The following is a 112365-nucleotide window of genomic DNA, read 5'->3' on the forward strand; positions in this document are numbered from 1 at the left end:
CATGAGAGACCTTCGTGTGATCGAACAGGAACCTAGACAGCTCCCACTCGACACCGAAGGTCTCTCCTACGTCAACAACGATCCGGGTCAGTACATCTAGCGCGAGGCTGCTGGCTCGACCTGCATCCCCATGACGGTGCGCACGATCCACGGATGCGCATGATCATCGTCGATATGCCTCATGCCGAGTGCTTCGGCGACGCGGCGTGACGCGGTGTTGTCGGGGTGGATGATCGCGGTGAGGAGCGTCGGGGCGAACTCGCGTCGCACCAGCTCGACGCAGGCGCGGGCCGCTTCGGTCGCGTAGCCGCGGCGCTGCATCGCACGGCGCACGTGATAGCCGACTTCGAGCACCGCGACCTCGTTCACCGACTGCCACGTGATTCCGCATTCCCCGACGAAATCGCCGTCGTGCGTCTCGATGATCCACAGTCCGTGTCCGTGCTCGCGGTATCGCCGCTGCATCCCCTCGATCCAGCCGGCGCTCTCGTCTCGCGTCTCCGGAGCCGGGTAGAACGTCATGACCTCGGGATCCCCGAGCATGTCCGCCATCGCGTCGAGATCTGAGGGGGCCATCTCGCGGAAGCGCAGTCGCTCGGTCGCATCCGGAAGCACCCGACGGACGTGAGCCGTCACAGGTCGATGGACTCTCCGGGCTCGAGAATGGAGAATTCCCCGCCGCCCTGTTCGGTGGCCCACTGCAGGCGCTGGCGGTGCATGCCCTTACCGATCACCGAAAGCGTCATGTCGTGCGTGCCGAAGGCGCGGCGCGGCATCACAGCCAGCACGTAGTCCATCGCCTCGCCCACTTTCAGCCACGGGGCGCCCAGAGGAGCGGCGAGGGTGTCGACCGACACGCCCTCCGGCACGGCGTAGGAGTCGCCGGGGTAGTACAGCTGATCGTTGACGAGCACGCCGACGTTCTCGACCACGGGGAGCGACGAGTGGATGACCTCGTGCGTGCCGCCGAAGAAGCGCAGGGTGAACTCGCCGATCGTGCGGGTGTCGCCGGGCGCGACGACGGTGACTTCGTATCCTTCGGCCGCTCGCGCGACGCCCGCGGGGGCGAAGATCGGGGTGCCGGGGGCTGCCCGGAGGATGCGATCGAGGTGCTCCGGCGTCCAGTGATCAGGATGCTCGTGGGTGATCACCACACCGACGAGCGAGCCCAGATCATGCAGGGGAGCGGTGAACGAGCCCGGATCGATGAGCAGTGTCTCACCGTTCTGGTCGATCCGGAGGCTGGCATGTTCGAACTTTGTCACGCGCATGGGTCGAGTCAACTCCCTCCGAGTTCCCTCCGCAAACCGTGTTCGCGAGCGCGCCACGCCCGGGCGCGCGAACAGGCTCACCTCGATTTGGCGCAGTGAGAATCGTCATGGCATACTTGAACGGTTGTCGCGGGACGGAAACGTTCCACATACGGCCCCATCGTATAGCGGCCTAGTACGCTGCCCTCTCACGGCGGTAACGCGGGTTCGAATCCCGCTGGGGTCACACAATGTGAAAGCCCCCGGATCCTGGAAACAGGACCGGGGGCTTTCGTCATTCTCCCGCCCCGGTTACGCGCTACGACGGGAGCCTGTGAGCCAGAGCGCGACTCCGGTGCATACCAGAGCGGCCGCGGCGAGAGGGAAGTCGAGCCCGTACATCGTGATCGCGATCACCGGTGCGACGAAGATCAGCACCGCGAGCACGGTCGCCGTGGTCGACGGGAACCGGGGCACTCCCGCACGGGGTGCCTTTTCGAAGCGCACGAGCCAGAGCGACAGCAGCCACACGGCGCCGAGCACGAAGACGAAGAAGATCGGGCGCGTCCACCACCAGAGCGGGCTTCCGGGCGCGGGCATCGGAATGGGGAGGAGCAGTTCGATGCCGATGAGGATCATGATCACCGGAAGATGCCAGAGGTACACGGTCATCAGCCGCGATCCGAGCACGAACACGACTCCCTGGGCCGGCCGCGTGCGCATCAGAGCGGTCAACGGACGATGGAGCATCGTCAACGCGGCGGCCTGGGCCACGGCCAGGATAGCGAGGGGAACGGTCGGTGGCCACTGATTCGTGAGCATGCTCGTCGAGTACCCGCCGAGCGAGACCAGCCCCCACAGGGCCGCGTAACCGCCGACGAACAGCAGACCGAGTTGCCACCAGGATCGACGGGAGAACCAACCGTCGAAGAAGAAGAAACCGATCTGCTGCGCGAACAGCCAGATGAAGGCGATGTTGGGGATGCCGAACAGCTCCTGTCCGAATCCGTATCCGGTGGGCGCCACGAGGTCGATGCCGAGAACGCCGCCGACGAAAAGGAATCGGAACGCGTCGACCGCGAGCCCCGCAGCAAGCAGCCCGACCAGCACCCATCCGCCGAAGCGGTCGTGCAGGCGCATCATCAGGGGCGCGGCGGCCTGCACGATCATGTATGCGGCCAGGAACCAGAGGGGCGAGCCCACGCCGATCGCGATCGTGTCGACGAGCGTCGGATCGATGTCGAGGGCGCGGGTGGCGCCGAGGGCGATGGCGAAGAACACGAACACGGGCAACGCGGGCTGTGCGAGGCGGGCCAGACGCACCCGCACGAAGGTGTCTGCGGAGTCGCCTCGGGCGACGGCCGAGCGCCAGCCCGCGCGAGCCGCGTACCCGCCGACCACGAAGAACAGCGGCATGATGTTGGCGAACCACGTCGCCAGCACGAACCAGGGCTGCTCCTCGACCGTCTTCTCGATGAGCAGCGAACCGTCTTCGCCACGGCCGACGCCGGTGAACAGGATGTGCACGATCACGACGAAGACCACGCAGGTCACGCGCGTCAGATCGAGGGTGAGGTCGCGCCCGGCGGGGACGGTGCGGGGCGTCGAATCAGTAGCGGCGCTGGTCATGCCGAAGACTCTATCCGTGGAGGTATGCGCATTCCGACATGCGACGAAGGGCCGCCGAGGTGTGTCTCGAGGCGGCCCTTCGTCGGTGGAAGAATCAGTCGGCGTCAGCCACGGCCGCCGCCTCCCGCGCGCTGCGGTTCGCGCGCCGGGCGCGGCGGATCAGCCAGATCACGAGGAGCGCCGCAGCCGTGATGGCGGCCCAGGGGAGGAGGAAGCCGACGGCGATCACGAGCGCGTTCAGCGACACGATCAGGCCGTTCCACCCGGCGAGCAGTCCGTCGGCGAAACCGGCGGGATCGGCCGTGGTCGGAGCCGAGGTGCGCGTCAACTGCACCTGGAGCGACGACATGGCGACCTGATCCTCGATCGACGCGAGCTGCTGCTCGTAGGACTCGAGCTGGGCCTGACGATCGGTGAGGGCGACCTCGGCTTCGATCAGTTCCGACACCGAACCGGACTGCGCCATCAGCTCCGTCAGCCGCTGGACCGACGCGCGGGTGGCATCCACACGGGCACGCAGGTCGACGGCGACAGAGGTGACGTCCTGACGGGAGATCGACGACGAGAGCACTTCGCCGGAGTCCTCCAGCGCGGCGATCACCGCGGGAAGGTCCGCGGACGGCACGCGGATGCTCACCCAGCCGTACCCCGAATCGGCCGGCGCGGGCTCGGAGGTGCCATCGACCGAGACGGCCTTCCCGATCTCGGTGCTCTCGACGTACCCGCCATGCTCTGCGGCGAGAGCGGCGACGGCATCGGCCGCATCGGCGATGTCCTTCACCTGCAGGGTGGCATTCGCCGTGGCGATGATCTCACGACCATTGTCGACGGCATCCGCACTCATCGCGGTTCCGGATTCGGCGGACATGTCGGCGTCACCGCTCCGCGAGGACTCGACGCTCTGGTCCGGCATGGCGACCCCCGACACCGGTGCGGCGCCGCCGTCGGAGCTCGTGCCGTCGGCCGTGCTCATGACCGAGCCCGATCCGACCACTCCGAGGATCGGGGGAGTGACGAGCACGCCGGCGGCGAATGCCGCGGCGACCCCCACTCCGGTCAACCAGCGGTGGCGTCGCACTCCCGACCGGGAATGTGCACGCGCCGGGGCAGCATGCAGGGGAGCGGGCTCCGTCCGGATCTCGGCGAACACCCGCGATTCGATCCGCGCGATCGCTTCGTCGGACAGCTCGGGAAGCTCGTCGGGTGTGTGCTGGTCGTTCATGCGTCTCTCACTTCCTTGACAGCGCCCCGCAACTGGGTGCGCACTCGCGAGAGACGATTGCGAACGACGGCGTGACTGACGCCCAGCTCTTCGGCGGCGGTCTGGTAGGCATAGCCCTCCGTCGCGCAGAGCCGGAAGACCTCGCGGTCGAGCTCGCTCAGCGTGCCGACCTCATCGGCGATCCGGGCGGCCAGGTCAGCGGTGATCACCTGCTCCTCGACGCTGACCGTGTCGGGAATGGTCTCGTCGAGCGTGTCGACGGTGTTCGCCCGATCCCGTCGACGCTGCCGCAGACGGTTCGCCGCCTGGAAGCGGCAGATCGTCGCGAGCCACGGGAGGATCGACTCTCCCTGCAGCTCCAGCCGAGGAAGCTTGCGCCAGGCGACGACGAAGGTCTCCTGGGTGACATCCTCGGCGTCCGCGGGGGACGCGAGGATGCCCTGGGCGATCCAGTACACGGGGCGCACATGGGCCCGGTACAGCTCGCGGAAGGCGTTCTCATCGCCGGCCGCGGCCTGCGCCGCCCATCTCTGATCACTCGTCTGCGTAGGCATCCTGATTCCGTTCGGTGTCTCTCACCCGGAAAGTGTCGAGGGATGCCTCATCGTCTCAGAATCAGTGCGCGGCGGCGTCGTGAGCGGCTTTGGCGGTGCTCTGCGACATCTTGTCGATCCATGCCAGGGCAAGAGCGGAGAAGATGAAGACGCAGTGGATGACGACCTGCCACAGCACGCCGGTGGGTGTGTACTTCTCGCCGTCTTCGTTGATCCCCGACTCACTCATGCCGCCGACTTCGATGAATGTCTTGAGCAGGTGGATCGACGAGATGCCGATGATCGCCATCGCGAGCTTCACCTTCAGCACGTTCGCGTTGACGTGTGACAGCCACTCGGGCTGGTCGGGGTGGCCCTCGGTGTTGATGCGCGAGACGAAGGTCTCGTATCCGCCGATGATCACCATGATCAGCAGGTTCGCGATCATCACCACGTCGATCAGACCGAGCACGGTGAGCATGATCGTGGCTTCTTCGATATGCGTGATGTCACCGAACACGTCTTCGGCGATCAGGTGCCACAGTTCCACCATGAACACGACGACGTAGACCAGCTGCGCGACGATCAGTCCGAGGTAGAGCGGCGCCTGCAACCACCGGCTGACGAAGATGAGGGAACCGATCGAACGGGCCCAGGAATTGCGAGGCGGCGCAACGAGGGGAGCGATGCCGTGCTCGGGGTTGTCAGGGTGCGAAGTCGTGGTCACGCGGACTATTTCACCATGCTCCCCAGCGCTCCGCTAACATTGCGTCTGCGAGAGGGAGTATCCCGGACCCGCGCGTAACGTCATCACGAGCATCAGCGCCGCTGCTCCGGGCGCGCGACGCACCCTGTGTGCGGGGGAGAGACTTTCGGTTCTTTCCCAACCCCTTCGAAAGGTGCCGTGCGCCCTTGGAAATCCCTCTGTGGTTCGAGATCACCTCCATGGTGGTCCTCACCATCATCCTCATCGGCGACCTGCTGCTCATCCGGCTCCGCCCGCACATCCCGTCGACCAAGGAGTCCACCCTCTGGGTCGTCTTCTACGTGGGACTGGCTCTGCTGTTCGCGGTGCTGCTCGGCAACGTCGGCGGATGGCGCAATGCCGGCGACTTCATCACCGGGTGGGCGCTCGAGTACAGCCTGTCGATCGACAACCTCTTCGTCTTCGTGCTGATCATGGCCCAGTTCGCGGTGCCGCGTCGCCTGCAGCAGCAGGTGCTGATGGTCGGAATCATCATCGCGCTGGTCTTGCGAGGAGCGTTCATCCTCGTCGGCGTCACGATCGTCGAGCACTTCTCTCCGATCTTCTACATCTTCGGCGCGTTCCTGATCTGGACGGCGATCCGGCAGGCGATGCCCGAGGGTGATCACGAGGGCGAGATGCAGCGCGAGAACTTCATCGTGCGTCTGCTGCGTCGCCGGATCGACATCAGCGAGGGCTACGACGGCTCGAAGCTGCGCACGACCGTCGACGGCAAGCGGATGTGGACGCCGATGATCATCGTCTTCATCACCATCGGCGTGACCGACCTCATCTTCGCGATCGACTCGATCCCCGCGATCTTCGAGATCACGACGAACGGCTTCCTCGTCTTCTCGGCCAACATCTTCGCTCTGATGGGCCTGCGCCAGCTGTACTTCCTGCTGGGAGACCTGCTCGATCGCCTGCGGTACCTGCACTACGGCATCGCCGTGATCCTCGGATTCATCGGCATCAAGCTGATCCTGCACGCGCTGCACGAGAACGAGCTGCCGTTCATCAACGGCGGACAGCACGTCGAATGGGTTCCCGACATCGACAACATGGTCTCGCTCGGAGTCATCGTGGTGTCGATGACCGTCGCGACGATCGCGAGCCTCATCGCCGCCTCCCGCGAGAAGCGCGCCGAGAAGCGAGCAGCCGTCACCGAGTGATGCGGGGCGACCTGCGCGCGGTCAGAACGCGCCCAGGTTCGCCTGCAGGCCCCCGTCGACGTACTCGCGTCGCAGGATTCCCCGGCGACGCAGGATCGGCACGAGTTCATCGAGCGTGCGGTGCAGCGATACGGGGTGGAAGTCGCCCCAGAGCAGCACGCCGTCGTTGCCCCACTCGCCGAGTTCTTCGATCAGATCGGCGAACTCCTCGGCCGTGCCGACGAATCCGCTGCGGTCCTTGATGCGCCCCGCGCGCACGAGCGCGGTGAGATGTGCTCGCAGAGGAGCGTCTTCGCCGTGGTCGCCGACGAGGCGTTGGATGCTTCCGCGCGAGACGTGGGCCCCGAAGATCGAGAGATCGAGGGGGCGATCCAGGTCGAGCGCCGTCAGGTCGGTCTCGAGGTCGCTCGACTGCTTGCGGGCGATCTGCAGGAGCGCGTCCTCGTCGGGATGCGCGGAGGCGGCGACGATCCGGTCGGCCTCCTCCGGTGACGAGACGATCACCGGCTGGATCGCGAACAGGATCTTGATGTCGTCGGGCCGTCGGCCCCGAGAGATCGCGGCGTCATGGATCTTCGTACGGTAGGCGCGGACGGATGCCTCGTGCAGGGGCGCGAGTGCCAGCTGCACGTCGGAGTTCGCACCCGCGAATCCGAGCCCGCGTCCCGAGCCGCCGGGGGAGACGATCGTGGGTTCGCCCTCGGTGAAGGGGAGGGCGTTGAGCGGCCCGTCGAATGCGTAGTACTCGCCCCGATGACGTACCGGGCGCAACTTGGATCCGTCGGCATACACGTCGGTGTCGCGGTCGAGCACGAGGGCACCGTCGTCCCAGCTGCGCCAGAGCTCGCGGATGCCGCTGAGCCACTCTTCGGCGCGGTCGTACGCCTCGTCGTGTCCGAGTTGGGCGGCATCGGAGAAGTGCCGGGCGCTGCCGGTGTCGGTGACGACGTTGAGGCCGAGGCGGTGTCCGCTCAGATGCTGCAGCGTCGAGAACTGCCGGGCGGAGGTGAACGGCAGAGAGGCTGCGGGGTTCACGGTGGGCACGACGCCCAGATGACGCGTCGCCTGGAACAGGTACGGAGCGAGCAGCAGCGGGTCGTGCTTGGGTCCGCCGAACGCGTGCCGAACGCGGATGTCGATGGTCGAGGGAGAGCCCAACGACGGGCCGTCCTCGATGATGACGAGATCGAATCCTGCCTGCTCGAGGGTGCGCGCGGCCTCCTGGTAGATCTCCGGTCGGGTCCAGTCGTAGTCCCAGTCGAGAGCGGGATAGCCCCAGCCCTGCGGGCCGAAGCCGCGTGCGAGGAACCAGCCGAAGTGCTGTGGACGTGTCATGCGACGACCTCCCTGGTGGACTGCAGCACGCGGGAGAGGTCGCCGATCAGATCATCGATGTCTTCGATGCCGATGGACAGCCGGAGTGTTCCGGGATCAATGCCGAGAGCCGACCGCTCCTCGTCGGTGCGCTGCGCGTGGCTGGTCGTCGCCGGGTGCAGTACGAGAGAGCGCACGTCGCCGATGTGCGTCATATGGATGAACACGCCCACGTTCTCGACGAACGCGCGCGCGGCAGGCAGCCCGCCGCGAAGTGTGAACGTGAAGATCGAGCCGAATCCTCCCTCGAGGTATCTCGAGGCGGTCGCGTGGTCGGGGTGCGAGGGCAGGCCGGCGTAGTCGACGCTCTCGACATCGGGATGCGCTGCGAGCCATTCCGCCACCGCCTGGGCGTTGCGGGACTGGCGTTCGACGCGGAGTCCGAGCGTCTCGACGCCCTGTCCGATCAGGAACGCATTGAGTGGAGAAGGGGAAGCTCCGAACCGGGGAGCCACCGACTCGCGGGCATAGGCGATACGGGCCTTCCCACCGTGGCGGGCGGCGACGCTGGGCGTTCCGCCGCGACCGGGCAGCACGAGGTGGGGCGCGTTGTGTCCGGCGGCCTCCGCATCGAATCGGCCGCTGTCGACGATCACGCCCCCGAGGACGGAGCCGTGCCCGGCGAGGAACTTCGACGCCGAGTGCACGACGATCGCCGCGCCGTGCTCGAGCGGACGCAGAAGATACGGCGTCGCGAGGGTGTTGTCGACGATGAGCGGAATCGCCGATTCGTCGGCGACCGCGCTCACAGTGGCGATGTCGAGGATGTCGTTGCGGGCGTTCGCGATCGATTCGGCGAACAGCGCCCGGGTGTTCGGACGGATCGCGCAGCGCCAGGCATCCGGATCCGCGATGTCGTCGACGAACGTGGTCTCGATGCCCAGCCGGGCGAGGTTGTCGAGGAACAGGCCACGGCTGCCCTCATAGATGTGGGTCGACGACACGATGTGGTCACCGGCGCCCGCCACGGTGAGGAGAGCGGTGACGACCGCCGCCTGGCCGCTGGCGACGAGCACCGCGTCCGCACCCGATTCGAGCGCCGCGAGCTGGCGCTCGACCGCGTGCACGGTGGGATTTCCCGTCCGGGTGTAGCCGAATCCCGCTCCCGTGCCGAAATGGTCGGCCGCGTGATCGAAGTCGTCGAACTCGAACCCGGCGGTGAGGTAGATCGGTGTGGCGCGTGCGGCCGCGGTGTCGCGCGTCCTCGCCGCATGCACGGCGCGAGTGGCGAAGCGGGCGTTGTCGACGGTCATGCGATGCCTCTCGATGATTCGGGTGATCAGTAGAGTGTCACGGCGCGTCATCGCATGCCGAAGCGGTGGTAATCTGACGTCATGCGGACCGTGCTCCTTCTTAGCGGCCGCGACGAGACCTCGTTCTGAGCCCCTCCTCGTCGCGGAGTCCAACGTGGGCCGACCCGCCAGCTTCAGGAGAAGAGCCATGAACACCCCCGCAGTCGACGTCGATTCCTCACGCCCGAGAACCCTGGCCGAGAAGGTCTGGGATGACCACCTGGTCGTGAAGGGTGAGAACGGGGAACCGGACCTCATCTACATCGATCTCCACCTGGTGCACGAGGTGACGAGTCCACAGGCCTTCGACGGGCTGCGGTCCGAGGGACGTCCGTTGCGTCGCCTCGATCTGACGATCGCCACCGAAGACCACAACACGCCCACGTGGGACATCGACAAGCCCATCGCCGACCTCACCAGTCGCACGCAGATCGAGACGCTGCGTCGCAACGCCGCCGAGTTCGGCGTCCGCCTGCACTCGCTGGGCGACGCCGAGCAGGGCATCGTGCATGTGGTCGGGCCGCAGCTCGGACTCACGATGCCGGGCATCACCGTCGTGTGCGGAGACTCGCACACGTCGACGCACGGCGCGTTCGGCGCGATGGCGTTCGGTATCGGCACCAGCGAGGTCGAGCACGTCATGGCGACCCAGACGTTGCCGCTGAAGCCTTTCAAGACGATGGCCATCAACGTCGACGGCACGCTGCGTCCCGGTGTCACGGCGAAGGACATCATCCTTGCGGTCATCGCGAAGATCGGAACCGGCGGAGGACAGGGCTACGTGCTCGAGTTCCGCGGCAGTGCGATCCGCGCGCTCTCGATGGAGGGCCGGATGACGATCTGCAACATGTCGATCGAGGCCGGCGCTCGGGCGGGCATGGTCGCCCCGGACGAGACCACCTTCGCCTATCTCGACGGACGCGCCCACGCCCCCAAGGGGCAGGACTGGGATGACGCCGTCGCCTACTGGCGCACGCTGCCGACCGATGACGGTGCGGTCTTCGACGCCGAGGTCTTCATCGACGCCGACGATCTCGAGCCGTTCGTCACCTGGGGAACGAACCCCGGACAGGGCAGCTCGTTGTCGGCCTCGGTGCCGGATCCCGCCGGCATCGCCGACGCGAACGAGCGTGCGGCTGCCGAGCGTGCACTCGAGTACATGGACCTGACCCCGGGCACCCCGCTCAAAGAGGTGCCGGTCGATGCCGTCTTCATGGGGTCGTGCACGAACAGCCGCATCGAGGATCTCCGGGCATTCGCGTCGATCATCCAGGGCAAGCAGAAGGCCGATGGCGTGCGCGTCATGGTCGTTCCCGGCTCCGCCCGCGTGCGGCTCGAAGCGGAAGCAGAGGGCCTCGATCAGATCATCAAGGACTTCGGAGCCGAGTGGCGATTCGCCGGTTGCTCGATGTGCTTGGGGATGAACCCCGACCAGCTCGCCCCCGGCGAGCGGTGCGCGTCGACATCGAACCGCAACTTCGAGGGACGCCAGGGCAAGGGCGGGCGCACGCACCTCGTGTCGCCGCTCGTCGCCGCTGCCACCGCCATTCGCGGAACCCTGTCCAGCCCGAGTGATCTGGAGGCCTGATCATGGAGAAGTTCATCACCCACACCGGCATCGCGGCACCGTTGAAGCGCTCGAACGTCGACACCGATCAGATCATCCCCGCGGTGTTCCTCAAGCGCGTGACGAAGACCGGCTTCGAAGACGCGCTGTTCCACGGCTGGCGTCAGGATCCCGAGTTCGTTCTGAACCAGCCCGCATTCCAGGGCGCATCCGTGCTGGTCGCCGGGCCCGACTTCGGGACCGGATCGAGTCGTGAGCACGCGGTCTGGGCGCTGCGGGACTTCGGTTTCTCCGTCGTCCTGAGCCCGCGCTTCGCCGACATCTTCCGAGGCAACTCGGGCAAGCAGGGACTGCTCGCGGCAACCATTTCCGAAGAAGATCTGGAGCGGATCTGGGCCGAGATCGACCGGAATCCCGGCGCTCGGATGACCGTCGACCTCGAGGCGCGGACCGCGTCGATCGGCGACATCCAGGCCGACATCGGGATCGACGATTACACTAGATGGCGGCTCCTCGAAGGGCTCGATGACATCGGGCTCACACTGCGCAACGAAGACAAGATCGCGCAGTTCGAGGCCCGTCGCGAGTCGTGGCGGCCCCGGACCCTTCCCGTTCTGTAACGGGGGAGGCGCGGGTGGACCAAGGGGCATCCGCCCCCGACTTTTCGTAAATGAAGTGAGGCTCCGAATGACGACACCCGTGCGCGACGCTCTTCCGGACGGAGTCCCCGCACTCACCGGAGACGTCCTCGCGATTCGAGGCGGACGGCCGCTGCGCGGCCGCGTCGACGTCAAGGGCGCGAAGAACCTCGCGACCAAGGCGATGGTCGCCTCGCTCCTGGGTGAGACGGTCAGCACCCTGCGCGACGTGCCGGCGATCAGCGATGTCGCCGTCGTGCGCTCGCTCCTCGAGGTCCACGGCGTGCGGGTGAGCGAGGGCGACGAGCCCGGCTCCCTCGTCTTCGACCCGAGTGACGTCGAGTCGGCGCACTTCGAGGAGATCGACGCTCACGCCGGTGCCTCGCGTATTCCGATCCTCTTCTGCGGACCGCTGCTGCACCGTCTGGGCCAGGCATTCATCCCGGACCTCGGCGGCTGCCGTATCGGCGACCGCCCGATCGACTTCCACCTGGACGCCCTGCGCAAGTTCGGCGCCGTCGTCGAGAAACTGCCCAGCGGCATCCGCCTCTCGCGTCCGAACGGACGTCTGCACGGCGCGAACATCCACCTGCCCTACCCGAGCGTGGGGGCCACCGAGCAGGTGCTCCTCACCGCGGTGCGCGCCGAGGGCGTCACCGAGCTTCGCAACGCCGCCATCGAGCCCGAGATCATGGATCTCATCGCGGTGCTGCAGAAGATGGGCGCCATCATCTCTTACGAGCCCAACCGGGTCATCGTCATCGAGGGAGTCGAGACCCTTCGCGGGTACGACCACCGCTCGATCTTCGACCGCAACGAGGCCGCTTCCTGGGCTTCGGCGGCGCTCGCGACCGACGGCGAGATCTTCGTCGGCGGCGCCAAGCAGCAGGAGATGCTCACCTTCCTCAACGTCTTCCGCAAGGCGGGCGGATGGTTCGACATCCAGGAAGACGGCATCCTGTTCCGTCGCGAAGGCGAGCTGCGCCCGGTCGTCGTCGAGACCGACGTGCACCCCGGCTTCATGACCGACTGGCAGCAGCCTCTCGTCGTCGCGCTGACCCAGGCGAACGGACGCTCCGTCGTGCACGAGACCGTGTACGAGAACCGGATGGGCTTCACCGACGCGCTCGTCAAGATGGGTGCCGACATCGTCGTGCATCCGCAGGGCCTGCAGGCAGGACCCCGCCGCGTTCCCCGTCGCGACCTCGAGCAGGCCGCTGTGATCACGGGACCCACGCCGCTGCACGGCGCCGACATCGTCGTCCCCGACCTTCGAGGTGGCTACAGCCATGTCATCGCCGCGCTGACCGCGTCGGGCGAGTCGAAGGTCTCCGGCGTCGACATCCTCAGCCGCGGATACGAGAAGTTCCTCGCCAAGCTCGACGCGGTGGGCGCCGACTTCGACGTTCTGCGGTGACCCCGATGCCCCAGAGGTCGCTCGAGAAGTCGCGACCGAGCATCTTCTGGCCCCTGGCGGGGCTGGTCGTGCCGCTCGTCTCGTTGATCGCGAAGATCCGTATCACGGGAGCCGACAAGCTCCCACGCGAAGGATCGTACGTTCTTGCACCGAACCACTACTCGGAGTTCGATCCGCTCATCGTCGCCGTCGCCGTGTGGCGAGCCGGCCGTGCACCGCGCTTCATGGCCAAGGAGAGTCTCTTCAAGGTCCCCGTGCTGGGATGGTTCCTGCACCGTACGGGCATGATCCCCGTCGCGCGCACCTCCTCGGCGGCCTCGGCCAAGCAGACGATGAAGCAGTCGGCGGATCTGGTCGAGCACGGGCGCGGCGTCATCGTCTACCCCGAAGGCACGCTGACGCGAGACCCCGATCTCTGGCCGATGAGGGGAAAGTCCGGTGCCGTGCGACTGGCGTTGGCCGACGGCATCCCGCTGATCCCGATGGCCCAGTGGGGCACGCAGGAGATCATGGGTCGCTACCAGAAGGGTCTGAGCCTCTGGCCGCTGCGCAAGCCGGTTCGCGTGCTCATCGGCGATCCGATCGACGTCTCCGACCTGCGCGCACGCGCGACGGAACCCGCGGCCCTCAACGAGGCGACATCGCGTCTGATGCAGGGCATCACCGCGCTCCTCGAACAGCTTCGCGACGAGAAGGCGCCGGCCGAACGCTGGAATCCCTCGTCGCACGGTCAGAAGGAGACAGGACGCCTTGACTCCTAAGAGAACAGCGCCCACTGGTCCGCGTGTCGCCGTCATCGGCGCCGGCAGCTGGGGAACCACCTTCGGCAAGATCCTCGCCGACGGCGGGGCGCAGGTGACGATGTGGGCGCGCCGCGCAGAGCTCGCGCACGAGATCGACGAGGCCAAGCGCAACTCGCGTTACCTTCCCGGCATCAATCTGCCGCGGACGATGGCCGCCACGCACGAGCTCGCGACGGCGCTGGACGGCGTCGATCAGGTATACCTCTCGGTGCCCAGCCAGTCGCTGCGCGAGAATCTCAAGGCGCTGCGACCCCTGATCGCCGATTCCGACGCCAAGATCGTCAGCCTCATGAAGGGCGTCGAGCGCGGCACCGGGCTGCGCATGAGCCAGGTGATCCAGCAGGAGATGCGGTGCGATCCCGATCGCATCGCGGTGGCCTCGGGGCCCAACCTCGCACTCGAGATAGCGCGCGAGCAGCCGACCGCCGCCGTGATCTCCTCGCGCAGCCAGGAGACGGCCGAGGTGGTCGCTCGCGCGGCACGCAACAGCTACTTCCGCACGTTCGTGAACACCGACGTGATCGGAACCGAGTTCGGCGGGGTGCTCAAGAACCTGATCGCCGTCGCGATCGGCATCGTCGACGGCGTCGGATACGGCGAGAACACCAAGGCGTCGATCATCACGCGCGGTCTCGTCGAGATGACGGACTTCGCGGTGGCGCATGGCGCCCATCCGGAGACGCTCCAGGGACTGGCGGGTCTCGGCGATCTGATCGCCACCTGCCAGTCGCCGCTGAGCCGCAACAACACAGCCGGTCGGCTTCTCGGCCAGGGGTACAGCTTCCAGGACGTCGTGAAGCAGATGCAGCAGACGGCCGAAGGACTCGCGTCCGTGGCTCCGGTACTGCAGCTCGCGCGGGAGTCCGAGGTCGACATGCCCATTGTCGAACAGGTGAAGATGGTGCTCGACGGGAAGATGAACCCGCGCGACATCGCACCCCACCTGACGACAGACGATGACACCCCGCAGGGGGAGAGGACCAACCATGGACAAGCAGACGGTGGTGGTGCTGTTCGGAGGGCGCTCCAGCGAGCATTCGATCAGTTCCGCAACGGCGGGCGGAGTGCTGGGCGCGATTGATCGCGACCGCTACGCGGTGATCCCGGTCGGGATCACGCGCGAGGGGGCGTTCGTGCTCGAAGAGGACGATCCGGCGAAGTTCCCGTTGGATGCGGCGCACCTGCCCGAGGTCGTCGACAACGGCACGCGGGTGCTGTGGCCCGAGCCCGGCGGAGATCGCACGCTTCGTGTCGTCCAAAGCGACGGTACGGTCACCGGCCTCGGTGAGATCGACATCGTCCTGCCCATCCTCCACGGCCCGCATGGCGAAGACGGAACGATTCAGGGCTACTTCGACACGCTCGAGGTGCCGTACGCCGGTGGTGGGGTGCTCGACTCCGCTCTGTGCATGGACAAGCACTTCATGAAGATCGCGCTGCAGGCGGCGGGTATCGCCGTGGCGCCGTCGGTGACGGTACGCCGCCGGGACTGGGACAGCGGGTCGGAGCACGTGCGTGCGCGGGCTTCCGAGCTCGGTCTGCCGTTGTTCGTCAAGCCGGCCCGTGCCGGCTCGAGCGTGGGCGTGTCCAAGGTCGAGTCGCTGTCGGAACTGGATGCGGCCCTGGCGATCGCTTTCGCCGAAGACGACAAGGTGCTCATCGAGACGGGCGTGAGTGGTCGCGAGATCGAGGTCGCGGTGCTCGAGAGCGCCGACGGCGTGCGCGCCTCCCTCCCGGGCGAGATCGTCCTGACGTCACGCGGGTTCTACGACTTCGAGGGCAAGTACCTGGGCGGTGACGGTGTCGATGTCGTGTGCCCTGCCGAACTCACCGAGGCGGAGATCGCGTCGATCCAGGATGCCGCCATCCGGTCTTTCGAGGCGGTGGAAGGCCGGGGGCTCGCGCGCGTCGACATGTTCTTGACGGCCGACGGCGGGCTCATCGTCAACGAGCTCAACACCATGCCGGGGTTCACCCCGATCTCGATGTTCCCGAAGTGCTGGGTCGCCTCGGGCCTGAGCTACGGCGACCTGATCTCCGAACTCATCGAAGCAGGTCTTCGCCGCTGATCGCCCTCACCCCGCGTGCGGCGGCTGCGGCGGATACGACGGCGGCGCCTGCGGGCCGGGAGCCGGCGGGTAGGGCGCGACCGGCGGAGCCGGGTGACCATACCCGGCGACCGGGTATGCGTTCTGCGGTGCGGCGCCCGGCTGTGCAGGAGAGACGGTGCCGGATGATGCGCGGTGGATCAGGGCAGCGACGAGGGCGGTCACCCATCCCCAGAAGAGCGCCCAGGTGACACCGGTCGTGCTCATGCTGAAGAACTGCGACTGATACATCTCGACCTGCTCGGTGGGAATGCGCAGTGCGGACAGCGCCAGCGGAGTCCGTGCCACACCGGCTGCCCACCCCGCGACGACGATGGCGCCCCAGGTACCGAAGAATACCGCCGCCCCGCGACCGGGCGCCGCGCCTCGAGCGACCATGCGGACGAAGAGCCAGGTCAGTCCGGTCAGCAGGACGACGGCCACGAGCATCCCCACCGTCCCCAGGGGGGAGCCGGGGCGACCGACCCACCACCCGATCGGGTCGGGGAGCAGCCAGACCCGAGGGATTGCGGGCACCCCACCGACGACGAAGAGGTATCCGACGAATCCGCTGAGCAGAGCGCCGACGCCGACCATGAGGGCCGCGACGAGCGCGACACGGTTCGCTGGATTCCGGTTCATGCCGCGAGTCTAGACGCGGCCCGTCAGTCGGCGGGGGGTTCGACGCGGTCGGTGCACTGCGCCGTCGCGGGCGAGAGGCCCGGCTGGATGCTTGCGGACAGCTTCTCGATGACCGTGCGGAAGTCGATCTGGGCCTCGCGGCGGATGATGACCTCGACGGCGGGATCACGGCCGTAGGTGACGAGGCGCTGGCGCTCCTCCTCCTGCTCGAGCACGAGCCAGTCGACGCTCCCCACGGTGGTGCAGACGAGGTCGGAGGGGGCCGGCGGGGCGACGCCGCAGCGGAGCACGATCGTCGGATCTCCCCAGGCGCCCGTGGCCTGCGCGTCGGTCCAGACGCGGTCGAACCCGGAGACGTTGGCGGGAAGCAGCACCGACACGTCGGCGCAGGCAGGATTGTTCGCGTCGTCGGCGGGGTCGAGATGGATCGTCGTGGAGCAACCGACGAGGGCGAACGCCAGAGTCCCCGCAACCGCGACGGCAGCGACGAGGCGACGGGGAAGAGGCATGCTTCCAGGCTACCTTTGTGAGCATGCCCTCCCGACCCGAAGCCGACGATCCTCTGCTCGGAGACCTGTCCGAAGGGCAGATTCTGCGAGCGATCCTCTCCCGCACGGCACCGGCCACTCACACCATCCTCGGTCCGGGCGATGACGCCGCCGTGATCGCGGCACCGTCGGGATCCGTGGTCGCCACCACCGACACCCTCGTGCACGGACCCGACTTCCGGTTGGCGTGGACCTCGGGATACGACCTCGGGTGGAAGGCGGCTGCGGTCAATCTCGCGGACATCGCCGCGATGGGCGCTCGTCCCACGGCGCTGCTCGTCGCACTCGCGATCCCTCGAGACCTTCGTCTGTCGTTCGTGGAGCGCCTCGCAGACGGCTTCCGCGAAGCCTGCGCCGCGCTCGCTCCCGGATGCTCCGTGGTCGGCGGGGACCTCACTGTGTCCGATGTCCTCACGGTTGCCGTCACCGCGCTCGGAGATCTGGAAGATCGTCGGGCGGTCACGCGATCGGGTGCGCGTCCGGGGGACTCGATCGCGGTCGCGGGCGAGATGGGTCTCGCCGCCCACGGACTCGCCGTGCTGTTCGGCCGGTTCCGAGAAGACGATCGCCCTGTGCCCGTCGACGTGTCGAAGCTCGCCGCAGGGGAGTCGGCGGCCGTCGCCGCCCAACTGCGGCCTTCTCCTCCGATCGGTCTGGGCCCGATGGCCGCGGTGGCGGGAGCCACGGCCATGATGGACATCTCCGATGGGCTCGCCCTCGACGCAGGGCGGATGGCGGATGCCTCCGACGTCACGTTCGCCCTGGATGGCTCAGCGCTGGGGAACAACCCCGAGCGCGCGCTGGCGGGCGGGGAGGATCATGCCCTGCTCGCGACGTTCCCCGACGGTGTTCTCGCACCGGGCTTCCGCATCATCGGTCGGGTGCAGGAACGCGGCGAGGCGGGTGTGCTCCGCGACGGTCGGGTCGTCGACGTGGCCGGATGGGACCCTTACCGCGACTGGGACTCGGCAGTGGGCTGATCGGCGCCGGTCGGCTGCAGGCGCGGTTGCGCCCACCAGATCGTGGTGTCCCCGTAGGTCTTCTCGCGGACGAGCTCGAGTCCGGCGGCTTCGAGGTCCGGCGGCGTCGACCGGCGTGCGCGCTCGATGACGACGAGCGCGTCAGACGACAGCGAGGGGGCGAGGGCGACGAGGTCCGCGGTCATCGCGTCGTCATCGAGATCGTACGGGGGATCGGTGAAGACGAGATCGAAGGGGCCCTGCGTGCGCACCAGGAACGGATGCACCGCACTCTCGTGCACGCGAGCGGTGGGGAGGTTCCCCGCGCGAGCGACGGCGGTCGCATTCCGGCGGACGACCGCGGCGGCGGCCCGCCCGCGTTCCACCAGCTCCGCGCTCTGGGCGCCCCTGCTGAGAGATTCCAGCCCGAGCGCACCGGAACCGGCGTAGAGGTCGAGTACGCGAGCGTCATCGATCGCTCCGGCCGACTCGAGTGACCCGAAGAGCGATTCGCGCACGCGATCGCTCGTCGGTCTGGTCCCGGCATCCGGCACTTCCAGGCGGGTGCCTCCGGCTGTCCCGGCGATGATCCTCGTCACCCACTCACGATACGACAGCGCGCGTGCTCCGAGTGTCGGACGGGTTCCCTAGACTCGATCCATGCCGCTCACCCTGGACTCGTCGCTCGACGACGCCCTGGGCGCGGCGACCGCGAAGACGCTGGGCCGCGCGTTCTCCATGCGCACGGTCGGCGATCTGCTCTCGCACTACCCACGCCGCTACGCGGATCCCGGTGAGCTCACGCCGATCCGCGAGCTCCCGATCGGAGAGACGGTCACGATCGTCGCCGAGGTGCTGTCGTCGAGCTTCCGACGCATGCGCAACCGGCAGGGTGCCATGGTCGACGTGGTCATCGGCGATGGTGTCGGTCGCATGTCGCTGATGTTCTTCGCCAAGAACATCGGTCAGGCGGAGTGGCGCTCCAACGATCTCGCGGTCGGGCGACGCGGAGTGTTCTCCGGCAAGGTCGGAGAGTTCAACGGCGTCACGCAGTTCGCACATCCCGAATACGAGCTCTTCGACGACGAGGACTCGGCGCGTCGCAGTGCGGATGCGCGAGCTGCCGTGCCGATTCCGATCTACCCCGCGACGTCGACCATTCAGACCTGGCAGATCGCCCGGTTCATCGGACGGGTGCTGGACGACCTCGTCGATGCTCCTGACCCGCTTCCGGAATCCGTTCGCGTGCGTGAAGAGCTGCTCACAGCGCGCGATGCACTCGAGAAGATCCATCGGCCGGCCACGCGCAACGACATCGATCCCGCCGTACGCACCCTGCGCATGCACGAGGCGCTCACTCTGCAGACGGCACTCCTGCAGCAGCGTGACGCGGTGCGGTCACTCTCCGCCACGCCTCGCCCCTCCCAGCCCGGCGGGCTGCTCGAACGCTTCGACGCGGGGTTGCCCTATACGCTCACGCCCGACCAGCAGTCGGTGGGGGTGCAGGTCGCCGCCGACCTCGTCGGGGCGTGGCCGATGAACAGGCTCGTGCAGGGCGAGGTGGGTTCGGGCAAGACGCTCGTCGCCCTGCGTGCGATGCTGCAGGTCGCCGAGAGCGGTGGACAGGCAGCATTGATCGCTCCGACCGAGGTCCTGGCAGGGCAGCATCTGCGATCGATCACCAAGATGCTGGGTCGCGACCTGGCGCCCCTGGTGATGCCGACGCTGCTCACCGGCCAGATGCCCGCCGCCGAGCGACGCAAGGCGGCGTTGCGGGTTGCATCCGGCCAGGCGCTCATCGTCGTGGGGACGCACGCTCTGCTCGGGGAGAAGACCACGTTCGCCGATCTGGGGCTCGTCGTCGTCGATGAGCAGCATCGTTTCGGGGTCGAGCAGCGCGAGGCTCTCCGAGCCAAGGGATCGAGTCCGCACGCGCTGGTGCTCACCGCCACTCCGATCCCGCGCACGGTGGCAATGACCGTCTTCGGCGATCTCGACACGTCTGTGATCCGCACGATGCCGGCGGGGCGCGCGGGTATCGAGACGTTCGTCGCTCCTCTGGCCGAGCACCCCGGTTGGTTCAACCGGGTGTGGGAACGCGCCGCCGAAGAGATCGCACGGGGGCGCCAGGTCTTCGCGGTGTGCGCCGCGATCGATACGACCAAGAAGACGGGCGAGGCGGGCGAGCAATCCCTGCTCGCCCCGGAGGGCGCCGCCGGTCCGCGCTGGGGCGTCGTGCAGCTCGACGAGGCGCTGTCGACGCACCCGACGCTCGGTGGCCTGCGCAGGGCCGTCCTGCATGGACGCATGCGGTCCGATGAGAAAGACGCCGTGATGCAGGCGTTCGCGCGTGGCGAGATCGATCTGCTGATCGCGACGACGGTCATCGAGGTCGGCGTCGACGTGCCGAATGCGTCGACCATGATCGTTCTCGATGCCGATCGGTTCGGTGTCTCCCAACTCCATCAGTTGCGCGGACGCGTCGGACGAGGGGGAGTCCCGGGACTCTGCCTGCTGGTGACCGAGGCCGAGTCGGATTCGGTCGCGCGAGAGCGCGTCGATGCTGTGGCCGCGACCCTCGACGGATTCGCTCTGGCCGAGGTCGACCTCGAGCTGCGCGGGGAAGGAGACGTCCTGGGCGCCGCGCAAGCCGGCGTCAGGTCGTCTCTCAAGCTGTTGCGCGTGGTCAAGGATGCCGGCCTGATCGTGCGTGCGCGTGAGCTGGGGGAGGAGATCCTCCTCGACGATCCCGACCTCGCGCGTCATGAAGGCCTGCGAGAGGCGATCACTCGCCGGGTCAGCGACGAAGACCGGGCGGCGCTCGTGAAGAACTGACAGTCGGCGATCACGCGATCGGGAGAGCCGCCGAGGGTGTGCCCTAGGCTGGGTCGTATGAGCAGCAGGATCGCCGTCGTCCCGGGTTCGTTCGATCCGCCCACGCTGGGCCATCTCGATGTGATTCGCCGTGCGGCGATCCTCTTCGACGAGCTGCACGTGCTCGTCGTGCACAACCCCGGCAAAGAGGCGATGCTTCCCATCGCTCAGCGGCTCTCTCTGCTCGAGCGGTCTATCGCCGACGACGGGATGCCGGGAAACATCGTCATCGGCTCCTGGAGCATGGGTCTGCTCGTCGACTATGCGCGCGACGTCAACGCCGGCGTGCTGGTCAAGGGCATCCGTTCGCAGATCGATGTCGCGTACGAGGCTCCGATGGCGATCGTCAACCGGCACCTGGCCGACATCGAGACGGTGTTCCTGCTTCCTGATCCGTCGCACGCGATGGTGTCGAGCTCGCTCGTCCGTCAGGTCGCGTCGCTGGGCGGCGATGTCACGCCCTACGTGCCCGCGGCTGTGGCCGCTTTCCTCGACACGGGTTCCCGAGGCCTCTAGCGTCGAGCGTCGCCGTCGAGCCTCTTCCGAGGCGGGGCCGGTAGCATGGGACGCGTGAGATCCCGATTGAACGGCCCTTTCATCCTGCCTGCCCGCGACATCGTCCGACGGCCGGGCGAGATGCGCGAACACGCCTTCTCCGTCGCCCTCAAAGAGCAATGGGGCGAAGGCATCGTGTCCTTCGAAGCCGGATCCGAGATCGACCTCGACGTGCGTCTCGAGTCGGTCCATGAGGGCATTCTCGTGACCGGCACCGTTGACGCCACGTACTCCGGCGTCTGCGGAAGATGCCTGATCGACATCCGTCAGCCTGTCGAAGTCGAGTTCCAGGAGCTTTTCGCGTATCCTGGTGAGGAAGAAACTGACTTCGAGGTTCAAGACGACCACGTGGATCTTGAAACTCTTGTCAGGGATGCGACCGTACTGGCGCTTCCATTTCAGCCGGTGTGTCAGCCGGATTGCCCGGGTCTCGACCCGGAAACGGGCGAAAGACTGACCACGAACACTGGCACGGAGCAGGCCGCTCCCATCGATCCTCGGTGGAGTGCGCTCCAGCAAATCACAGACCAAGACGGAACGGCACAGAGCCGGACCGCCGAGAAAGAAGAGAGCTAGTCATGGCTGGTAACCCCCCGAAGCGCAAGGTTTCCCGTTCGAACACCCGCTCGCGCCGCGCGCAGTGGAAGGCGGCGCCCATCGCGCTCGTCAAGACGATCGAGAATGGCAAGACGGTCTACAGCCGCCCGCACCAGGCGAAGGTCGTCACCGACTCGCAGGGCACCGAGCTCTTCCTTGAGTACAAGGGCCGCAAGGTCGCTGACGTCTGAGTCGCGAGTCATCGTGACGGAGGTCCCTGAGGGGAAGCGACCTCTCCCAGCCAAGCTCCGCGTCGATATCGACGCGGAGCTTCTGGAGTTGGCCCTCACCCACCGCTCCTACGCGTACGAGCACGGCGGTATCCCGCACAACGAGCGTCTCGAGTTCCTCGGCGATTCCGTGCTGGGTCAGGCCGTCACGGTGATGCTGTTCACGACGCATCCCGACCTCGACGAAGGGCAGCTGGCGAAGCGGCGCGCGAGCGTCGTCTCGACGGTGGCGCTGGCCGAGGTGGCTCGTGGCATCGATCTCGGTAGCCATCTGCTGCTGGGACGTGGTGAAGAGCAGACCGGTGGTCGCGATAAGGACTCGATTCTCGCCGACACGATGGAGGCCGTCATCGGCGCCACCTACCTGTCTGCAGGGCCGGATGCTGCGACCGAACTGGTGCTCCGACTGACGAGGCCGCTGCTCGCCGACCCCGAGCGGTACGGCGCTGCGATGGACCCCAAGACGAGCCTGCAGGAGTTGGCGGCGCGCATCGGCGCGACCCCGCCGCAGTATGCGGTCGTGGCGAGCGGGCCCGATCACGATCGTCGGTTCACCGCCACGGTCGTCGTCGGCGATGTGAGCATGAACGGCATCGGCAGCAGCAAGAAGACCGCCGAGATGGCGGCCGCACTCAGCGCGTGGCGCATGCTCGACGCGCGTGCCTGAGCTGCCCGAAGTCGAGGTAGTCCGCGCCGGGCTCGCCCCGGCGGTCACCGGTTCGACGATCACGGGCGTCAGCGTCTTCGATGAGCGCGCGCTGACACGGCACGGGGCGGGCGCTGCGGACTTCGTCGCTCGACTCGAAGGCCGCACGATCGCATCGGCGTCGCGACGGGGAAAGTTCCTCTGGTTGCCGCTCGCCACCGATGACTCGGCGCTGATCGCACACCTCGGTATGAGTGGACAGCTGCTGCTGCGCGCGCCGGACGCGGTCTCGGAGCGACACGAGCGCATCCGCATCCATGTCGATCATCCCGTGCACGGTGAACTCGCCGTCGTGTTCGCCGATCAGCGCACCTTCGGTTCGCTGGCGGTGGATCGGCTCGTTCGCGATGGCGCGACGATCGTCCCCACGCAGGTGCTGCATATCGCGCGCGATCCGATCGATCCGTTCTTCGACGACTTGGTCTTCCGTGCAGCAGTGGGCAAGAAGAAGAGCGCGATCAAGCGCGTGCTCCTCGATCAGACGGTCGTGAGCGGCATCGGCAACATCTACGCCGACGAAGCGCTCTGGGCAGCGCGCATCCACCCGGAGACTCCTGCCGACGGTCTGTCGACCCAAGCCGTGCGGCGGATACTGGCCGAAGTCCGCTCCGTGCTCGCGAAAGCGCTGGCCGAAGGCGGTACGAGCTTCGATGCGCAGTACGTGAACGTGAACGGCCAGGCGGGTTACTTCGCGCACTCTCTCAATGCCTACGGTCAGCAGGGCAAGCCCTGCCCGCGTTGCGGCACGCCCATCGTGCGCGAGAGCTTCATGAACCGCGGCTCCCACTTCTGCCCGAAGTGTCAGCGCCGGCGGTGACGATCACGAGGTGCCGTCGCGGCATCTAGGCTGGCGTCGTGAGCGATGACATCCCTGTTTCCGCAGTGAGCGACGATTCCTTCCCGATGCATGTGTTCCATGCGCTGGGCGTCGATCCGATCGTCTACGAGGAGCGCATCGGCGGTGCGGTGATGGTCGTGGAGAAGCGACCGGCAGACGGTCCGATCACGGTCATGACGTCGGGTGCCTCGCGGCTCGTCACCGATTCCGGTGAGCGCGTCGAACTCGCGGTCGAAGTGGTCGACGGCCAGCAGGGTGCCGCGCTCGTCGCTCTGCGAATCGTCTGCGACGACATCGCCACCCACAGGCGCGTGCCCCCGATGCTGGCTCCATGGCGCAACGATGCCCCGTTCCTGACCGGCACCGCGATCTCGGCGATCATGGCGACGCCGTCGCGGTGGGGAGACGCTTTCGATGAGGTGCGCAACGACGACGGTCACGTCGTCGGCCATGTCCGCACTCTGCGCCTCCTCACCGATCGCGAAGCCGCGGCGGCGACCGCCGAGGGGTGGGATACGCTCCGGGATGCGCTCGGTCTGGATGCGCTGCTCGACGTGGAGCGCCCGGATCCCGCGACGAGCTGAGCGGGCATCCTCCATCTCAGAACGCCGGTTGTTCCGCGGTTCGCCGATCTTCACGCTGCCGCGAAGGATCGAGCGAGCAGGGGCTGCGTTGCACGGGTGCTGATCCACACGACGCCGATGCCGACCATGACGACGCCGGCGATGGTGACGAGGGACAGCGGAGCCGTGATCAGCGCGAGGCCCATCAGCGGGAAGACCAGCACGCCGGCGCAGAGCGCGGAGCCGATGGCCGTGATGAGCAGCGGAGACATGACGGCGCGTCTGCGCGCACGATCGACCGTGTCGAGCGGAACGCCGAGGTGGTGCAGGCTCCGGTGGAGCGGGCGTTGATCGAGTACCTCGGACGCCTGATTGATGCTCACGGATACGGCGACCATGAGGAACGACGCAACGAGGGTGATGATCAGGCCGGTGCGCATGTCGGTGACGAGTGCGAGGTCTTCGGGTGCCGCACCGGCGTCGCTCATGGTGGACATGACGGAGACACCCGTGCCGGCGAAGACGGCCATGAAGCTCGACATCGCGACGCCGCCGACCTGTCGCCAGGCGGACTTCGGAGAATCCAGCACCAGTCGTGCCGCGAGGAGTCGTTCGGGCTTCTCGGCTCGGCGAAGCTGGTTCGTGGCGGTGACCTTGAGCACCCACGGGCCGACGAGGTTCAATACGGCCAAGACCCCGGCGAACATGCCGGCGATGACGACGACGGTCGCGACGTATCCACCGGCACCGGGGAACACCGAGATGACGGCGAACGCGGTCGCGAGAACGCTCGCGGCGATGACGGCACGGATCCAGTGCACCTTCGTCGCCGTCGTGCGCATCCTCACGCCGAGCGGCGAGATCGACACTCGGCGCAGGCCGATCGCGGCGCTCACGGCTGCGAGGACGAGGACGGATACCACGACGATGAGGATGTTCAGGGGCGACAGAACCACCGCGGACTGGCCGAGCGGTCCTCCCCGGAAGGGGATGAGGCCGATCAACGGGCTGAGCACGAGATGGCCGACGCCGCCGAGGAGTGCACCAGTGCCCGCGAGCAGCACGGACTCGATCACGGTGAGGGTCGCGACCCCGGATGGCGTCACGCCGAGCAGGCGGAGTGTCGAGAGTCGTTCATCTCGTCGACGGGCCGACAGGCGCGCGGCTGCGCCTCCGAGAGATGTCAACGGCACGACGAGGAGCACCAGGGCGATGGTGGCGAGTATCTGGTAGATCGGAGCTTCCGGATCTGTCCACCCCCAGAAGGACTGGGCCCCTCCGATCACGGTCATCACCAGTGTCGTGACCATGGCGAACGCGACGATCGGCAGAACCAGGATGCCGGTCTGATCCTTCGACGGACGCAGGAGGAAGATCATCGTCGAGGCGTTCACGAGGGCACCGCCGCCGAGACGATGCGTCCATCGCGGACGGCGATCGTGCGCGAGCACCGCGCGGCGACGTCGGCGTCGTGAGTGACGACGACGAGTGTGCGTCCCTGTCCCGTCGTCGACCACAGCAGGGCATCCATCACCTCGGTCGACGTGCCGGAATCCAGCGCTCCCGTGGGCTCATCCGCGAACACCAGCTCGGCACCCGTCGCCTGAGCGCGAGCGATCGCCACGCGCTGCGCCTGCCCTCCGGAGAGTTCGCCGATGCGGCGGTCCTCCATGCCGGCGAGGCCGAGGGCCGCGAGCCAGGAAGCGGCGTGCGCGACGGCATCCTTGCGCGCGATGCCGTTGATCATCGATGCCAGTGCCACGTTCTCGACGGCGGTGAGCTCCGGGATCAGGAGTCCCTGCTGGAAGACGAATCCGAAGCGCTCGCGTCGAAGACGGGACCGGGCTGATTCCCCCAGCCCCGTGACGTCGATCGCGTGTTCGCCTGCGGGATGGAACGACACGGCGCCGCTGCTCGGCGACACGATCCCGGCGAGAACGTGGAGCAGGGTCGTCTTGCCGGAACCGGACGCACCCATGATGGCGACGGACTCTCCGCGCATGATCGTCAGGTCGATCCCGGCGAGAGCGCGGGTCGTGCCGAAATCCTTGGTGAGAGCGTGAGCTTCGATGACGGGAGCATTCATGCTTCCAGCCTCGCCTCGGCCGTCGTCGGCGTCATCGCCCGCGCGGATGACTCCGGGTGGGGGAGATCATCCGATCGAATGATCTCCCCGCCCGGTCAGATCTTCTTCTGCCAGGCCCCCGCGTAGGACACCGGGACGAACCCGACGGCCTCGTTGATGTCGAGCATCGGTCTGTTCTCTTCGGCGTTGAACGTCGACACTCGCGGAGAGAGCGGAGCCTGCTCGCGCCAGCGCAGAAGATTCGCGCACTTCACGATCATGCCCAGACGATGTCCGCGGTGCTCACGGGTCACCAGCGTGCCGAACTGGTGAGTCACCCCGGTGCGATCCTCGCCGATGAGGAGTTCGTTGTACGCCACGATCGTGGCGGACGGAACATGTTCGACGGCCGCCACCGAGAGCAACTGCCCCGCGCTCGTGAGCCGCCCATCGCGTCGCACGACGCGCGCGGCATCCCACTCCTCGGCGTCGAACTCCATGTCGCCGCTCGGAGCATCTGTCACCAGACGCGCGAGCACCCCCGCGTAGCCGTCACGCAATGCGGGCGGTGTCGGCAGGTTCCACTCGACGAGACGGTAGTCGTCGCCTGCGAAGGCGCGGGCCTCTTCGAGCGTTCGTCGCAGCGGCTCCACGTCGCCACGCAGGTCGAGCTCGCTGTTGCGTTCGACCTGCTCGAGGCGGAATCCGCGCTGTTCCAGGAGGTCGGTCAGCGCAATCGCCGTCACACGGCCCCACCCGGTCTTCGGCGTCAGCATCCGCTCCGTCTCGGTCGCCCGGTGCAGGCTCCACAACTGCAGGATGCTTCGTCCGCGGCGACGCGCTTCGTCTTCGGCGCGCTCGAGCAGAGCGTCTTCGACGCCCTGCCCCCAGGAGGCTTCGGGAACGAGCAGATCGATCTCTGCGGTGCGGGCGCCTTCTTCCTGCACGTAGTCGATCGTCACCATCCCGACGATGTCATCGCCTCGTCGGGCGACGAAACCGGTGTGCACGGTGTCTTCGGTGTCGTTCCACGGCACGAGCATCTGCGCCGCTGTCTCGGCGAGATCGGGGAGCCCGACCAGTTCGTCGCAGATCTGGCGGCCGAGGTCCCCGAGAGCGACGAAGTCCGCAGCATCGGGCGCATCGAGCGACAGGGGCACGGTGATGGGACTGATCGTCAGTTCGACGGTCATGTCAGTTCCTTCTTCCAGGCGCCTTCGTAGGCGCGTGCGGTGAAGCCCATGGCTTCGTTGATCGACAGCATCGGACGGTTCTCTTCGGCGTTGTACGTGATCACGCGCCGTGAGTCCGGAGCGATCGTGGACCAGGCGTCCAGTGCCGCGGTCTTGACCAGGAGACCGAGGCGGTGACCGCGATGCTCGCGCAGCACGAGCGTGTCGTCCTGGTGGGTGGTCGCGGTGTGGTCGAGGCCGATGCTCAGTTCGGTGAATGCGGCGAGCTCCCCGGTGTCGACGTGCTCGGCGGCGGTGACGAGCAGCGTGTGCCCCATCTCGGCCAGACGGCTCTCCATCGCCCGGATGCGCGCGTCGTCCCAGTGCTCCTCGTCGGCTTCGAGTCCGGCCGAGGGGGCGTCGGTCGACATCCGTGACTTCAGCCATGCGTACCCGGCGACATGCTCGCCGGGCGTCGGGAGGGTCCACTGCACGAGCCGATATCCCGTGGCCGCGGAGTGCGCCTCCGCAGACAGCGACGCGATGCGCGCGGAGGTGGTCGCATCGAGGTCCAGCACGCTAACGCGATAGACCTGTTCGAGGGTGAAGCCATTGCGTGCGAGGAACCGTGCGACATGGTCGTCTGGAACGCTGCCGAATCCCGTCGGGGAGTCGAGCCGCGGCCCGTCCTGCGCCGGCTGCTCCGTCCAGTTCTGGATCACGGTGCGGTCGTGCCGACGGGCGATCGCCTCGAGGTGCGGTAGGACCGCTCGGCCGATGCCCTGCCCCCACACGCGGGGCTGCAGTTCGATCGTCGCGATCACCACTCGCGATCCTTCTTCGTGGGGGACGTCGACGACGGCGCGCCCCACGACCTCGTCGGCCTGACGGATCGTCCACACGTACGTCGTGCGTTCGGTGCGGGATCGGAGGATCGGGATCAGCTCGGCGGGCGAGAGGTCCTGCTCGTCCCGGCCGGTGAGTTCGCGGTAGATCGTGTTGCGGACGCGGGCGAGCTCGCGGAACTCGCCCGCGTCCGCTGCATCCGCTCGGGCCGGGACCACGAGCGGATGCAGGGTTGCGCCTGCAGGGAGGGGGATGGTCATCTCTGTCTCCTTCTCAATGCATCTGACGCTGGAGGTGGTACGCGAGGATCGTGCTGGTCTCGCGTGCACTGAGGTGCTGGGCGTCGAGGAACAGCGTCCGTGCCGGAGCAGTGTTCCGGCTGCGGCGACGAACGGGGCGCTGAGCCCGTTCGAGCAACCAGAGCCCGATCCGGAACGACAGCCGGTCTGCGAACGCGAGTGCGCGCAGCTCCTCGGGTGCGGGGATGCGAAGGATCTGTTGGTCCTCGGTATCCGGTGGGTGGGTGGTGGTGTGGGACAACGTGGTGTTCACGGTGGTTTCCTTCGAAGGAGGAGATGCGGAGGAAGTGCGCTGTCGCAGGCCGAGACGCGGCGAAGAAGAGCCGGCGTGGTTCGGGTGGAGGGAGCGCGGATGCCGGAGACCGGCGAGAGACCCCGTGGAGTCGAGAGACCCGGGGTGGGCGCGGAGGGGCGACGAGGTGACCGACCCGAAGGTCAGGCAGCCTGGAACGACGCGGGTCTACGCCAGAGTGAGGTCGCGGACGCCGAGGTCGGTTACCGAATGCGCGGGGCGCAGCGCGGAAAATGCGCGCGCGACAAGGCCAGTGGCCTGTGCGGTGTGTGTGAAGAACATCATCGGTAACCTCCTTTCGAGAAGACGTCGGTGGCCCACGGTAGCGAAGGAGGCCCGGTGGCGTCAAGCATCCTGGTGTTCCCGCGGCGTGTCGCCCGTGATCCGTGTCGCGGATTCTCCGCGCGGGCGCGGGGTGCAGCGATGGAACTCCGGTATCGTGTGGGCGTGAATCTCCCCGAACGATCGGTGCCCCGATGCATCTGAAGAGCCTGACCCTCAAAGGCTTCAAATCGTTCGCGCAGCCGACGAGTTTCGTCTTCGAACCCGGCGTCACGTGCATCGTCGGCCCGAACGGTTCCGGCAAGTCCAACGTGGTCGACGGCCTCGCCTGGGTCATGGGCGAACAGGGTGCCAAGACGCTGCGTGGCGGAAAGATGGAAGACGTCATCTTCGCCGGCACGTCGACGCGCGGGCCGCTCGGCCGCGCCGAAGTGCAGCTCACCATCGACAACAGCGACGGCGCACTGCCCATCGACTACGCCGAGGTCACGATCAGTCGCACCCTGTTCCGCAGTGGCGCCAGCGAGTACGCGATCAACGGGGACAGCTGTCGTCTGCTCGATGTGCAGGAACTGCTGAGCGATTCCGGCCTCGGTCGGGAGATGCACGTGATCGTCGGCCAGGGCCGACTCGACACGGTCCTGCAAGCCTCTCCGGAAGACCGTCGCGGGTTCATCGAGGAAGCCGCCGGCATCCTCAAGCACCGTCGTCGCAAAGAGAAGACGGTGCGCAAGCTCGATGCGATGGAGACCAACCTCACGCGCCTGAGCGATCTGGCGGGAGAGATCCGCCGACAGCTCAAGCCGCTCGGTCGTCAGGCCGAGATCGCCCGGGAAGCACAGACGATCGCGGCCGTGGTCCGTGACGCCAAAGCGCGGATCTTCGCGGACGACGTCGTCGCATTGCGCACGGCCCTGGCCGATCACACGCGCACCGAGCACGAGCGGCACACGGAGCGCCTCGTGCTCTCCGACCAGGCGGAGACCGTCCGCGCGAGCATCGCTCGGCTCGAGCAGCACCAGAATTCGATCGCGGTTGACGAGGCGCGCAGCGTCGCGTTCGGACTCGAGCAGGTGCAGGAGCGCATGCGCGGTCTCTACACGCTCGCGAACCAGCGACTTGCGCTCCTCGGCTCGGACGACGACGATGCCGCCGTGACGGCTGTGACCGTGACCCAATCCACGATCGACGAGGCGAAGGACGAGATCACCGAGATCTCCGCAGGCCTCGGCGATGCCCAGGACGCAGCTGTGGCGGCGAGCCGCGAGGTGGTCCTCGCCCGGGCCGAACTCGACACCCTCGATGTCGACATCGCCGAGCAGAGCGCATTGGTCTCGCAGTACGACATGCGGCTGAGCACGCTGCGCGGCAATGCGGATTCGGCAGCATCGACGCTGGCAGCGGTGCGGGGAGCCGTCCTCCGTCAGGAGAACGCTCTCGACGCGGCGAACGACCGTCGGCGCGAGGCGGCGGAGGCGCTGGAGTCCATCGAGGACGCGGAGGCACCCGATGGATCTGCGGCGGAGTGCTCGGCGGCCTACGAGAGCGCTCAGCGCCAGGCGACGGCCGCGGAAGCCGAACGGGAGACCCTGCGTGAGCGGCTTCATGCCGCGGAGCGCGAAGTCGACGCGCTGACGGCGAAGGCTGCCGCGCTCGGCAGCGCTCTGGCTCTGTCGGGAGGATCGGCCGAGTTCGTGAAGGCCGGAGGCCCGGGAATCCGCGGCCTCGTCGGTGATGCGGTGCAGGTGAAGGCGGGATTCGAAGCGGCGGTGGCCGCTGTCCTCGGCCCGTTGGCAGAGGGCGTGCTCGTGGACACGCACGCCGATGCTTTCGCCCTGGCCTCCGAAGCCGCCGAGCGACGGCGGGGCGTCGTGGATTTCGTCGCCGCAGAGTCTCTGCGGGCGGCCGTGGTGCTTCCCGAGCTCGCGGGAGTGACGCCTGCGGTCGACGCCGTCGAGGCACCCGCCGGCGTGCTCGGGATACTGGCGCACGTGCTGATCGCCGAAGACCTCGATGCGGCCCGACGCGCTCGCACGGAGCTCGATCTCATCGAGGACACCTCGACGACGATCGTGACGGTCGGCGGTGAGGTGATCACGGCACAGACGCTGCGTACCGGCTCCGGGGGCGAACGCTCCCGCCTGGAGCTCGCGGCGGAACGCGATGCCGCGCAGGAACGCCTCGTCGAGGTGCAGGTCATCGTGGACTCGCTTCGCGAGGCACGCGAAGACGCCAACGAGGCCGTCGAGAAGACGCGGCGCGAATCCAAGGAGGCGCTGCGCGCACTTCGTGAGTTGGATGCTGCGCTCGCGAGCCATGCTGAACAGGTGAATCGCATCACGGTCCAGCACGAGGCATCCGTCGCCGAGTGCGAGCGTCTGGAGACCGGGCTTGCTCAGGCCCAGGCCGCGGTCGCCGACGCGGAAGCGCGAGCCGAGGCGACCAAGCGGGAACTGGACGATGCCGTCTCCGCGCCCCGCCCCGTACTCGATGCCTCGGCGCGCGACAGCCTGCTCGAGGCTCTCGAAGCGGCTCGTGAAGGAGAGGTTCGCGCACGTCTCGAGATCGAGACACTGCGAGAGCGTGTCCGTGCGGCCCAGTCCCGCGTGACCGGCCTGGAACGCCAGCGCGAGCAGGAGCGCGATGCCGCCGCCGAAGCAGCGCGGCGTGCCGTCATCCGTCGTGCGCAGCGCGAGGCGGCCGCAGCCGTCGCCTCGGAGCTCCCACGCGTGCTCGACTCGCTCGACAGATCCGTCGTCGAGGCGCGCGTCGCCCTCACCGAGGCGGAGTCGGCTCGGTCGGCGCAGAACGAAGAGCTGACCGCGCTTCGCCTGCAGGAGTCATCGCTTCGCGAGCGCCTGGCAGGCCTGACGGAGAGCGTGCACGGGCTCGAACTGCAGATTCACGAGAAGAAGTTGCATCTGACAAGTCTTCTGGAGCGGGTCGCCTCGGAGCTGGCGCTCGACGAAGATATTCTCGTCGCGGAATACGGGCCGGATCAGCCCGTGCCGAGAGATGTCGGCGAGGTCGCTTCCGACCATGAAATCGACGTCGACCTGACCATCCCCTTCGACCGTCGGATCCAGCAACGCAGGCTCGCCGAGGCCGAACGCAAGCTCGCTCAGCTCGGCCGGGTCAATCCGTTGGCTCTGGAGGAGTTCGGCGCTCTCGAGCATAGGCACGCCTTCCTCACCGAGCAGTTGGCCGATCTTACGCAGACCCGTCAGGATCTGATGACGATCATCGCCGATCTCGACGAGCGGATGCAGACGATCTTCGCCAGCGCGTTCGAAGACACCAAGCAGGCGTTCGGCGAAGTCTTCCCACTGCTCTTCCCGGGTGGATCGGGCAGCATCTCGTTGACGGATCCCGACAACATGCTGACGACCGGTATCGAGGTGTCGGTGCGTCCGGTCGGCAAGAAGATCGAGCGCCTCTCGCTGCTGTCGGGTGGAGAGCGTTCGCTCGCCGCCGTCGCGCTTCTCGTCGCGATCTTCAAAGCACGCCCCAGCCCGTTCTACATCCTCGACGAGGTCGAAGCGGCGCTCGACGATGCGAACCTCGGTCGACTGCTGACGGTTTTCGAGCAGCTGCGAGAGAGCTCCCAGCTTCTGGTGATCACCCACCAGAAGCGGACGATGGAGATTGCCGACGCCCTCTACGGTGTATCCATGCGCCAGGACGGCGTCTCCGCCGTCGTGGGTCAGCGCGTCGGCGATCGCGCTTCCGCCGTCAGCTGAACCCCGCAGGGAGCGGCGCGCGGTCGGGATGCTGCCGTGCACGTAGGCTGGAGACATGGCGGATAAGTCCTGGTCTCTCGGTCGCGCGCTGCGCGGCATGTTCGTCAAGCCCACGATCGATGAGTCCACGTGGGACGACCTCGAGACGGCTCTGATCACCGCTGATTTCGGTCCCGACATCAGCGAGCGGATCGTCGACGAGTTGCGCGTGAAGGTCGAGCGATTCCGCACGACGGATCCGCAGGACCTTCAGCGGATGCTGCGCGAGACGCTCGAGGAGCATTTCGCGAAGTTCGACACCACGCTCAAACTGACCGAGCGTCCGGCCGTCGTCCTCGTCGTGGGCGTGAACGGCGTCGGGAAGACGACGACCATCGGCAAGTTCACGAAGTTCCTGCGTGGTTTCCAGCGCAGCGTGGTCGTGGGCGCCGCAGATACCTTCCGTGCCGCAGCCGTCGACCAGCTGGCGACCTGGGCGCAGCGCGGGGGAGCGGCCATCGTCCGCCCGCAGCAGGAGGGTCAGGACCCCGCCTCGGTCGCATTCCAGACGGTGGAGTACGCAGTGCGCGAGGGCATCGAGATCGCGATCATCGACACCGCAGGGCGCCTCCACACCAAGGGCGGCCTGATGGACGAACTGTCGAAGATCCGTCGAGTCATCGAGAAGCAGGCGCCGATCAGCGAGGTGCTGCTCGTGCTCGACGCGACCACCGGGCAGAACGGCGTGATGCAGGCCGAGTCCTTCCTCGAGCATGCCGGGGTCACCGGGCTCGTGCTGACCAAGCTCGACGGCTCCGCGAAGGGCGGTTTCGTCCTCGCCGTGCAGGAGCGCACGGGCATCCCCGTCAAGCTTCTCGGCCAAGGTGAGGGCATCGATGACCTCACAGGTTTCACCCCGCACGTCTTCGTGCAGGGGCTTGTCGGTTGAGGACGGGACTACCGTCGTGAGCATGAGGCTGGTTTCATAGCGGTATGGCGATCGAACACGACTACTTCGGGCTCCTCTCCTCCGGCCCAGACGGCTCGATCTTCTGGTCGGAGACCGTCGAACTCGGTGATCAGAGTGTCACCGTCGATCTCACCGCTCCCGACCAGGACGATGTGTCCCAAGAGGCACTCGACATCGCCGCGTCGCTCATCGCCGGCCTGGAGTCCGTCGACGACACGTCGCGCAGAGGCATGCTCGCCGAAGTCGACGATCGCACCAGTGAGGTGACGGAGTACATCCTGCAACAGCAGGAGGCATACGGCGACGAGCTCGTCGAGGTCTTGGTCGATGTCTCCGGCGATCCGGCGGTCGACATCATCCGGTCGCTCCGGCTGATGAGCATGACGATCCTGGCCGACGAGCACGGTGGATCCGAACCGTTCGCGGTGCTCGAGTACGCGCTCGACGCGGACTCGACCGATGACGTGCTCCTGGTGAACCTCGGATCCGATGGCACCGTTCAGTCGGTGATGAGCGCCGACTGACGCGGTCTCAGACCGCTTGGGCGAACCCTAGGTCGGCGCTCTCGGCGATGTGTGCGAGGTGCGGCGGGATCTCCCGTCCCTTCGAGACCATCGACTGCGCCCACAGCCGTCCGGCTCGATAGGACGAGCGCACGAGAGGACCGGCGAGGACGCCGAGGAAGCCGATGCGCTCCGCCTCTTCCTTGAACTCGACGAACTCGGCGGGCTTCACCCACCGAGCCACGGGAAGATGCCGCGGCGACGGTCGCAGGTACTGGGTGATGGTGATGATGTCGCAGCCCGCCTCGTGGAGGTCGTGAAGGGCCTGGACCACCTCTTCCGGCTCCTCGCCCATGCCGAGGATGAGGTTGGACTTCGTGATGAGCCCGGCGCTGCGACCCTGGGTGATCACGTCGAGCGAGCGCTCGTAACGGAACGCGGGCCGGATCCGCTTGAAGATGCGCGGAACGGTTTCGACGTTGTGCGCGAACACCTCGGGGCGGGCATCGAAGATCTGACCGAGGAACGCGGGATCGGCGTTGTGCTCGTTGGCGAGCAGCTCGACACCGGTGTTCGGATTGAGTTCGTGGATCTTTCGGACGGTCTCGGCGTTGAGCCATGCACCCGTGTCGGGAAGGTCGTCGCGCGCGACGCTCGTCACAGTGGCGTATCGCAGGTTCATCCGGGCGACGCTCTCGGCGACTCGACGCGGTTCATCGGTGTCGTAGTCATCCGGCTTGCCGGTGTCGATCTGGCAGAAGTCGCAGCGGCGGGTGCACTGAGAACCGCCGATGAGGAAGGTCGCCTCACGGTCCTCCCAGCACTCGAAGATGTTGGGGCATCCCGCTTCCTGGCAGACGGTGTGCAGGTCTTCGCTCTTCACCAGCGATTGGAGCGCGGTGTACTCGGGGCCCATCTTGGCCTTCGTACGAATCCACTCCGGCTTGCGCTCGATCGGGGTCTCCGCGTTGCGGACCTCGAGGCGAAGCAGCTTGCGTCCTTCGGGAACGGCGGTCATGCGGAAACTCCTGCGTACTCGTGGGTGAACAGATCGATGACCGAGTCGATGACGTCTGCGGGGGCGACGTCGCGCCCCACGATCTCGCTCACCGTGGTCACTCCGGCGTCGGTGATGCCGCACGGGATGATCCCGCGGAAGCCGGAGAGCGTGTTGTCGCAGTTGATCGCGAAGCCGTGCATGGTCACTCCCTGCTGCACGCGCACGCCGATCGCGGCGACCTTGTCCTCGGAAAGGGGGCGCCGCACCCACACGCCGCTGCGGCCCTCGACCTGGTACCCGTTCACGCCGAGGGGGCGCAGCACCTCGATGAGCAACCGCTCCAGTCGACGCACATGGGCAACCACGTCGATCGGCTCCGGGAGCCGCACGATCGGGTATCCCACGAGTTGACCGGGACCATGCCAGGTGATCTTGCCTCCGCGATCGACGTCGATCACCGGTGTGCCGTCGGTGGGACGCTCGTGCGGCTCGGTGCGTTTGCCAGCCGTGTAGACGGCTTCATGCTCCAGGAGCACGAGGGTGTCGGGCCGGGTGCCGTCGACGACACCGGAGTGGATGTCGCGCTGCAGCTGCCACCCGGCCGGGTACGGAACGAAGTCCGGCGCGAGGCCGGCGGTGACGATTTCGAGCATCCTGTCTCCCTTGCAACGAGATTGTTGGAGTGCGTCCAACAATACCCGTGGTCGCGACGATCGTTCGCATCGCCGCCGCGCGGTAGCGTGAAGCCATGAACACGACCGGTCGCGCAGGGCGCCCCAAGGCGTCATCCCGCGAGACGCTGGCTGAGGCCGCGTGCGAACTCTTCCTCGAGCAGGGCTACGACGCGACGTCCGTCGCCGACATCACGCAGCGTGCCGGAGTGAGTCGGTCGAGCTTCTTCAACTACTTCTCCTCCAAGGGCGACGTCCTGTGGTCGGGAGTCGATGCCCGCATCGCGCGTGCGGTCGATGCGCTGGACGCCCTCGGGCCCCGCGCCGATGGCGCCTCCGTCCGCGCCATCCTGGCCGGAATCGTGCACGACTTCGAGCCCGACCCGCTCGCGCTGGCACTCCGCAATTCTGCGGCGATGGGTCTGCAGGACGAACTGGAGCGCGACACGGGCGTTCGACACGCTCGTCTGTCGGCGGCGGTGGCGCGTGCCGCGCGCGGCGCGGAGATCGACGTCGTGCGAGCGGACATCCTGGGAGCGGCGCACGCCACCGCCGTGCTGTCGTCACTGCGGGTGTGGGCCGAGGAGGGTGCGGGGCAGGGATCGCCGGATGCCGTTCTCCGCGAGGCGCTGGGACTCGTGTACGACCTCCCCTGGTCGATCTGAGGCGGTTCCGCCTCCGATACGGGGGAGTGCGGGCGACTCGCGTAGAATCGTACGCACCATGGCTACGTTTGGCACGCTCTCCGATCGGCTCACTGAGACCTTCCGCAATCTGCGCACGAAGGGAAAGCTCACAGCAAGCGACGTCGACGGCACGGTACGGGAGATCCGGCGTGCCCTGCTCGACGCCGACGTCGCGCTGGTCGTTGTCAAGGACTTCACGGCGAAGGTGCGCGAACGCGCGCTCGGCGACGAGGTCAACAAGGCGTTGAACCCCGCGCAGCAGGTCGTGCAGATCGTCAACGAAGAGCTCGTGCAGATCCTCGGCGGCGAGCAGCGCCGACTGCAGTTCGCCAAGACCGCGCCGACGGTGATCATGCTCGCGGGCCTGCAGGGCTCCGGAAAGACGACGTTCGCAGGAAAGCTCGCCAAGCAGCTCGAAGGCGAAGGCCACACGCCGCTTCTGGTCGCCGCCGACCTGCAGCGCCCGAATGCCGTGAACCAGCTGCAGGTCGTCGCCGAGCAGGCGGGTGCAGCCGTCTACGCACCCCAGCCCGGCAACGGCGTCGGCGACCCGGTCAAGGTCTCGCGTGAGGGTGTCGACTACGCACGACGTCAGCAGCACGACGTGGTCATCATCGACACGGCCGGACGCCTCGGTGTCGATGCCGAACTCATGAAGCAGGCCGCCGACATCCGCAAGGCCGTCGACCCGGACGAGGTCTTGTTCGTCATCGACGCGATGATCGGTCAGGACGCCGTCAACACGGCCAAGGCCTTCCAGGAAGGCGTCGACTTCACCGGTGTCGTGCTGTCGAAGCTCGACGGCGACGCGCGCGGTGGCGCCGCGCTCTCCGTGGCATCGATCACCGGTCGCCCGATCATCTTCGCATCGACGGGCGAGCGGCTCGAAGACCTCGAGGCCTTCCACCCCGACCGTATGGCGAGCCGCATCCTCGACCTCGGAGACATCCTCACCCTCATCGAGCAGGCCCAGCAGGCCTTCGATGAGGAAGAGGCCGTCAAGATGGCGGAGAAGCTCGCGACAGAGCAGTTCACGCTCGAAGATTTCCTCGACCAGCTTCAGCAGATGAAGAAGATGGGCTCGATGAAGAAGATGCTGGGGATGCTCCCCGGTATGGGCCAGATGAAGCAGCAGCTGGAAGACTTCGACGAGAAGGAGATCGACCGCACCGAGGCGATCATCCGCTCGATGACCCCGGGGGAGCGCCGCAACCCGAAGGTCCTCAACGGCTCGCGTCGCCTGCGCATCGCTCGTGGTTCCGGAATGACGGTGACCGACGTCAACCAGCTGGTCGCCCGCTTCGAGCAGGCAGCGAAAATGATGAAGACCGTGGCTCGCGGTGGCACTCCGAACATTCCGGGAATGGGTGCGGTACCGGGCATGGGACGCCCGGGCGCATCGTCCAAGCGCGGCAAGAAGGCCAAGTCGTCGGGCGGATCCCGCTCCGGCAACCCGGCGAAGCGCGCGGCCGAGAACGCCGGCGTCGCCACGGCATCGCAGCCGACGGGTTCGGGCTTCGGCCTGGGCGGCGGGGCGAAGGCACCGACCGAGGCCGACCTCGCCGAGATTCAGAAGCTCTTCGGCAAGAGCTGAGTCGCGCGGTCATGGCTGCGGGGCGTCGATGCGACGCCGGCAGCACTCGCTGAGTCCGTCGACGTCGTCGATCGAGGGCGCGAGACGAGCTGTCCGCCGACGAGCGCCCCGAGCACCGCGACGATTCCGAGCGTTTGAACGAGCGTGAACGACTCTCCCGTCACGATTCCCAGGACGGCCGCCACGACCGGCGAGAGCAGCGCGAGGAGCCCGGGGGCGACCACCGGAAGCTGCTGAATGCCGTGGAACCACAGGGTGTAGGCGATGAGGCCGCCGACCGTCGCGAGCCACAGGTATCCGAGCATCGCCGGGGCGTCGATCACGGGAGGCGCGCCTTCGAGGAGAACAGTCACCGGGAGTAGCAGGAGTCCGCCTGCGGTGAGCTGCCAGCCCGCGTAGGCGACGGGGCCGACGCCCGGTGGGCGCCCCCATTTCTTCGTGAGGATCATCCCGAACCCCGTTGCCGTCACGCCGCCCACGGCCGCAGCGATCCCCAGCGCATCGAGTCGCGCAGCAGGGCCGAGCGCCACCAGGGCGACTCCTCCGGCACCGGTCACGGCAGCGATGGCCGCAGCCGGGCGGATCCGATCGTGCAGCATGAGTGAGCCCAGCACCAGCACGATGAGAGGCTGCGCTCCGGCCACCGCGGCTGCGGCGCCGCCGGGGAGTCGTTCGGCAGCCAGGAACAGCAGCGGGAAGAATGCGCCGATGTTCAGCCCGCCGAGCACGAGAGACTTCCCCCACCACGCCCCGCGGGGGAGACGGCGCGCGAGGACGAGCGCCAGGAGCCCTGCGGGCAGCGACCGGAGAAGGGCTGCGAAGAGCGGATGCCCCGGCGGAAGCAGCTCCGTCGTCACGAAGTACGTCGTCCCCCATGAGATGGGCGCCAATGCGGTGAGAAGCAGGAGTCGAACACGTTTCATGCCTCCAGCGTGCTCCGCGCACGAACATGAGTCCAACGCATTCTTGTCACCACGAGCATGAACGGTCATCATGAATGTATGGACTTGCAGCAACTCCGGTACGTCGTCGAAGTCGCCGCGAACGCGAGCTTCACCCGCGCCGCGGAGAAGTGCTTCGTCACCCAGTCGGCCCTGAGTCACCAGATCGCGGCGCTGGAGCGTGAGCTGGGCGAGCGTCTCTTCGTGCGTTCGAGCCGCAGCGTGCGCCTCACAGAGGCCGGCGAAGCCTTCCTGGGGCCCGCGAGGAGCGCTCTCGCCGCCGCGGAGCGAGCGAAGGAGGCGGTGGCCACCACGGCAGCGGCTGTGGTCGGCCCGCTCCGCCTCGGTGTGATCCCGACGGTCACCGCCGTGCGCGTTCCGCGCGTGCTGTCCGCCTTCCGCGACGCGTACCCCGCCGTGCGCGTCGAGATGGAGATGGGTAACAGCGACACCCTCATGCGGGCGATATCCGAGGATCGAATCGATGTCGCGATCCTGGGGCTGCGCGACGGCGTCGTGCCCGCAGGAGTCGCCTACCGTCGTCTCTCTTCGGAGCGTCTGGTGGCGGTACTCCACCGGGACCACCCGCTCGCAGGCCGGAGGCGACTGAGCCTGGAAGACCTCGAAGGCGCCGTGTTCGCAGACTTCCCTCGGGGGACGTCGGGGCGTGCGCAAAGCGATGTCGCCTTCGCCGCCGTGGGGGTGTCGCGCGATGTCGCCTTCGAGGTGGACTCCGCGAGCCTGATGCTCGACCTGGTCACGGAGGGACTCGCCTCAGCGCTGCTGGCGCCCGGAGTCGTCGATCCGGCCCGCGACGGCATCTCGACCGTCGCCGTCGTCGACGGGCCCCGACGGATCGAGTATGTCGCGTGGGAGGCGGAATCGCCCCGTCGCGTGGCTACTGCTTTCCTCGACGTGCTCGAGGCGACGGCATCCGCGGAATGAAAAGGGGCGGATCCGGAGGTTCCTCCGGATCCGCCCCCACTCAATGGTGAACGACTACTTCACGTCCTCGTCGACCCAGTCCATCGACTTGGTGACGGCCTTGCGCCACAGACGCAGTTGGCGGTCGCGCTCTCCGTCTTCCATCGAGGGCTCCCAGCGACGGTCTTCCTGCCAGTTGGCAGACAGGTCGTCGAGACCGTCCCAGAAACCGACGGCGAGGCCGGCGGCGTATGCGGCGCCCAGGGCTGTCGTCTCCGCGACGACGGGACGCACGACCGGAACACCGAGCACATCGGCCTGGAACTGCATGAGAGCGTCGTTGGCGACCATGCCGCCATCGACCTTGAGCTCGGTCAGATCCACACCGGCGTCCGCGTTCACGGCATCCAGCACGTCGCGGGTCTGGAAGGCCACGGCCTCGAGAGCGGCGCGAGCGATGTGGTTCTTGTTCGCGTAGCGGGTGAGACCCACGATCGCGCCGCGAGCGTCGGAGCGCCAGTACGGCGCGAACAGACCCGAGAACGCCGGAACGATGTACACGCCACCGTTGTCCTCGACCTTGTCGGCGAGTTCTTCGACCTCGGGAGCCGAGGAGATGATGCCGAGCTGGTCGCGCAGCCACTGGATCAGCGAGCCCGTGACGGCGATCGAACCCTCGAGCGCGTAGTGCGTCGGCCCGTCACCGAGCTTGTACCCGACGGTGGTGAGCAGCCCGTTCTTCGAGTGGACGATCTCTTCGCCCGTGTTGAAGATGAGGAAGCAACCCGTTCCGTAGGTGTTCTTGCTCTCGCCCTTCTGGAAGGCCGCCTGGCCGAAGGTCGCGGCCTGCTGGTCGCCCAGGATGCCGGCGATCGGCGTCTCGCGCAGCAGCGAGGAGTCCTCCGCTGCCCCGTAGACCTCGGACGAGGAGCGGATCTCCGGCATCATCGAGCGCGGCACACCGAACGCCTCGAGGATGTCGTCGCGCCACTCGAGCGTCTCGAGATCCATGAACATCGTGCGCGACGCGTTGGTGACGTCGGTCACGTGCACGCCGCCGTCAGCGCCGCCGGTCAGGTTCCAGAGAACCCAGCTGTCGGTGGTGCCGAAGATCAGGTCACCGGCCTCCGCCTTCTCGCGCGCACCCTCGACATTCTCGAGGATCCAGGCGATCTTGGTGCCCGAGAAGTAGGTCGCGAGCGGAAGACCGACGACCGGCTTGAACCGCTCGACGCCACCGTCTGCGGCCAGACGATCCACGATGTCCTGCGTGCGCGTGTCCTGCCAGACGATGGCGTTGTAGGCCGGCTTGCCGGTCGTCTTGTCCCAGACGACTGCGGTCTCGCGCTGGTTGGTGATGCCCACAGCGGCGATGTCGTGGCGGGTCAGATCGGCGCGGCTCAATGCCAGACCGATGACCTCCTGCACATTGCGCCAGATCTCGGAGGCATCGTGCTCGACCCAGCCGGCTTTCGGCAGAATCTGCTCGTGCTCCTTCTGGCCCGTCGCGATGATGCTCCCCTTCTTGTCGAAGATGATCGCGCGGCTGGATGTGGTTCCCTGGTCGATGGCGAGGATGTAGTCAGCCATTGTGTTTTCTCCTTTGAAGTGGGATTCGGACGGTCAGCGTCAGGCGGCGAGGCCGAGGAGTGCCGGAGCGGCGAGAGCCGCGATCGCACCACCGATGAGCGGGCCGACGACGGGGACCCAGGAGTAGCTCCAGTCGCTCGAGCCCTTGCCCTTGATCGGAAGGATCGCGTGGGCGATGCGGGGGCCGAGGTCACGGGCCGGGTTGATCGCGTAACCGGTCGGTCCACCGAGGGAGGCGCCGATCGCGACGACGAGCAGAGCGACCGGGAGGGCCGTGAGCGGTCCGAGGCCTCCGGGCGTTCCGACCTCGATGTCGCCGTAGTCGGCGAAGCCGAAGATGACGAACACGAGCACGAACGTGCCGATGATCTCCGTGACGAGGTTCCAGCCGTAGGAGCGGATGGCGGGGCCGGTCGAGAAGACGCCGAGCTTGTTGGCTGCGTCCGGCTCCTCGTCGAAGTGCTGCTTGTACGCGAGCCAGACGACGATCGCACCGAGGATCGCACCGAGAAGCTCAGCGGCCGTGGCGACGAGGAACATCGTGAAGGTGATCTTGCCGGCGATCGCGAGGCCGATACCCACAGCGGGGTTCAGGATCGCGCCCGAGTAGGCCGAGACGATGACACCCGCGAACACCGCGAGGCCCCATCCCCAGTTGACCATCAGGAATCCGCCGCCGAACCCCTTGTTCTTGGCGAGGGCCACGTTGGCGACGACACCGCATCCGAGAAGGACGAGCATCGCGGTACCGACCAGTTCCGACAGGAAATAGAGACCGAGATTGACATCAGGCATGTCTTCATTGACCTTTCTTGCGGGTCATGGCCCCTCTGCCATGACTCCTTCTTGGGTGTACGTCGCGAGGAGGGCGACGGTCAGTTCTCGTCAGCCGCGGGTGCGGGAAGAGATGTCGAGGCCATGCCGCTCGTTGAGCAGCTGGCGGGTCTGGTCGAGTTCGGCGTCGTGGCGAGCACGGTCCCAGTCGAGCAGCGGTGCGAGTGCGTCTGCGATCTCGTCGAGCACCTGGGCGTCGGCGTTGCCGGTGAAGGCGATGCTCGTGCGTCGCAGCACGACATCCTGCAGACGAGCGACGAGCTCGTTCTGCACCATCCACTCGAGTTCGCGGGTGGAGAGGTCTCCTCCGGCGAGCGGAGCATCCGTGCCCTGCTCGACGTATTCCCACACCTGCGCGGCTCGCGTGCCGTAGCGCGTGAGCAGCTTCTGCGCGCGGTCGCCGGCTCCGGGAAGGTTCTCCTGGATCCAGGCGCGCTTCGCCTTCTCGGTGCGGGGGAAGTCACGCCCGCCTCCGATGGCACGTCCTGCCGTCGAGACCGTCCTCGTGCGGTTCAGCAGCCCGAGCACGACGTCCGAGAGCGATTCGCCGAGTGCACGGAACGTCGTCCACTTGCCGCCGACGAGGCTCACCAGGGGAACGGCACCGTCTTTGTCGACCTCGATGCGGTAGTCGCGGGAGACGAACCCGGGAGCGGTGTCCTCGTGACGGGGGAGCGGACGGATGCCCGAGAACCGGTACACGATCTGCTTCCGGTCGACATCGATCTGCGGGAAGACGTGGTGGATGAGTTCGAAGAAGTAGTCCACCTCTTCCTCGGTGCACACGGCCACTTCGCTCGGGTCGGCGTCGATGTCGGTGGTGCCGACGAGGACGCGCCCCTTGAGCGGGTAGATCAGCACGATGCGACCGTCGGAGTGCTCGAAGAAGATCTCGCGGCCGCGCGTCGCATCGAGCAGCTCCGGGTGATCGAGCACGATGTGGGAACCCTTGGTACCGCCCATGAAACGCGTGTCCGCGCCGAGCGCGTCATTGGTGAGGTCGGTCCAGGGGCCGGAGGAGTTCACGACGACATCGGCCTGCACGGTGAACTCCGTGCCGCTCTCGCGATCGCGGAGCACGACCTTCTCGCCGTCGCGGGCGATCGCTTCGACGTAGTTGAGCGCGTGCGCGCCCGGGTGGGCACTGCGGCCGTCCTGCAGCACGTCGAGTGCGAGCCGCTCGGGGTCGTGCATCGAGGCGTCGTAATAGGTGGCCGTGTACTTGATGTTCGGATCGAGGGCGGGAAGCTCGGCGAGCGAGCGCTTGCGGCCGAGGAACCGGTGGCGGGGCACGCTTCCGCCGTCGCGCGAGAACGTGTCGTAGATCGTCAGGCCGACCTTGATCAGGAAGGCACCGCGCTCCTGCGGCTTGCCGCTCTTGTGCGTGAGGAAGCGGAGGGGCGCGGAGAGGATTCCCGAGAACGTCGAGTAGATCGGGATCGTCGTCTGCAGGGGCTTGACGTAGTGCGGAGCGATGCGAAGGAGTCCGTTGCGCTCTTCGACCGATTCGCGGACCAGTCGGAACTCGCCGTTCTCGAGGTAGCGGATGCCGCCGTGGATCATGTGGCTCGATGCGGAGGACGCGCCCGAGGCGAAGTCTCCGCGTTCGACCAGGACGACATCGACGCCCTGGAGGGCGAGATCGCGGAATGTCGATATTCCGTTGATGCCGCCGCCGATGACGAGCACCGTCGTCCGTCCGGATTCACGGAGCGCACGTACGTCGTCGCGCTCGGGTGATGAGTGTGTCGATTCGATCATGCTCGAACTCTCTTCCTTGCTTGCCCCCAGCATCGACCCCCACGACCGCTGCGCGCAAGCCCAGTGCACATATGTGCAAGGATCGAGAACAAGGAGGCGGTTTTGGCAGACCACGGCGCGCATTCTCGTGATGCGAAACTGATCGCTGCGCTCACGGCAGCACAGCTGTACTACATGCAGGACAAGACCATGGAGGTGATCGCGAGAGAGCTGGGCACATCGCGGTCCTCCGTGTCGCGGCTTCTGAGCTACGCGCGCGAAAGCGGTCTCGTCGACATCCGCATCAACTCACCCCTGGAACGCCTGGGGATGCTGGAGCAGCGGATCCGCGATCGTCACCGCATCGCGGCGCACGTCGTTCCGATGCCCGAGATCGTCAGCGAGGTCGAGCGCCTCGAGAGGGTGGCCCTCACGGCGGGAAGACTGCTCTCGCAGTTCGTGGACTCGAACATGATCATCGGCGTGGCCTGGGGATCGACGATCAGCGCCGTGAGCCGCGGCCTGACGCAGAAAGAGACGCACAACACGACATTCGTGCAGCTCAACGGCGCGGGCAACACCCAGACCAGTGGGGTCGAGTACTCGAGCGACATCCTTCAGCGGTTCGGCAGCGCCTTCGGTGCGCAGGTGCAGCAGTTCCCCGTTCCCGCGTTCTTCGACGATCCGGCCACGCGCGAGGCGATGTGGCGCGAACGCAGCACGCGGCGAGTCCTCGATCTGCAGTCGAAGATGGACATCGCGGTGTTCAGTCTGGGCTCGCCCGCCGCAGAGGTGCCGAGCCGTGTCTACGTCGGCGGATACCTCGGACGCGAGGACTACCGCAGCCTTCGCGAGGACCACGCCATCGGCGATGTCGCAACGGTGTTCTTCCGGGCGGACGGTTCCTGGCGCGACATCCGCTTGAACGCTCGTGCGACCGGCCCCGGACTGGACCGGCTCCGCCGCGTGCCGCGTCGCGTCTGCGTCGTGTCGGGCATCCCGAAGCTGGCGAGCGTGCGGGCCGCGATCGCATCCGATCTGATCACCGATGTGGTTCTCGACGAAGGGCTCGCGAGGCAGCTCGCGGACGGCTGACGCTCACGACTCGTCGGTCGACGCCTCGGGACCGGAACGGAACTCCCGGATCAGGTGGTGGACGACGGCCCTGAGATCGCCGCCGGATGCCTCCGCGACAGCGACCTGACGTGCATAGCTCGCCCCGTCGCTCAGAATCGTGTCGATGCTCCGGAACTCGCGGGCGCACTCGAGGTCGACGGCGATCGGGGTCAGCTCGTCGAGGATCTGAGCGAGATGTTCGCGCACGGGGCGCTGATCGCCCGCCGCATCGACGATCACCCGAGCCTCCAGTCCGTACCGAGCCGCCCGCCACTTGTTCTCCCGATGGAACCAGGCGGGAAGCACCGGGAGCGCCCGGCCTTCGTCGAGCATCCGGGAGAAGTGCTCGACCAGCACCTGCACGAGAGAGGCGACGGCGGCGAGTTCGGGCAGCGTCGACATCCCGTCGCACGCCCGCACCTCGATCGTTCCCCACCGCGGCGCGGGTCGGATGTCCCAGCGCACCTCCGACGGATCCTTCATCACACCGGTCCGGACCATGTCCTCCATGTAGGCCTCGAACTGCGCCCAATCCTGCAGAGCCCAGGGGAGCCCTGCGGTCGGGAGCTGTTGGAACACGAGCGCTCGGTTGGAGGCGTATCCCGTGCTCTCGCCGGCCCAGAACGGGCTGGAGGCCGCGAGGGCCTGCAGATGAGGCAGATAGGCGGTGAGGGCGTTGATGATCGGGAAGACCTTGCGATGATCCTCGACGCCCACGTGCACATGGATGCCCCAGATCATCATGTTGCGTCCCCACCATTGGGTGCGCTCGATCAGGGAGTGATACCGCGTCTTGTCGGTGACTCGCTGGTCGTACCACTGCGCGAAAGGATGGCTGCCCGCGGAGAGGAGTTCGATTCCGATCGGATCCGTCGCCGACCTCACCGCTGAGATCGCGCGGGCGATGTCATCGACCGCGTGCGCGACGGACGCGCCCACTCCGCTTGTCACCTCGATCGTGTTCGTCAGCAGCTCGCCGGTGACGGTGTGACGTTCATCGGCGCTCTGCTCCTCCAACTCGGCGAGGAGCTCGGGAGCACGGCCGGTGAGATCGCCGCTCTCCGGATCGGCGAGCATGATCTCCCATTCCAGGCCGACGGTGGACCGGGCGGACGGGGCGAAATCGAGCTTCACGAGCACAGTCTGGCACGGTGACGGAGCGACACGACAACGCGCGGGTCCTCACGTTTCGCGACTCGGGCGCGCATCTGGCAGAATAGAAGGTCGGACGACCTGCTCGACCCTCTATCCAGCATTCGTCCTCCCTTTTGAGCTTCCGCCGGGTGTGCACCCCACGCTCCAGGCGATCAGTTCCTTCCTTCCACACAATTCAGGAGAATCGTGGCTGTTAAGATTCGTCTCAAGCGCCTGGGCAAGATCCGCGCGCCGTACTACCGCATCGTCGTCGCCGACTCGAAGACCAAGCGCGATGGTCGCGTGATCGAGGAGATCGGCAAGTACCACCCCACTGAGGAGCCCTCGTTCATCGAGGTCAACTCCGAGCGTGCGCAGTACTGGCTCTCCGTCGGCGCTCAGCCGACCGAGCAGGTCGCCGCCATCCTGAAGATCACGGGTGACTGGGGCAAGTTCAAGGGCGACAAGGACGCGAAGTCCACTCTCAAGGTCAAGGAGCCCAAGGTTCCCTTCGAGATCGACGCATCCAAGAAGTCCGTCGTCAAGCCCAAGGCTGAGAAGAAGGTGGAGACTCCCGCTGAGGAGGCTCCCGCCGTCAAGGCCGACGCGGAGGCCGCTGAGGCTCCCGCCGCCGACGCAGAGTAATTCGTCGTGCTCGCCGCCGCGCTCGAACACATCGTCAAGGGGATCGTCGATCACCCGGAAGATGTCCGTATCACTGCTTCCACGTCGCCGCGAGGCGACCTGCTCGAGGTGCGTGTGCACCCCGACGATCGTGGACGCGTGATCGGGCGCGGCGGCCGCACGGCCAAGGCACTGCGCACTCTCGTCGCCGCTCTGGCCGACGGGCGTCGCGTGCGCGTCGATGTCGCGGACGACTGACGTGGTGCCGAAAGAAGAAGCACAACAGGGCAAGAACCAGCTGCGCGTCGGTCGCCTCGTCAAGGCCCATGGCCTCAAGGGCGCGCTCAAGTTGGAGCTCTACACCGACAACCCCGAGCGCCGTTTCACTCAGGGAGCCGAGTTCACGTTGCAGGTGCCCGAGGCATCTCCGTGGCACGGCAAGAACGTCGTCGTTCGCGAATACCGCGTGATGAACGGCAATCCGGTCGTCTTCTTCGACGATGTCGATGACCGCGAAGCGGCCGAGACCCTCGTGCGGGCGATCCTCTGGATCGATCAGGACAACGACGAGGTCGAGGACAACGCCTGGTTCGACCATCAGCTGGTCGGACTCGACGTCGTGCGCGACGATGTCGTCGTCGGCCGGGTCATGCGGGTCGAGCACTTCCCGGCGCAGGATCTCCTCATCATCAAGACCGGGGAGCAGGAGATCATGGTGCCGTTCGTCGAGGCGATCGTCCCCACGGTCGATGTCGCTGCGGGTCGCGTGATCGTCACACCGCCCGCCGGACTGTTCGAGGAGCTTCCCGACGCGGCTCGCGCCGACTCCGACGACGATGCATCCGACGAGTCCGCCGCCGACGCCCCGTCCGACTAGTCGCTGATTCGGGTCATCGTGCGCATCGACGTCCTTTCCATCTTCCCGTCGTACTTCGATGGACTCACGCTCTCCTTGCTCGGCAAGGCCCGTGACGCCGGCATCCTCGACGTGAATGTCCATGACCTCCGGGACTGGACGTCCGACCGGCACCGCACGGTGGATGACACGCCGTACGGAGGCGGCGCGGGAATGGTGATGAAGCCCGAGCCCTGGGGTCTCGCGCTCGACGAGATCACAGCTCAGTCCGATCGGCCGACGATCATCTTCCCATCGCCCGCCGGCGAGGTGTTCACGCAGGCGACGGCGCGGGACCTCGCGTCCCGCGAGCACATCGTCTTCGGGTGCGGCCGCTACGAAGGCATCGACGAGCGTGTCTTCGAGTACGCCGGATTCTTGGGGGAGGTACGTCTGATCAGCCTCGGCGACTACGTCCTCAACGGGGGAGAGGTCGCGACGATGGCGATGATCGAGGCGATCGGCCGCCTGATCCCCGGCGTCGTGGGCAACCCCGAAAGCCTGGTCGAAGAGTCGCACGAAGACGGGCTGCTCGAGTATCCGTCGTACACGAAGCCTGCGGTGTGGCGCGACCGTTCCGTGCCGGACATCCTCCTCAGCGGCAACCACGGGCGTATCGCGGAGTGGCGTCACGACCAGCAGATCGAGCGCACGCGTGCTCGTCGTCCTGACCTTCTGCCGGGCGACGAAACCCGCGACTAGCTCTCCCCAGGGCTCCCCAAGGGGAGAAGGCCCGCGTCGAGAGTCAGTCGACGCCGAGGAACGAGCGATCGGTCAGAACGAACGGTCCGTCAGCGGTGATCGCGACGGTGTGCTCGGCGTGCGCGCCTCGCGAACCGTCGGCACTGCGTAGCGTCCAACCGTCGGGATCGGTGATCAACTCGTCCGTCGTCGCGAGGAACCAGGGCTCGAGCGCGAGGACGAGGCCATCGCGAAGCGGGAAGCCGCGCCCGGGTCGACCGTCATTGGGCACGTGCGGATCACCGTGCATCGTGCGCCCGACTCCGTGTCCACCGAAGTCCGTGTTGATGGAGTACCCCTCGCCGTGGGCAACGTCGGCGACGGAGGCGGAGATGTCGCCGATCCGATTCCCCACGACGGCGGCGGCGATCGCCGCATCGAGAGCCCGTTCCGCCGTCGAGATGAGGCGGAGGTCTTCTTCGCGCGCGGCGCCGACCACGAACGAGACCGCCGAGTCGGCCACCCAGCCGTCGACCGAGACAGCGAAGTCCAAGGAGACGAGGTCGCCGTCGCGGAGCACGTAGTCGTGCGGCAAGCCGTGCAGCACGGCGTCGTTCACCGACGTGCAGATGACCTTGCCGAAGGGGCTGGCCCCGAACGACGGGTGATAGTCGATGTAGCAGGACTCCGCGCCGGCCGCGCGGATCAGTTCGTGCGCTCGACGATCGATGGCGAGCAGATTCGTGCCGACCTTCGTGTCGTCGCGCAGCGTCGCCAGTGTCTCGGCGACGAACCGGCCGGCGGCACGCATTTCGTCGATCTCGGCGGGGGTGCGCAGTTCGATCATCGGAGATCCTCTCGTCTCACCCCATTCTCCCTGATGGCGCGGGCTCCGGCGTTCGGGTGCTGAGAGCGAACATCGGTGCGGAGCCGGATCGGTCGGCATACGATTTGAGCATGTGGTTGCGACAGGCCTTCTTCCGCTGGCTTCTCCCGGCAGCTTTCCTGCTGCCGCTGTGGCTCCTGATCGGGTGGGGCGTCTTCCGGGGCGGGTGGGCGATCCTCTGGGTTCTGTTCATCGCCGTGCCCTCGGTCTTCGTCGGCCAGCTCCTCCTGACCCTGCTGACGCGTTCACGTCCGTCGGTTCGCGCCGAGAGAGCGGTCTCCTGGTGGGACGTCGCCGGCTTCACGGTGTGGCACGGCCTCACGATCGCTGTCGGATGCTTCATCGATGGCGCGTTCCCGTGGCTCCTGACCGGAGCGATCATCGCCGGGGTCGCCCTGATCTGGCTGCAGCTCTGGCAGCTGTGGAGCGAAGCCAAGGGGAGTGGCGCACGTATCCGGGAGACGATCACCTGGTCGTCGATCCCCACCGCCGATGAGCGTTCGCCGGAACCGCGCCCGCACGAGGTCATCGTCGTTCGTGAGACCGACTCGCGCGACTGACGTCCCGCGCCCTGCCCTGTTTTGGAGAGAGCGGGCATCCGTGGCAGAATGATTGTTTGTGCCGCACCCGGTTCTGCCACAGGGGAGCCCGCGGATGCTCTGCATCCGTCAGCACATACCCATTCTTGTTCCTTCCATCATGCATCCGACCTGTGGCGAGTGCAGAGAGAGATGATCATGCAGATCCTCGACGCCGTAGACGCGGCTTCCCTCCGTTCGGACATTCCGGACTTCTTCCCCGGCGACACCGTCAAGGTGCACGTCAACATCACCGAGGGCAGCCGCTCCCGTATCCAGGTCTTCCAGGGTGTCGTCATCGGCCGTTCGGGCGATGGCGTTCGCGAGACCTTCACGGTCCGCAAGATCAGCTTCCAGGTGGGCGTCGAGCGCACCTTCCCGGTGCACTCCCCGACGATCGATCACATCGAGGTCGTCACCCGCGGTGACGTGCGTCGCGCGAAGCTCTACTACCTGCGCCAGCTGCGTGGCAAGAAGGCGAAGATCAAGGAGAAGCGCGACCGCTGAGTCGCAGCATCTCCACAGCACCCCAGGACACGATGTCCTGGGGTGCTGTGTTTTCTCCCCGGTGTGCGACCCTTGTTACTGCCGCTCGACGGCCAGCATGACTGCGAAGGAAAACGATGACTTCTGAACCCTCTGCCGCGACCGGCTCCAAGCGCCGCCGCGGGATTCTGGTCTTCCTGAGGGATGTGCTGGTGATCGTCCTGATCGCCGCGGTCGTCTCGTTCGTGGTCAAGACGTTCATCGTGCGCTCGTTCTACATCCCGTCTGCGTCGATGGAGCGAACTCTTCTGATCGATGACCGAATCCTCGTGGACGAACTCACACCGCGGTGGACCGGGTACGAGCGCGGCGATGTCGTCGTGTTCCAGGATCCGGGCGGCTGGCTCGACCCGCAGCCGCAGACGCCGGCTCAGCCCCCACTCGTGCAGGCCGTCGACTGGGTGCTGACGTTCATCGGAGTCTCCGCTTCCGATTCGCAGGATCACCTCGTCAAGCGAGTCATCGGGCTGCCCGGAGACCACGTCGTCTGCTGCAACGCGTTGGGACAGATCACGATCAACGGTGCCCCCATCGACGAACTCAGCTACTTGAACCTGCCCGACGGCGACACTGCGGCGTCGAACGAGCCGTTCGACGTCGTCGTGCCCGACGAGTCCCTCTGGTTGCTCGGTGACAACCGCGACCGTTCGCGCGACGCCCGCGCACATCAGGATCTGCCCGGCGGCGGATTCGTTCCTGTCTCCAACGTCGTGGGCAAGGCCTTTCTGACCACGTGGCCGTTCAGCAGGATCGGCGCCATCGAGGGACACCACGAGATCTTCAACGGCGTGCCGGACTCCGAATGAGCGTCGTCGCACCCACGCTGACGCTGGAGCGCAGGCTTCTCGGGGATTGCGATCTCATCATCTCGCTCGATGAGGTGGGGCGCGGCGCTCTTGCGGGCCCGGTCGCGGTCGGCGCCGCGGTGATGGATGCCGCGGGCGCGCGGCGCCGAGTTCCCGAGGGGCTGCGGGACTCCAAGCTGGTGACCGAACGTCGTCGTCCCGACGTGGCCGCTCGCGCGGCGGCGTGGGTGCAGGCTTCCGCTGTCGGCTGGGCGAGTGCCGCCGAGGTCGACGAGGTGGGAATCATGCGAGCGCTCGGGCTGGCGGCTTCGCGAGCTGTCGAGGGTGTCGCCGCTCTCGGGGCCGGGATCGACGGTGCGCTCGTACTCCTCGACGGGAATCATGACTATCTGTCGGCCGTGCATCCCTCGCCGCTGCGCGTGCGCCCTGTGATCAAGGCCGATCGGGACTGCGCATCGGTCTCCGCCGCATCCGTGATCGCGAAGGTGGCACGCGACACCTACATGTCGGAACTGCACGGCACGTACCCGCAGTATCAGTGGGATCGCAACAAGGGCTACGCGAGTCAGGAGCACCGAGACGCGATACGCACCGTCGGCCTCTCGCCGTTCCACCGGGCGTCCTGGGCCATCACCGATGCGCCGACTCTCTTCTGAGAACCCCCGGGGTGCGGCATCCGGGCTGTCCCGACTCTAAGATGGAACCACCATGGATGAGGAAGCCTTCGACGACTACGACCGCGAGCTGGAACTGGCACTGTTCCGCGAATACCGCGATGTCGTCTCCCAGTTCCAGTACGTCGTCGAGACGGAACGGCGTTTCTACCTGGCGAATGACGTCAACGTCGTGCGGCGCGACACCGAGCACGACTTCTACTTCGAGATCTCCATGAGTGACGTATGGGTCTGGGACATCTATCGCGCGGACCGCTTCGTGAAGGCGGTGCGGGTGCTGACGTTCAAGGACGTGAACGTCGAAGAGCTCCAGCGTCGCGAGTTCGAGATCCCGCAGGAACTCTCGCTCGATGGTGAGTAGCCGCCCGTTCTGACCCCTCCTGCACGATTCGTCTCCGACACGCGTTCTCCGGAGTCCGCGGCTCGATCGTGAACGGCTCGTCCTCGGGCCATCGCAGGGTCGGCATGCTGTCGTCATGGCAGCGAAAGATGATCTGGGTAAGGCCGGCGAAGAACGTGCGGCTCGGCATCTGATCGAATCCGGGTACACCGTTATCGATCGGAACTGGCGATGCAATCAGGGCGAGATCGACATCGTCGCGGTGCGCCGCGACCATCTCGCGTTCGTCGAGGTCAAGACTCGGCGGACCGCACGTTTCGGGCATCCGTTCGAAGCGATCGATGACCGCAAGAAGCGACGGATGTGGGGTCTCGCTCACGCCTGGACGGTGGCTCATCCGGAGGGCGCCAGAGGGCGGCGCGTACGCCTCGAAGCAATAGGCATCATCGGTCAGGATCCTGCGACCGGCTCCCTGGAACACCTGGTGGACCTCGTATGAGCACCACGCGGACCTGGGCCGTAGCGATCACCGGAGTCGACGGCCATCTGGTCGAAGTAGAGGCCGACCTGTCGAATCAGACACCGGACTTCAAGATCATCGGACTGCCGGACAAGTCACTGGGGGAGGCTGTGCAGCGTGTTCACAACGCCTGCAAGAACGCCGGCCTCGATCTCCCTCGACGACGGCTGACAGTCAACCTCTCGCCGGCGAGCCTGCCGAAGCACGGCTCGAGCTTCGACGTGGCGATCGCCGTCGCGGCGCTGGCCGCAGGCGATGCCGTCTCTCGACGGTCCATTCGCGATACCGTCCACATCGGAGAGCTCGGGCTCGATGGGCGCCTCCGGCCGGTGCCCGGAGTTCTGCCCGCCGTCTTCGCCGCGGCCCGCGCGGGGTTCGAGCGCGTGATCGTTCCGCGTGCGAACGAAACGGAGGCGCGTCTGGTCCCCGGGATCGAGGTGCGTGCGGCGGGCTCCCTCGCCGAGGTGGCGGTGTGGCACGGGGCGGAGATCGAGATCCCCGACTTCACGCCGGTCGAGAACCCGCCTGCGAACGAGGATGCCGCAGAGCCGCTCGATCTCTCGGATGTCGTCGGCCAGGAGTCGGCCGTCGAAGCGCTGGTCGTCGCTGCGGCAGGTGGTCACCATCTTCTCCTGAGCGGACCACCGGGAGCGGGGAAGACAATGCTTGCTCGGCGCCTCCCCGGGATTCTCCCCGCGCTCACCGAGGAGGAGGCGCTCGAGGTGGCATCGATCAGATCGCTGACGGGCGAACCGGTCAGCGCACTCGATGCGACACCGCCGATTGAAACGCCGCACCACAGCGCATCGGTGGCAGCTCTCGTGGGCGGCGGGTCCAAGGTCGCTCGTCCTGGTGCCATCGTGCGGGCGCATCGTGGAATCCTCTTCCTCGACGAAGCCGCCGAATTCTCCCGGATCGCGTTGGACGCGTTGCGCCAGCCGCTGGAGTCCGGACAGATCGAGGTCAGCCGCGCAGGGTTCACCGCGCGCTATCCGGCACGATTCCAACTCGTGCTGGCCATGAACCCGTGTCCGTGCGGCAACTACGGCGTTCGCGGCGCCGAATGCATGTGCCCGCCCGCGTCTATACGTCGGTATGCGACCCGACTCTCGGGGCCCTTGCGCGATCGGGTGGACATCGAGTTGCAGGTCGCCCGGGTCGCCGCCTCGCGGGCGACGTCCGGCACTCGCTCCGAACCGGACACGGCGACAGGCCGGAAGATGGTGGCGGTCGCTCGTGGTCGTGCGGCAGAACGATGGTCCCGAACTCCCTGGAGCCGCAATGCGGATGTCCCCGGAACATGGTTGCGCCAAGGCGAGTTCCGGCTCGACGGCGCCGTGCGGGCTCCGCTGGATCGTGCCCTCGAGCGCGGCGTCTTGACCCTGCGAGGCTACGACCGTGTGCTGCGCATCGCGTGGACGATGGCGGACCTCGCAGGTCGTGACCGACCGGTGGCCGATGACATCGGGCGCGCTCTCCACCTCAAGCGCGGAATGGCACTGTGAAAGACGCGCTGCTCACCGACGACGCGGTCCGCGCCGCGGCGCACGCGCTTCGTGGACAGCGTGGGGACGAGGTCGACGAAGCGATCGCGCGTGCGACGTGGTCGGTCCTCACGGAGCCCGGCGATGGCGTCGCTGGTGCGCTGATCCGCGAGCTCGGCGCTGTCGAAGCACTCCGCTTCGCGATGGACGGCGGCGCGGAGGCGGGCATGGCGGTGTCAGGGACTGTGCGCGCCCGGAACGCCCTGGCCGAGGGCAGGAAGCGATGGATGCCGCGAGCTGACCCTCGCGCTGTGACCGAGGCTCTGCGGGGAGCGAGTCAGGTGGGCGCTCGGCTGCTGGTGCCCGGCGACGCGGATTGGCCCGCAGGCGTCGACGACCTCGGTGAGCACGCGCCGCACGCCCTGTGGGTGCGAGGCGCCACGCCGTTGCTCACGGCAGATCCTCGCGTATCGATCGTGGGAGCGCGGGCATCGACGGGATACGGAGATCATGTCGCCGCCGAGATCGCCGGCGACCTCGCGGCCGGTGGCGCGGTCATCGTCTCGGGCGGGGCGTACGGCATCGACGGTGCGGCTCATCGCGCGGCTCTCGGGGTGGATGGGCGAACGCTGGCGCTGCTCGCCGGCGGCGTCGATCGCGCGTATCCGACCGGCCATCATCAACTCCTCGCGCGCATCGCGACGCAGGGAGCGGTCGTCAGCGAGTTGCCGTGCGGGGCCGCGCCGACGAAGTGGCGCTTCTTGGCGCGCAACAGATTGATAGCTGCTCTCGGGCAGGCGACGGTCGTGATCGAGGCCGGTTGGCGCAGCGGCTCGCTCAACACGGCCGGCCACGCGGCGGCACTCGGCAGACCGCTCGGAGCGGTGCCGGGACCGGTGACCTCGGCAGCCTCTGCAGGATGTCATCGCCTGCTGCGCGAGTACGACGCGCGCTGCGTGACATCCGCCGCAGAGGTCCGAGAGATGTGGATGCCCGGCGCGGGGAGCACGAGCTCCCCTCCCGCGACCGACCCTGATCTGATACGACTCCTCGATGCGCTGAGTTCGCGAGTGGGGAACGAGGTCTCCGAACTCGCGCGGAGGTCCGGCCTGGCTCCCCAGAGGATTCAAGCCCTTCTCGGGCTGCTGGAACTCGAGGGGGCAGTGACGCATGCGGTCAACGGCTGGAGAAGAACGGTCTCGCCATGAGGCGATCAGATCCGGCACCGGATTCGGCGGGGGAGCGCCCGTGCGAAGGTGCGGCCGTCGGGAGTGCCGCTTCGACGGCGAGGTGAGCAGCCCGGCGCCCGCTCGGCAGGCATGCTGAAGTCATGGAACTCGCGGCTGCTGCGGAGGCATTCGTCGATCACCTCGCCCACGTGCGCAGGTTGTCGGCGGCAACAGTGCGCGCCTATCGAACCGATCTCCGGGATCTCGCGAAATCGGCCGGCGCCGTCGAGCTCGAATCGGTCGACCTCGAAACCCTGCGGGATTGGCTTTGGCAGGCGACGCAGCGCGGCGACGCGCGCGCCACGCTCGCTCGACGCGCCGCCGCAGCTCGTTCCTTCTTCAGCTGGGCGAAGGAGCAGGAGTTGCTCGACCATGATCCGAGCCTGCGCCTCATCGCTCCGAAACGCGGTCGGTCGCTGCCGACCGTCGCGTCGCAGGAATCGATGGTCGCTCTCCTCGACGAGCACCGCGCGCGGGCCGACTCAGGTGACCCGATCGCTCTCCGAGATCATGCGATTCTGGAGATGCTCTACGGATCCGGTATTCGCGTGTCGGAGCTGTGCGGACTCGACATCGACGACGTCGATCTCGATCGTCGCACCGCGCGCGTGCTCGGCAAGGGCGACAAGGAGCGAGTCGTGCCGTTCGGGCAGCCGGCGGGAGCGGCATTCGAGGCCTACCTGCGGCGAGCCCGACCCGCGCTTGCGGCCCGGAGCTCGAAGGCGACGGCCGCAGTCTTCCTCGGCAGCCGCGGCGCTCGCGTCGGCCCGCGCGGGATCTACACGCTCGTGGCGTCAGCGCTCGGGCCCCTGGTCGGCAAAGAAGCGGTGGGTCCCCATGCGCTTCGGCACACTGCGGCCACCCACCTGCTCGACGGCGGCGCGGACCTTCGAGCGGTGCAGGAGATCCTCGGGCACGCCAGTCTCGGCACCACGCAGATCTACACACACGTCTCCGCCGAACGGCTCACCGCGACCTACCGCCTCGCCCATCCGCGAGCCTGACGCCGCGTCGTTCATCGCGGCGCGCCACAGCACGGGAGCAGGATCGCTCGTTCCGCCGCACCGAAGAGCAGCATCGGATCGATGTAGATGCCGTCCAGGCGAACACCGAGATGAAGGGCGCCCGACGGCGCATGGCCGCCAGCCGCCGGAGTTCCGACGACATCGCCTCGCGATACCGCGTCACCGGGCCTGAGGGGCGAAACCAGTGGCTCGAACGTCGAGACATAGCCTCCGGGATGCTCGATCGTCAGGAGCGGACGGTCGACGACCGTGCCAGAGAAGGCGACCACTCCGTCAGCGGGTGCGCGCACGTCCTGCGCGGGCGATGCCGTGAGATCGATCCCTCGATGTCCAGCGCCGTAGGCGTGCGCAGGTGCGCGAAACGGTTCGACCACCGTGCGAGATCCTTCGACAGGCCACGACCACTCGTCCACCGCCGCCGGGGACGATGTCGGCGAAGTCTCCATCGCGCGAGCGGCCGGGATCGCCCCCGTCCCGAGCATCCAGCACGCGAGGACCAAGACGGTGAGCGGAGCGAGCACACGCTGGATCGGGTTCATCCCTGAATTCTCCGGAGATGATCGATCCGGAGGATATCGAGTGATGTCGTGCCACGGCGGCGGGGGAGAGGATGCGGAACGCCTCCGCTGTGCAGGATGAGTGTCGCTTCCACGTCCTGTATGCTGGACGAGCACCTCGGAATCGGGGTGACTACGCGTGCCCAAAGCGGTTTCGATCGCGGCATCCACTCCCAGAGGTCTTTCTCCCAGAGAAGGCGGGTGTGCGCCGGGCACCAGGAAGTCCGATCGCCTGATCGGCAAAAACCTAACGGCGCCTTCGCGCCAGAACAAGGAGACGACCATGGCTGTGGTCACCATCCGCCAGCTGCTCGACAGCGGCGTGCACTTCGGACACCAGACCCGTCGGTGGAACCCGAAGGTGAAGCGCTTCATCCTGACCGAGCGCAGCGGCATCCACATCATCGACCTTCAGCAGTCGCTCGGCTACATCGACAAGGCCTACGACTTCGTCAAGGAGACCGTCGCCCACGGTGGGACGATCCTCTTCGTCGGCACCAAGAAGCAGGCTCAGGAGATTCTCGCCGAGCAGGCCACCCGCGTCGGCCAGCCCTTCGTGAACCAGCGCTGGCTCGGTGGTCTCCTCACCAACTTCCAGACGATCTCCAAGCGTCTCGCACGCATGAAGGAGCTCGAGGAGCTCGACTACGAGACCCCCGCGAACAGCGGTTTCACGAAGAAGGAACTCCTTCTCAAGAAGCGCGAGCTCGACAAGCTGCACAAGTCGCTCGGTGGTATCCGTAACCTCACGAAGACGCCTTCGGCCATCTGGGTCGTCGACGCCAAGCGCGAGCACCTCGCCATCGACGAGGCCAAGAAGCTCGGTATCCCCGTGATCGGCATCCTCGACACGAACGCCGACCCGGACGACTTCCAGTACCCGATCCCCGGCAACGACGACGCGATCCGTTCGGTCTCGCTGCTCACCCGCATCATCGCGGATGCAGCGGCCGAGGGCCTGCAGCAGAAGCACAACCCGGAGACGGGCGACGCCGAGCCGCTCGCCGACTGGGAGAAGGAGCTTCTCGAAGCTCCCGCCCAGGAGGTCCAGGAGTCCGCTGACGCCGCCGCCGTCGAGACCGCTGCCGATGAGGCTGCCGTCGTCGAGACGCCTGCAGCCGACGAGACCGCTGCGGACGAGGCCGGCGCCGAGGCGCACGACGAGGCGATCGCCGCCGCTTCCGGTGAGGAGACCGCTGAGGTCGCCGCAGCCGAGGCAGCCGACTCCAAGTAATCCTCTCGATCACCACACACATCACGAAGCAAGGAGCCACCACACATGGCCAACTTCACCATCGCTGATCTCAAGGCGCTGCGCGAACAGCTCGGTACCGGAATGGTCGACACCAAGAAGGCACTCGAAGAGGCTGACGGCGACGTCCAGAAGGCCACCGAGATCCTCCGCCTCAAGGGTGCGAAGGGAAACGCCAAGCGCGCTGACCGTTCCACCAGTGAGGGACTGATCGTCGCTCGCGAGCAGGATGGCGCTGTGACGCTCATCGAACTCGCCTGCGAGACGGACTTCGTCGCGAAGAACCAGCGCTTCATCACGCTGGCCGAGAAGGTCGCCGACGCCGTGGCTGCGGTCAAGGCCGACTCGGTGGAGACCGCACTCGCGGCCGCCGCCGGAGACCAGACCGTCGACCAGCTGATCTCGGAAGAGGCAGCGATCATCGGCGAGAAGGTCGAACTGCGTCGCGTTCGCACGATCTCCGGCGACAACGTCGAGGTCTACCTGCACCGCACGAGCAAGGACCTGCCGCCGCAGATCGGTGTCGTCGTCGCCTACACGGGTGATGACGCCGAGACCGCTCGCAGCATCGCGCAGCACATCTCGTTCGCCAACCCGTCGTACCTGTCCCGCGAGGACGTTCCGGCGGATGCTGTCGAGAAGGAGCGGGAGATCGTCACCGAGATCTCGCGCAACGAAGGCAAGCCCGAGGCAGCCCTGCCGAAGATCGTCGAGGGGCGTGTCACTGCTTACATCAAGCAGGTCGCACTGCTCGAGCAGGACTACGCCAAGGACAACAAGCTCTCTGTCGCCCAGGTGGCGAAGGACGCCGGTATCACCGTGACGGACTTCGCGCGCTTCAAGGTCGGCGCGTAGCAACGTCGAAGGGGTTCGGATCTGCGAGATCCGAACCCCTTCTTCATGCCCAGAAGGCACTATCTTGAATCGGGACGAGAGGACAACACCCATGACCGAACGCACCGGACGCCGCCGCGTCCTTCTGAAACTCTCCGGAGAGGCATTCGGCGCCGGTCAGCTGGGCGTCAACCCGGATGTCGTCGGCCAGATCGCGCGTGACATCGCCGCAGCCGTCGACCGTGTCGAGGTGGCGATCGTCGTCGGCGGTGGCAACTTCTTCCGCGGTGCGGAGCTCAGCCAGCGCGGCATGGACCGCGGACGCGCGGACTACATGGGAATGCTCGGTACGGTCATGAACGCACTCGCGCTGCAGGACTTCCTCGAGCAGGCAGGAGCAGCGACCCGCGTGCAGTCGGCGATCTCGATGACGCAGGTCGCCGAGCCGTACATCCCGCGTCGTGCCGAGCGTCACCTCGAGAAGGGCCGCGTCGTGATCTTCGGCGCCGGCGCGGGGCTTCCGTACTTCTCGACCGACACCGTCGCCGCTCAGCGCGCACTCGAGATCGGCGCGGAGGAGGTCCTCGTCGCGAAGAACGGCGTCGACGCGATCTACACGGCCGATCCCAACAAGCACGCCGATGCGGAACGCATCGAGCGCGTGACCTACAGCGATGCTCTGCAGCGGGGACTGAAGGTCGTGGACTCCACCGCCTTCAGCCTGTGCATGGACAACAACATGAACATGCGCGTCTTCGGTATGGAGCCCGCGGGCAACGTCACCCAGGCCCTGCTCGGTGAGCCCATCGGTACGCTCGTCACCACCTGAGTGTGCAACACGGCGGAGCAGTCTTCGCCCGATAGAATTTGCAGAACACCCCGACGATAGGAGTCACCGTGATCGCGGACGTCCTCGCTGAAACCACCACCCGCATGACTCGGGCGGTCGAAGCTGCCAAGGAGGACTTCTCCACGGTGCGCACCGGTCGTGCCAACCCGCAGCTCTTCCAGAAGGTGCTCGTGGACTACTACGGCACGCCCACGCCGCTCGCGCAGCTCGCTTCCCTCCAGAATCAGGAAGCTCGCACACTCATCATCACGCCGTACGACAAGTCGGCGCTGAAGGCGATCGAGCAGGCGATCCGTGACATGCCGAACCTGGGCGCGAACCCGACCAACGACGGCAACCTGGTACGCGTCAGCATGCCCGAGCTCACGGCCGAGCGTCGCAAGGAATACGTCAAGCTCGTCAAGACGAAGGCGGAAGACGCCAAGGTCCACGTGCGCGGAATCCGCCGCAAGGCGAAGGACGAGCTCGACGCCCTGAAGAGCGAGCTCGGAGAAGACGAGATCGCGCGCGCAGAGAAGGAACTCGACTCCCTCACGCGCCAGCACGTCGACCTCGTCGATGATGCGCTCAAGCGCAAAGAGGCAGAACTCCTCGAGGTGTAGTCCGAATGTCTGATGACACGCGAGATGCCGAGGACGGTGCGCCGCTGACACGCCGTGAGGCGCGTGATTCGTCGACCCCGACATCTGGCGTCCCGTTGGCGGACGAAGCGTTCCCGACGTTCGACTCCGGGCTCATCCCTCCGCGGCCGCCTCTTCCCGTCGGGGGAGAGATGGTCGATGACGGCATGATCAGCACGGCGGACCACAACGCGATCCGTGAGCAGTGGCGTGCGGCCCGCGACGAATTGGGCAGTCACGTCTCCTACGCACGCGACCAGATCGACCAGGCGAACGAGAAGATCAAGGAGCGCACGGGGCGAGACCTGGTGCTCGCGATCCTCATCGGCCTCGCGTTCGGGGCCGCGCTCCTGGGGTCGTTGCTGTTCATCAAGGCCCTGTTCGTGCCCTTCGCGCTGGCCGCGGCCCTGCTCGGCGTGTACGAGTTGTCGCGAGCTCTCCGGGCATCCGGTCGTCGGATCGATGTGGTGCCCCAGCTGATCGCGGCCACGCTGCTCGTGCTCTCGGCGTACTTCGCGGAGATGTGGCTGTGCTGGGTCGTACTCTTCCTCTCGGTGGCGTTCGTCGTCGTGTGGCGTCTCATCGCGCAGATGGCCACCAAAGACGGACGCACCTACGGCGACGTCCTCGCCGATGCCGTCATCGGTGGCTTCGTGCAGATCTATGTGCCCTTCCTCGCGGGCATCGCGCTCATCCTCCTGAACCAGGAGGGCGGCCAATGGTGGGTGTTGAGCTTCATCGCCATCGCCGTCTCCGCGGACACGGGCGCATACGCCGCGGGTCTCGCCTTCGGGCGGCATCCGATGGCTCCGCGAATCAGTCCCAAGAAGACCTGGGAGGGCTTCGCCGGTGCAGTGGTGGCCTCGCTCACCGTGGGCGTGCTCCTCGCGCTCTTCCTGCTCGACCTGCCCTGGTGGGGCGGCCTCATCTTCGGCGCGGCCATCCTGCTCTCCGCCACGTTGGGCGATCTCGGCGAGTCGATGCTCAAGCGCGACCTGGGCATCAAGGACATGAGCTCGTGGCTCCCCGGTCATGGCGGTCTGCTCGACAGGCTCGACAGCATCCTGCCGTCGACGATTCCGGCGTTGTGCCTCTACTTCCTCCTCTCTCCCTGGATGGTGCTGTGATGAATGACCAGATCGTCGAGGAGCAGGACTCCGTCGCGACCCCGCCGGCATTCGCGTTGACGAGCGGTCGGGTTCGGGGGTACCACCGCGCAGCGGTGGACACGTTCCTCGCTTCGGCGCGAGCGGCGTTCGAGGACGAGGGCGAGGTGAGTGCCGTCGACGTGCGGACTGCGTCGTTCCCCCTGGTCAAGGGCGGGTACGTTGTCGCTGACGTCGATGCCGCACTCAGCCGCGTGGAAGATGCTTTCGCGGCACGCGAGCGCGACCGTGCCGTGCGCAGCAGCGGAGCCGGCGCATGGGTCGATCACGCGCGAAACGACGCTCAGGTGATTCTCGATCATCTGGCGCGTCCGCGTCGGCGTCGCTTCGCGCGAACAGGTGTCCTGACCTTCGGCTACCGCGTCGACGAGGTCGATCACGTCGCCGCACGCATCGTGAAGTACCTTCGCGACGGTGAAGCTTTGACGGTCGAGCAGCTGCGCTCCGCCGCGTTCCGCATGCAGCGGGGTGGCTACCGCGAGGAGCAGGTCGATGCGCTCCTCGATGCGACGATCGATGTGATTCTGGCCGTTCGCTGACCTTCTCATGGCTGTCCCAGGCAGTCTTGCGTAGACTGTCACCCATCGTGAACTCCCGAAACGACATGACACTTCATCGACACGACGCCTCACCGGTTCCTGCGGCGACGGCCACGTCTGCGCGCCGGGGAACCCGTCGTTGGTCGCGTCGTCGGGGTGTCGTCGGCGTGTTCAGTTCGCTCGCGGTCGTCGGTTTCGCCGCGGCGATGGTGGCTCCGACCGCCGTGGCGCTCGCAGATCCGCCCGCGCAAGAGTCGCCGGACAGCGCGTATTCCGTCGCCTTGGAAGACACGCAGAACCTCACGGTCACAGTCGAAGGCGCACCGATCACTCCGATCGAGCGCGGCTCCTTCGAGGTGTACGTCACTCCCAAGCCGACTCCGACTCCTGAGCCGACGACGGCTTCGAGTTCGAAATCGAGTGCGTCGAGCGGTCCTCTCTTCTACACGGGTGGTGGCGCGCCGGCCGAATGGATGGCAGCAGCGGGAATCGCCGAGAGCGACTGGGGCTACGTCGACTACATCGTCAGCAAGGAGAGCACCTGGAACCCGAATGCGACGAACTCGTCGTCCGGGGCCTGCGGTCTCGTGCAGGCGCTGCCGTGCAGCAAGGTTCCCGGAAACGGTTACGATCCGGTCGACAACCTCCGTTGGGCGAACGGCTACGCCGTCGGCCGCTACGGCAGCTGGGCCCAGGCGCACGCGTTCTGGACGAAGAACCACTGGTGGTGAGCAGGGACGATGCCCCGCTCCCGCAGACGGCCTCACGCACGCACTGAGGCCGAGGATTCGTTCGAACGCCTTCTCGCAGGATGGAAGCGCACGGAAGTCCGGCGCGGCGCCACCTGGACGGTGCAACCCGTCTCGTCGGTTCAAGCTCAGAAAGAATATGTCTGCCCCGGCTGCGGCAGGGGAGTCGAGGTGGGGACGGCCCATCTCGTCGCCTGGCGAGCGGACGGAGTTCTCGGCGACGCCGCAGATCTCGCGGCGCGCAGACATTGGCACACACACTGCTGGAGGCTGGCGTGAGCATTGAGATCCGTGGACCGCTGGAGCTTCCCGCTCAGCGTGAAGACATCGAGCTCGAGACGGTGGACGGATTGACGCTCGTGGGCGAGCTCGCTGTGCCGGAAAGCGCGGCGCCCGTCGCGACTCTGGTCACGCTGCACCCGTTGCCGACGGCGGGGGGCTTCATGGATTCGCACATCCTGAGGAAGGCAGCGGCCCGCCTCCCCGCCCTCGCCGACCTCGCGGTTCTGCGCTTCAACACGCGCGGAACCTCCTCGCAGAGAGGGACGAGCGAGGGTGCCTTCGACGGCGGTGCGGCGGAGCAGTTCGATGTCGCGGCAGCGATGCGTTTCGTTCGTGATCGCGGTCTGCCGCGTCCATGGCTCGTCGGCTGGTCGTTCGGCACGGAGCTCGCGCTCAAGTACGGGCGCGAGCACGACATCGAGGGAGTCATTCTTCTTTCGCCGCCTCTGCACCGTGCCACGCCGGCCGAGGTTGAGGCCTGGGCGGACTCCGACCGTGCGGTGATCGTACTGGTTCCGGAATTGGACGACTATCTGCGTCCGGCGGAGGCCCGCGAGCGTTTCGCGGCGATTCCTCACGCACATCTGATCGCGGTCGAGGGCGGAAAGCACCTGTGGGTGGGAGAGGCCCAGACGCGTCGCGTCCTCACCGAGATCGTCGCGGCGGTGAACCCCGCGGCGTTGCCTCTCCCCACCGAATGGTCGGGCGAAGGCTGAGCGTCAGAGCTCGTTCATCCGGGGGATGACGACCTGGCGGTACAGGATCAGGATGCTGGCCGCCACCGGGATCGCGATGAGCGCGCCGAGCAGCCCGAGCAGGCTTCCGCCGGCCAGCGCGGCGACCACGACGACGGCGCCGGGCACCGCCACTGCGCGGCTCATGATGCGCGGCGAGATGACGTACGCCTCGATCTGCATATAGATCAGGTAGTAGATGCCGGCGGCGATCGCGGTCTGCGGAGAACCGAGCCCGGGGATCAGGCAGATGAGCACGATGATCGTCGAGCCCGTCAGGGTTCCGACCAGCGGGATGAGCGAGAAGAAGAAGGCGATCACGGCGAGCACCGCGGGGAACGGAGCTTGGATGATGCTCAGGAAGATCGCGCTGAGCACACCGTTGATCACGCCGAGGGAGAGCTGCCCCATGACGTAGTAGCCGACGGAGTCGGTGATCTGGTCGGCCAGGTCGACGAAACGGTCGCGCTTCGATGCCGGGGCGAGTTGGTAGACGGCGCGCTTGAGCGACGGAGTCGATGCCGTCAGGTAGATCGTGAGGATGAGCACGATGAAGGCGCCGAACAGGCCGGTGACGATCGATGTACCGACGACGATGACGCTCTCGGTGATCGATCCCCAGTTCTCGATGAGCCAGTCGGTGGCTCGCGTGAACGAGTCATCGATGAACGAGGGTTGCAGGCCAGGGAAGACGTCGACGATCCAGTCCTTGACGTCACCGATGTACGTGCTCTGCAGGAAGAAGGTGATGCGCCGCACCAGCTGACTGATCTGGTCGATCAGGATGGGGAGCACCATCAGCACGATCCCCGCGAACACGCCCAGAACGCCGAGGATCGTGACCAGCACCGCGAGCCAACGCGGGAGCTTGCGCCGCTCGAGGAAGGCGACCACCGGGTCGAGGCCGAGGCTCAGGAACAGCGCGGTGCCGAGGTACAGCAGGACCGTCGACAGTGTCTGCACGCTGCCGATGAGCAGGATGCCGAGCCCCACGCCGAGCGTCGCCACCAGGGCGGTGCGGAAGGGGTTGTGGATCTTCATCTCGACTCCTCGAAGACAGGTGATGCCAGGCTACCGATCAGCGCCCCCGAAGCCCCGCCGACGTGCCGCGCGTATTCTGGAGAACCACCGTGTGGGCAACACACAGGTGGTTTCGCTAGTCTGAAATGTCGAGTGTTGCGTCTCCGGCCGTGGGCCGAGATGCGTGAGGAGACTATTCGTGCGTTTCGTATGGGCCGTCGTGGCCTTCGTTCTGGCCGCGGTCCTGATCGGTGCGGGCATCGCTCAGCGCACCGTCTTCATGGGTCCGGATTCCGTGCAGGAGAAGGTTGCGATCGAGGAACCCGCGCCGTTCGTCCTGATCGACGGAGACGTGCTTCGTGCGTACCCCGGCTCGCAGACGCTGCTCATCGGCGGCGAGGGCGACATCTTCATGGCGTACGGTCGCACCGCTGACATGCAGGCGTGGCTCGCCGACGCCGATTACAACCATGTGACGGCCGCGAAGAACGATGGTCTCGACGTCGAGTTCGTCGAAGCGGAAGACGTCGCCGCAGAGGAGGCTCCTAGCGAGGAGACACCCGCGGAGGGGACCACGGAAGAGGCGCCGGCCGAGGGAGACCCCGCAGAGGGCGAGCCCGCCGGACGCAACCCCGCCGGTTCCGATCTCTGGCTCAGCTCGACGACCAAGGCGGACTCCCTCATCGCCGACAACATGCAGCTGCCGGAGGGCGTCAGCGTTCTCGTCGCCTACGACGGCACGCGGGACGCTCCCGATGACATCACGGCGTCCTGGCCGCTCGACACATCGACGCCGTGGGCCGGCCCGCTCATGGCCGCCGGGGGAGCGGTGCTGCTCGTCGGTCTGATCCTGTACGTGCTCGGCATCCGCCACCAGCGACGTGGGCGCGGCCCTCGTCGGAAGGGACCCGGCCCGCTTCCGGTCACGGAACCGATCGACCTCGCCGCGCTCCCGCCCGCGGAGCGCGCTGCGATCGAGTCGTCGTCGACGCCGGCACCGGCACCGTCGGAGAGCGGTACCGAGGAGATCGAGGATGCCGAGATCGTGGAAGACCCGAAAGAGCCGGAGGGAAAGTCCTCGATGACGTCCGTACGTCCCGCACGTCGCCGACGCATGCTGGTGATTCCGGTGCTCGGTCTGACCGCTCTCCTCGCTGCCGGTTGCTCCGCGGATTCGTGGCCCCAGCTTGGCGAATCCGGACCGACGCCGTCGCCGACACCGACGGTCATCGCTCCGGAGAATCAGAAGCCCCCGGCTGTCACCGACGCGCAGGCGACCCGCATCCTGCAGGAGATCTCCAGCACGCTGACCGATGCCGACACGGCGCTGGACCTCGACCTGGCGAAGACGCGTCTCGACGGGCCGGCACTCGCTGCGCGCACGACCGACTACGCGCTGCGCACGGCGATCCCCGAGACCGCGGCGCCCGCCGTTCTCCCTACGGACGACGTGGAGGTCGTGCTCCCTGAGGCGACGGACCGTTGGCCCCGAACCGTACTGCTCCTGTCGAAGAGCGCAGCGGATGACACCGTTCCTCCGGTCATCCTGACGATGACTCAGCAGGACCCCTGGTCGAACTACAAAGTGACCAACACCGCGGAGATGTCGGCCGATGCCGTGTTCCCCGATGTTGCGGCGGCGTGGCTCGGCACCGCGCTCGTCCCCGACGACTCGGCCTTCCTGAGCATGCCTCCCGGAGAGCTGGCGACCGCGTTCGCCGACGTCGTCGACGCCGGCGAGCAGAGCGCCTCGTACGGCCTCTTCGACGATCTCGCCCTGAAGCTCGCGACATCGATCCGGGACAGCCGCCAGACGGTGGTGCAGAACCTCATCGACAACGGTGCTGCGGACACGTCGGAAGTGACATTCGACATGGTGCCGACCGACGCACCCGCCGTATCGATGACGACTCTCGACAGCGGCGCGATCGTCGCGGTCACCCTCACCGACGCCGAATCGGTGAAGCCGACATCCGCCGATGCGGTGATCCGGTTCGGTGACAACGCCCAGGCCAAGGCGCTCACGGGTGTCTCGGAGTCAGCCAAGGGCGTCGTGACCACGTACGAGTTCCAGCTCTTCTTCTCGGTTCCCGCGCAGGGTTCCACCGAGCAGATCAAACTCCTGGCGTCGCGTCAGGATCTCGTCTCCGTAGAGGTGATCAAGTGACCGAACTGTCTCCCGCTGCTCTTCGCGGCGCCGTCGACCTGTCGAGCCTTCGCAATCGACCGACTCCGCCCGCTGGTGGAGCCGCTCCGGGCGCGGCATCGCCGCAGGACTCGGAGTTCTCCGACGTCGTGATCGATGCCACGGACGAGTCCTTCGGTCAGGTTCTGGAGCTGTCGCGCACGGTTCCCGTGGTCGTCGACCTCTGGGCGGAGTGGTGCGGCCCGTGCAAGCAGCTCAGCCCGATCATCGAGAAGGTCGTGCGCGAGCTCGGCGGTCGGGTGGTGTTGGCGAAGGTCGACGTCGACGCGAACCCTCAGCTCGCCCAGAGCTTCCGGGCGCAGTCGATCCCGTTGGTCGTCGCCGTCATCGCCGGCCAGCCGGTGCCGATGTTCACCGGTGCCGTGCCGGAGGCTCAGGTGCGCGAGGTGTTCGCACAGCTGCTGCAGCTCGCCGCCCAGAACGGTGTGACCGGCTCGCTCTCGGTCGGCGCGCCAGAGGGCTCGGCAGACGAGCCCGCGGAGCCCGAGCTCCCGCCGTTGCGCGCCGAAGCGTTCGCGGCCATCGAAGCGGGAGACTACGCGGCGGCCATCGTCGCCTACGAGAAGGCTCTCGCAGAGAACCCGCGCGATGAAGACGCGATCGCGGGGCTGGGTCAGGTGAAGCTGCTCGATCGGGTGCAGGGGCTCGATCTGCAGACCGCGCGTGCCGCTGCGGCTGCGGGTCCCCTCGACATCTCGGCGCAGTTCGACGTCGCCGATCTGGATCTGGCCGGCGGCCACGTCGACGATGCGTTCGGACGACTGCTCGACCTCTTCGCGCAGCTCCCCACCGATGAGCGCACGCCCGTGCGAGAGCGGCTCGTGGAGCTGTTCGGGCTCATCGGCGTCTCCGACCCGCGCGTCATCTCGGCGCGGAATCGGCTCACGTCTCTGCTTTTCTGACCGCCCGGGGGCGTGAACCGCGGTCTTAACCGCGGCTCACGCTCGGCACGTGCGGGTCGGACTGGAATCGCAGCCAGATCGTCGACAACGCGGGAAGCGTCATCGTGGCGACGGCTGTGCCATCGCCCTCCGCATGCGCGACGACCATGCCCAGGTTGCCGGATCCACGCCCGCCGTAGTCCGCGGCATCCGTGTTGAGGATCTCGTCCCACACACCCTCGCGAGAGAGTGCCAGGCGATAGCCCGCGTGCTCGACACCGGAGAAGTTGCTCACCACCACGATCCGGCCTCCGTGCGCGTCACGGCGCTCGAAAGCGATGACGGTCGGGTTCCAGCTCGGCGCGCCCAGACGGCTGAAGGACGAGCCATCGCTGTCGCGCTCCCAGAGGGGGGCCTGTACGCGGTAGGTGCTGTTGAGCACGCCGACGAAGTTCTGCAGCTGGGAGTGGGACGGCTGATCCAGCAGCCACCAGTCCAGCTCGCGTGACTCCGACCACTCGGCGAGCTGTCCGAACTCCTGTCCCATGAACAGCAGCTTCTTTCCGGGGTGCCCCCACATGTAGCCGAGGTAAGCACGCACATTGGCGAGCTTGTGCCAGTGGTCGCCCGGCATCTTGCCGACGAGGCTTCCCTTGCCGTGCACGACCTCGTCGTGGCTGATGGGCAGCAGATAGTTCTCGCCGAACGCGTAGACGAACGAGAACGTCATCTCGCCCTCGTGGTGTGCGCGGTACATGGGGTCGCGCTCGACGTATTGCAGCGAGTCGTTCATCCAGCCCATGTTCCACTTGAACCCGAACCCCAGGCCGGCGTGATCCGTCGGCGCGGTGACGCCGGGGAAACTGGTCGACTCCTCGGCGATCATCATGATGCCGGGGTGCACACGATAAGAGGTCGCGTTGACCTCTTGCAGGAACCGGATCGCCTCGAGGTTCTCGCGCCCACCGTGGATGTTCGGTTCCCATTCCCCGGCGTTGCGCGAGTAGTCCAGATAGAGCATGGATGCGACGGCATCGACGCGGAGCCCATCGACGTGGAACTCGTCGAACCAGTACAGAGCGTTCGCGACGAGGAATCCGCGCACCTCCGGCCGGCCGTAGTCGAAGATGAGCGTGCCCCAGTCCTGGTGCTCGCCGCGGCGCGGGTCGGGGTGCTCGTACAGAGGCTGCCCGTCGAAGCTCGCGAGAGCGAAAGCATCCTTGGGGAAGTGTCCGGGAACCCAGTCCATGATCACGCCGATCCCGGCCTGGTGCAGCCGATCGATCAGGTAGCGCAGATCATCGGGCGTTCCGAAGCGGCTGGTCGGTGCGTAGTATCCGCTGATCTGGTAGCCCCATGACCCACCGAACGGATGCTCCGCCAGGGGCATGAATTCGACGTGCGTGAAGCCGGTCTCCGTGACGTGCTGGATCAGGGGATCGGCGAGCTCACGGTATCCGAGCCCGCCCCGCCACGAACCGACGTGCACCTCGTACACGGAGAGCGGCTGAGCGACGGCGTGGGTCGCGGCACGGCGGGTCATCCACGCGCCGTCCGACCACTGGTGCGACGACACGGTGACGACGGACGCGGTGTCGGGCGGCACCTCGGCCCACTGCGCCATCGGATCCGCTTTGAGGATCCAGGCGCCGCTGCGGGTACGGATCTGGTACTTGTAGCGGGTTCCGGGTGCGAGATCGGGGATGAAGAGTTCCCAGACGCCGCTCACTCCCATCGAGCGCATGCTGTGCGACTCACCGCTCCACCCGTTGTGGTCTCCGACGACCCGAACGGCCGTGGCATTGGGCGCCCACACGGCGAACGCGACTCCGGCCTCGCCCTTGACGTCGCGTGGATGTGCTCCGAGCACGTGCCAGAGACGCTCATGGCGGCCTTCGGCGATGAGGTGGAGGTCGATGTCCCCGAGCAATGGCGGGTGACGGTACGGGTCGCCCGAGACCTCTTCCGCCTGGCTGTCGTCGTAGGTGGTGGCGATGCGGTACGGCACCGGCGGGCCGTCGTGCTGTGCCTCCCAGATGCCGTGCGCCACGTGTGCGAGCTCGAGGCGCTGGCCGTTGCCGAAGAGTGCCGCGACGGTGGAGGCCAACGGGCGGCGCGCGCGTATGACGGTGCCGGTCCGCCCCGCGGCATCCTGTCGGGCGTGTGCACCGAGCACGGAATGCGGGTCGTGGTGCGTGCCGGAGGCGATGGCCTCCCAGTCTGCGGATGCTGTCACGTCGTCGACGTAGGTCATGCTCGCTTCCTCACCTTCAGGATGTGCACGGGCTCGGTGAAAGCATCGAGCCGTACGTAGTTGTGGTCGGACCAGGTCCAGTGAGCGCCGGTCAGGAGATCCTCGACGTCGAAGGTGTCACCGAGGGGCACGCCCCAGACGGTCGTGTCGAGGTGCACCGTCGTCTCGCGCACCGAGTGCGGATCGACGTTCGCGACGACGATGATGGTGTCGTCGTCGCCGGAACCGGTGAATGCCGCATCGAGATGCTTGCTGTACACGAGCACCTGGTCGTCGTCGCTCCAGTGCGCCGAGAAGTTGCGCAGTTGGCGGAGAGCCGGATGCTGCTGCCGGATCTCATTGAGGCGGCGGAGCAACGGGGCGAGGGAGTCGCCGCGTTCCTCCTCACCTTCCCAGTCGCGGAACTTGTACTCGTACTTCTCGTTGTCGTTGTTCTCTTCCGACCCCGGGCGTGCGACGTTCTCGAAGAGCTCGTACCCCGCGTAGACGCCGTAGACGGGAGCCGCGGTCGCGGCGATGCACGCGCGGATGCGGTACGCCGCACGCCCCCCGAACTGCAGGTACTCGGTGAGGATGTCGTGGGTGTTGACGAAGAGGTTCGGACGCATGTAATCGCTGGTCTCGTGCGACACCGAGGTGAGGAACTCCTCGAGCTCGGCTTTGGTGTTCCGCCACGTGAAGTAGCTGTAACTCTGCTGGAAGCCGACAGCGGCCAGCGCACGCATCACGGCAGGACGCGTGAAGGCTTCGGCGAGGAAGATCACATCCGGGTCCTCGTGGTTGATCGTGGCGATCAACCATTCCCAGAACTGCAGGGGCTTGGTGTGCGGATTGTCGACGCGGAAGATCTTGACGCCCTGCGCGACCCAGTGGCGCACGATGCGCAGGACCTCGGCGTAGATTCCGGCCGGGTCGTTGTCGAAGTTGATCGGATAGATGTCCTGGTACTTCTTGGGGGGATTCTCGGCGAAGGCGATCGATCCGTCGGGGAGCGTGGTGAACCATTCCGGATGCTCGGTGACCCACGGGTGGTCCGGAGAGGCCTGGAGCGCGAGATCGAGGGCGACTTCGAGCCCCTCGCCCTGCGCGGCGCGCACGAAGGCGCGGAAGTCCTGCGCCGTGCCCAGGTCGGGATGGATCGCGTCGTGGCCGCCCTCGGCTGCGCCGATCGCATAGGGAGAGCCGGGGTCGCCGGGCTCGGTCACCAGCGTGTTGTTGCGCCCCTTGCGGTTGGTGGTTCCGATCGGATGGATGGGAACGATGTACAGCACATCGAAGCCCATCGCCGCCACGGCGGGGAGTCGCTTGGCAGCGGTGCGGAACGTGCCGCTCTTGACGGTGCCGTTCTTGAGCCTCCGGGCGCCTTCGGAGCGGGGGAAGAACTCGTACCAGGCTCCGACGCCCGCAGCCGTGCGTTCGACGATCAGCGATTGGGCGGCAGTGGACGACTGCAGGGAGACGACCGGGCGGTCGGCGAAGATCCGAGCAAGCTCGGCGTCGGTCGCGAGTGCGATGGTCGTCGCCGCTGCCCCCGGGGCCAGAGCCGCGGCGTCGGCGAGGAGCCGCTTGCGCTGTGCAGCCGGGCGGTCCTTCTCGGCGGCAGCGCGCGTGAGCAGCTCGGCGCCGAGCGCCGCCATCACCGGCACATCGACTCCTGCCGCCACTTTGAGCTCCGCGGCATGGGCCCAGGTGGCATAGTCATCGGCGAACGCCTCGAAGCGATACATCCATCGCCCCTGCGCGCCGAGCTCGATGTCGACCGACCAGGTGTCGGTGCCATCCTTGCGGGGAGTGAGCCGGTGCAGGCTCTCCTCGCCATCCGGCGACGTCAGACGGAGGTGGACGCCGATGATGTCGTGACCCTCGCGGAACGCCACGACGCTGAACGGCACGACCTCGCCGGAGAACGCCTTGGCGGGGAACCCTCCCGGCACGGACGGCCGGCCTCCGATCAGAGGAATCCGCGGGGTGCGCAGGGCGCCCTCCGCAGGTGCCGCGGCGCCGGGGCGCAGCGGGATCTCAGCGGGGCTCCGGAGAGCAGATGGTCGGATTCCAGCGCGTGCAGCCACCCCCTGAATGTACCGCTCGGATCAGGCGGCGGATAGCGTCGAGGCGGGTGCGTCGCAGTCCGTCCTCATTCGACGCGGAACAGTCGCATCGATGTGCCCGGGATCGGGAGCACGTCTCCGGGGGCGAAGACGTCCTCCTGCTCGGACGGCTGCTCGTCTGCGCTGGACCAGAGCGAGACGAAGCGCGTCGCACCCTCGATCTCGTCGGGCAGACGCACGTCGATCGGAGATTCCGTGCCGTGCACGATCAGGAGGATGCGGTTGGCTGCCTCTTTCTCCGGGGTGGAGGCGGCGACGTACTGGAGCGTGCGATTGCCCGCGTCCGTCCATTGCTCGCTCTCCATGGTCTCGCCGTTCTGGTCGTACCAGTCCATGACCGACGCATTGGGGATGTGCTCGCCGAGGCGCGCATAGCGGCTCGGGCGGAGTGCCGGGTTCTGCGACCGCAGCGCGATCAGCCGCCGGACGTGGGCCTGGAGGTCGAGCTGCCATGGCTCGTAATCCCACCCGAGCCAGGTCAGCGCCGAGTCCTGAGCGTACGCGTTGTTGTTGCCGCGCTGGCTGCGGCCGACTTCGTCGCCGGCCGTGAGCATCGGTATGCCGGCGGACAGCAGGAGCGTGCCGAGCAGGTTGCGCATGGCCTTGCGTCGGGCCGCGATGATCGTGGCGTCGTCGGTCGGACCCTCCACACCGTGGTTGAAGGCGCGGTTGGTGTCTGCACCGTCGCGGTTCTGCTCACCGTTCGCCTCGTTGTGCTTCACGTCGTACGAGACGAGATCGTGCAGCGTGAAGCCGTCGTGAGCGGTGACGAAGTTGACGCTCGCGAGGGGGCCGCGTGCTTCGTCGAAGGTGTTCGACGAGCCTGCGAGACGTGTCGCGAATCCGCCGATGCCGACGGGCGCCGAGGCGCGGCGGGCGTAGTCGATGTCGCTCAACCAGAAATTGCGGACTCGATCCCGATAGCGGTCGTTCCACTCGTGCCAGCCCGACGGGAAGTTGCCGGTCTGCCAACCTCCAAGGCCGACATCCCACGGCTCGGCGATGAGCTTCGAGTCCTGGAGGATCGGATCCTTCGCGATCGCGGTGAGAAGAGGATGCTCCGGCGTGTACTCGTGAGAGGCGTCGCGGGCTATCGCGGTGGCGAGGTCGAAACGGAACCCGTCGATCTGCATCTCCTCGGCCCAGTAGCGGAGGGAATCGAGCACGAGTCGTGCACCAGCATCCGTCGAGGTGTCCACCGTGTTGCCGCATCCGGTCGTGTCCACGTAGGCGCCGCCGGCATCCTGTCGGTAGTAGCTGGCGTTGTCGATGCCGCGGAAACTCGAACGCGGACCGCCGATGCCCTCCTCCGAGGTGTGGTTGTAGACCACATCGAGGATCACTTCGAGACCCGCTTCGTGCAGCAGGCGGACCATGCCCTTGAATTCGGCGAGCACCGCCTCGGGGCCCCCCTTACGCGCATCTTCGGTGGCGTACGCCGTGTGCGGCGTGAAGAAGTTGAGCGTGTTGTAGCCCCAGTAGTTCGTCAGCCCTCGCTCGAGAAGGCGCGGTTCGGGAACGAAGGCGTGAACGGGCAGGAGTTCGATCGACGTGATGCCGAGCGAGTGGAAGTGGTCGATCATCGCCGGGTGCGCGAGACCGGCGTACGTGCCGTGCAGGGCGGGCGGAACATCGGGGTGACGCTTGGTGAGGCCCTTGAGATGTCCTTCATAGATGACCGTACGGTCGAGAGGGATGCGCGGCTTGCGTGAGTGGCCCCAGTCGAAGCCGTCGACGATCACGACGGAACGCCACTCCTCGTATCCGTCTCCCTGCGCCAAACCACGCGCGTACGGATCGAGGAGGAGGGTCTGCGGGTTGAAGGTGTTGCCGGGGCCATGGGGCCCGCCGACACGCACCGCGTATCGAGTACCCGGCTGCAGCAGAGGTGTGGTGACCTCCCAGATGCCCCCGGGGAGTCGCTCGAGCGACGCCTGATCGGTGACCCAGTCGAGGTCGGTGGCGTCGAACACGACCAGCTCGACCGAGGACGCGTTCTGGGACCATATCCGCAGAGTGCCGACGCCATCATGGAGGCGCACGCCGAGGTTGTCGAGGGCGGGGCCGCCGGGCGCGGCGAAGTCACGGGACTCGGGCATGAATACACACTAGGGGGCTGCGCCCGGGTGTCAGACCACGTCGCACCCAGTTCCGTGTGCCCGGAGGGCGCCGGATGGTGGAGCATGGAGCAATGCACTATCTCGATCATGCCGCCACGACGCCCCTGCGCCCGGAGGTGCGCGAGGCATGGCTGATCGCGTCCGAGACGATCGGTAATGCCTCGTCGACCCACGGAGCCGGTCAGAACGCACGCCGCCTGCTGGAGGAGTCGCGCGAGCGGGTCGCCGCCGCGATGGACTCCGACCCGATCGAGGTCGTGTTCACCTCGGGGGGAACGGAGTCGATCAACCTCGCACTCCAGGGGCTCTGGCGATCGCGCACCGCCGGCACGGATGCGATCGTGCTCCCCGATGCAGAGCATCACGCGACCATGGACACGGTCGCGGCGCTCGTCGACGACGGAGCGCTCGTACGGACCGTGGGGGTGAGCGATACGGCGCGGATCGCGCCCGGAACGTTCGCCGCACAGCTTCCCGGTGCGGCACTGGCCACGGCGCTCGTCGCGAACAACGAGGCGGGCACCGTGAACGATGCGGCGGCTCTCGCCGAGGCCGCGGCATCGGCCGGAGTTCCGCTGCACCTCGACGCGGTCGCCGCGCTGGGGCATCTGCCGTTGTCGTACCGTCGGCTTCGCGGTGATGCCCCGGCAGGGAGCGGACTCGTCGCCCTGAGCGTGGCCGGCCACAAGATCGGTGCACCGGTCGGTGTGGGTGCCCTGGTCGTGGCGCGCACGGCGAAGATGTCGGCGCTTCTTCGCGGCGGTGCTCAGCAGCGTGGACTGCGCGCGGGAACCCAAGACGTCGCGGGGGCCACCGCTCTCGCCCTCGCGCTGGAACTCGCCGAGGGCGAACGCGCCGGGGAGTCCATCCGGCTCGCCGCACTGCGCGATCGACTCCTCGCGGGGATCAGGGAACGGGTTCCGGCTGCCGAACTGCTCGGAGATCCGATCGATCGCCTGCCCGGGAACGCTCACGTGCTCTTCCCGGGTGCCGTGGGGGAGAGCCTCCTCTTCCTTCTCGACTCGGCGGGGGTCGCCGCATCCACCGGTTCGGCGTGCCAGGCGGGCGTCGCGGAGGCATCGCACGTGGTGATGGCGATGGGGCGCAGCGAACAGGATGCGCGCAGCGTGCTCCGTTTCAGCCTCGGGCGCACCTCCACCGAGAACGACGTGTCGGCAGTCCTCGACGCGATCGGTGACGCCTACCTGCGCGCATCCGGGTCCGGTACAGCTGGTCGCTCGTAGACTGGACCCATGCGGATACTTGCAGCGATGAGTGGCGGGGTCGACTCTGCCGTCGCGGCTGCGCGCGCGGTCGAGGCCGGCCATGAGGTCGTCGGGGTGCATCTCGCCCTGTCTCGCGCCGGCGGCACCCTCCGAACCGGAAGCCGGGGGTGCTGCACGATCGAGGACGCGATGGATGCTCGACGCGCGGCGGACCGACTCGGCATCCCGTTCTACGTCTGGGACTTCTCGGAGCGTTTCCGCGACGATGTCATCGACGACTTCATCTCCGAGTACCAGGCCGGGCGCACCCCGAACCCGTGCATGCGGTGCAACGAGAAGATCAAGTTCGCAGCGCTCCTCGAGCGCGCCATCGAACTCGGCTTCGACGCGGTCTGCACCGGCCACTACGCCACGCTCGTCGATGGCGACGGCGGACTCGAACTGCACCGCGCGTCGGACAACGCGAAGGATCAGTCCTATGTGCTCGGCGTCCTGACGGCGCAGCAGCTCGCCCATACCTATTTCCCGCTGGGGTCGACTCCGTCGAAGGCTCTCGTGCGCGCCGAGGCGGAGGCCCGCGGCCTCAGCGTGGCGCAGAAGCCCGACAGCCACGACATCTGCTTCATCCCCGACGGCGACACCCGCGGCTGGCTTGCGGAGAAGGTCGGGACGGCGACCGGCGAGATCGTCGACCGCACCGGTGCCGTCGTCGGCTCGCACGAGGGGGCGCACGGGTACACGGTCGGTCAGCGGCGCGGCCTGAAGCTCGGAGTTCCCGCCGCCGATGGCAAGCCGCGGTTCGTCCTCGAGATCCGTCCCGTCTCGAACACCGTCGTCGTCGGACCGAAGGAAGCACTCGCCATCGGAGAGATCTCCGGAGAGCGTTTCAGCTGGGCGGGGGCGGCACCCGTCGACGCCGAGTTCCGCTGCCACGTGCAGATCCGCGCGCATTCCGAGCCGGTCGAGGCGACGGCGTTCGTGACATCGGAGGGTGTGCGCGTCGTCCCCGACGACTCTCTCGACGGCGTGGCTCCCGGGCAGACGGCGGTGCTCTACATCGACACCCGCGTACTGGGTCAGTTCACGATCGACCGCACGCGTTCCGCAGTCCCCGTCGACGCCTGACGGCCCGGCCCTGCAGCGATGTCGGTGCCCGCTCGTAGACTGGCGGGGTGTCGGAGATCATGTCGTTGGAAGCCGCCCGCATCGAGGCAGAGGAACTGACCACGCGCATCCTCGAGGCGAAGGATGCGTACTACGGTCGCGACACCTCGCTCGTCGACGACTTCACCTACGACGGGTGGATGCATCGGCTGGAAGAGATCGAGCGGCTGCACCCCGAGCTCCAGGGCCAGGATTCGCCGACCCAGATGGTCGGTGCGGCAGAAGCGACGGGGCTGGCGACGATCGAGCACGCCGAGCGGATGCTGAGCCTCGACAACGTCTTCTCGGTCGACGAGCTCCGCGAATGGGCGGCGAAGACCCGCTCCGCCGCCGGCCGTGACGTGGCCTGGCTCACCGAGCTCAAGATCGACGGTCTCGCGATCAATCTTCGCTATGAGAACGGCGTGCTCACGTCGGCCGCCACACGCGGTGACGGGCGCGTCGGTGAGATCGTGACGGAGAATGCGCTGCTTCTTCCCGAGATCCCCGAGCGGCTCGACGGTACGGGCCACCCTTCGATCGTGGAGGTGCGCGGAGAGGTCTTCATTCCCGTCGCAGCCTTCGAGCGTCTCAACGCGGCGCAGGCCGAATTCCGGGACCGCGCGTACGCCGACGCCCTGACGCGGTGGGAGTCCCGCGGTGGTGCGAAGAAGCCGTTCGACGAGGAGAAGGCGCGAACGGCCGCGGCGCGCCGTTTCCCGTCGTTCGCCAATCCTCGAAATGCTGCCAGCGGAGGCCTGCGACAGCAGATCGACAAGAAGGACGGCCTGGAACTCGAAGCGGGTCTGCTGCGCATCGAGTCGCTCGCGCTGTACGTGCACGGGATCGGGGCATGGCCGAACCCGCCGGTCGCCGCGCAGAGCCAGGTGTACGACCTGCTCACGACCTGGGGACTGCCCACGAGCCCGCACACGAAGGTCTGCCAGGGGATCGACGCGGTCGCCGCGTTCGTGGAGTACTTCGGAGAGCACCGTCACGACATCGAGCACGAGCTCGACGGGATCGTCGTCAAGGTCGACGAGCTCGCACTGCATGACGAACTGGGCGCGACGAGCCGCGCTCCGCGATGGGCGATCGCGTACAAGTACCCTCCGGAAGAGGTTCAGACCACCCTGCTCGACATCGTGGTGTCGGTCGGTCGCACCGGCAGAGCCACGCCCTTCGCCGTCATGGCCCCGGCGCAGGTCGCAGGCTCCGTCGTGCGTCAGGCCACGCTGCACAACAAAGACGTGGTCAAGGCCAAAGGCGTTCTGATCGGCGACACGGTGGTGCTGCGCAAGGCGGGCGACGTGATCCCCGAGGTGCTCGGCCCGGTGGTCGAACGTCGCGACGGCACCGAGCGTGAATTCGTGATGCCCGTCGAATGCCCCGAGTGCGGCACGCCTCTACGACCGATGAAGGAAGGCGACATCGATCTGCGCTGCCCGAACGCGCGTTCGTGCCCTGCCCAGGTGCGCGGTCGCGTCGAGCACATCGGATCTCGTGGAGCGCTCGACGTCGAGGCTCTCGGCGAGGTGACGGCCGCGGCTCTCACTCAGCCCACGTTCCCGGCCGTACCGCCGCTCGAGACCGAGGCGGGTCTGTTCGCTCTCACGCTCGAGCAGCTCGTTCCCATCGAGCTGTTCGTCAGAGATGCCGAGACCGGCCTTCCGAAGCAGGACGAGGACGGACTCGTCAAGACGCGGGCGCCGTTCCGGCGCAATCCCACCGCGTCCGAGAAGAAGTCCGGTCTCGATGGCCCGCAGCCCTCGTCGCAGGCGCTCACCCTCCTCGCCGAGCTCGAGAAGGCCAAGACGAAGGAACTCTGGCGCCTTCTCGTCTCGCTGAACGTCCGCCACGTCGGCCCGGTGGCGGCCCGTGCACTCGCGCAGTGGTTCGGTTCGCTGGATGCGATCCGTGCAGCGTCCCGAGAAGAGCTCGCAGCGGTCGAGGGTGTGGGCGGCATCATCGCCGACTCGCTGATCGACTGGTTCGCCATCGACTGGCACGACGAGATCGTGCAGCAGTGGGCGGCTGCAGGGGTGCAGTGGACGACGCCGGGGCACCCGGGGCCGGGTGCCGCTGCGGCAGCCGGCGGGGTGCTCGACGGTCTCACGATCGTCGCGACGGGTTCGCTCGACGGCTATACCCGTGATGGCGCACAGGAGGCCATCATCCAGGCCGGCGGCAAGGCGGGGTCGAGCGTCTCGAAGAAGACGGACTTCGTCGCCGCGGGCCCGGGGGCCGGATCCAAGCTGGGTAAAGCGGAGGAACTCGGAATCCGCATCCTCGATGCCGCGCAGTTCCATGTTCTGGTGACGAAGGGTCCCGCCGCGCTCGACGCACCGGCTGGCGAGGCATGAGGCGATACGGACCGCTGCTCGCCGCGGCGGATGCGCTCGTCATCGGTGACCCGGGGCGCGAGCACCTGCGTCTCACCCCCGCCGGCGTGAACCATCGCAACGGCCGAGACCTTCGTGAGCAGTTCGCCTGGGAACAGCTCTCGATGTTGCACCTCGACGTGCCCACGACCCGATTCCGCTATCCCGGTCTCGTCGGCACGATCGGCCTCGGCATCCTCTCGGCGGCGATTCAGGACGACCTCGGCCTCGACCCCGACGAGGGGTCGGTCGATGTCGTCGTCGACGGAGAGCCCCGAAGACTCGCCCTCGACCGTCACCACGTCGGTGGTTACTGGGATCGCACCGTCGTCGGTGCGCAGCGCCTTCTCGATCAGCTGCTCACCCACCCCGACCAGCGCCTCCTGCTTGTGCAGCCGGATGCGCTGGTCGGACTCGCGGCAAAGCTCGCGCGTCGGGCCGCTTAGCGGCCCAGCGGCGGATCAGCCCTTGTGGCGAGGCTTGCGGAAGGGCTTCTCTTCGCGGTCTCCGCGGGGCGCCCGGTCGTCGCGGCTGCCCGCGTCGCGGGGGCCACTGCGTCGGGCACCGGCCGGACCGCGGTCCGGCTTGATCTCGATCAGCTGCCCGGAGATGCGCGTTCCGCGGAGCTTCTCGAGCACGGAGGCGTCGAGGTTCGCCGGAAGTTCGACGATCGAGAAGTCCGGGCGGATGTTGATCACGCCGAAGTCATCGCGACCGAGGCCACCCTCGTTGGCGAGGGCACCGACGATCTGACGCGGTTCGACGCGGTGACGGCGACCGACCTCGATGCGGTACGGGGCGTAGTCGCCGCGTCCGCGGCGCTCGGTGCGGGGTTCGCGCGCTTCTCGCGTCGAACGCTCGCGCGGCGGGCGGTTGTCTGCGGCGACGGCCTTGGCGAGCGGATCGTCGGCCGGGTTGAGCAGCAGGGGAGTGTCGCCCTGGGCGACGATCGCCAGTGCGGCAGCGACATCGGTCTCGGGCACGTCGTGGTTTCTCACGTAGTGATCGATGACGTCGCGGAAGGTCTCGATGCGACTGGCGTCGCCCAGCGCGGCCGTGATCGCGTCGTCGAAGCGCGCGAGGCGCGTCGAGTTGACGTCGTCAGTGGTCGGCAGCTGCATCTGCGTCGGCTCCTGCCGCGTCGCCTTCTCGATGCTCTTGAGCAGGTAGCGCTCGCGCGGGGTGATGAAGCTGATGGCATCGCCGGTGCGACCCGCGCGACCGGTACGACCGATACGGTGCACGTACGACTCGGTGTCGGTCGGGATGTCGAAGTTGATGACGTGGCTGATGCGTTCGACGTCGAGGCCGCGCGCGGCGACGTCGGTGGCGACCAGGATGTCGAGCTTGCCGCCCTTGAGCTGGTTGACGCTGCGTTCGCGCTGCACCTGCGGCACGTCGCCGTTGATCGCGGCGGCCGAGTATCCCCGTGCACGGAGCTTCTCGGCCAGGGTCTCGGTCTCGTTCTTCGTGCGGACGAACACGATCATCCCGTCGAAGTTCTCGACCTCGAGGATGCGGGTGAGCGCGTCGACCTTCTGCGCGTACGACACGACGAGGTAGCGCTGCGTGATGTTCGTGCCGGTGGCCGTCTTGGACTTGATGCTGATCTCTTCCGGGTCGCGCAGGTACTTCTGCGCGAGGCGACGGATCTGCGGCGGCATGGTCGCCGAGAACAGCGCGACCTGCTTCTCCTCGGGCGTCTGCGCGAGAATCTGCTCGACGTCTTCCGCGAAGCCCATCTTCAGCATCTCGTCGGCCTCGTCGAGAACGAGGTACTGCAGCTGGGAGAGGTCGAGGGTTCCCTTGGCGAGGTGGTCCATGATGCGGCCGGGCGTACCCACGATGACGTGGACGCCGCGGCGCAGCGCCGAGAGCTGCACGCCGTATCCCTGGCCGCCGTAGACGGGCAGCACGTGCACGCCCTTCATCTTCGACGCGTACGACTCGAATGCCTCGCACACCTGGAGTGCGAGCTCGCGGGTCGGCGCGAGAACCAGAGCCTGCGGGGTCTTCTGGGCGACATCGAGGCGCTCGAGCACGGGAAGGGCGAACGCCGCCGTCTTTCCCGTTCCGGTCTGCGCCATACCGACGACATCGCGGCCGGAGAGGAGGGTCGGAATGGTCGCCGCCTGGATGGGCGAGGGGGTCTCGTAGCCGAGGTCGCGGATGGCCTTGAGGACGGGCCCGGTGATGCCGAGCTCCTCGAATCCGGGGGTCGCGGGAGATTCGTCGGGGGCGTCGGTCAGCACTGCATCTTCAGGGGTCACTTCCCAAGGGTAGCGCCCCGAGGGTGTCCCGCGCCTGTGAGGGCGTCCTCAGGAGCCGCTGGTGAGGGCGACGAGTCTGTCTTTCACCTGCCGTCGCAGCACCTTTCCGATGAGCGACTTCGGGAGTTCGTCGACCACGAAGAGTCGGCGAGGAACCTTGTAGGGGGTGAGGATGCCGCGCACGAACTCGCGGATCGCCTCGACGTCGACCTCGGCGCCGCCGTCGACGACGATCGCCGCGACGACTTCTTCTCCCGAGTGCGGATTCGCGAGGCCGACGACGGCGGCGTCGGCGACCTGAGGATGCTGGCGCAGCGCGTTCTCGACCTCGGTCGGTGCGACGTTGAAGCCACCGGTGATGATGAGTTCCTTGATGCGATCGACGATCCGGATGAACCCGGCATCGTCGATCGTCACGATGTCTCCGGTGCGGAACCAGCCGTCGACGAACACCGCGTCGGTCTCTTCCGGTTTGCCGTAGTAGCCGGAGAAGACCTGCGGGCCGCGGACGAGCAGTTCGCCGGCAGATCCGTCGGGCACGTCGTCCGTGGGGTTCTCCGGGTCGACCACGCGGCACTCGGTACCGGGCAGGGGAAGGCCGACCGTGCCGGGCACGCGGTTGTCTGCGACGGGATTCGCCATGAGGACGGGGGAGCATTCGCTCAGCCCGTATCCCTCGACCAGGAAACCGTGAGTGGCTGCTTCGAAGGGGACGACGAGTTCGTGTGGCAGCGCCATGGCCCCGGAGATCGCGACCTCGATGCCGTCGAGGGAGATGCCCTTCTGGTTCGCGGCCGCCAGTAGGCGGTCGGCGATCGGCGGGACGAGCGGGAGGAACGTCGCCGGATGCTTCTTCATCGCGTCGAGCACGAGGTCGGGGTCGAACTTGGGGAAGAGGACCAGACGTGCGCCCATGGACATCGCGAAGGTGAGGCACAGAGTGAGTCCGTAGGCGTGGAACATCGGGAGCACGGCGTAGACCACGCATCCCTTTCCACGCTGGATGGACGGGACCCAGGCCTGAGCCTGCGCGGCGTTCGAGAGCAGATTGCGATGGGTGAGGGACGCACCCTTGGGCGTTCCCGTCGTGCCGGAGGTGTACTGGATGATCGCGAGATCGTCGGTCGACGGCTTCGGGTGCGTGGCGGGGATCGGCGCGTGAGACTGCAGCGACTCCCAGGTGACGGTGCCGCGCACGCGCTCGGTGAGGGCTGCACGCGACTCTTTGGCCTTCGCCACGGGAAGGCGAAGAGCCACGCGCGTGAGGAACGGCATGGCGGTCGTGACGTCGACCGAGATCAGAGTCGAGACGGCGAGGTCGGCCGGGAACTCCTGCACGGTCGAGACGACCTTGTTCCAGACGATCGCGTGCGTGGCTCCGTGGTCTTCGAACTGCTTGCGCAGCTCTCGCGGTGTGTAGAGCGGGTTGTGCTCGACGACGACGGCGCCGAGGCGGAGGACCGCATAGAAGGCGACGATGTGCTGGGGGCAGTTCGGCAGGACGATCGCGACGGGATCCCCGGCGCGGATGCCCAGGTCGTGCAGCGCGGCCGCAGTCCGATCGATCGCGTCCTGCAGCGCCGAGTAGGTGGTCTCGCGTCCGAAGAACTGCAGCGCCGGAGCATCCGGATAGTCCCGGGCCGACGCGGCGACGATGTCGATCAGCGAACCGGATACGGGGGAGAGGTCTTCGGGGACGCCTTCGGCGTAGCTGGCGACCCACGGACGAGGAGGCAGGAACGTGCTCACCCGCCCAGCATACGGGCGAGCCGGTCGCGCTCCGAGGTCGGTGCGTGCGAGCCCGCCAACTAGACTGGGAGCGTGTCTGAAATCACCCCTGATCTTGTGCGCCATCTCGGCGTGCTTGCGCGCATCCAGCTGAACGACGACGAGGTGACGCTGCTCACGGGCCAGCTCGACGCCATCGTCGACAACATCGCGAAGGTATCGGAGGTCGCGACCGATGATGTCGCTGCGACCAGCCACCCGATTCCACTGAGCAATGTCTTCCGACCCGACGTCGTCGGGCAGACGCTCACGCACGAGCAGGTGCTGCAGAACGCCCCGGATGCCGTCGACGGTCGGTTCCGCGTCACCGCGATCCTGGGAGAAGAACAGTGAGCGACATCATCCGTCTGAATGCCGCCGACCTCGCAGACAAGCTCGCATCGGGCGAGGTGTCGAGCGTCGAAGCCACCCAGGCCCACCTCGATCGCATCGCCGCTGTCGACGGTGACGTGCACGCGTTCCTCCACGTCAACGAGGGCGCGATCGAGGCCGCTGCGGCGATCGACGCGCGTCGCGCTGCGGGAGATTCTCTCGGCCCGCTCGCCGGGGTCCCGCTGGCGATCAAGGACGTGCTCGTCACGACCGACCAGCCGACGACCAGCGGCTCGCGCATCCTCGAGGGCTACCGTTCGCCGTACGACGCGACCGTGGTCGCCCGCTCGCGCGCCGCCGGGCTGATCCCGCTCGGCAAGACCAACATGGACGAGTTCGCGATGGGCTCCTCGACGGAGCACTCGGCGTACGGTCCGACGCACAACCCGTGGGACCTCGATCGCATCCCCGGCGGCTCGGGCGGAGGATCGGCTGCTGCCGTCGCAGCGTTCGAGGCGCCCCTCGCCCTCGGTTCGGACACGGGCGGCTCCATCCGTCAGCCCGCGCACGTCACCGGAACCGTGGGCGTCAAGCCCACGTACGGTGGCGTCAGCCGATACGGTGCCATCGCCCTCGCCTCCAGCCTCGACCAGGTCGGCCCGGTCTCCCGCACGGTGCTCGACTCGGGACTGCTGCACGATGCGATCGGCGGGCACGACCCCAAGGATTCGACCTCGCTGCGCGACGCGTGGCCGTCGTTCGCTGAGGCGGCCCGAGAGGGTGCGCGCGGCGATGTGCTGAAGGGCCTGAAGGTCGGAGTCATCCGCGAGCTTCCGGACAGCGGCTTCCAGCCGGGTGTCGCTGCGTCGTTCCGCAGCGCTCTCGCACTCATGGAGGCGCAGGGGGCCGAGATCGTCGAGATCGGTGCTCCGCACTTCGAATACGGCGTCGCCGCGTACTACCTGATCCTTCCCGCGGAAGCGTCGAGCAACCTCGCGAAGTTCGACTCGGTGCGGTTCGGTCTGCGTGTGACGCCGGACGGCCACCCGACGGTCGAAGACGTGATGTCGGCAACGCGTGACGCCGGGTTCGGCGACGAGGTCAAGCGCCGCATCATCCTCGGTACGTACGCTCTGTCGGCCGGATACTACGACGCCTACTACGGCAGCGCGCAGAAGGTCCGCACGCTCATCCAGCAGGACTTCGCGTCGGCCTTCGCCGACGTCGACGTGATCGCGACGCCCTCGGCTCCGACCACGGCCTTCAAGCTCGGCGAGCAGATCGACGAGCCGCTGCAGATGTACCTGAACGACATCACGACGATTCCGGTGAACCTCGCCGGTGTTCCCGGTATCTCGATCCCGAGCGGCCTGGCAGAGGAAGACGGACTTCCGGTCGGCATCCAGTTCATCGCTCCCGCCCGGGAAGACGCTCGTCTCTATCGCGTGGGTGCCGCTCTCGAGGCCTTGCTCCTCGATTCCTGGGGTGCTCCGCTCCTCACCCGTGCCCCGCAGCTCGCAGGAGGGAACCGCTGATGGCCGCCGCCAAACTCATGGACTTCGACAAGGCGCTGGAAATCTTCGAGCCCGTTCTCGGGTTCGAGGTGCACGTCGAGCTCAACACGAACACCAAGATGTTCTCGGACGCACCGAACCCTGCCAACGAGGCATTCCACGCGGCAGAGCCGAACACCCTCATCGCCCCGGTCGACCTCGGTCTTCCGGGCTCGCTGCCCGTGGTGAACGAGACGGCCATCCGGTCGTCGATCAGCCTCGGTCTCGCGCTCGGCTGCTCGATCGCCGAGTCCAGCCGGTTCGCTCGCAAGAACTACTTCTACCCCGACCTCGGCAAGAACTACCAGATCTCCCAGTTCGACGAGCCGATCGCGTACGAGGGATCGGTCGAGGTCGAGCTCGAAGACGGGACCATCGTGACGATCCCCATCGAGCGGGCGCACATGGAAGAAGACGCCGGCAAGCTCACCCACATGGGTGGAGCCACCGGGCGCATCCAGGGCGCCGAGTACTCACTGGTGGACTACAACCGAGCCGGTGTTCCCCTCGTCGAGATCGTCACGAAGATCATCTTCGGCACGGAGCACCGCGCCCCCGAGGTCGCGAAGGCGTACGTGGCCGCGATCCGCGACATCGTGCGCGGCCTGGGGATCTCCGAGGCGCGTCTGGAGCGCGGCAACCTGCGCTGCGACGCCAACGTCTCGCTGCGTCGGCGGGGCGAGGAGAAGCTCGGCACCCGTACGGAGACGAAGAACGTCAACTCGATGCGCTCCGTCGAGCGCGCGGTCCGCTACGAGATCCAGCGTCAGGCGCAGATCCTCGCCGACGGTGGGACGATCACCCAGGAGACCCGTCACTGGCACGAGGACACCGGCACGACCTCGCCCGGGCGTCCGAAGTCGGATGCCGATGACTACCGGTACTTCCCGGAGCCCGACCTGCTTCCTGTCGAGCCCGCACCGGAGCTGATCGAAGAGCTTCGCGCCGCGCTTCCCGAGCAGCCCGTGGCACGCCGTCGTCGTCTGATGACCGAATGGGGCTTCACGGATCTCGAGTTCCAGGACGTCCGCAACGGCGGCATCCTCGATGAGGTCGAGGCCACGATCGCCGCGGGCGCCGCTCCGGCTGCTGCCCGTAAGTGGTGGACGGGTGAGATCGCGCGCCTCGCCAACGCACAGGAGAAGGACGCCGCGGCCCTCGTGAGCCCCGCGAATGTCGCTGCACTCCAGAAGCTGGTGGATGAGGGAACGCTCACCGACAAGCTCGCACGTCTCGTCCTCGAAGGGGTCATCGCCGGCGAGGGCACACCTCAGGAGGTCGTCGCCGCACGCGGTCTCGCCGTCGTCTCGGATGACGGCGCGCTGATCGCCGCGATCGATGAGGCATTCGCGGCGCAGCCCGATGTGCTCGCGAAGATCAAGGACGGCAAGGTTCAGGCCGCCGGCGCGGTCATCGGCGCCGTGATGAAGGCCATGAAGGGTCAGGCGGATGCTGCCCGCGTCCGCGAGCTGATCCTGGAGCGCGCGGCGCAGTAGCCGTTCGTTCTCCCTCGGGCCGCTGTCGGTGGTCCGGGGGAGAATGGTCGCATGGGACACGGTGACGGCAGAGGGCGGACGGTGTCGGCGGCGGGAGCCGACGATACTGGCACCCGTATCCTGCACGTCGACATGGACGCGTTCTATGCGGCGGTCGCGGTGCTCGACGATCCGACGCTGCGAGGGCTGCCGCTGATCATCGGCGCACCGGACGGCCGATCCGTCGTCTCCAGTGCGTCATACGAAGCCCGTCGCTATGGTGTGCGGGCAGCGATGCCGGTCTCACAGGCGATGCGTTTGTGCCCGACCGCCCGCATCGTCATGCCCCGCTTCGACCGGTACCAAGACGTCTCGCGGCAGGTGATGGCGATCTTCGAGTCGTTCACGCCGCTCGTCGAGCCGCTCTCCGTCGACGAGGCGTTCCTCGACGTGCAGGGTGTTCGGCGGCTCTGGGGGAGTCCTGCTCGCATCGCACAACTCGTGCGCGAACGCGTCGAGTCCGAAGTCGGCATCACGTGCAGCGTCGGCGTGGCCGCGACCAAGCACGTCGCGAAGATGGCGTCCACCGCGGCCAAACCGAATGGCATGCTCGTGGTTCCCGCCGCACAGACCTTGCGATTCCTGGCCCCTCGATCCGTCCGAGCGATGTGGGGGGTCGGCCCGAAGGCGGCCGAGGCGCTCGAAGCGCGCGGCATCCGCACGATCGGCGATATCCACGAAGCGCCTCGTTCCGTGTTGGATCGTGCCGTCGGCTCGGCGTTGAGCGCCCGACTGACGCAGTTGGCGCTCGGCGAGGACCCGCGCGCGGTCGAGACAGAACGCGTGGAGAAGAGCATCGGCCATGAAGAGACCTTCGATCACGACATCCTCGATCGCCCGTTCCTCCGGGCCGAGCTGTTGCGGCTCGCCGATCGCGTCGCCGCACGACTTCGGAGGGCTCACTGGGAGACGTCGACCGTGGCGATCAAGGTGCGGTTCGACGACTTCCGCACCCTGAGTCGTTCGCAGACGCTCGCCGAGCCGACAGCGGTCGGTCAGCGGATCGGTGAGGCCGCTCAAGCGATGTTCGAGCAGATCGAGAGGCGCGACCCGATCCGCCTCCTGGGCGTGCGAGCCGAGAAGCTGCAGCCGGAGGGCGGCGCCGCACTCGGGCTCTGGGACGACGACGCCGACTGGCGACGAGTCGAGGGCGCAGTCGACGACGCCGTGGCACGATTCGGATCAGCCACGATCACGCGGGCGCGGCACATCGGTCGAGGTGACGGACGCGGGGCTGCGCAGCATCCGAAGGCCCACGGCGTCGAGTGAATCATGCGGATTGATCCCACAGGACCGGCCCGGGGCGAGTAGCGTGGGGTCATGCCGAACATTGCACTCGAACTCGGAAAACAGGCCGCCTCCTTCGGCGTGAAGACCGCCTATGGAGAGCCGCAGGACGTCGATGGCGTCAGCATCACGCCTGTCGCCTTCACCTACTCCGGCTTCGGCGGAGGCAGCGGTGACGGTGCGGAGGGCGGTGGCGGTGGCGGAGTGTCTATCCCCGTCGGCGTCTACGTGCGCCGCGAGGAGGGGCTTCGGTTCGAACCGAACATCGTGACGCTGCTCGTCGTCGCTGTACCGTTCGTCTGGGTCGCTGGACGAGCGCTCTCACGCGTCATCCGTGCCCTCAAGAAGTGACGATCCGGTCGCGGCCGCTCTGACGCATGCCGCGGCACTGATCTCCGACGACATCCGCGGGCTCGCTGCCGCGAACCCGGTGGTTCTCATCGATGGCCGCAGCGGTGCCGGCAAGTCCTCTCTCGCCGCTCGTCTCGCCGAGGCATGGCCACTCGCCGGCCGCGTGCAGGTTGTCGCCTTGGACTCGTTGTATCCCGGGTGGGATGGGCTAGACGGGGGAGTGGAGCGGGCTCTGGACTGGATTCTCCGACCGCACGGTCGAGGCCTCCTGGGCACGTGGCGACGCTGGGACTGGGAGAACGGCACGGAGGCCGAGAGCCACGCCGTCGATCCCGCCCTCGGGCTGATCGTCGAGGGTAGCGGGCTGCTCACTCCGGCGACCGCCGCGCTCGGCGACGTCCGCATCTGGGTCGATGCGGCGGAATCTACGCGGAAGGCCCGTGCGCTGACTCGCGACGGAGAGACGTATCGGCCGCACTGGGATCGCTGGGCGGCGCAGGAGCGCCGCCACATCCGTCGTGATGACCCGCGCTCGCTCGCGTCGCGGATCGTCACGATTCCCTGACGCTGCTCAGCTCATGGAGACTCGGCGTCCTCTGCCGCTTGGATGAGAAGCTCGAGACGGTAGCCGAGCCAGTCGTAGACGCCGTAACGCGGGTCGTCGGGGTCGTGATCGTCTTCGCCGTCGATCTCGAGGCGTGACGCGATCACCAGGCGGATCGCGTTGAGGGTGCGCAGCCACGCATCCACGTCTTGGGGTGGCACGACCAGGTCTTGCACCCTGAGCGCTTCTTCTTCGGAGATCTCGTCCCCGTCGATTCGGAACTCGGCGAGAGCCTCGTGCACGGTCAGGGCATCCGCGCCGCGCCGGTCGAGAAGCTCGCTTCTCGTGCCATCGGCGAATTCCCGCGCGGCGTTCGCGTCGTCGGGATAAGGATTCGGCGTCAGACGGTTGAGCGCTTCGTCGCGCATGTCGGCGGTGGCGAGCAGTTCACGGAACTCGCCCACCAACTGCGCGAGCCGGATCCCCTCGAGCCGGACGAGCGACGTCGAGATGCCGGCGGAATTCACTCGGATGCCTTTCGAACGGTAGCCCACAGACCGTAGTCGTGCATCGCCTGCGCGTGCACCTCCATGGTCTCGCGCGGGCCGGTCGCGACGATCGCGTGCCCCTCGTGATGCACAGCGAGCATGAGAGACGTGGCGTGATCGGAGGAATAGCCGAAGTATGTGCGGAAGACCCGCACGACGTAGCTCATGAGATTGACCGGATCGTTCCACACCACGACCTGCCACGGCTCGAGCGGGGCGGCGCGCAGCTCGGTGATCTCGTCGAGCTCCGGAGTCGCCATCGGCGTGCTCATGCCCAGCCCATCTCGTGGAGCTGCGCGTCATCGAGACCGTAGAAATGGGCGATCTCGTGCACCAGAGTCGTGTGGACCTCATCGCGGAGCTCGTCGTCGTCGTTGCACACGGCGAGGTGCGGCTCCCGGAAGACCACGATGCGGTCGGGAAGCTCTCCCATGCCGTACTGCGTGCGCTCGGTCAGCGCGAGCCCGTCATAGAGCCCCAGAAGGTCGAGGCTGCCGTCTTCGGGTCGGTCCTCGACGACGAAGACGACGTTGTCGAGTCCGTCGACCATGTCGTCGGGCAGGCTATCGAGCTCGTCGATGACGAGTCGCTCGAATGTCTCCGCGTCCATCTCCATTGCGTCCAGCCTAGGGGCGCGCGATGAGGGAGCGGGGCGTCAGTGGAGGAAGACGAGCAGGGCTGCGACACCGATGAACAACGCACCGAAGACCATGTTGAGCGTGCGCTGGCCGCGCGGTGATCGAGTCAGGCGTCGGAAAGGGCCCGCCGCGGCCGCGAAGAACCCCCACATGACGATCACGTCGACGATGATCACCGTCGTGATCAGCACGAGGTACTGCGGGATCGGCGGCTCATCCAGACGAATGAACTGCGGGATGAACGCCAGGAAGAAGACGATCGCCTTCGGATTGAGCAGGTTCACCCAGAAACCACGCCGGATCATGGACCAGTGCCCTTCGCGCGGCGCGAGCAGGTCGTCCGTATCGTCGGGTTCAACCGCAGGCGGAGTCGTGAGAATCAGGCGGATGCCGAGATAGACCAGGTATGCGGCACCCGCGTAACGGATGCCGTTGAAGAGGACTTCGGAGCGCGAGACGAGAAGCCCGACGCCTGCGGCGACGATCGCCACGTGCACGATCAGCGCGAGCTGTTGTCCGATGATCCCCCAGATGGACCGACGCCAGCCGTGGTTGAGGGCATTGGACATCGTGTTGATGGCCCCGGCGCCCGGGGTGAAGCTGATCACCACGGAGGCCGTCAGCAGTGAGAACCAGACCGCGAGTGACACCCCGTCAGTCTAGGGTGCGGTGCATGGTGCGCTCGTGCGAGACGGCAGCCGCCGTAACGCAGAAGAAGCTCGAGTCCGAGGACCCGAGCTTCTTCTCATGGGGTGAGTAACGGGACTCGAACCCGCGACATCCGGCACCACAAGCCAGCGCTCTACCAGCTGAGCTATACCCACCATGTGCCCACCGGAGCGGGCAACCAGATGAGTCTATTACATGTTCGGCGTGAACTCTGACACCGTGCGCGTAGCGATTTCTTTCGCGTCGTCGCTCGACGGACCCGGGGCCTCGACGAAGACCGCGTCGCGGTAGTACTGCAGTTCGCGGATCGACTCGAGGATGTCGGCGAGCGCGCGGTGACCGCCGTCTTTGGAGGGCGCCTGGAAGAAGACGCGGGGGTACCAGCGTCGCGACAGTTCCTTGATGCTCGACACGTCGACGTTTCTGTAGTGCAGCCATTGGTCGATCTGCGGCATGTACTTCGCGAGGAACATGCGGTCGGTGCCGATCGTGTTGCCCGCGAGGGGAGCCTTGCGCTCGAGAGGGACGAAACGCTTGATGTACGCCAGCGTCTGGGCCTCGGCGTCTTCCAGAGAGATGCCGTGCGGCATCTCATCGATCAGTCCGGATGACTCGTGCATCTTCGTGACGAAGTCGTTCATGTGTTCCAGGGCGGCCTGGCTCGGCCGGATCACCACCTGGAAACCCGGATCGACAGGGTGGAGCCCGAAATCCGTGATGACGACAGCGATCTCGACGAGTTCATCGATCGACAGATCGAGTCCCGTCATCTCACAGTCGATCCATACGAGCCGATCGTTCTCCGACGCAGATACCATGTCGTCATCCTATCGACGGCTCCGACACCGGGGTGCGGGCACGATACGGTTGATGTACTCGCCTCCGTAGCTCAGCGGAAGAGCAGCGGCCTTCTAATCCGCCGGTCGCAGGTTCGAATCCTGCCGGGGGCACCGGAACCTCGTGACGACATGCGCCGCGAGACCATCATCACGAATAGCGCAGCACGGACACCGCGTCGTCGGGCTGCCAGAATTCGCCGATCATTCGGAATGCCCCGGATGCGAGCTGCAGGCGTTCGGCGCGATAGCGGAGACCGAGCGGATCACTCAGGACTCGGAGATGACCGAGGACCTTCCCGGAATCGTTCTCCTGAACCCTCCACAGATGATCCGCGGCGGGAACGAGATGTTCGCGTGTGGAAGTGATGCGTGGGGGCGCGTACGAACGCGGTAGCACGGGGATGGTGGAGGGCTCTGACATGGTTTCTCCTTTCGATTCGAACATACGAGCGACCACCGACATTCGGACGCGACGAGCTTCCCCGCGCGGTATCCACCATTCCTGCACCCTGGCCTGGGATTCTCCAGTCTGCACAGATCGCGGATGACCGAACCGGTACGGCAACTGCACTGGCTCACTCTGGGATGACCCGAGCGGACGACTCGGCTTTCAGAGGAGAGAACGATGACGGATTCAGTGACGATCGTGGGGAAGGTGGCCACGGACCCCACGCAGGCGCAGATCGGTGGGGGAGTCTCGGTGACGAACTTCCGGCTCGCGAGCACCCACCGGCGGTTCGACGCCGCGACCGGATCATGGATCGACGCCGGCACCAACTGGTACTCGGTGGCCGCCTACAGACAGCTCGGAGAGCACACGAAGGCGTCGTTGCGCACGGGCGACAGCGTGATCGTCACCGGCCGGCTGCGGATTCGGAACTGGGAGAGCAACGGGAAGCACGGCACGAGCGTCGACATCGACGCGGAGGCCGTGGGGCATGATCTGCGCTGGGGAACCACCGCGTATCTGCGTGCGAGTCGTTCGAGCGCGTCGGATCCGACCACTCGCGTCGCAGACGACGAGCTCCGTCCGGCCTCGGGCGTGGGCGACGATTCGATCGCGGCTGCCGATGACGCGGACACACCTCTCGACACTTCATGGGCCGTGACCGACACGACCTCCGATGTCGTGGGGTCGACCCCGTTCTGATCGAGCGGCGTGCGGCAGGGGCGGGCCGTGTCGTGCGGCGGAGGTCGACAGGAGCGCACCGTAGACTCGGGGCGTGCTTCGACGATCGGTGTCATCCGTTTCACGCGCGGCCGCCGGCCTGACCGCCGCGGTCGGCGTAGTTCTCCTGCTCGCGGCGTGCACGCCGCAGCCCGAGCCGACCGGCAGTGCCTCCAGCACCCCGGCCCCTTCTGCCAGTCCTGTGGAGGTCGCCTTCCTTCCCGATGGCACGGCCGCAGAGAACCTGCCCATCTTCGAGGCCACCGCGCAGGCAGTGTGGGAGTCGGAGCAGCGTGGCGAGGGGCGCGCGTACATCGATGCCTTGATCGGCGTGGGCTTCGATCGAGACGCGATGCAGGTGACCAACGATCTCTCGACCGTCGGTCACGCCGCGGAGAGTCTGCAGTTCTCCGTGCGCTGGGGTGAGAACGACTGCCTGATCGGACAAGTCGGCCCATCGACGGGGCAACTCGTGGTCCAGGTGATGCCGCAGCTGGCCGAAGGGCGCTGCCTGATCGGAACCACACGCCCGATCGACTGGTGACCTCCCGGGCAGCCGGTAGGCTGGAGTGTCGATCTTCGACGCAGAAAGAAGGAGCGTTTTCCGGTGGCTGAGTACATCTACTCGATGGTCCGTGCCCGCAAGGCGGTGGGCGAGAAGCTCATTCTCGACGATGTCACGATGGCGTTCCTTCCCGGCGCCAAGATCGGCATGGTCGGCCCGAACGGTGCGGGTAAGTCGACGATCCTCAAGATCATGGCCGGGCTCGACACGCCATCCAACGGCGAAGCGAAGCTCTCGCCCGGATTCAGCGTCGGCATCCTGATGCAGGAACCCGTGCTCGACGAGACGAAGACGGTGCTGGAGAACATCCAGGACGGCATCGCGATCAAGGCGAAGGTCGACCGCTTCAACGAGATCTCCGCGCTCATGGCCGATCCCGACGCCGACTTCGACGCGCTCCTCGCCGAGATGGGCTCGCTGCAGGAAGAGATCGATGCGGCCGACGGCTGGGACCTGGATTCGCAGCTCGACCAGGCGATGGACGCGCTGCGCACCCCGCCGGGCGATGCCGCTGTGGCGCCGCTCTCCGGCGGTGAGAAGCGTCGCGTCGCACTCGCGAAGTTGCTCCTCCAGAAGCCCGACCTGCTTCTGCTCGACGAGCCCACCAACCACCTCGACGCCGAGAGCGTTCTGTGGTTGGAGCAGCACCTCCAGTCGTACAAGGGCGCGGTCATCGCGATCACACACGACCGGTACTTCCTCGACCACGTCGCCGAGTGGATCGCCGAAGTCGACCGCGGTCGCCTGATCGGCTACGAGGGCAACTACTCGACCTACCTGGAGAAGAAGGGCGAACGCCTCGAGATCCAGGGCAAGAAGGACGCGAAGCTCGCGAAGCGCCTGAAGGAAGAGCTCGAGTGGGTCCGATCGAGCGCCAAGGGGCGTCAGACGAAGTCGAAGGCGCGTCTGGCCCGCTACGAGGAGATGGCATCGGAGGCGGAACGCACCCGGAAACTGGACTTCGAGGAGATCCAGATTCCCGCGGGCCCGCGTCTCGGTGGCATCGTCATCGACGCCAAGAACCTCCAGAAGGGGTTCGACGGCCGCTCGCTCATCTCCGGGCTCAGCTTCAGTCTGCCGCCGAACGGCATCGTCGGTGTGATCGGCCCGAACGGTGTGGGAAAGACGACCCTGTTCAAGACGATCGTCGGGCTCGAGCCTCTCGACGGGGGCGACCTCAAGATCGGTGAGACGGTCAAGATCAGCTACGTCGACCAGTCGCGCTCGAACATCGACCCCAACAAGACACTGTGGGAGGTCGTTTCCGAGGGGCTCGACTACATCACCGTCGGCAAGACCGAGATCCCCTCTCGCGCCTACGTGTCGAAGTTCGGCTTCAAGGGACCCGACCAGCAGAAGAAGGCCGGAGTGCTCTCGGGCGGTGAGCGCAACCGCCTCAACCTGGCGCTCACCCTCAAAGAGGGTGGCAACCTGCTGCTCCTCGACGAGCCCACCAACGACCTCGACGTCGAGACGCTGGGATCGCTCGAGAATGCTCTGCTCGAGTTCCCCGGTTGCGCTGTGGTCATCACGCACGACCGGTGGTTCCTCGACCGCATCGCGACGCACATTCTCTCCTACGAAGGAACCGACGAGAAGCCCGACCAGTGGTACTGGTTCGAGGGCAACTTCGAGGCCTACGAGGAGAACAAGATCGAGCGGCTCGGAGCAGACGCGGCCAAGCCGCACCGCTCCACCCACCGCAAGCTCACGCGCGACTGAGTCCGCATGTCTGAGTCGAGCACGACGGCGGGGCCGCGCCTGCACATCCCGATCCACCTCCGCTGGGGTGATCTGGACGCATTCAACCACGTCAACAACACCTCGATGCTCAAGCTGCTCGAAGAAGCCCGTGTCCGGGCGTTCTGGCGCGCGGGCCCCGGGGAAGAGGCGCCCACGACGGCAGTGCTCGACTCAGGAATCGACGAAGGAGTGCTGACGCTGATCGCACGGCAGGAGATCGAGTATCTCGCTCCCGTGCCTTATCAGCGTCGGCCTCTCGAAGTCCAGATGTGGTTCGGCAAGCTCGGCGGCTCGAGCGTCGAGGTCTGCTACGAGGTGCATAACGACCCCGCCGCGGAACCGCGCGTGATCTACGCGCGGTCGACGGCGATCATCGTGCTCGTCGATGCGCAGACCGGGCGACCGACTCGTCTCACGTCGGAGATGCGTGAGGCCTGGGAGCCGTTCGTCGGGCCCTCGATCGAATACGCTCACCGCTGAGACGAGCGGCGCCGTCCGTCAGGCCTGTGCCGGGGAGTCGACGTCGGGAACGCGGATCATGATCTCCTGAGCGACGCTCGCGACGAGCGACCCGTCGCGCGTGTAGATCCTCCCGGTGGCGAGACCGCGCCCGCCTCGGGCGTTCGGCGATTCCTGCACGTACAGCAGCCAGTCGTCGACGCGCGCCGGACGGTGCCACCACATGGCGTGATCGAGGCTTGCAACCTTGAGCCCTGGAAGCGCCCAGTACGCCCCGTGCGCGCGCAGGATCGACTCCTGGATCGTCATGTCGCTGAGGTAGGCGAGAGCGGCACGATGCAGGCGGGGGTCGTCGGGAAGAGGCGCGCGAAGGCGCATCCACACGCCCTGCTGGGGGACGCGCTCGTCCGTGTTCGGAAGATAGAGCGGCTGGCCGATATGGCGCACATCGGCCGCGCGGTCGGTGAGCATCCGCGCCGCACCGCCGGGCAGACCCTCCACCGTCGCTTCATCCGGGAGCAGATCCTCCGGCGCGGGAACATCCGTGGGCATCGGCTCCGCATGCTCGACGCCCGGACCCTCGTCCTGGAACGACGCGATCATCGAGAAGATCGGCACACCGTTCTGGTAGGCCTGCGATCGACGGGTCGAGAAGGAGCGTCCGTCATGAATCCGATCGACGGCGATCGTGATGCCCTGGCTCGCGTCACCGGGGCGAAGGAAGTAGCCGTGCATCGAGTGCACGGCGCGGTCCTCGGGCAAGGTTCGCTCGGCGGCGATCAGGCTCTGGGCGAGCACCTGCCCACCGTAGATGCGCCCACTCGGCATGGGGTGGGAGGCGCCGGTGAAGATATCCTCCGTCGTGCGCGCCTGGGTCGAGTCGAGGTCGAGCACCGCCAACAGCTGTTCGACGGTCCGGACGGCGTGGTTCTCCGTGCTCATATCTCCCTCTCTGCGGCCCCGAGTGCCGCTCCGTTGGTAGTTTAGAACCCGTGCCGCTCCACCTCCTGCTCGCAGACGCCGAGACCTCCAAAGACGTCCTGACATTCGTGGGCCGGGCCACACGGATCACCGACGAGGGCGTGCGTCTGCAGGCATCCGACGGGGTGCTCGCCCTGACCACCGCGGCCCTCGCCCCGCACGGCCTGTTCGACCAGACGCCCACGGTGCTGGGGATGCGCATCGTGCGTGCGGATCCGGAGCTCGCGTGCGACATCGTCGTGGGCGAGCTCGCAGCGGGGGAGGAGAGCCACCAGCTGGTTCTGCCGGAGACCGGCCTGTCGCCCGCCTGGGCGGGGATCGCGCCGCCGCGCACCGGCTGGGAGGCGCATGCGTCGCTTCCGGCGTCGGTCATCGCGAATCGCGCGCAGTGGGGCATCTCGGCCGTCGCGCGCGGTGCGACGCCCGGTGCCGGCGAAGAAGCGGTCCGCGCTCTGCGTGCAGCGATCTGGGGCGAGCCCGATGACGATCTCGCGGGACTGCCGCGCGGTGTCGCATTCGCGGCCGACGCTCTGGGTTTCATCTCCGGCGAAGAAGACGTGCCCGTCACCCGCTCGGGCCGATGGACGAGACTGGCCTTCCGCCGCGGGCATGTGCTGTCGCGAGGGCCCGTCGCCTCCGGCCTGACCGCGGTACGCGGCACGGGCGCCGGCGACCTGCTCGGCTGACGCACCGACGAGAGGTTCGCCGCGTCAGCGCGCGGCTGCTCGGCCCGCTTGCCGCCCGGAGAACAGGCATCCGCCGAGGAACGTGCCCTCGAGGGCCCGATAACCGTGCACTCCGCCGCCCCCGAAGCCGCTGGCTTCTCCGGCCGCGAAGAGTCCGGGGATGACCGCACCGTCCGCACCGAGCGCGCGACCGTCGAGGTCGGTGTTGATTCCGCCCAGCGACTTGCGGGTCAGCACGTGCAGCTTGACCGCGACGAGCGGGCCGGCTGCGGAATCCTGTAGCCGATGAGGGGCAGCGGTGCGGATGAGCTTGTCACCGCGGTAGCCGCGCATCGAGCGGAGCATGCCGATCTGAGCATCCTTCGTGAAGTCGTTGTCCATCTCACGATCGCGTGCCTGCACCTCGCGCCGCACGTTGTCGATGTCGAGGCTCTCCCCGCCCGGATGACGCCTCATCTGCTCGAGAAGAGACTCGAGGTCGTTCTCCACGATGAAGTCGACGCCCTCATCGAGGAACGACTGCACGGGCCCGGTCGGGCCCTTCGCGAGGCGGGATTTGAGCAGCAGACCCACGTCCTTGCCGGTCAGATCGGGGTTCTGCTCGCTGCCAGACAGAGCGAATTCCTTCTCGACGATCTGGCGCGACGTCACGAACCACGAGTGGTCGTATCCGGTCGTGCGCAGATGCTCCAGGGTGCCGAGCGTGTCGAACCCCGGGAACAGCGGGACGGGGAGCCGTGCACCGGTGGCGTCCAGCCAGAGCGACGAAGGGCCGGGGAGGATTCGGATGCCGTGAGAGGGCCACACCGGGTCCCAGTTGGTGATGCCCTCGACGTAGTGCCACATCCGATCGCCGTTGATGAGGCGGGCACCGGCGGACGCGCTGACCGCGTGCATCGAACCGTCGACGTACGCGGGGACTCCGGTGAGCATGTGCGCGGGCGGCGTGCCCAGGCGCGCGGGCCATGCCGCGCGCACGAGGTCGTGGTTGCCCCCGATGCCGCCCGAGGAGACGATCGTCGCGCCGGCATGGATCTCGAACTCCCCGACCGCCTCGCGGGACGACTCGACGCCGCGCGCCTCGCCGCTCGCGGCGAGCACGCTCCCGCGCGCACCGGTGACGGCACCATCCGTCACCACCAGATCGGTGACCCGATGGCGGGGGAGGATGGTGATCCGTCCCTCACGCTCGGCTTGTTCGACTCGCGCGGCGAACGGGGCGACGATGCCGGGTCCCGTGCCCCAGGTGATGTGGAAGCGCGGCACGGAGTTCCCCGGTCCGATCGCCCCGTAACCGCCACGCTCCGCCCACCCGACGACCGGGAAGAAGCCCACGCCCCGCTCGCGCAGCCAGGCGCGCTTCTCGCCGGCGGCGAATTGCAGGTATGCCTCGGCCCATCGTCGCGGCCACTCGTCTTCGGGTCTATCGAATCCCGCTGACCCGAACCAGTCCTGCGTGGCCAGTTCCACGGAGTCGCGGATGCCCATGCGACGCTGCTCGGGCGAGTCGATGAAGAAGAGCCCGCCGAACGACCACCAGGCCTGACCGCCGAGGTTGGTGCGCGGTTCCTGGTCGATGAGGATGACACGGCGCCCGGCATCGAGTGCTTCGCAGGCGGCCACGAGTCCGGCCAACCCCCACCCGATGATCAGAACGTCTGCGGACGGGGGCGTGGTCGTCATGGGGTCTCCGTTGATTCCTGACGTGAGCGGGTCTCGAGCGTGGGACGCCCGTCAGCGGCCGTGCCGATGCCGGATGGCTCGAGTGTGTTCACCATGGCATATGCGGCGCGTTCGAGATAGTCCCACAGCGTGGATTCGTGGAGGGGCGACAACTGCGCCTCGTCGACGGCGGTCCGCATGTGCCGGAGCCAACGATCACGGGCATCCGGGTCGACATGGAACGGCATGTGACGCATGCGCAGGCGCGGGTGTCCGCGCGTGTCGCCATAGGTCGTCGGCCCACCCCAGTACTGCTCGAGGAAGAGGAGGAGCCGCTCTTCCGCGGGGCCCAGATCCTCCTCGGGATACATGGGCTTGAGCACGGGGTCGAGCGCGACCTCGCGATAGAACACGGAGACGATCTTCGCGAACGTCTCGCGCCCGCCGACCTCGTCGTAGAACGTCACAGCTCGGTCTGCCCTTCGTCGGTCTGCTTCTTGCGGCGCCAGATTCCGCGGGAGGGTACGACCGGCACACCGGTCACGGCGTTCGGGCGCGTCCGGGGCGGATTCGCTCCCCGCACCCGACGTGCTCCGTCCAGGCCCGTGGGCACGACGGCCTGCATACGGGGGATCGCGATCTCCTTCTCGGCGAGAGCCGTGCGCAGGCGCTTGCGGAGTTCCTGAGCGACGTCGTCCTTCGCGTTCGCGCGTGCCTTGATCACGACGCGCACGACCAGGGCGTCACCCTCGATCGACTCGAGTCCCCACAGTTCGGGCTTCTCGACGATGCGCGTGCGCCACTTCGGGTCCTTGGCGAGCGACAGCGCCGTCTCGAGCACCGTCTGCTCGACGACCTCGAGGTCGGAGTCGGTCGGAACGCCGAGGTCGATGATCGCTCGGGCCCAGCCCTGCGACATGTTGCCGATGCGCAGCACCTCGCCGTTGCGCACGTACCAGAGCGTGCCGTTGACGTCGCGGACCTGCGTGATCCGCACACTGACGTATTCGACGACCCCGGTGGCGAGGCCGAGATCGACGACGTCACCGATGCCGATCTGATCTTCGGCGACGAGGAAGATGCCGTTCAGCACGTCTTTCACGATGTTCTGCGCGCCGAAACCAAGACCCGCTCCGACCGCGGCGGTGAGCAGGGTGAGCGAGCCGAGGAGAGCGTTGTCGATCGCGTTGACGATGAGCACGAGCGCGATGATGACGAGCATCACGTTGACGATGTTCTGCAGGATCGATCCGAGCGTGCGGGTGCGCTGCACCAGCCGCATATCGGCGAGTGGCGAGCGCTCGATGGCCTGGGTGTCATCCACCGATGCCTTGTTCTTCGCGCTGTCGACGATGCGGTGCACGACCCGGCGGATCACCACGCGCAGCACCAGCGCGATGACGACGCAGCTGATGATGATGATGGCGACGGCCAGTGCCGTACCGCCGAGCTCGCCCAGCGCAGCGAGAACGTCCTTCCAGATGGTCGGGATGTCGGTCTCGGGAGCGGGGACGGTGTCGAACGGCTTCATCATCTCGATCCTAGCGATCGCGCCTCGGCGCGGGCTGGGTACACGAGAGGCTCAGCGAGCCGTCGGATGACGTTCGCTGAGCCTCTCGGATCGATGACCTCAGTCGTCGGCGTCGCGCGACTGCGCAGCGAGCGACCGCTCGACGTCGGCGAGGTTCTCGAGAACCAGGCGACGCAGTGCCGGAGCGGCATCGGGGTTCGTCGACAGCCACGAACGCGTCGCGTCGCGCAGCGCCACATCGGCGAGCGCGGTCGGGAAGAGCCCCGTCACGAGGTACTGGGCGATCTGGTAGGTGCGCGACTCCCAGATCGGCAGGAGCATGTCGAAGTACGCGGGAACGAAGTCGCGCAGCGCCTCGACACCCGCCGGGTGCACGAAGCCGAGCGCGGCGGCGCGGACGATCGTGTTCGGGGCGTCGTCGCGCTCGATGAGCGAGTCCCACGCAACCTTCTTCGAGGCGGCGTCGGGCAGCGCGGCACGAGCCTGAGCGGCGAACTCCGCACCCTTCGCCGTGTTGTCTGCGGCGAGCGCGCCATCGATCGTCGCCGCATCCGCCGCGCCGATGGTGGCGAGACCGACGAGGAGCTGCCAGCTGAGGTCTGCGTCGATCTCGAGGCCCGGGAGGGTCTCCTCGCCGGAACGGAGGCGTCCGATGATGCCGGCGTGCTCCGGGGTGACGAGTGAGTTCGCGAACGCCGTGACGAACTGGAGCTGGCTGTCGCTGCCGGAATCGGCGGACTCAGCGAGGTTCCAGAGGCCGTCGGCGACCTTCAGGCGTGCGGCGTCACGGGCGTCGGGGCTGACGTACAGCGTCGCGGCCGTGCGCAACTGCGCGAGCGTCGTGCGCACAGTCGTGGACTCGGTCTCGCGTCCGATGTTGCCGAGGACGAGATCGATGTAGTCGGATGCAGCGCTCTCGGCGTCGCGCGTCTGATCCCAGGCAGCGCCCCAGACCAGCGACCGAGCGAGCGGGTCGTGGATATCGGCGAGGTGCGCGATCGCGGTCGCGAGCGAGCGCTCGTCGAGCCGGATCTTCGCGTAGGCGAGGTCTTCGTCGTTCAGCAGCACGAGATCGGGCTGCGCCAGACCCTGCAGCTCCGGAACCTCGGTGCGGTCGCCGTCGATGTCGACCTCGAGGTAGTGGGTGCGGGTGAGCGCGCCGTCCTTCAGCGTGTAGAAGCCGATTCCCAGGCGGTGCGGGCGGATCGTCGGATAGTCGGCGGGTGCGGTCTGCGTGACCGCGAAGCGCGAGATGACGCCGGCTCCGTCTTCGGCGATGACCGGCTCGAGCGTGTTGACGCCCGCGGTCTCCAGCCACTTCTTCGACCACGTGCTCAGGTCGCGCCCGCTGGTCGCCTCGAGCTCGGTGAGCAGGTCGCTCAGCTCGGTGTTGCCCCAGGAGTGCTTCTGGAAGTACTGCGAGACACCGGCGAAGAACGCCTCGATGCCGACCCAGGCGGCGAGCTGCTTGAGTACGGAGCCGCCCTTGGCGTAGGTGATGCCGTCGAAGTTGACCTGCACATCTTCGAGGTCGTTGATCTCGGCGACGATGGGGTGCGTCGAGGGGAGCTGGTCCTGGCGGTACGCCCAGGTCTTCTCCATCGCGTTGAACGTGGTCCAGGCTTCGGTCCACTCCGTCGCCTCGGCGGTGGCGATGGTCGACGCCCACTCGGCGAAGGACTCGTTGAGCCAGAGGTCGTTCCACCACTTCATGGTGACGAGATCGCCGAACCACATGTGGGCGAGCTCGTGCAGGATCGTGACGACGCGACGTTCCTTGATCGCGTCGGTCACCTTGCTGCGGAACACGTACGACTCGGTGAAGGTCACCGCTCCCGCGTTCTCCATCGCGCCCGCGTTGAACTCCGGGACGAAGAGCTGGTCGTACTTCGCGAACGGGTAGGGAACACCGAACTTCGACTCGTAGTAGGCGAAGCCCTGACGCGTCTTGTCGAAGATGTAGTCCGCATCGAGGTGCTGCCAGAGGCTCTTGCGTCCGTAGACGCCGAGGGGGATGACGCGACCGGACGAGCTCGTGAGCTCGGAGAACGTCGACTCGTATGGCCCGGCGACGAGCGCAGTGATGTACGACGAGATCCGCGGGGTGGGTTCGAAGCCCCACGTGGCCGTCACGTCGTCGTCGTGGACGATCGGCTCGGGCGTGGGGGAGTTGGAGATGACCTTCCATGCGGCCGGAGCCGTGATGGTGAACTGGAAGGTCGCCTTGAGGTCGGGCTGCTCGAACACCGCGAAGACGCGGCGGGAGTCCGGAACCTCGAACTGCGAGTAGAGGTAGACCTCTTCGTCGACGGGGTCGACGAACCGGTGCAGGCCCTCGCCGGTGTTCGTGTAGAGGCAGTCGGCATCGACGACGAGGACGTTCTCTTCCTGCAGGCCGGTGAGCGCGATGCGCGAGTCCGCGAAGACCTCGGTCGGGTCGAGCTGCTCGCCGTTGAGCGAGATCTCGCGCACGTCGCGCGCGATGAGGTCGATGAACGTGAAGCTCTCGGGGGTCGCGGTGAATCTCACGACGCTGCGGGATCCGAAGACCTCCGCGCCCTTCGTCAGATCGAGCGCGACCTCGTACGACTCCGTGCCGATGACGTCGCGTCGTTCCTGCGCTTCGATACGGGTGAGGTTCTCTCCAGGCACAGCTGAACTCCCAGGGGTGAGGGGATGTCGCCGAGGGGTGGCGCAGTTGGCGCCGACGGCAACCATGACAGCCTACGCCAGGGCGTGGCCCATCTCACTCCGGAGAGGTGAAAGGATGGAAGCGTGAGTGTGATCGAACCCAACGTCGTTCCCTTTGCTTCCGCTGCGGCTGCAGGCGGTGCCCCCTTCGTCACGACTCCTGTCGCGTACGACGGCATCCTGCTCGCGGGTTTCGGTGGTCCGGAGGGACAGGATGACGTCATCCCCTTCCTGCGTAATGTGACGCGCGGACGCGGGATCCCCGACGAGCGGCTCGAAGAGGTCGCGCATCACTATCGGCATTTCGGGGGAGTGAGCCCCATCAACGCGCAGAACCGTGCGTTGAAGGCCGCGCTCGAAGCCGAGCTCGCGACCCGCGGAATCGATCTGCCCGTCTACTGGGGCAACCGCAACTGGACCCCGTATCTCGAAGAGGCGGTCGAAGCGGCGTCGGCCGAGGGGAACACCACTCTGCTCGCCTTCGCGACGAGCGCATACAGCTCCTTCTCGAGCTGCCGCCAGTACCGCGAGGATTTCGCTCGCGTGCTCGAGGACACGAAGCTCGGTGAGACGGTCACGATCGACAAGATCCGTCCGTTCTACGACCACCCCGGATTCGTGGACGCCTTCGAGAACGGCGTGCGCTCGGCGATCGAGCAGTTCCTTGCGCAGGGCATCGCCGCTGCAGACATCCAGATCCTCTTCTCCACGCACAGCATCCCGACCGATGACGCCGTGCGCTCCGGTGCGCGCGACATCGAATGGGGACCGGGCGGCGCATACGCCGCACAGCACGAGGCCGTCGCCGCCTGGGTGATGGACCGCGTTCTGCAGACCCTTCCGGCATCGGAGGGCGTGACATGGGAGCTGGTCTACCAGTCCCGCTCGGGTCCTCCCTCCCAGCCCTGGCTCGACCCCGACGTCTGCGACGTGATCGCTGAGCTTCCCGCACGCGGGCGCCGCGCGGTGGCCGTCGTGCCGGTGGGCTTCATGAGCGACCACATGGAGGTTCTCTGGGACCTCGACACCGAGGCAGCGGAAGCCGCGGAGGAGGCGGGCCTCGCCTTCACACGCACCCCGACTCCCGGTGTGTCCCCGGCCTTCGTGGCCGGGATCGTGGATCTGATCGAGGAGCGCCTCGAAGGACGCGCGGCGAGCGAGCGCAAGAAGGTCACCGGTCTGCCCGGCGGCTTCGACGTGTGCCGCCCGGGATGCTGCGAGAACGTGCGCGCAGGATTCAAGCCGGCCGCATCCGGCGTCGCACCGTAGCCCGTCACAGTGTCGGCGGCGTCAATAGGATGGTTGTCATGCGCATCCACATCGCCACCGATCACGCCGGCCTCGACTTCTCGACGCAGCTGCAGACGCATCTGCGTGACGCCGGGCACGACGTCGTCGACCACGGTCCGATCGAGTACGACGCGGTCGACGACTACCCGGCGTTCTGCATCCGCGCCGCGCAGGCCGTCGTCGCCGATCAGACGGCCGGGATCGAGACGGCGGGCATCGTCTTCGGCGGCTCGGGCAACGGCGAGCAGATCGCGGCGAACAAGGTGCAGGGCATCCGCGCCGCGCTCGTCTGGAACCTCTCGACCGCAGAACTCGCGCGCGAGCACAACGATGCGAACGTCATCTCGATCGGGGCGCGCCAGCACACGTACGACGAGGTGACGTCGTTCATCGATCGCTTCCTCGGCACTCCGTTCTCGGGCGAGGAGCGCCACGCACGTCGCATCGCCCAGATCGCGGACTTCGAGCGCGACGGTTCGCTCCTGCCGGATCCGAGGGCCTGACGTGCCCGAGGGACACTCCGTCCACCGCATCGCGCGGCAGTTCGAGCGGAACTTCGTCGGCAAGACGCTGAGCGCATCGAGCCCTCAGGGTCGGTTCGCGGAGGGCGCCGCCGTTCTCGACGGGCGTGCGGCGGTGAGCGTCCAGGCGGTCGGCAAGCAGATGTTCCTCGAGGCGGAGGGCGATCTCTGGTTGCGGGTGCACCTCGGCCTCTACGGAGCATGGGACTTCGCGGGAGAGATCCTCGTGGATCCGACCATCGCGTCGGCCAACGGGCGGATGGGGCAGACCAACCAGCGGGGGACGGTTCTGGAGGAATCGATCCTGGACGACGCCGGTGAGAACTCGCTGGCCTCCATCGGCGCCCCTCGCCGCACGCGCGTCCACGTGCGCATGTCGGAGCAGACCAAGGGGCTCGCCGACGAGGACATGGAGTGGCCGCCGCCGATCGTCGGACAGGTGCGACTGCGCCTGATGACCGACATCACCGCGGCAGACCTCCGAGGTCCCACGGCGTGCGTGCTCCAGACGCCGGAGGAGATGCTCGCCACCGTGGCCAAGCTCGGCCCCGACCCGCTCGTCGGGGATCCGGCGGAGAACGAGGAGCGGTTCGTGCGCGCGGTGCGCAAGAAGCAGACGGTGATCGCTCTGCTGCTCATGGACCAGTCCGTCGTCAGCGGCATCGGCAACGTGTACCGTGCAGAACTGCTCTTCCGGCACCGCCTGAATCCCCACGTCCCCGGACGCGACGTGTCGGAAGAGATCGTGCGCGAGCTGTGGCGCGATTGGGTGCGGCTGCTGGCGATCGGCGTCGAGACCGGCCAGATGATGACGATGGACGACCTCTCGCCCGACGACTATCGAGCGGCGATGGCCAGCCGCGACGACCGGCACTGGGTCTACCACCGTGCGGGTCTCCCGTGTCGCGTCTGCGGCACCGAGATCGCACTGGAGGAGATCGGCGCGCGCAAGCTCTATTGGTGCCCTCGCTGCCAGGCGTGAGCATCCGTGGGCTGCACGGTTCTAGGCTGGGATGATGCGCCAGAACCCCAGTTTCACGCTCGCCGATGTGGCGGAGATCCGTCGAGTCGTCGAGGGCAATCCCTGGGCGACGATCGTCAGCGATGGTGACGAGGGCATGGTCGCCTCGCACTACGCCGTGCTTCTCGACGAGGAACGCGACGATCTGACGATCGTCGGTCATGTCGGGCGCCCGGACGATCTCATCCACGGACTCGGACAGCGGGAGCTGCTGGTGGTGTTCCAGGGGCCGCACGGCTACATCTCGCCCGGCTGGTACGGCGACGTACCGGCGGTACCGACCTGGAACTATACGGCCGTGCATCTCGCCGGCGTGCCGGAGATCCTCACCGACGAAGAGAACCTCCGGGTTCTCGATCGTCTCGTCGATCGCTTCGAGCAGGGGATGCCGGCGCCGCGGGGAATGTGGATGCGACCCAACGACGAGGCGTTCGTCACGCGCCTCTCCGCCGGGACGGTGGGCTTCCGTTTGACGCCGACCCGGGTCGTCGCGAAGCGCAAGCTGAGCCAGAACAAGCCGGCGGAGACGATCGAGACGGTGATCTCGGCACTGGACGGTGACGGCCCCTACGCGAATTCTGCGTTGGCTTCGGAGATGCGACGTGCGCAGGATGCTCGAACGGCGGGCCGCGCATGACCTCGCTGCACACCGATGTGGGTATGGTCCGCGCGGTGCGGCTTTCGGGGCCCGGTCATGAGTATCTGATCGATGACGAGCCCGTGGACGTGCTGATCGCGGATGGCCGGATCGCCGACATCGCCCCCACCGGCGCGCTCCCCCCTGCGGGCGACGTGCTCGAAGCCGGGGGCACGTGGGCGGTCCCCGGGCTGTGGGACAACCACGTGCACACTGTGCAGTGGGCGCTGGCCGCCGAACGCGAGCCCCTCGGTGATACGCGTTCCGCCGCGGAAGCCGCCGCTCGCATGTCGACAGTGGGCACGCTTCCCGATGGGCGGCGCATCGGCACGGGATACCGGGATGCTCTCTGGCCCGATCGCCCCACGTTGGCAGGTCTCGACGCGGCCACCGGCGACGTCCCCACCTATCTGATCAATGCCGATGTGCACAGTGTGTGGCTGAACTCCGCCGCTCTGCGTCGAGAGAGCTTCTCGACCACCGACGGCGTGCTCCGCGAGGAGAACGCCTTCGAGATCTCCCGACGGCTCAACGCCGTCGACCCCGTCCACAGCGATCGAGCGGTGTTGCAGGCGGGGGAGCAGGCGGCGACGCGCGGTGTCACAGGACTCGTCGACTTCGACATGGCATGGAACGCCGATGCCTGGGCGCGAAGGATCGCGGCGGGCTTCTCCGCGCATCGGGTCGAGTTCGCCGTGTACCCCTTCGACCTCGCCCATGCGATCGAGGCGGGCCTGCGTACGGGTGAGCTTCTCGACGGCGTGGATGCGGCCGCGGCGGGCCGAGGGCTCGTCACGGTCGGCCCGTTGAAGGTCATCAGCGATGGATCGCTGGGAACCCGCACGGCCGCCTGCACCCACGCGTATCCCGGAGACCCGTACAACTTCGGTGTGATGACGGTGCCGCGAGACGAGTTGATCGCTCTGCTCACGACTGCCACGGGCGCAGGGTTGGGTGTGGCTGTGCACGCCATCGGCGACCGCGCGGTGACATCGGCTCTCGACGCTTTCGCCGTGTCGGGCGCGGCGGGAACCGTCGAGCACGCTCAGCTCATCCGCCACGCCGATCTCGCGCGGTTCGCCCGGCTCGGCGTCATCGCGAGCGTTCAGCCGCAGCATGCACTCGACGATCGTGATCTCGCCGGACACCTGTGGGAGGGCCAGGATTCGCTCGGCTATCCGCTCGCCTCGCTTCTCTCCGCCGGTGCGGAGATGCGCTTCGGGTCGGATGCGCCGGTGACGCCGCTCGATCCCTGGCAGGCGATCGCCGCGGCGGTGGCGCGCACCGATGACGTTCGCGAGCCCTGGCACCCCGAAGAGCGGATGACGTTCGACCAGGCTCTGGCCGCGAGCGTGCGCACCTCGCTCCGGCCCGGTGAGCCGGCGGACATCGCGATCTGCACGGGCGACCCGCGTGTGGCGACGGGGGAGCAGCTGCGCGAGATGACCGTCTCGGCCACGGTGCTCGCGGGACGCATCACCCATCTCGCATAGCGAGGACGACGAAGGGCGTCAGGACCGTGCGGTCCTGACGCCCTTCGTCTCGTGCGAGTCGTTACGCGGCGATGTGCGAAACGAGGAACCAGCGGTCCTTCTCGAGTCCGCGCATGACCTCGATGGCCACGTCCTGGCTGGTGAGGTCGACCTCGTCGAGGCCGTCGATCGCGGCCTTGGTGTCGACGAGGATCGCGTCGATGTCAGCGATCACAGCGCGGACGAGCTCGTCCGATTGGGTGAAGCCTGCGGGGACGCCCGTGGCTCCGGCCTTGGCGGCGACGGCGCTGACGCGTGCGTCGATCGGGAGTCCGAGGGCTACGATGCGCTCTGCAGCGGTGTCGGCGAAGTCGCCGGCGTGGGCGACGATCGTGTCGAGCAGCTCGTGCACGCCGACGAAGTTCGCGCCGCGGACGTGCCAGTGGGCCTGCTTGCCGTTGATCGTGAGGGCCTGGAGGCCCAGAACGACCGGCGAAAGGAACTGCGCGGCGGCGGCCGCCACGGTCGGGTCGCTGGCGGTGGTGGAAACGGTCTGTACCTTGCTCATTGTGTGCTCCTCCGAGGTGCCTTTTCGTACCTGATGAAGACAACGCTACTCAGCCTCAGACATTCCGCAAGCAAGCTGAGGCTCCGCTTACCGCCCCGAATTTCCGCGTAATCACAGGGGAGTGAGGATAGTCTCGCCTCATGAGCATCGCATCCGGAGCATCCGTCCTCGCCCTCCCCGACCGCGCGCCGTCGATCGACGATGCGGCGTTCGTCGCCGATGGTGCGCGCGTCGTCGGCGAGGTGTCGTTGGCGCCCGGATCCAGCGTCTGGTACAACGCCGTACTCCGTGCCGATTCGGCCGCCATCGTGATCGGTCCGAACAGCAACGTGCAGGACAACGTCTCGGTGCATGTCCATGTGGAGCATCCGGCGATCGTCGGCGCGAACGTGTCGATCGGGCACAACGCCGTCGTGCACGGGTGCACGATCGGCGACGGCAGCCTGATCGGTATGGGAGCGGTGATCCTCAGCGGAGCGGTGATCGGGGAAGGATGCCTCATCGCGGGCGGCGCCGTCGTGCTCGGCGGGTCGCACATCCCCGCAGGATCGCTCGTCGCCGGGGTCCCGGCGAAGGTGCGTCGGCTGCTCACCGACGAGGAGCGCGCGGGCCTCCTCGCCAATGCCGACATCTACCTCGCCCACCAACAGGTCCACGTCGGCGCCACCCGGGTGTGAGACCCCGGCCGCGCTAGGCTGGAGGCATACGGGGCGGTGGCCAAGCTGGTCAAGGCAGCGGGCTCATAACCCGACGATCGTGGGTTCAAGTCCCACCCGCCCTACCAATCGATTCGCTGGTGTTCGCCGTCTGTCGTGCAGACGGCGTTCTCGCATGACCGCAGCCCGGAATCCTCGACGAGATCCTCAGCCTTTCGGAGGGCTGACGGCGCACTTCTTCTGAGGTACCGTTTCGAACGTGACGCGGGACGATGACCTCAGGGCGGCCGCGACGGAACTCTATGCGGGTCCGCTCGCCGATTTCGTACGCGCCCGCAATGCGCGGGCGAAGGATGCCGTGACTCCCGATGTCGCCACGGCGATCAAGGCGCTGCGGAAGCCGTCGATGGCGGCGTGGGTGGTCAATGTCTTCGCACAGGAAAGGGCCGACGAACTGGGCGAGGCGCTCCAGCTCGCCGACGAGCTGCGTGAGGCGCAGGCGGACCTCGACGCTGCCGCGCTTGCGAAGCTCGGCAAGGAACGGCGTGCCCTCACGCACCGTCTGGCCGAGCGTGCCGGCGAGTTGGCCGTGGCCCGCGGCGAGAGAGTCACCCCCGCCACCCTCGAAGCCGTGCAGCAGACGATCAGCGCCGCGTTCTTCGACGAAGACGCCTCGCTCGCCGTGGCGTCGGGCCGACTCGTTCGCGAACTCGAACCGTCCGCCGGCGTCGATCTCGACGACGCCATCGCGGGTGGTGCTCCGTCCTCGGCTGCGAGAACGACGGACGAGCCGACGGACGAACTCGCCGCACGACGACGGCGGCGGCAGGCGGAGCGCACCGTGCGTGAGGCGCAGGACGCGGTCGCTGCCGCAGAACGCGCTCACGACACTGCGAAGACGGATGCTCGGAACGCTTCTCGCCGCCTCGACGAGATCGCCTCGGCCGCAGCCGATCTCGAGAAGCAGCTCGCGCACCTGCGTCGCGAGCGCGAGCGGACTCAGGATGCCGCCGACGCGGCGGAGAAGCGAATATCTGCCGCGTCGGGCGATATCGAAGAGGCGGAACGGTCGCTGGGAGCCGCGCAGAAGGCGCTCGACTCCCTCTGAGGAGCCCGGCGGGGAGCGCCGGACTACTTTATGCGAACGAATTGAGTCTGATATCGGTATTCCAGTGGCGCGCCAGGTTGTCGCTGCCCTAGATTGAGGGCGATACCCCCATCGATATACCCCCATGTTCCCCGCCCGAACCGCTATTTCCCCACGTGAAGGATTCCTCTGTGACCCGCTTGCGCTTCACTGCGGTCGCGCTCAGCGCCGCCGCGCTCGGCCTCGCCGCCGTGCTCGTTCCCACCTCCTCCATCGCGGAGCCCATCCCCGAGACGCCGGCGGCCACGCCGACCGTGATCTGGGCCGACGCGGCCGAGGACTTCGTTCCCTTCAACCCGGTTGTCGTAGATGGACTCGTCATCCCGAACGAGTGGCAGTGGACCGCACTCGGCGAGAGCGGATCACCCTTCTCCGACTTCGCGACGTTCGGTCCGGAAGGACTCACGAGCACCGAGGTCGCCCCGTTCGCACTCGTGCATGGCCTCCCCGCACCGATCCAGCCCGCTGATCTCGCACCCGTCGTCGCTGAGGCCTCGGCCAACACCGGCGCGAACGCCCAGGTCGGCATCTTCGTGCAGGAGCTCGGCGACGAAGTCGAGGGTGGCGCCTTCACGATCCCGGCCGTTGGCGGCTTCAACGGCGCCGACACCCAGTGGATGGGCTTCGGAGGCGGTACGGTCTCGACCGATGTCCTCGTCGAGCAGCTCGCCGACGGTGGGTTCGCCGTCACCGGTTACTTCGCGATCTTCCAGGCCGGTCCGATCGAGACCACCCCGCCCGTCGATGAGGAGAACCCCCCGGTAGCGCGCCTGTCCGACGTGCTGTCCGACACCGACCTCTCCGAGTCGGCTCCGAACGCCGCCGCCCGCGCCGTCGTCCCCGCGGAGACCGGCATCGCGAGCTACCGCTTCGGCGACCTGACCACGTACTTCACCCCGCAGCCGACCGCTGTGCTGACCCTCGCCCGCGCGTCGTTCACCGCCGTGCAGGCGAGCACGACCGGCGTGCCGGTCACGGGCAGCGGCTTCGCACCGGGCGAGACCGTGACGGTCGGCCTGAGCTCCGGCCAGTCGGGCTCCGAGGTCGAAGGTGTCACGTTCCTCGCGGACGCCGACGGAAACGTGAGCGGCACGGTCGTTCTCCCCGCCGGGCTCGAGGTCGGCGAGTACTCGCTCGTCCTCGTGGGTTCCTCGTCGAGCCAGTTCGCCGCGAGTGCGCTCGTGATCACCGCCGGCGGAGCGCCGGTGGCGGTTCCGGTTCCCGGTAGGGCGAACTACGCCGGCTGATCGTCGGTGCATCTCTTCTCGAACGTCCCGCGGCGGCGCACGATCTTCATCGTGGCCGCCGCGGTCGTCGTTGTCGCCGCGATCATCGTCACGAGCGTCCTGGTCTTCGGCCGTGATCAGCCCGTGTCGTCGCCTTCGCCGTCTCCGTCGATGTCGG

At 67.2% G+C, this 112365-nt stretch carries 113 protein-coding genes and 4 tRNA genes (1 of these 117 only partly in view); 73 read left to right on the forward strand and 44 right to left on the reverse strand.

Going from position 1 to position 112365, the window contains the following annotated elements:
• Positions 1-96 precede the first annotated feature (96 nt).
• A complete protein-coding gene (locus ACIOSY_RS09815; RefSeq protein ID WP_400852659.1) occupies positions 97-636 on the reverse strand; it encodes a GNAT family N-acetyltransferase in 540 nt (179 codons plus the stop codon).
• Positions 633-1271, reverse strand: a complete 639-nt coding sequence (locus tag ACIOSY_RS09820; RefSeq protein WP_400852661.1) for an MBL fold metallo-hydrolase — start codon at positions 1269-1271, stop codon at positions 633-635. The genes ACIOSY_RS09815 and ACIOSY_RS09820 overlap by 4 nt, the downstream gene beginning before the upstream one ends.
• A 153-nt stretch (positions 1272-1424) precedes the next feature.
• Here ACIOSY_RS09820 and ACIOSY_RS09825 point away from each other — a divergent pair.
• Positions 1425-1497: transfer RNA gene (locus ACIOSY_RS09825), tRNA-Glu, on the forward strand.
• Between the two features lie 65 nt (positions 1498-1562).
• On the opposite strand, the gene ACIOSY_RS09830 is transcribed toward ACIOSY_RS09825, so the two are convergent.
• The 4 genes from ACIOSY_RS09830 to ACIOSY_RS09845 all read right to left on the reverse strand — a co-directional run bounded on the left by ACIOSY_RS09830 (position 1563) and on the right by ACIOSY_RS09845 (position 5361).
• Positions 1563-2879 carry an acyltransferase gene (locus ACIOSY_RS09830; RefSeq protein ID WP_400852663.1) on the reverse strand — a complete coding sequence of 439 codons (1317 nt, stop codon included), beginning with the start codon at positions 2877-2879 and terminating at the stop codon, positions 1563-1565.
• A 94-nt stretch (positions 2880-2973) separates the two neighbouring features.
• Entirely contained in the window at positions 2974-4101 is a 1128-nt protein-coding gene (locus tag ACIOSY_RS09835) for a DUF4349 domain-containing protein (protein WP_400852665.1), read from the reverse strand.
• Complete coding sequence (locus ACIOSY_RS09840) at positions 4098-4655, reverse strand: RNA polymerase sigma factor (protein WP_400852667.1); 558 nt, start codon at positions 4653-4655, stop codon at positions 4098-4100. The genes ACIOSY_RS09835 and ACIOSY_RS09840 overlap by 4 nt, the downstream gene beginning before the upstream one ends.
• Before the next feature lie 61 nt (positions 4656-4716).
• The gene (locus ACIOSY_RS09845) at positions 4717-5361 is read right to left on the reverse strand and encodes a TIGR00645 family protein (protein ID WP_400852669.1); all 645 of its coding nucleotides are present in this window, start codon (positions 5359-5361) and stop codon (positions 4717-4719) included.
• A gap of 185 nt (positions 5362-5546) precedes the next feature.
• Here ACIOSY_RS09845 and ACIOSY_RS09850 point away from each other — a divergent pair, with 185 nt between their 5' ends.
• Positions 5547-6551, forward strand: coding sequence for a TerC/Alx family metal homeostasis membrane protein (locus ACIOSY_RS09850; protein ID WP_400852671.1), 1005 nt, complete (start codon positions 5547-5549; stop codon positions 6549-6551).
• A 21-nt stretch (positions 6552-6572) separates the two neighbouring features.
• On the opposite strand, the gene ACIOSY_RS09855 is transcribed toward ACIOSY_RS09850, so the two are convergent.
• Positions 6573-7886 (reverse strand): LLM class flavin-dependent oxidoreductase, encoded by a 1314-nt coding sequence (locus tag ACIOSY_RS09855; RefSeq protein ID WP_400852673.1) that lies wholly within the window; start codon positions 7884-7886, stop codon positions 6573-6575.
• Complete coding sequence (locus tag ACIOSY_RS09860) at positions 7883-9178, reverse strand: O-acetylhomoserine aminocarboxypropyltransferase/cysteine synthase family protein (protein WP_400852675.1); 1296 nt, start codon at positions 9176-9178, stop codon at positions 7883-7885. The genes ACIOSY_RS09855 and ACIOSY_RS09860 overlap by 4 nt, the downstream gene beginning before the upstream one ends.
• A 187-nt stretch (positions 9179-9365) precedes the next feature.
• Between ACIOSY_RS09860 and leuC the strand changes: the two genes are divergently transcribed.
• From leuC to ACIOSY_RS09890, 6 genes are all read left to right on the forward strand, one after another.
• Complete coding sequence (gene leuC, locus ACIOSY_RS09865) at positions 9366-10805, forward strand: 3-isopropylmalate dehydratase large subunit (protein WP_400852677.1); 1440 nt, start codon at positions 9366-9368, stop codon at positions 10803-10805.
• Between the two features lie 2 nt (positions 10806-10807).
• Positions 10808-11404, forward strand: a complete 597-nt coding sequence (gene leuD, locus ACIOSY_RS09870) for a 3-isopropylmalate dehydratase small subunit (protein ID WP_400852679.1) — start codon at positions 10808-10810, stop codon at positions 11402-11404.
• Between the two features lie 67 nt (positions 11405-11471).
• On the forward strand, positions 11472-12839 hold the full coding sequence (murA, locus tag ACIOSY_RS09875; RefSeq protein WP_400852681.1) for a UDP-N-acetylglucosamine 1-carboxyvinyltransferase: 1368 nt from the start codon (positions 11472-11474) through the stop codon (positions 12837-12839).
• Positions 12840-12844: 5 nt separating this feature from the next.
• Complete coding sequence (locus ACIOSY_RS09880; RefSeq protein ID WP_400853806.1) at positions 12845-13600, forward strand: lysophospholipid acyltransferase family protein; 756 nt, start codon at positions 12845-12847, stop codon at positions 13598-13600.
• The gene (locus tag ACIOSY_RS09885; RefSeq protein ID WP_400852683.1) at positions 13590-14723 is read left to right on the forward strand and encodes an NAD(P)H-dependent glycerol-3-phosphate dehydrogenase; all 1134 of its coding nucleotides are present in this window, start codon (positions 13590-13592) and stop codon (positions 14721-14723) included. Before ACIOSY_RS09880 ends, ACIOSY_RS09885 begins: the two co-directional genes overlap by 11 nt.
• The gene (locus tag ACIOSY_RS09890; protein WP_400852685.1) at positions 14629-15711 is read left to right on the forward strand and encodes a D-alanine--D-alanine ligase family protein; all 1083 of its coding nucleotides are present in this window, start codon (positions 14629-14631) and stop codon (positions 15709-15711) included. Before ACIOSY_RS09885 ends, ACIOSY_RS09890 begins: the two co-directional genes overlap by 95 nt.
• Positions 15712-15717: 6 nt before the next feature.
• On the opposite strand, the gene ACIOSY_RS09895 is transcribed toward ACIOSY_RS09890, so the two are convergent.
• On the reverse strand, positions 15718-16371 hold the full coding sequence (locus ACIOSY_RS09895; RefSeq protein WP_400852687.1) for a hypothetical protein: 654 nt from the start codon (positions 16369-16371) through the stop codon (positions 15718-15720).
• A gap of 23 nt (positions 16372-16394) precedes the next feature.
• Positions 16395-16880, reverse strand: coding sequence for a DUF3515 family protein (locus ACIOSY_RS09900; protein WP_400852689.1), 486 nt, complete (start codon positions 16878-16880; stop codon positions 16395-16397).
• Between the two features lie 23 nt (positions 16881-16903).
• Between ACIOSY_RS09900 and thiL the strand changes: the two genes are divergently transcribed.
• Positions 16904-17899, forward strand: coding sequence for a thiamine-phosphate kinase (thiL, locus tag ACIOSY_RS09905; RefSeq protein WP_400852691.1), 996 nt, complete (start codon positions 16904-16906; stop codon positions 17897-17899).
• Here the strand turns inward: thiL and rsmD are convergent.
• Positions 17869-18477 carry a 16S rRNA (guanine(966)-N(2))-methyltransferase RsmD gene (rsmD, locus tag ACIOSY_RS09910; RefSeq protein WP_400852693.1) on the reverse strand — a complete coding sequence of 203 codons (609 nt, stop codon included), beginning with the start codon at positions 18475-18477 and terminating at the stop codon, positions 17869-17871. The two genes, thiL and rsmD, sit on opposite strands and share 31 nt — an antisense overlap.
• A gap of 61 nt (positions 18478-18538) precedes the next feature.
• Here rsmD and ACIOSY_RS09915 point away from each other — a divergent pair, with 61 nt between their 5' ends.
• From ACIOSY_RS09915 to ACIOSY_RS09945, 7 genes are all read left to right on the forward strand, one after another.
• The gene (locus ACIOSY_RS09915) at positions 18539-20713 is read left to right on the forward strand and encodes an ATP-dependent DNA helicase RecG (RefSeq protein ID WP_400852695.1); all 2175 of its coding nucleotides are present in this window, start codon (positions 18539-18541) and stop codon (positions 20711-20713) included.
• Between the two features lie 57 nt (positions 20714-20770).
• Positions 20771-21268 carry a pantetheine-phosphate adenylyltransferase gene (gene coaD / locus ACIOSY_RS09920; protein WP_400852697.1) on the forward strand — a complete coding sequence of 166 codons (498 nt, stop codon included), beginning with the start codon at positions 20771-20773 and terminating at the stop codon, positions 21266-21268.
• Positions 21269-21334: 66 nt separating this feature from the next.
• Positions 21335-21883 carry a YceD family protein gene (locus tag ACIOSY_RS09925; RefSeq protein ID WP_400853808.1) on the forward strand — a complete coding sequence of 183 codons (549 nt, stop codon included), beginning with the start codon at positions 21335-21337 and terminating at the stop codon, positions 21881-21883.
• A gap of 2 nt (positions 21884-21885) precedes the next feature.
• Entirely contained in the window at positions 21886-22095 is a 210-nt protein-coding gene (gene rpmF / locus ACIOSY_RS09930; RefSeq protein WP_282217297.1) for a 50S ribosomal protein L32, read from the forward strand.
• Positions 22096-22108: 13 nt separating this feature from the next.
• Positions 22109-22801: a ribonuclease III gene (gene rnc, locus ACIOSY_RS09935; RefSeq protein ID WP_400852700.1), complete on the forward strand. Its 693-nt coding sequence runs from the start codon at positions 22109-22111 to the stop codon at positions 22799-22801.
• Positions 22794-23657, forward strand: a complete 864-nt coding sequence (gene mutM, locus ACIOSY_RS09940) for a bifunctional DNA-formamidopyrimidine glycosylase/DNA-(apurinic or apyrimidinic site) lyase (RefSeq protein ID WP_400852702.1) — start codon at positions 22794-22796, stop codon at positions 23655-23657. Before rnc ends, mutM begins: the two co-directional genes overlap by 8 nt.
• A gap of 38 nt (positions 23658-23695) precedes the next feature.
• Positions 23696-24262, forward strand: a complete 567-nt coding sequence (locus tag ACIOSY_RS09945) for a suppressor of fused domain protein (RefSeq protein WP_400852704.1) — start codon at positions 23696-23698, stop codon at positions 24260-24262.
• Between the two features lie 50 nt (positions 24263-24312).
• Here ACIOSY_RS09945 and ACIOSY_RS09950 read toward each other — a convergent pair whose 3' ends face one another.
• The 5 genes from ACIOSY_RS09950 to ACIOSY_RS09970 form a co-directional block, all read right to left on the reverse strand.
• Entirely contained in the window at positions 24313-25635 is a 1323-nt protein-coding gene (locus ACIOSY_RS09950; protein ID WP_400852706.1) for a permease, read from the reverse strand.
• Positions 25632-26327: an ABC transporter ATP-binding protein gene (locus ACIOSY_RS09955; RefSeq protein WP_400852708.1), complete on the reverse strand. Its 696-nt coding sequence runs from the start codon at positions 26325-26327 to the stop codon at positions 25632-25634. The genes ACIOSY_RS09950 and ACIOSY_RS09955 overlap by 4 nt, the downstream gene beginning before the upstream one ends.
• 95 nt (positions 26328-26422) lie before the next feature.
• Entirely contained in the window at positions 26423-27499 is a 1077-nt protein-coding gene (locus tag ACIOSY_RS09960) for a GNAT family N-acetyltransferase (protein ID WP_400852710.1), read from the reverse strand.
• Positions 27496-28584 carry a GNAT family N-acetyltransferase gene (locus tag ACIOSY_RS09965; protein WP_400852712.1) on the reverse strand — a complete coding sequence of 363 codons (1089 nt, stop codon included), beginning with the start codon at positions 28582-28584 and terminating at the stop codon, positions 27496-27498. The genes ACIOSY_RS09960 and ACIOSY_RS09965 overlap by 4 nt, the downstream gene beginning before the upstream one ends.
• A 13-nt stretch (positions 28585-28597) precedes the next feature.
• On the reverse strand, positions 28598-28876 hold the full coding sequence (locus ACIOSY_RS09970) for a hypothetical protein (protein ID WP_400852714.1): 279 nt from the start codon (positions 28874-28876) through the stop codon (positions 28598-28600).
• A 515-nt stretch (positions 28877-29391) separates the two neighbouring features.
• Between ACIOSY_RS09970 and smc the strand changes: the two genes are divergently transcribed.
• From smc to ACIOSY_RS09985, 3 genes are read left to right on the forward strand one after another with little or no spacing between them, the layout of a single operon-like run.
• On the forward strand, positions 29392-32937 hold the full coding sequence (gene smc / locus ACIOSY_RS09975; protein WP_400852716.1) for a chromosome segregation protein SMC: 3546 nt from the start codon (positions 29392-29394) through the stop codon (positions 32935-32937).
• Positions 32938-32992: 55 nt separating this feature from the next.
• Positions 32993-33865 carry a signal recognition particle-docking protein FtsY gene (ftsY, locus tag ACIOSY_RS09980; protein WP_400852718.1) on the forward strand — a complete coding sequence of 291 codons (873 nt, stop codon included), beginning with the start codon at positions 32993-32995 and terminating at the stop codon, positions 33863-33865.
• A 44-nt stretch (positions 33866-33909) separates the two neighbouring features.
• Positions 33910-34410, forward strand: a complete 501-nt coding sequence (locus ACIOSY_RS09985; RefSeq protein WP_400852720.1) for a DUF2004 domain-containing protein — start codon at positions 33910-33912, stop codon at positions 34408-34410.
• 7 nt (positions 34411-34417) lie between these two features.
• Here ACIOSY_RS09985 and lipA read toward each other — a convergent pair whose 3' ends face one another.
• Together lipA and lipB are read right to left on the reverse strand one after the other, a co-directional pair.
• Entirely contained in the window at positions 34418-35407 is a 990-nt protein-coding gene (gene lipA, locus ACIOSY_RS09990) for a lipoyl synthase (protein ID WP_400852722.1), read from the reverse strand.
• Entirely contained in the window at positions 35404-36042 is a 639-nt protein-coding gene (gene lipB, locus ACIOSY_RS09995; RefSeq protein ID WP_400852724.1) for a lipoyl(octanoyl) transferase LipB, read from the reverse strand. The genes lipA and lipB overlap by 4 nt, the downstream gene beginning before the upstream one ends.
• 95 nt (positions 36043-36137) lie before the next feature.
• Here lipB and ACIOSY_RS10000 point away from each other — a divergent pair, with 95 nt between their 5' ends.
• Positions 36138-36725, forward strand: a complete 588-nt coding sequence (locus ACIOSY_RS10000; RefSeq protein WP_400852726.1) for a TetR/AcrR family transcriptional regulator — start codon at positions 36138-36140, stop codon at positions 36723-36725.
• Positions 36726-36783: 58 nt separating this feature from the next.
• On the forward strand, positions 36784-38340 hold the full coding sequence (gene ffh / locus ACIOSY_RS10005; RefSeq protein ID WP_400852728.1) for a signal recognition particle protein: 1557 nt from the start codon (positions 36784-36786) through the stop codon (positions 38338-38340).
• Here the strand turns inward: ffh and ACIOSY_RS10010 are convergent.
• Positions 38316-39263 carry an EamA family transporter gene (locus ACIOSY_RS10010; RefSeq protein WP_400852730.1) on the reverse strand — a complete coding sequence of 316 codons (948 nt, stop codon included), beginning with the start codon at positions 39261-39263 and terminating at the stop codon, positions 38316-38318. The genes ffh and ACIOSY_RS10010 overlap by 25 nt on opposite strands.
• Before the next feature lie 78 nt (positions 39264-39341).
• On the opposite strand from ACIOSY_RS10010, the gene ACIOSY_RS10015 reads away from it, so the two are divergent.
• Positions 39342-40226 carry a LysR family transcriptional regulator gene (locus ACIOSY_RS10015; RefSeq protein WP_400852732.1) on the forward strand — a complete coding sequence of 295 codons (885 nt, stop codon included), beginning with the start codon at positions 39342-39344 and terminating at the stop codon, positions 40224-40226.
• A gap of 54 nt (positions 40227-40280) precedes the next feature.
• Here ACIOSY_RS10015 and glpK read toward each other — a convergent pair whose 3' ends face one another.
• The 3 genes from glpK to ACIOSY_RS10030 form a co-directional block, all read right to left on the reverse strand.
• Positions 40281-41795, reverse strand: coding sequence for a glycerol kinase GlpK (gene glpK, locus ACIOSY_RS10020; protein WP_400852734.1), 1515 nt, complete (start codon positions 41793-41795; stop codon positions 40281-40283).
• Positions 41796-41834: 39 nt separating this feature from the next.
• Positions 41835-42590: an MIP/aquaporin family protein gene (locus ACIOSY_RS10025; RefSeq protein ID WP_400852736.1), complete on the reverse strand. Its 756-nt coding sequence runs from the start codon at positions 42588-42590 to the stop codon at positions 41835-41837.
• Positions 42591-42680: 90 nt separating this feature from the next.
• A complete protein-coding gene (locus ACIOSY_RS10030; protein ID WP_400852738.1) occupies positions 42681-44390 on the reverse strand; it encodes an FAD-dependent oxidoreductase in 1710 nt (569 codons plus the stop codon).
• Positions 44391-44492: 102 nt separating this feature from the next.
• Between ACIOSY_RS10030 and ACIOSY_RS10035 the strand changes: the two genes are divergently transcribed.
• A complete protein-coding gene (locus tag ACIOSY_RS10035) occupies positions 44493-45464 on the forward strand; it encodes a sugar-binding transcriptional regulator (protein ID WP_400852740.1) in 972 nt (323 codons plus the stop codon).
• Between the two features lie 3 nt (positions 45465-45467).
• On the opposite strand, the gene ACIOSY_RS10040 is transcribed toward ACIOSY_RS10035, so the two are convergent.
• Complete coding sequence (locus ACIOSY_RS10040) at positions 45468-46619, reverse strand: glutamate--cysteine ligase (RefSeq protein WP_400852742.1); 1152 nt, start codon at positions 46617-46619, stop codon at positions 45468-45470.
• Positions 46620-46826: 207 nt separating this feature from the next.
• Here ACIOSY_RS10040 and rpsP point away from each other — a divergent pair, with 207 nt between their 5' ends.
• Genes rpsP through trmD form a run of 4 tightly spaced genes read left to right on the forward strand, consistent with a single transcriptional unit; the run spans position 46827 to position 48840 of the window.
• Positions 46827-47264, forward strand: a complete 438-nt coding sequence (gene rpsP / locus ACIOSY_RS10045; protein ID WP_400852744.1) for a 30S ribosomal protein S16 — start codon at positions 46827-46829, stop codon at positions 47262-47264.
• A 6-nt stretch (positions 47265-47270) separates the two neighbouring features.
• On the forward strand, positions 47271-47501 hold the full coding sequence (locus tag ACIOSY_RS10050; protein ID WP_247622601.1) for an RNA-binding protein: 231 nt from the start codon (positions 47271-47273) through the stop codon (positions 47499-47501).
• Positions 47485-48120 carry a ribosome maturation factor RimM gene (rimM, locus tag ACIOSY_RS10055; RefSeq protein ID WP_400852747.1) on the forward strand — a complete coding sequence of 212 codons (636 nt, stop codon included), beginning with the start codon at positions 47485-47487 and terminating at the stop codon, positions 48118-48120. The genes ACIOSY_RS10050 and rimM overlap by 17 nt, the downstream gene beginning before the upstream one ends.
• 18 nt (positions 48121-48138) lie before the next feature.
• On the forward strand, positions 48139-48840 hold the full coding sequence (trmD, locus tag ACIOSY_RS10060; protein ID WP_400852749.1) for a tRNA (guanosine(37)-N1)-methyltransferase TrmD: 702 nt from the start codon (positions 48139-48141) through the stop codon (positions 48838-48840).
• A 43-nt stretch (positions 48841-48883) separates the two neighbouring features.
• Here trmD and map read toward each other — a convergent pair whose 3' ends face one another.
• Positions 48884-49666: a type I methionyl aminopeptidase gene (map, locus tag ACIOSY_RS10065; protein ID WP_400852751.1), complete on the reverse strand. Its 783-nt coding sequence runs from the start codon at positions 49664-49666 to the stop codon at positions 48884-48886.
• A gap of 110 nt (positions 49667-49776) precedes the next feature.
• Between map and ACIOSY_RS10070 the strand changes: the two genes are divergently transcribed.
• The 9 genes from ACIOSY_RS10070 (at position 49777) to ACIOSY_RS10110 (ending at position 56886) form a co-directional block, all read left to right on the forward strand.
• Complete coding sequence (locus ACIOSY_RS10070; protein WP_400852753.1) at positions 49777-50265, forward strand: MFS transporter permease; 489 nt, start codon at positions 49777-49779, stop codon at positions 50263-50265.
• 177 nt (positions 50266-50442) lie between these two features.
• Positions 50443-50790 (forward strand): 50S ribosomal protein L19, encoded by a 348-nt coding sequence (gene rplS, locus ACIOSY_RS10075; RefSeq protein ID WP_400853810.1) that lies wholly within the window; start codon positions 50443-50445, stop codon positions 50788-50790.
• Positions 50791-50906: 116 nt separating this feature from the next.
• On the forward strand, positions 50907-51635 hold the full coding sequence (gene lepB, locus ACIOSY_RS10080) for a signal peptidase I (RefSeq protein ID WP_400852755.1): 729 nt from the start codon (positions 50907-50909) through the stop codon (positions 51633-51635).
• Positions 51632-52291: a ribonuclease HII gene (locus tag ACIOSY_RS10085; protein ID WP_400852757.1), complete on the forward strand. Its 660-nt coding sequence runs from the start codon at positions 51632-51634 to the stop codon at positions 52289-52291. Before lepB ends, ACIOSY_RS10085 begins: the two co-directional genes overlap by 4 nt.
• A 52-nt stretch (positions 52292-52343) precedes the next feature.
• Positions 52344-52670 (forward strand): DUF2469 family protein, encoded by a 327-nt coding sequence (locus ACIOSY_RS10090; protein WP_400439210.1) that lies wholly within the window; start codon positions 52344-52346, stop codon positions 52668-52670.
• A gap of 115 nt (positions 52671-52785) precedes the next feature.
• On the forward strand, positions 52786-53148 hold the full coding sequence (locus ACIOSY_RS10095) for a YraN family protein (RefSeq protein WP_400852759.1): 363 nt from the start codon (positions 52786-52788) through the stop codon (positions 53146-53148).
• Entirely contained in the window at positions 53145-54674 is a 1530-nt protein-coding gene (locus ACIOSY_RS10100; protein WP_400852761.1) for a YifB family Mg chelatase-like AAA ATPase, read from the forward strand. The genes ACIOSY_RS10095 and ACIOSY_RS10100 overlap by 4 nt, the downstream gene beginning before the upstream one ends.
• Positions 54671-55861, forward strand: coding sequence for a DNA-processing protein DprA (gene dprA, locus ACIOSY_RS10105; RefSeq protein ID WP_400852763.1), 1191 nt, complete (start codon positions 54671-54673; stop codon positions 55859-55861). The genes ACIOSY_RS10100 and dprA overlap by 4 nt, the downstream gene beginning before the upstream one ends.
• 122 nt (positions 55862-55983) lie before the next feature.
• Entirely contained in the window at positions 55984-56886 is a 903-nt protein-coding gene (locus ACIOSY_RS10110) for a tyrosine recombinase XerC (RefSeq protein ID WP_400852765.1), read from the forward strand.
• A gap of 11 nt (positions 56887-56897) precedes the next feature.
• On the opposite strand, the gene ACIOSY_RS10115 is transcribed toward ACIOSY_RS10110, so the two are convergent.
• On the reverse strand, positions 56898-57446 hold the full coding sequence (locus ACIOSY_RS10115) for a murein hydrolase activator EnvC family protein (protein WP_400852767.1): 549 nt from the start codon (positions 57444-57446) through the stop codon (positions 56898-56900).
• Between the two features lie 301 nt (positions 57447-57747).
• On the opposite strand from ACIOSY_RS10115, the gene rpsB reads away from it, so the two are divergent.
• The 9 genes from rpsB to ACIOSY_RS10160 all read left to right on the forward strand — a co-directional run bounded on the left by rpsB (position 57748) and on the right by ACIOSY_RS10160 (position 64472).
• On the forward strand, positions 57748-58698 hold the full coding sequence (rpsB, locus tag ACIOSY_RS10120; protein WP_400852769.1) for a 30S ribosomal protein S2: 951 nt from the start codon (positions 57748-57750) through the stop codon (positions 58696-58698).
• Positions 58699-58743: 45 nt separating this feature from the next.
• Positions 58744-59571, forward strand: coding sequence for a translation elongation factor Ts (tsf, locus tag ACIOSY_RS10125; protein WP_400852771.1), 828 nt, complete (start codon positions 58744-58746; stop codon positions 59569-59571).
• A gap of 91 nt (positions 59572-59662) precedes the next feature.
• Positions 59663-60379 (forward strand): UMP kinase, encoded by a 717-nt coding sequence (gene pyrH / locus ACIOSY_RS10130; RefSeq protein ID WP_400852773.1) that lies wholly within the window; start codon positions 59663-59665, stop codon positions 60377-60379.
• A 68-nt stretch (positions 60380-60447) separates the two neighbouring features.
• Entirely contained in the window at positions 60448-61002 is a 555-nt protein-coding gene (gene frr / locus ACIOSY_RS10135) for a ribosome recycling factor (RefSeq protein ID WP_400852775.1), read from the forward strand.
• Positions 61003-61007: 5 nt separating this feature from the next.
• Positions 61008-62147, forward strand: coding sequence for a phosphatidate cytidylyltransferase (locus ACIOSY_RS10140; RefSeq protein ID WP_400852777.1), 1140 nt, complete (start codon positions 61008-61010; stop codon positions 62145-62147).
• Positions 62147-62725: a DivIVA domain-containing protein gene (locus ACIOSY_RS10145; RefSeq protein ID WP_400852779.1), complete on the forward strand. Its 579-nt coding sequence runs from the start codon at positions 62147-62149 to the stop codon at positions 62723-62725. Before ACIOSY_RS10140 ends, ACIOSY_RS10145 begins: the two co-directional genes overlap by 1 nt.
• A 65-nt stretch (positions 62726-62790) precedes the next feature.
• Entirely contained in the window at positions 62791-63456 is a 666-nt protein-coding gene (locus tag ACIOSY_RS10150; RefSeq protein WP_400852781.1) for a transglycosylase SLT domain-containing protein, read from the forward strand.
• 9 nt (positions 63457-63465) lie between these two features.
• Positions 63466-63753: a hypothetical protein gene (locus tag ACIOSY_RS10155; RefSeq protein ID WP_400852783.1), complete on the forward strand. Its 288-nt coding sequence runs from the start codon at positions 63466-63468 to the stop codon at positions 63751-63753.
• A 2-nt stretch (positions 63754-63755) separates the two neighbouring features.
• Positions 63756-64472 carry an alpha/beta hydrolase gene (locus tag ACIOSY_RS10160; RefSeq protein WP_400853812.1) on the forward strand — a complete coding sequence of 239 codons (717 nt, stop codon included), beginning with the start codon at positions 63756-63758 and terminating at the stop codon, positions 64470-64472.
• 3 nt (positions 64473-64475) lie between these two features.
• Here the strand turns inward: ACIOSY_RS10160 and ACIOSY_RS10165 are convergent, their stop codons facing one another.
• Positions 64476-65531: an AI-2E family transporter gene (locus ACIOSY_RS10165; RefSeq protein ID WP_400852785.1), complete on the reverse strand. Its 1056-nt coding sequence runs from the start codon at positions 65529-65531 to the stop codon at positions 64476-64478.
• Positions 65532-65709: 178 nt separating this feature from the next.
• On the opposite strand from ACIOSY_RS10165, the gene ACIOSY_RS10170 reads away from it, so the two are divergent.
• Positions 65710-67677 carry a glycosyl transferase gene (locus tag ACIOSY_RS10170; RefSeq protein ID WP_400852787.1) on the forward strand — a complete coding sequence of 656 codons (1968 nt, stop codon included), beginning with the start codon at positions 65710-65712 and terminating at the stop codon, positions 67675-67677.
• Positions 67674-68618, forward strand: coding sequence for a tetratricopeptide repeat protein (locus ACIOSY_RS10175; protein WP_400852789.1), 945 nt, complete (start codon positions 67674-67676; stop codon positions 68616-68618). The genes ACIOSY_RS10170 and ACIOSY_RS10175 overlap by 4 nt, the downstream gene beginning before the upstream one ends.
• Before the next feature lie 25 nt (positions 68619-68643).
• Here the strand turns inward: ACIOSY_RS10175 and glgB are convergent, their stop codons facing one another.
• The 3 genes from glgB to glgX all read right to left on the reverse strand — a co-directional run bounded on the left by glgB (position 68644) and on the right by glgX (position 75058).
• Complete coding sequence (gene glgB / locus ACIOSY_RS10180; protein WP_400852791.1) at positions 68644-70851, reverse strand: 1,4-alpha-glucan branching protein GlgB; 2208 nt, start codon at positions 70849-70851, stop codon at positions 68644-68646.
• Positions 70848-72920 (reverse strand): maltotransferase domain-containing protein, encoded by a 2073-nt coding sequence (locus ACIOSY_RS10185; protein ID WP_400852793.1) that lies wholly within the window; start codon positions 72918-72920, stop codon positions 70848-70850. The genes glgB and ACIOSY_RS10185 overlap by 4 nt, the downstream gene beginning before the upstream one ends.
• 65 nt (positions 72921-72985) lie before the next feature.
• Positions 72986-75058 carry a glycogen debranching protein GlgX gene (glgX, locus tag ACIOSY_RS10190; RefSeq protein ID WP_400852795.1) on the reverse strand — a complete coding sequence of 691 codons (2073 nt, stop codon included), beginning with the start codon at positions 75056-75058 and terminating at the stop codon, positions 72986-72988.
• 92 nt (positions 75059-75150) lie between these two features.
• Between glgX and ACIOSY_RS10195 the strand changes: the two genes are divergently transcribed.
• Genes ACIOSY_RS10195 through ACIOSY_RS10210 form a run of 4 tightly spaced genes read left to right on the forward strand, consistent with a single transcriptional unit; the run spans position 75151 to position 80275 of the window.
• Positions 75151-76323, forward strand: coding sequence for a cysteine desulfurase family protein (locus ACIOSY_RS10195; RefSeq protein WP_400852797.1), 1173 nt, complete (start codon positions 75151-75153; stop codon positions 76321-76323).
• A 9-nt stretch (positions 76324-76332) separates the two neighbouring features.
• The gene (gene mnmA / locus ACIOSY_RS10200) at positions 76333-77430 is read left to right on the forward strand and encodes a tRNA 2-thiouridine(34) synthase MnmA (protein WP_400852799.1); all 1098 of its coding nucleotides are present in this window, start codon (positions 76333-76335) and stop codon (positions 77428-77430) included.
• A gap of 59 nt (positions 77431-77489) precedes the next feature.
• A complete protein-coding gene (gene ligA, locus ACIOSY_RS10205; RefSeq protein ID WP_400853814.1) occupies positions 77490-79811 on the forward strand; it encodes an NAD-dependent DNA ligase LigA in 2322 nt (773 codons plus the stop codon).
• Positions 79808-80275 carry a hypothetical protein gene (locus tag ACIOSY_RS10210; protein ID WP_400852801.1) on the forward strand — a complete coding sequence of 156 codons (468 nt, stop codon included), beginning with the start codon at positions 79808-79810 and terminating at the stop codon, positions 80273-80275. Before ligA ends, ACIOSY_RS10210 begins: the two co-directional genes overlap by 4 nt.
• Positions 80276-80290: 15 nt before the next feature.
• Here the strand turns inward: ACIOSY_RS10210 and ACIOSY_RS10215 are convergent, their stop codons facing one another.
• Both ACIOSY_RS10215 and ACIOSY_RS10220 read right to left on the reverse strand, forming a co-directional pair.
• Entirely contained in the window at positions 80291-82099 is a 1809-nt protein-coding gene (locus ACIOSY_RS10215; protein ID WP_400852803.1) for a DEAD/DEAH box helicase, read from the reverse strand.
• A 48-nt stretch (positions 82100-82147) separates the two neighbouring features.
• Entirely contained in the window at positions 82148-83848 is a 1701-nt protein-coding gene (locus ACIOSY_RS10220) for a long-chain-fatty-acid--CoA ligase (RefSeq protein ID WP_400852805.1), read from the reverse strand.
• Between the two features lie 72 nt (positions 83849-83920).
• Here ACIOSY_RS10220 and gatC point away from each other — a divergent pair, with 72 nt between their 5' ends.
• From gatC to ACIOSY_RS10250, 6 genes are read left to right on the forward strand one after another with little or no spacing between them, the layout of a single operon-like run.
• Positions 83921-84220, forward strand: coding sequence for an Asp-tRNA(Asn)/Glu-tRNA(Gln) amidotransferase subunit GatC (gene gatC, locus ACIOSY_RS10225; RefSeq protein ID WP_400852807.1), 300 nt, complete (start codon positions 83921-83923; stop codon positions 84218-84220).
• Positions 84217-85734 carry an Asp-tRNA(Asn)/Glu-tRNA(Gln) amidotransferase subunit GatA gene (gene gatA / locus ACIOSY_RS10230; RefSeq protein WP_400852809.1) on the forward strand — a complete coding sequence of 506 codons (1518 nt, stop codon included), beginning with the start codon at positions 84217-84219 and terminating at the stop codon, positions 85732-85734. Before gatC ends, gatA begins: the two co-directional genes overlap by 4 nt.
• The gene (gene gatB, locus ACIOSY_RS10235; RefSeq protein ID WP_400852811.1) at positions 85734-87248 is read left to right on the forward strand and encodes an Asp-tRNA(Asn)/Glu-tRNA(Gln) amidotransferase subunit GatB; all 1515 of its coding nucleotides are present in this window, start codon (positions 85734-85736) and stop codon (positions 87246-87248) included. The genes gatA and gatB overlap by 1 nt, the downstream gene beginning before the upstream one ends.
• A gap of 51 nt (positions 87249-87299) precedes the next feature.
• Positions 87300-88556 (forward strand): DNA polymerase IV, encoded by a 1257-nt coding sequence (gene dinB / locus ACIOSY_RS10240; protein ID WP_400852813.1) that lies wholly within the window; start codon positions 87300-87302, stop codon positions 88554-88556.
• Positions 88557-88607: 51 nt separating this feature from the next.
• Positions 88608-88925, forward strand: coding sequence for a hypothetical protein (locus tag ACIOSY_RS10245; protein ID WP_400852815.1), 318 nt, complete (start codon positions 88608-88610; stop codon positions 88923-88925).
• Entirely contained in the window at positions 88909-89490 is a 582-nt protein-coding gene (locus ACIOSY_RS10250; protein ID WP_400852817.1) for a hypothetical protein, read from the forward strand. Before ACIOSY_RS10245 ends, ACIOSY_RS10250 begins: the two co-directional genes overlap by 17 nt.
• An 11-nt stretch (positions 89491-89501) precedes the next feature.
• Here the strand turns inward: ACIOSY_RS10250 and ACIOSY_RS10255 are convergent, their stop codons facing one another.
• The 6 genes from ACIOSY_RS10255 to orn all read right to left on the reverse strand — a co-directional run bounded on the left by ACIOSY_RS10255 (position 89502) and on the right by orn (position 92142).
• On the reverse strand, positions 89502-89996 hold the full coding sequence (locus tag ACIOSY_RS10255) for a DUF2017 family protein (protein WP_400852819.1): 495 nt from the start codon (positions 89994-89996) through the stop codon (positions 89502-89504).
• A complete protein-coding gene (clpS, locus tag ACIOSY_RS10260) occupies positions 89993-90289 on the reverse strand; it encodes an ATP-dependent Clp protease adapter ClpS (protein WP_400852821.1) in 297 nt (98 codons plus the stop codon). The genes ACIOSY_RS10255 and clpS overlap by 4 nt, the downstream gene beginning before the upstream one ends.
• Positions 90286-90633 (reverse strand): metallopeptidase family protein, encoded by a 348-nt coding sequence (locus ACIOSY_RS10265; protein WP_400852823.1) that lies wholly within the window; start codon positions 90631-90633, stop codon positions 90286-90288. The genes clpS and ACIOSY_RS10265 overlap by 4 nt, the downstream gene beginning before the upstream one ends.
• A gap of 39 nt (positions 90634-90672) precedes the next feature.
• Entirely contained in the window at positions 90673-91305 is a 633-nt protein-coding gene (locus tag ACIOSY_RS10270) for a LysE family transporter (protein ID WP_400852825.1), read from the reverse strand.
• Positions 91306-91403: 98 nt separating this feature from the next.
• Positions 91404-91479: transfer RNA gene (locus tag ACIOSY_RS10275), tRNA-His, on the reverse strand.
• A gap of 36 nt (positions 91480-91515) precedes the next feature.
• Positions 91516-92142 (reverse strand): oligoribonuclease, encoded by a 627-nt coding sequence (gene orn, locus ACIOSY_RS10280; RefSeq protein WP_400852827.1) that lies wholly within the window; start codon positions 92140-92142, stop codon positions 91516-91518.
• A 60-nt stretch (positions 92143-92202) separates the two neighbouring features.
• On the opposite strand from orn, the gene ACIOSY_RS10285 reads away from it, so the two are divergent.
• Positions 92203-92274: transfer RNA gene (locus tag ACIOSY_RS10285), tRNA-Arg, on the forward strand.
• A 37-nt stretch (positions 92275-92311) separates the two neighbouring features.
• Here ACIOSY_RS10285 and ACIOSY_RS10290 read toward each other — a convergent pair.
• Entirely contained in the window at positions 92312-92584 is a 273-nt protein-coding gene (locus tag ACIOSY_RS10290; RefSeq protein WP_400852829.1) for a hypothetical protein, read from the reverse strand.
• 204 nt (positions 92585-92788) lie between these two features.
• Between ACIOSY_RS10290 and ACIOSY_RS10295 the strand changes: the two genes are divergently transcribed.
• The 4 genes from ACIOSY_RS10295 (at position 92789) to ACIOSY_RS10310 (ending at position 96119) form a co-directional block, all read left to right on the forward strand.
• Positions 92789-93313 (forward strand): single-stranded DNA-binding protein, encoded by a 525-nt coding sequence (locus ACIOSY_RS10295; RefSeq protein WP_400852831.1) that lies wholly within the window; start codon positions 92789-92791, stop codon positions 93311-93313.
• Positions 93314-93386: 73 nt separating this feature from the next.
• A complete protein-coding gene (locus ACIOSY_RS10300; RefSeq protein ID WP_400852833.1) occupies positions 93387-93875 on the forward strand; it encodes a DUF6993 domain-containing protein in 489 nt (162 codons plus the stop codon).
• Positions 93876-93938: 63 nt separating this feature from the next.
• Positions 93939-95618 (forward strand): energy-dependent translational throttle protein EttA, encoded by a 1680-nt coding sequence (ettA, locus tag ACIOSY_RS10305; protein WP_400852835.1) that lies wholly within the window; start codon positions 93939-93941, stop codon positions 95616-95618.
• A gap of 6 nt (positions 95619-95624) precedes the next feature.
• A complete protein-coding gene (locus ACIOSY_RS10310; protein WP_400852837.1) occupies positions 95625-96119 on the forward strand; it encodes an acyl-CoA thioesterase in 495 nt (164 codons plus the stop codon).
• Between the two features lie 18 nt (positions 96120-96137).
• On the opposite strand, the gene ACIOSY_RS10315 is transcribed toward ACIOSY_RS10310, so the two are convergent.
• A complete protein-coding gene (locus ACIOSY_RS10315; RefSeq protein ID WP_400852839.1) occupies positions 96138-97040 on the reverse strand; it encodes an acyl-CoA thioesterase in 903 nt (300 codons plus the stop codon).
• 50 nt (positions 97041-97090) lie between these two features.
• Here ACIOSY_RS10315 and ACIOSY_RS10320 point away from each other — a divergent pair, with 50 nt between their 5' ends.
• Positions 97091-97765 carry a hypothetical protein gene (locus ACIOSY_RS10320; RefSeq protein ID WP_400852841.1) on the forward strand — a complete coding sequence of 225 codons (675 nt, stop codon included), beginning with the start codon at positions 97091-97093 and terminating at the stop codon, positions 97763-97765.
• 24 nt (positions 97766-97789) lie between these two features.
• Here the strand turns inward: ACIOSY_RS10320 and ACIOSY_RS10325 are convergent, their stop codons facing one another.
• The 4 genes from ACIOSY_RS10325 to pepN form a co-directional block, all read right to left on the reverse strand.
• Positions 97790-99448 carry an FAD-binding dehydrogenase gene (locus ACIOSY_RS10325; protein ID WP_400852843.1) on the reverse strand — a complete coding sequence of 553 codons (1659 nt, stop codon included), beginning with the start codon at positions 99446-99448 and terminating at the stop codon, positions 97790-97792.
• Positions 99445-99894: a globin gene (locus ACIOSY_RS10330; RefSeq protein ID WP_400852845.1), complete on the reverse strand. Its 450-nt coding sequence runs from the start codon at positions 99892-99894 to the stop codon at positions 99445-99447. Before ACIOSY_RS10330 ends, ACIOSY_RS10325 begins: the two co-directional genes overlap by 4 nt.
• Positions 99891-100961 (reverse strand): mechanosensitive ion channel family protein, encoded by a 1071-nt coding sequence (locus ACIOSY_RS10335; RefSeq protein ID WP_400852847.1) that lies wholly within the window; start codon positions 100959-100961, stop codon positions 99891-99893. Before ACIOSY_RS10335 ends, ACIOSY_RS10330 begins: the two co-directional genes overlap by 4 nt.
• Positions 100962-101057: 96 nt before the next feature.
• Entirely contained in the window at positions 101058-103610 is a 2553-nt protein-coding gene (pepN, locus tag ACIOSY_RS10340; RefSeq protein WP_400852849.1) for an aminopeptidase N, read from the reverse strand.
• Between the two features lie 123 nt (positions 103611-103733).
• Here pepN and ACIOSY_RS10345 point away from each other — a divergent pair, with 123 nt between their 5' ends.
• The 5 genes from ACIOSY_RS10345 to ACIOSY_RS10365 are packed head-to-tail and all read left to right on the forward strand — an operon-like array spanning position 103734 to position 108611.
• Positions 103734-104918: a ferrochelatase gene (locus tag ACIOSY_RS10345; protein ID WP_400852851.1), complete on the forward strand. Its 1185-nt coding sequence runs from the start codon at positions 103734-103736 to the stop codon at positions 104916-104918.
• 38 nt (positions 104919-104956) lie between these two features.
• Positions 104957-105442 carry a ribose-5-phosphate isomerase gene (locus ACIOSY_RS10350; RefSeq protein ID WP_400852853.1) on the forward strand — a complete coding sequence of 162 codons (486 nt, stop codon included), beginning with the start codon at positions 104957-104959 and terminating at the stop codon, positions 105440-105442.
• Between the two features lies 1 nt (position 105443).
• Positions 105444-106442, forward strand: a complete 999-nt coding sequence (locus ACIOSY_RS10355; RefSeq protein ID WP_400852855.1) for an Fpg/Nei family DNA glycosylase — start codon at positions 105444-105446, stop codon at positions 106440-106442.
• Positions 106443-106476: 34 nt separating this feature from the next.
• Positions 106477-107118, forward strand: coding sequence for an FMN-binding negative transcriptional regulator (locus ACIOSY_RS10360; RefSeq protein ID WP_400852857.1), 642 nt, complete (start codon positions 106477-106479; stop codon positions 107116-107118).
• Positions 107115-108611, forward strand: a complete 1497-nt coding sequence (locus ACIOSY_RS10365; RefSeq protein WP_400852859.1) for an amidohydrolase — start codon at positions 107115-107117, stop codon at positions 108609-108611. Before ACIOSY_RS10360 ends, ACIOSY_RS10365 begins: the two co-directional genes overlap by 4 nt.
• 61 nt (positions 108612-108672) lie before the next feature.
• On the opposite strand, the gene ACIOSY_RS10370 is transcribed toward ACIOSY_RS10365, so the two are convergent.
• Positions 108673-109158 (reverse strand): Dps family protein, encoded by a 486-nt coding sequence (locus tag ACIOSY_RS10370; RefSeq protein ID WP_400852861.1) that lies wholly within the window; start codon positions 109156-109158, stop codon positions 108673-108675.
• A gap of 140 nt (positions 109159-109298) precedes the next feature.
• Between ACIOSY_RS10370 and ACIOSY_RS10375 the strand changes: the two genes are divergently transcribed.
• The 5 genes from ACIOSY_RS10375 to ACIOSY_RS10395 all read left to right on the forward strand — a co-directional run.
• Entirely contained in the window at positions 109299-109835 is a 537-nt protein-coding gene (locus ACIOSY_RS10375; protein WP_400852863.1) for a gamma carbonic anhydrase family protein, read from the forward strand.
• Positions 109836-109865: 30 nt separating this feature from the next.
• A tRNA-Ile gene (locus tag ACIOSY_RS10380) sits at positions 109866-109942 on the forward strand.
• Between the two features lie 131 nt (positions 109943-110073).
• Positions 110074-110922, forward strand: a complete 849-nt coding sequence (locus ACIOSY_RS10385) for a transposase (protein ID WP_400852865.1) — start codon at positions 110074-110076, stop codon at positions 110920-110922.
• Between the two features lie 170 nt (positions 110923-111092).
• On the forward strand, positions 111093-112208 hold the full coding sequence (locus tag ACIOSY_RS10390; protein WP_400852867.1) for a hypothetical protein: 1116 nt from the start codon (positions 111093-111095) through the stop codon (positions 112206-112208).
• 6 nt (positions 112209-112214) lie between these two features.
• On the forward strand, positions 112215-112365 hold the beginning of the coding sequence (locus ACIOSY_RS10395) for a L,D-transpeptidase family protein (protein WP_400852869.1). Its footprint extends 659 nt past the window's final position; the window shows 151 of its 810 coding nt (coding positions 1-151); its start codon is at positions 112215-112217; its stop codon lies off the right edge, out of view.

The sequence above is a fragment of the Microbacterium sp. NPDC087665 genome (genome assembly GCF_044743285.1).
In the GTDB taxonomy this organism is placed as follows: domain Bacteria; phylum Actinomycetota; class Actinomycetes; order Actinomycetales; family Microbacteriaceae; genus Microbacterium.

Coding starts and splice junctions, on each gene's coding strand:
- ACIOSY_RS09820 (WP_400852661.1), bottom strand. CDS start 1,271: ATGCGCGTGACAAAGTTCGAACATGCCAGCCTCCGGATCGACCAGAAC.
- ACIOSY_RS09830 (WP_400852663.1), bottom strand. CDS start 2,879: ATGACCAGCGCCGCTACTGATTCGACGCCCCGCACCGTCCCCGCCGGG.
- ACIOSY_RS09835 (WP_400852665.1), bottom strand. CDS start 4,101: ATGAACGACCAGCACACACCCGACGAGCTTCCCGAGCTGTCCGACGAA.
- ACIOSY_RS09840 (WP_400852667.1), bottom strand. CDS start 4,655: ATGCCTACGCAGACGAGTGATCAGAGATGGGCGGCGCAGGCCGCGGCC.
- ACIOSY_RS09855 (WP_400852673.1), bottom strand. CDS start 7,886: ATGACACGTCCACAGCACTTCGGCTGGTTCCTCGCACGCGGCTTCGGC.
- ACIOSY_RS09860 (WP_400852675.1), bottom strand. CDS start 9,178: ATGACCGTCGACAACGCCCGCTTCGCCACTCGCGCCGTGCATGCGGCG.
- leuC (WP_400852677.1), top strand. CDS start 9,366: ATGAACACCCCCGCAGTCGACGTCGATTCCTCACGCCCGAGAACCCTG.
- leuD (WP_400852679.1), top strand. CDS start 10,808: ATGGAGAAGTTCATCACCCACACCGGCATCGCGGCACCGTTGAAGCGC.
- murA (WP_400852681.1), top strand. CDS start 11,472: ATGACGACACCCGTGCGCGACGCTCTTCCGGACGGAGTCCCCGCACTC.
- ACIOSY_RS09880 (WP_400853806.1), top strand. CDS start 12,845: ATGCCCCAGAGGTCGCTCGAGAAGTCGCGACCGAGCATCTTCTGGCCC.
- ACIOSY_RS09890 (WP_400852685.1), top strand. CDS start 14,629: ATGGACAAGCAGACGGTGGTGGTGCTGTTCGGAGGGCGCTCCAGCGAG.
- ACIOSY_RS09895 (WP_400852687.1), bottom strand. CDS start 16,371: ATGAACCGGAATCCAGCGAACCGTGTCGCGCTCGTCGCGGCCCTCATG.
- ACIOSY_RS09900 (WP_400852689.1), bottom strand. CDS start 16,880: ATGCCTCTTCCCCGTCGCCTCGTCGCTGCCGTCGCGGTTGCGGGGACT.
- thiL (WP_400852691.1), top strand. CDS start 16,904: ATGCCCTCCCGACCCGAAGCCGACGATCCTCTGCTCGGAGACCTGTCC.
- ACIOSY_RS09915 (WP_400852695.1), top strand. CDS start 18,539: ATGCCGCTCACCCTGGACTCGTCGCTCGACGACGCCCTGGGCGCGGCG.
- coaD (WP_400852697.1), top strand. CDS start 20,771: ATGAGCAGCAGGATCGCCGTCGTCCCGGGTTCGTTCGATCCGCCCACG.
- rpmF (WP_282217297.1), top strand. CDS start 21,886: ATGGCTGGTAACCCCCCGAAGCGCAAGGTTTCCCGTTCGAACACCCGC.
- ACIOSY_RS09955 (WP_400852708.1), bottom strand. CDS start 26,327: ATGAATGCTCCCGTCATCGAAGCTCACGCTCTCACCAAGGATTTCGGC.
- ACIOSY_RS09960 (WP_400852710.1), bottom strand. CDS start 27,499: ATGACCGTCGAACTGACGATCAGTCCCATCACCGTGCCCCTGTCGCTC.
- ACIOSY_RS09965 (WP_400852712.1), bottom strand. CDS start 28,584: ATGACCATCCCCCTCCCTGCAGGCGCAACCCTGCATCCGCTCGTGGTC.
- smc (WP_400852716.1), top strand. CDS start 29,392: ATGCATCTGAAGAGCCTGACCCTCAAAGGCTTCAAATCGTTCGCGCAG.
- ftsY (WP_400852718.1), top strand. CDS start 32,993: ATGGCGGATAAGTCCTGGTCTCTCGGTCGCGCGCTGCGCGGCATGTTC.
- ACIOSY_RS09985 (WP_400852720.1), top strand. CDS start 33,910: ATGGCGATCGAACACGACTACTTCGGGCTCCTCTCCTCCGGCCCAGAC.
- lipA (WP_400852722.1), bottom strand. CDS start 35,407: ATGACCGCCGTTCCCGAAGGACGCAAGCTGCTTCGCCTCGAGGTCCGC.
- lipB (WP_400852724.1), bottom strand. CDS start 36,042: ATGCTCGAAATCGTCACCGCCGGCCTCGCGCCGGACTTCGTTCCGTAC.
- ACIOSY_RS10000 (WP_400852726.1), top strand. CDS start 36,138: ATGAACACGACCGGTCGCGCAGGGCGCCCCAAGGCGTCATCCCGCGAG.
- ffh (WP_400852728.1), top strand. CDS start 36,784: ATGGCTACGTTTGGCACGCTCTCCGATCGGCTCACTGAGACCTTCCGC.
- ACIOSY_RS10010 (WP_400852730.1), bottom strand. CDS start 39,263: ATGAAACGTGTTCGACTCCTGCTTCTCACCGCATTGGCGCCCATCTCA.
- ACIOSY_RS10015 (WP_400852732.1), top strand. CDS start 39,342: ATGGACTTGCAGCAACTCCGGTACGTCGTCGAAGTCGCCGCGAACGCG.
- glpK (WP_400852734.1), bottom strand. CDS start 41,795: ATGGCTGACTACATCCTCGCCATCGACCAGGGAACCACATCCAGCCGC.
- ACIOSY_RS10025 (WP_400852736.1), bottom strand. CDS start 42,590: ATGCCTGATGTCAATCTCGGTCTCTATTTCCTGTCGGAACTGGTCGGT.
- ACIOSY_RS10030 (WP_400852738.1), bottom strand. CDS start 44,390: ATGATCGAATCGACACACTCATCACCCGAGCGCGACGACGTACGTGCG.
- rimM (WP_400852747.1), top strand. CDS start 47,485: ATGTCGCGGACGACTGACGTGGTGCCGAAAGAAGAAGCACAACAGGGC.
- map (WP_400852751.1), bottom strand. CDS start 49,666: ATGATCGAACTGCGCACCCCCGCCGAGATCGACGAAATGCGTGCCGCC.
- ACIOSY_RS10070 (WP_400852753.1), top strand. CDS start 49,777: ATGTGGTTGCGACAGGCCTTCTTCCGCTGGCTTCTCCCGGCAGCTTTC.
- rplS (WP_400853810.1), top strand. CDS start 50,443: ATGCAGATCCTCGACGCCGTAGACGCGGCTTCCCTCCGTTCGGACATT.
- lepB (WP_400852755.1), top strand. CDS start 50,907: ATGACTTCTGAACCCTCTGCCGCGACCGGCTCCAAGCGCCGCCGCGGG.
- ACIOSY_RS10085 (WP_400852757.1), top strand. CDS start 51,632: ATGAGCGTCGTCGCACCCACGCTGACGCTGGAGCGCAGGCTTCTCGGG.
- ACIOSY_RS10090 (WP_400439210.1), top strand. CDS start 52,344: ATGGATGAGGAAGCCTTCGACGACTACGACCGCGAGCTGGAACTGGCA.
- ACIOSY_RS10095 (WP_400852759.1), top strand. CDS start 52,786: ATGGCAGCGAAAGATGATCTGGGTAAGGCCGGCGAAGAACGTGCGGCT.
- ACIOSY_RS10100 (WP_400852761.1), top strand. CDS start 53,145: ATGAGCACCACGCGGACCTGGGCCGTAGCGATCACCGGAGTCGACGGC.
- ACIOSY_RS10110 (WP_400852765.1), top strand. CDS start 55,984: ATGGAACTCGCGGCTGCTGCGGAGGCATTCGTCGATCACCTCGCCCAC.
- ACIOSY_RS10115 (WP_400852767.1), bottom strand. CDS start 57,446: ATGAACCCGATCCAGCGTGTGCTCGCTCCGCTCACCGTCTTGGTCCTC.
- rpsB (WP_400852769.1), top strand. CDS start 57,748: ATGGCTGTGGTCACCATCCGCCAGCTGCTCGACAGCGGCGTGCACTTC.
- tsf (WP_400852771.1), top strand. CDS start 58,744: ATGGCCAACTTCACCATCGCTGATCTCAAGGCGCTGCGCGAACAGCTC.
- pyrH (WP_400852773.1), top strand. CDS start 59,663: ATGACCGAACGCACCGGACGCCGCCGCGTCCTTCTGAAACTCTCCGGA.
- ACIOSY_RS10140 (WP_400852777.1), top strand. CDS start 61,008: ATGTCTGATGACACGCGAGATGCCGAGGACGGTGCGCCGCTGACACGC.
- ACIOSY_RS10145 (WP_400852779.1), top strand. CDS start 62,147: ATGAATGACCAGATCGTCGAGGAGCAGGACTCCGTCGCGACCCCGCCG.
- ACIOSY_RS10150 (WP_400852781.1), top strand. CDS start 62,791: ATGACACTTCATCGACACGACGCCTCACCGGTTCCTGCGGCGACGGCC.
- ACIOSY_RS10155 (WP_400852783.1), top strand. CDS start 63,466: ATGCCCCGCTCCCGCAGACGGCCTCACGCACGCACTGAGGCCGAGGAT.
- ACIOSY_RS10165 (WP_400852785.1), bottom strand. CDS start 65,531: ATGAAGATCCACAACCCCTTCCGCACCGCCCTGGTGGCGACGCTCGGC.
- glgB (WP_400852791.1), bottom strand. CDS start 70,851: ATGACCTACGTCGACGACGTGACAGCATCCGCAGACTGGGAGGCCATC.
- glgX (WP_400852795.1), bottom strand. CDS start 75,058: ATGCCCGAGTCCCGTGACTTCGCCGCGCCCGGCGGCCCCGCCCTCGAC.
- ACIOSY_RS10195 (WP_400852797.1), top strand. CDS start 75,151: ATGCACTATCTCGATCATGCCGCCACGACGCCCCTGCGCCCGGAGGTG.
- mnmA (WP_400852799.1), top strand. CDS start 76,333: ATGCGGATACTTGCAGCGATGAGTGGCGGGGTCGACTCTGCCGTCGCG.
- ligA (WP_400853814.1), top strand. CDS start 77,490: ATGTCGTTGGAAGCCGCCCGCATCGAGGCAGAGGAACTGACCACGCGC.
- ACIOSY_RS10210 (WP_400852801.1), top strand. CDS start 79,808: ATGAGGCGATACGGACCGCTGCTCGCCGCGGCGGATGCGCTCGTCATC.
- gatB (WP_400852811.1), top strand. CDS start 85,734: ATGGCCGCCGCCAAACTCATGGACTTCGACAAGGCGCTGGAAATCTTC.
- dinB (WP_400852813.1), top strand. CDS start 87,300: ATGGGACACGGTGACGGCAGAGGGCGGACGGTGTCGGCGGCGGGAGCC.
- ACIOSY_RS10245 (WP_400852815.1), top strand. CDS start 88,608: ATGCCGAACATTGCACTCGAACTCGGAAAACAGGCCGCCTCCTTCGGC.
- clpS (WP_400852821.1), bottom strand. CDS start 90,289: ATGAGCACGCCGATGGCGACTCCGGAGCTCGACGAGATCACCGAGCTG.
- ACIOSY_RS10265 (WP_400852823.1), bottom strand. CDS start 90,633: ATGGAGATGGACGCGGAGACATTCGAGCGACTCGTCATCGACGAGCTC.
- orn (WP_400852827.1), bottom strand. CDS start 92,142: ATGGTATCTGCGTCGGAGAACGATCGGCTCGTATGGATCGACTGTGAG.
- ACIOSY_RS10290 (WP_400852829.1), bottom strand. CDS start 92,584: ATGTCAGAGCCCTCCACCATCCCCGTGCTACCGCGTTCGTACGCGCCC.
- ACIOSY_RS10295 (WP_400852831.1), top strand. CDS start 92,789: ATGACGGATTCAGTGACGATCGTGGGGAAGGTGGCCACGGACCCCACG.
- ACIOSY_RS10310 (WP_400852837.1), top strand. CDS start 95,625: ATGTCTGAGTCGAGCACGACGGCGGGGCCGCGCCTGCACATCCCGATC.
- ACIOSY_RS10315 (WP_400852839.1), bottom strand. CDS start 97,040: ATGAGCACGGAGAACCACGCCGTCCGGACCGTCGAACAGCTGTTGGCG.
- ACIOSY_RS10325 (WP_400852843.1), bottom strand. CDS start 99,448: ATGACGACCACGCCCCCGTCCGCAGACGTTCTGATCATCGGGTGGGGG.
- ACIOSY_RS10335 (WP_400852847.1), bottom strand. CDS start 100,961: ATGATGAAGCCGTTCGACACCGTCCCCGCTCCCGAGACCGACATCCCG.
- ACIOSY_RS10350 (WP_400852853.1), top strand. CDS start 104,957: ATGCGCATCCACATCGCCACCGATCACGCCGGCCTCGACTTCTCGACG.
- ACIOSY_RS10360 (WP_400852857.1), top strand. CDS start 106,477: ATGCGCCAGAACCCCAGTTTCACGCTCGCCGATGTGGCGGAGATCCGT.
- ACIOSY_RS10365 (WP_400852859.1), top strand. CDS start 107,115: ATGACCTCGCTGCACACCGATGTGGGTATGGTCCGCGCGGTGCGGCTT.
- ACIOSY_RS10370 (WP_400852861.1), bottom strand. CDS start 109,158: ATGAGCAAGGTACAGACCGTTTCCACCACCGCCAGCGACCCGACCGTG.
- ACIOSY_RS10375 (WP_400852863.1), top strand. CDS start 109,299: ATGAGCATCGCATCCGGAGCATCCGTCCTCGCCCTCCCCGACCGCGCG.